Source organism: Bradyrhizobium sp. USDA 3256, from assembly GCF_054058275.1.
Genome location: NZ_JBSSAE010000001.1, coordinates 57342 through 172198, shown reverse-complemented (window position 1 = coordinate 172198; position 114857 = coordinate 57342). Strand labels below are relative to the sequence as shown.

The following is a 114857-nucleotide window of genomic DNA, read 5'->3' as shown; positions in this document are numbered from 1 at the left end:
GGGGTGTGGGGAAAGGTGGTAGCGGGGGGGACTCGAACCCCCGACCCCAGGATTATGATTCCGGTGCTCCGAGCGACCGCCGCGGGCTGGTCTTAATCTCCGCGCATTTCAGCGGTCACGCGCTTGCATTCTGACGCGTTCGCCGCTCTGGGTTAGACGGATCTCCTTATCTCCTTCCGATTGATGACGATCTCGATTGGGTTCCTTGACCGTCGCCCGCACAAACGAATGCCCGCTCACCAGATGCTGGGCGATGCGCTCCTTGGCGAAGGCCATAATGCTCCGGCGAGCATTCTCATCGTTCGGTAGAGCGCGTTCGACAAGCTTGTTGATGACGACAATCTGCGATTGGGCCGCGAGCAGGTCGGAATCATGCGCGGCCGCCGGTCGGTCTGCACGGCGTTCCTTCACCGTCACACTCCACATGTCGCGCCACATCTGGCGCCGTTCAATGCCAGCGGTTCCTGTGGCGGCGTCTATGGACTTGATCGCCCTGATGACGGGTTCGACGCCATCCCTTCGCAGAGAGATGCGGTCGCCAGGCTTGGCGCCACTATCTGCGACGTCCGTTACAATGCCGACGCCCCACAGCTGATGTCGCCGGCCATCATCCAACTTGATGGCTACATAAGTTGACGGCTCCGCGTCGGCGCGGTTGCGATAAGAGCCAAAACCGACCTCCATCAGACGTCCGGAAACGCCCTTGTCGTAGTCGAGCCTCTCCGCCTGCACTGACCTGTCGGAGGCCGAGCGAGCCTTGGTATCGGTGGTCCGGGCGTTGGCTCGATCCAATGCGACTCGTCGGTCAGCGAGCGCTTGGCGTTCAAGCTCGTTTGGCTGATAGCCCTGTACCTCTATTCCGCGCGCGCTTGCCTCGAGCCAGGCTTCGCGCTGGAACTCGACGGAACCACGGACGTGCAGTGCCTCCCACTGGCGATGCTGTGCCACGCTGACCATGTCCCGGACCACGTTGGCGGCAGCTATGCGGGTGACCAGGCGATCGTCAGTGGTCTTGAACGCGAGGTACTCTTTCCGCTCATCGGCATAAAGCCGCGCTTCGCGGTCGGATCCATCCTTTTCAGAGCTAACGGCCACCACGTAATATTTCCGACGGATACGGTCCGGAAATGCACTATCGGTGACTTCCGCGGATGAAGGCTGGTTGGAGGCTGGTGCCCTGGACTCGTCTTTCCCCTCTTCTCGGGCGGACGCGGACCGCGCGCGACGTTGCCGCTCGAGGCTGAATTCCTCGCTCGCGTCATGCCTGTCGTTCATGCTGCTCACCCTTCTGCTTGCGGTCGGTCCGCGGCGGCGTCGGAATGACCTGAGCGTCGATGTATTTCAGGGTCCAGGCTTTCAGGTCTTCTTCGGACAAGCCTTCGAGATCCACATCGACCCCGCCAAAGTCAAAACTGACATCGTCAGGAATCGTCGAGGGATCCGCCACCTCCTCGTCCGTCATCCGTCGCGATCGAAATATTGCGCGAAGCTCGGCGACTTCGCAGCGAAGCTCCTTGATTTCGGCGTCCAGCAACGCGTTCGAAAGTCCCTTCGGCATGGCCTGAACCGGCGTCGGCAACAGGCGTCGTAGAAAGGCCTTATCTTCGTAGTAGATGAGCTTATCGGCGATCAACGGTGGGATCGCGGTGCCGAGGATGAATGCCTTGGACTTGGGCAGAAGCTTGAGTTCCTGAGGCAGCATGAGAGCTCGCCGATGTTCTGACACCGTTTGACTCGTTGATCGTGCCGAAAAGCCCTTTGGCCCACTGTGGCTGCGCGCCTTCACCGTGTCATAGCCAATTCGTTCTGAAAGCTCATTGGCAACGTCTTGCTCCTTCGGAGCAAAGACGACCTCCACGGCATGGTTCGTCATGAAGTTGCGGGCGACGTCAGCGCCGTAGATCGCGCGAAGTTGCGCCGGACTTTGGACGACTGTCAGAAGCCGGATTCCGTATCCTGCAACGAACGCGACAGACTTCGCCAGAACGTTGACATTACCGAGCGCCGGGAATTCGTCGAGCAAGAGGAGGACCTTGCGATTAAGCTTCGGATTATGTTCCGGCAGCTCGCGGGTATTGAGATCAACGACCTGCTGAAAGAACAGGTTCAGCAAAGGTGCCATACGCTCGAGATTGTCCGGCGAGACGCCGAGATAAATCGACATCGGTTGTTGTCTTAGCTTCGTCAGGTCGAAGTCGTTGGCCGACGTCGCGGCCTCGATACGAGGGTTCAGCCACAGGCCAAGTCTGGCCGTCACAGTCTTCCGCACCGAATTCATGGTGTTTTCGGAAGCCGCAAGGAAGTCGTTCAATGCGGTGATGCAAGAGCGTGACAAGGGAGAGCTGCTCGATCGTCGCGCAGCAATGATCTTCTCAAAATGCGATTTGAGGTCAGGCACGGCGGAGAGCTGGTGCAGAATCTCGCCGATGGTCAGAGGTAGTCCGGGGGTTTCAGCGATATAGCCTCCGATCGCCACAAACGCCGTCCGCGCGGCTTCAAACCAGAACGGATCGCCACGGCTCTCGGCCGGAAACAGCATGACGGCGATGCGCTGCAGGTCATCATAGAGGTCGGCGGGATCACTCCGTACGTAACCAAGGGGATTGTACCGTGCCGTCCGACCGCTTCCTTCGAGCGGATCGAACAGGTGGACGGCCTGCCCGTGGGCAGCGCGAAAACCCGCCGATCTTTGCCAGTTCTCCTTCTTGACATCGAGTACGACCACCGAATCCGCCCAATTCAGCAGGTTCGGAATGACATAGCCGACGCCTTTGCCTGCCCGGGTGGGTGCATAGACCAGCACGTGTTCCGATCCACCGAAGCAAAGCATCGCACCGTCCTTGCGGCCAAGCAGAATGCCTTCCTCAGACCTAAGACCTGCAGCCTTGATCTCGCGCTCGGACGCAAAACGCGCTTTGCCATGCAGCGGTGGTGGACGCTGCCGGAGGAAGAGACCGAGCAGGCCGAAGACGGTCATCGTGCCGGCCAGAGTGGAGAGGGTCAGCCAGCGATCAAACCGAGGGTCAGCGCCATAACGGGGCCAGCCGCTGGCGATCTCGAACCAGTGAAATCCGCCGTCGTGAGCCCTGAGCCCGAGCAGCAGAACGTTCGAGGCCACCAGCAGAAAGAGCGCGCCGGCGCAAAGTGCGAGCGCTGTGCCACGCGCGGCTTTAGCGGGCGTGATCGCGTTTGCGGATGGGATCATAATAGATCTCAGAGATGCGATAGCGGCCGTCACGCTTTTGCATTTGGACGACGACATCGACCAGGTGCAGCAGCAGCGAGCGGATATCATCACGTTGGAGGTCTCGCCCTTCCGCACTCTCCTTCACCAAAAGGGTCAACTGTTCGAAGGCAAGCCGCGCGCTATCCGCATGAACAGTGGTGATCGATCCCGGATGCCCCGAATTGACGTTCCGGAGATAGAAAAAGGCCGTGCCGTCCCGCAGCTCCTGCAACAGGATCCGGTCAGGCCTCATGCGTAGGGTCGATTCCAGAAGCTCGCGCGGCCCGATCTTGGCAACACCCTGCCCGTCTTTGGCATAGAGCAGTCGGACGGAATTCTCGTGCGGGATAGGCCAGCGTACTGCGGTTGCAACGGCGACAGGTGTTTCGGCTGTTGCGGGGGCTGCGGCAATGCGGTGCGACGCCGCCTGCCCTCGGTCCACCAGCCGCGTAACCGCCGGGAGCACCACTGGTTCGAGAACCGCCGGCCCGAGCGCTCGCTGATTGCTTATCTTGATGACGCGACCAGCCGGATCCTGCACGCCGCGTTCGTGCCGTCGGCATCAGCACTGGATTATCTACGTGAGACCCGAACGTATGTGGAGCGCCACGGCCGGCCGATCGGTGGCAGGACGCGAATCTTGCGATACCTGATCTCAAGAACGGCCTGGTCGGGATCGCCGTTGCTGTCTCTGACTTCGATGCGATGGAGCCCTTTGACGGCGACCTCGTCCATTTCGTCGGCAATCGTGTGATCCCCGTCTCCAGCCAAGCGGTCGACGCAGATCCTGATCAGGAAATGAGTTCCGATCTCCTGTGCTGCGCAGAAAAGCTCGTAGATGTCACTCTCGCGAGCTATGACGGATTTTGGGTGACGCGGTCCGATCAGGCGGCGCGGACTTCAGCGGTCGGAACGACTTCGATTCCGTCCGCAAACTTTACCCCGGATATCACCTTCGGCAACTGATTTGTGCCCTTCAACCGTCGCAAGGTTTTAGATGCGGCGCCGACCAGCTTGAAGACCATCAACTTTGCTGTGTGTGGCGATAACGCTCCCTTCGTTCGCACAGTCCGGTGCCTGACCGTGGCAAAGACGCTCTCGATTGGATTCGACGTGCGCAGATGCGACCAGTGCTCGGCAGGGAAATCATAAAACGCCAACATAGCCGAGCGATCCTTGATCAGGCATTCAACGGCCGGCTTGTATTTGACGCCGTACTTCTCGACAAAGATATCAATCGCTGTTTCAGCGGCCGCCCGGTTCGGCGCCAGGTAGATGTCACGCAGATCACTCTTTATTGCCGGCTGCACGGACTTGGCGACCTTGTCGAGCACGTTGTTCACCTTGTGCAGCCAACATCGCTGATGTTGCGTGCCGGGGAAGATTTCATCGAGCGCCCGCCAGAAGCCGAGAGCGCCGTCGCCGACAGCAAGCTGAGGCCCGATCTGCAAGCCGCGCTTGCGCAGATCGATCAGCAATTCTCGCCAACTTTGTGCGCTCTCGCGTACCCCGACCTGGAAGCCGATCAATTCCTTCTTTCCTTCAGGCGTGGCGCCTATCAACACCAGGATGCATTCGGCATGGTCCTCCATGCGAGCCTGCAGATAGACGCCATCCGCCCAGATATAAACGTACCGCCGCGCCGACAAGTCGCGCTTTTGCCAACGTTCGTATTCGGCCTGCCAGTCCTTCTTCAGGCCAGCGATGACCGGCGGCGACAAGTTCGGCGCGTCCTTGCCGAGCAAGGCCGAAAGCGCCTCCTGGAAGTCGCTGGTCGAGATTCCCCGCAAATAGAGCACGGGGATCAACGCGTCCAAGCTCTTCGTCCGGCGGGCCCAGAGCGGCAGGATCGTCGAATGAAACCGGATCCTGTCGCCTGGCCCGCTTGCTCCACGGTCGCGGGCCTTCGGACGGGCGATCACGACAGGGCCGATGCCGGTGGCAATTTCGCGCGCCGGCCCATATCCATGCCGCACCACGCGCGCCCGACCATCCGGCAGCGCCAGATGCTTCGTCGTTTCCAGGAATGTAGTGAACTCAATCTCGACAGCGCGGGCGATCAGTTCGCGAGCTCCGGCACGCAGAATATCCGTCAGTGGATCAGCAATCTGATCGGGCTGACGCAGAGGAAAAACATTGGTAGTCTCGGTCACGGCGTATCGCTCCTTTGGAGGTTGCTGGCAGGCTTCATCACCCGCCTCGATACGCCGCCTTTCTCAACCCGTCATCACCCAGTTTCCGTCATAGCTCCCGCTCCCATGTGTGAAGTCGACTGAGAAAGCTCTTGCGCCCGCGGCGCCGTTCCATACATGTCGCGCTATAGCAGGCTCAGCGAGGCGCGTTGTTCGTCTGCCGCATGCCATTGTGGTGCTGCTGGCGGTATTAGCAGCGATCACGTTTCTTATTGAGGGAGCCATCCTCGATTGGAGCGCCTTGCTGCTGGTGGACCGTCGCCTGGTACCGAAAGCGCAGGGTGAAATCGGCTTCATGCTGTTCTCCATTGGCATGAGCGTCGGGCGCCTGGTGGGCGATTCCGGTGGTGCCGCGCGTGGGAGACCGCGCGACACTGGTGGTCGGCACTCTGATGGCCGTCGCGGGTTTCGCGCTTCTGCTGGCGGCCGCAGGTGCCCCCTTCGCGCTGGCAAGTTTCCTGCTCATTGGTCTTGGTGCATCGAACTTGGTTCCCATTCTCTTCCGGAGGGCCGGCACTCAGAAGTAATGCCTGCAGGTCTTGCGGTTGCCGCGATCACCACGGTTGGCCATGCGGGACTCCTCGTTGAACCCGGGTTCGCCGGTTTCCTCGCCAACTTCGCAGTATTGCCGAGCGGATTTGCGATGTTGGCCGCACTCATGTGTCTGGTAGCCCTGTCGGCGCGCAGCGCCACCATCGAGGCGCGGTGACATCAACGCGGCGGTGCGACGCGCGCAGCTCGGCCAAGCGCTCAATCTGCTGGCGATGAAGGACCCACCGACGCATACGCGTCTGCGCCGGCTGATCTGCTGATCTCGTGCGATTTCAACATGCGCCAGATCGACAACCTGCGGCCGAGCATCGCGCGCAGCGTCGCGGAGCGCCTTGCCTCGGCGGTTTGATAGAGCGCCTTGTCTGATCCCCAACCCCTTGAGCGGGTGCGATAGAGGACCTCCTTGGTGCCCATCTTGAGGAAGACGTTCGGATGAGCGCTCACCGTGCGACGCTCATCGCTGCAGCGAACGTGGACCTGCAAGGAGATCGAGCTGAAGGCCTCCTGCGCGGGCCTGTCCATCAGCCCACATTTTGCCAAGGGCTGGACCGATAGCGAGTTTGAGTTGGCGAAGGGCCGCTATGCCTCGCGACCCTCGCCAAACATCTTGCCGAGATTAACCGCCACGCTAATCCGGAGTACTATTAAGTCTGGTAGTTGAGCCTGCTTGGGCCCCTACCGACGATCCCGCCCGCCTGAAAGCGATGACCATCCAACGTTGGTAGGTGCCCGCAGGCGTTCTCGGCGATACTCTGTACGTTATCGCGCCTGGCGCTTCGTCTTCGCAATGCAAAGCTACGTCATCATGCCGTGCCGGAGGATATCGACTACCGCGCCCCCGTGGGCAAGACCGCCGCTTGTTCGACATGCTGCTCACGGGGGAGTGGATCAAGAACCATGAGAATTGCGCCATTGTCGGGCCAACCGGCCTCGGGAAAAGCTGGCTTGGCTGTGCGCTCCGGCACAAGGCCTGCCGGGACAACCAATCTGTACTTTACATCCGACTGCCGCGATGATCGAAGAGCTGGACCTTGCCCGAGGCGATGGCCGACGCGTTGCGGATGAAGAGCATCGCCGCCGTGGACGCCTCGTCACCGACATGACACCGTCCCCGCGATTAACAGAGCGGACTACTATTCGGCGGAGGAGAGGCGCAGGCCACTGCTGGCTCAGTGCAGTAGAGGCAGATCCAAAGGCCTCGGAGACGGCGAACGTTGCCTGGCGACATGGCGCGTGCGGAGACACCTTGTCGGCCATCGTCGCAGCAATCTGGCGTAGCCGCGATACAGCGGGCGCGACATTACCGATCCGGGTTGTCAATCAATAAGGATTAAAATGCCAGCGCTCCCAGATTTCACGGCGTGACCGGTCAGGATCCGCAACCGCCTCAGAATCTGCTGACCACACCATCACGACGCGTTTGTTTGTGTCGTAGGAAGGCCATTCCGGCACGCCAGCGCCATTAGGGTCTCCCTTCTTTGCGAAATTCGTCCACGCGGTCAACATCTGATTAGCCAGCCGAGAGATTTCCGGGCCCGGGGCCTTCGACAGGGCAAGACCACCTGGAATTTGGCTGAAATCACCGGTGCCGAACATGAATGGAAGTTCAATTGAATGAAACGCCCCCAGCGCGGGCAGCGCAGGATCGAGATACTTTGGTGGCACATGCCAAGTGAAGCGATAGAGCCACACCTTGCCGCCCGAGGCCGATTGGCGCTCGGCTAGGTGTGTTGCCGGCTGCGTCATTATCACGTCATCAACCAGCGCCGCTTCGATTGTTCTTTGATCCGTCGTCCCGAGAACCTTCTCATATGTACTCAGGAGCTTGCGTTTCACTTTCTCCCGTTTCGCCTCTGAGGTGTTCCCTATGGAGGGTAACATAGAGAAGACATCGATCTTTGCGCCGAGATCGGTGTCTTCCACGTACGGATTGCGGAACTTGCTGTCATACATTGCCCAGTAGTTCATTTCGTTTGCATTCGTGCCAAGCATGATCCCAACATGCCTTGACGTTCCGGAGGCGAATGCTTCGGCAGGATCGAGGGCGACCCAAGAACCATCTGCGACGGGAGCGAAGAAACCATCCGGCTCACCAGTGGCCTGGGCCTGCAGCAATAGATCTCGAACGGGCGCCGTTTTGATCTGAGCCATGGTTTTCAAGGATCCAACGTCCATGACTTTTTTCACTGTCGCTTCCGCCGATCTCCTGGTGCGAATTAGATTGTAGGCCCCGCTTTGTAGGATCGCCCGCTGAAATGGTTTTTTGAGCGAGGGAGACACGAGGTGTGCGGCGATTGAGATCGAACCGGCCGATTCACCGAATACTGTGACATTATCAGAGTCCCCGCCGAGCGCCGTCGCGTTACGTCGAACCCACTCAAGCGCTGCGATCTGATCGCGCAGGCCGTTGTTGCCGCTACCGGAATAGGAGGGGTCGAGCGCACCTAGCTCCGCAAATCCCAGCAAGCCGATACGGTAGTTGATCGTGACGACGACCACATCCTTTCGCGCAACTGCTGCCCCATTATAAACGTCGGACGCGCCACCGGCAATGAAGCCTCCGCCGGGAAGATAGATCATGATTGGCAAATTCCTGACCTGCTTCGCAGGCTTCCAGACATTAAGGTAAAGACAATCTTCATCCTCGAACAAACGAGTTGTGACTCCGCCTACGACAACCTCATGCGCCATGGCCGCTTTGGGATAACTTTCGAGCGGATCCTCGATTTGTGGACATATTGTCCGATAGTTCGCTGCCGGAAGAATTCCTTGCCAATGATTAGGCAAAGATGGCGGGCGGAATCGCAACTCGCTCACCGGCGGAGCCGCGTAGGGAATTCCTTTGAGGCTCAGGATGCCATCCTCGATCACGCCCTTTGCCATCCCTCCCTCAAGTGTTACGCATTCGGGGCATGTTTCGTTTGATGCCCCTGCGACGGCACTTGTCGAGAACACCACAAATCTCAATAAGATCATTATGATTGACTTGGTTTGCACCGAACACTCCTGTATAGAGACGATGAGCCGGCTCCGCAAATTTGAACGAGGCGATAAGTGGAGTTTCTGCCTGACAGCGGGCACGCTGAGCCTGCGAATCAGGAGAGATCATGAGCAGACGACAGAGATGGTCTCGGTTGTCTGAACAGCAATTCCGCGCCGATAAGTGGAGCTTCTGCCAGAGTTACGCTGCCGCGCGGAACGGCAGCGGGTTGAAGTAAGCTTGATCCGGGGTGCCACGGTCAAGGCTCGAGTGGGGACGGGGCCATTGTAAAAGTCGAGGTATCGGCCGATCGAGGCGCGGGCGTCGGACACGGTGTCGTAGGCGCGCAGATAGACCTCCTCATATTTGACACTGCGCCACAGCCGCTCGACGAACACGTTGTCGCGCCAGGCGCCCCGGCCGTCCATGCTGATGGCGATGCCATGACTGGCGAGCACGCCGGTGAACGCGGCGCCCGTGAACTGCGAGCCTTGGTCGGTGTTGAAGATGTCCGGCTTGCCGTGGCGAGCGAGAGCGTCCTCCAGCGTCTCGACGCAGAATGCGGCTTCCATCGTGATCGAAACGCGCCACGACAGCACCCGGCGGCTGAACCAGTCGAGCACTACCGCGCGTGCCATCGGGATGTAGGTGATGTCCATCGCCCAGACCTGGTTCGGGCGTGTGATCTCGATCCCGCGCAGCAGATATGGATAGATCTTGTGCCCGGGTTCGGACTTGGTGGTACGCGGCCGGCGGTAGAGCGCCTCTATCCCCATCCGCCGCATCAGCGTTTTGACATGCCGGCGGCCGATCTTGCACCCCTCGGCAGCCAGCAGGTCTCGCAACATTCGCGAACCGGCGAAAGGAAACTCCAAATGCAGCCGGTCAAGCCGTTGCATGATCGCGAGGCCGGCGGGCGACACCGGACGTGGTAGATAATAGACACTGCCACGGCTGATCTTCAAAACTTCCGCCTGTTTCGTGATCGGCAGGTCGTGCTCACGGTCGATCATCGCTTTGCGCTCAGCAGGCCGGCTTTGCTGAGCGCGCCTTCTAAAAAATCGTTCTCCAGCGTCAGCTCTCCGATCTTGGCGTGCAGCGTTTTCACGTCCACCGCGGGCTCGCTCGTTCTGTTGCCACCGCCGGCACCAAATACCTCGGCCGCCGCTTCCTGAAGCTGGGACTTCCACTGCGTGATCTGGTTCGGATGCACGTCGAAATGCTCAGCCAGCTGGGCCAGCGTCATCTCGCCCTTGATCGCGGCTAACGGGCAGAAACTCCACTTATCGCCCTGTCCAGATTTCCGGAGCCTGCTCTGTGTCGACGACATCGCCATAGATTGACGGACCGTAGGGATCGCTGAAGGAAGTCCGGCCGTAGCCGCCGCCGAGGTGCCCGCCGGCCAATTTCAGTTCTGGCTCAAGGTGTGCCGCATTCGCTGCACGGGTTGCGATGAGCGCAATTGTCGTCGCTCCCAAAAGAAGAACTCCAGATAGCATCCAACACGTCCCTGCATTTTCTCGGTCCACGACCGGCGCCCTTAACTTATCGCGCAGCAAACCGTCGGGGCGGACCAGAGCTAACAGCGACGCACGCCGTGTCCGTCCGGAAGACCATCGCGCTGCGATTGGTGAATGATGCAGTGAACAGTGCAAGCCACGTGCCGAAGTGAATTCGTAGGCTCTGCAGGCACTTCGTCGCGTTGTGTGGCGTCAAGTTGCTGACAAATGGTCTCAATACCGACAGCCAGCGCAGCCTGTGCAATACGTGGCTTCGCGCTATATCATGGGCCTACGCCCACACGCACTGTTTCCCTCGGCTACCGGGACCAAGCACTCAAGATCGAACTGCTCGAATTGGACAAGGCCCGCGCCTGGCAAGGGCACGCCTGATGATCATCATCGATGCCCCCACTTCCACGCTGCCGTCGTCATCGGTCACAGCAACCGGGTGATCCGAACGGCTCCCATCCTCGCGTACATGCTCGGCTGGGATCGGGAGCGCGTGCTTGGATACGCTGACAGCAAGGGTTGGCGCGCGACGTGGGTTGATTGAGGTAAGGTAACGCGTGTGCCGTTTAAGGACCCCGAGCGCAAGAAGGCGTGGCGGCCGGCCTATCAATCGAAGAACTACGCGCAGACGGCTGCGTATTATGCGCGGAAGCGCGCCGACGGCATCCCGATCAACGCGCCTGTAACGTCAGCCGGGGAAAGACCGTTAGTTGTCTCGGCGCATTAAGCAACTGCAAAAGGCATCGCGCGCAGCCGCTCACTGTTACCGCATCGTGCGAAAGATGTGGGGCGCCGAGTTGACCGGCGAGTTCCGCAGGACGAGGCGTAAGGCCGACACCGCTGATCCCGGCAAGCGCAAACGCTATCGCGAGCGCTTGCGGAAGGAAGCCATCCGGTTGATGGGCGGCAAATACTTAGACTGCGGGTTCGATGACGAGCGCGCACTTGAGTTCGACCACATCGTGCCCGTGCGGCGCGGTTCATCTGGTGTCCGTCCTGGCCACGATTGCGGCGAGGCGCTGTATCGACAGATCGTAAGGGGCAAGCGCGAGGGCATCCAATTGCTTTGCGCCAACTGTCACGCGATCAAAACGCGAGAGCAAGATAGCTGCGACGGTCGCTTGCATCTTAATGTCACGTCCAAAAGGCGGCGTAAGGACCCGGAATGTTTCGTGGTTCCACCGGGGTGCATAAACGTATGCGGGATCGCGGGACCCGCGCACCTTGCACATATCTCGCGCTTTCCCTTTCGGCCTTTGATTGCGCTGCGAACCAGCTAGAAATCGGCCAGAAAACGCGAGTAAAATTGGCGCGGAAATGGACCACAAAGCCCCCGTTGAGCTGTGGCTCATCGGGCAAATGCGGCCTTAATCAGCGCAATTTGCGCCAGCAGTCGCCAAGGCTTGTTTTCCGAAAGACCCAAAAGACGACTTGAGTGTCTTTTGTCCGTGTTGTGTAGCGCCAGTGTTCGTCCCCTAGCGGAAGACGCGCGTATGATATAAACATGGCGTAGCATTCCTGCGGCGGCGGATTCTGCTGGGCGCATCGAACAAGAGGGAGCAACGGACCGATATGAGCAGGCCGCGTTGGCGTCCCGCCCGGGCGTCTGACCTTGCTGCGATCAGCGGGATGCACGCGCATCCATCCTGATCTGTTCGAGCGCCCCGAGGTGTTCGCGGAAAAGATTCGGCTTTGTCCTGATGGCGCCCGCGTGCTCGCCGCGGAGGAAGCGATCGTCGGCTACGGGTTCGCCCATCCCTGGAAGCAGCATCGGATTCCGCCGCTCGACGGCTTTCTCGAACGATTGCCTGACGATGCGGATTGCCTTCACGTGCATGACGTCGCCGTGCTGCCCGACACCCGCGGGGTGTGGCACGCGCGTATGTCGCGACGATCGAGAAACTCACGCGTTCGTCAGGCATTGCGGCTGTCGCGCTGGTCTCCAATCTACTCCACGCGACCGCTATGGGAATGTCTCGGATTTCGGCCCCGTCACGACGAATGCGGAGTTGAGCGCAAAGATCGCGTCCTACGACAAAGGCGCGACCTACATGCTCCGCAATCTCGGTGCAGGGTAGTGCCCGCCGCCTACTGCGTGAAGCCACGTGCTCCGAACCGGTCTCGGACAGACTCCGTCGAACAACCGCGTGTGCCGTTCCGGTCGCGCCTGGAAAATGTCCACGAAGCTCACATTGCCGAAAGTTCGAAGTTAAAGCTCAGAAGACGGCAAATCACGGATGCACTAGTGAGCAAGCCAGCCGTGGAAACATGGCCCGTTGACCGTTTACGGCCCTACGAGCGGAATTCGCGCCGGCATCGTTTTTGTCAGCCCGCAAGCGAGAGGGGCGGCAACCTATAGGCCACGCGAGGCACAGCCATGGGGGCTAGGACGCACCACGCAACCTTTTAGAGGGCCGCCCCTCAAGACTGCGGTAGGGCCCATGCTGGGCGCCCCCTACCGAGTCATGAGGTGCCACACAGACGCGCATAGCGCAAGCGGAGCATGCATCCTGCCCCAGGCTATACGAACGCTGCCTCGTCAGCTTCTTGAAAGGTTGCCCGCGTACGGGCCTGTTGAAGTGTTCTCGGACGTGAGGTTAGCTTGGCCCCGCACAATTTTGACCCATCCAATGTAACAGCGGGGTCGCAGATGCAGCGCGCCGTCTCGGAAGAGCCGCAGGCGGGGCAGGCCGGTCAAGAGGTCTTTGAGCAGCATTTGCGTGAGGCGGGCGAGGCCCACGTGGGAATTCCCTCCCGCGGGAGCCTATCGCGTTTCGATTATCCCTTTCTGTCTGACGTAGACCGCAACCTCATCCACTCGGTGTTCCAGGATGCCGTTGCGAGCGGGGGGTTGGGACCGGTCACCGCTGGAGGTTGCACCTCGGCTCTTGGTAGATTAGGGAATCATCTGGGGTCGCAGAGCGAGACGATTAACGAGCTCAATCACTCGTCGTTGGCCGCTCACGCTGAACAGTCATTCCCGAGGGACGCGAAAATGCGTCATGCGTTGAAGGCTCTTCAAGAGTATCGCGGCGGCACGGGTCATCTGATCAAGGCTGCGATGCAGGAGGCCATCAGGAGCCGGGGAGTGAAACCGGGCACCGCGAAAAATCACGCTACCGCTCTTCGCCAATTGGCGAAAAGTCTTGAGTCTAGTGGTGAAACGCTTGCTGGACTCGATCACGAGACCTTGCTTGATCGAGCTAAAGCGGCATTCCCGAGGGACAAGAGATTCCGTCCGGCGTTGGTTTCGCTTTCTAAGTATCTTGCTGCCGGCGATTCAGTTGGCCGAACTGGCGCCGGAGAGGACGCTTCCGGGGCGGACGGCTCTCGGCAGGCCGCCTCGTCACCAATGCTGGCTCTCGTTCCAGAAGAGCTCCGGCGGCTGTCGGATGATCGACCCGACGAGTCGTCGGTCATGGCTCTCCCGTCGCCCAGGTCAGGCGGGTTTCCGGCGGAAGTCTGGGACCTGTTCGATGATGCGGCCGAGGAGCCGCCGACCAATCCCGTGGAACTTCAGCGGCTGGAACAGAGCTTCCGCGAGGAGCTTCACGGACGGCGGGACGATCAACGCGTCCACTCAGGGCTGGCTTTCGATGCAGAACAGTTTCCTCCGGCGAAACTGCGGCGAGTGCTCAATCACCTGGATGATCGATCCACGCCTTCGCCAGCCTCCGTAGAACCAACGGAGTTTCTGCGACTGCAAGAGCAGATTCACAACGAAATTCAGCGGCAGCCGGATGATCAACCCAGCCGGTCATTCTTCGTCGATCAAGAAGAGTTCAATCTAGAGCAGTTCTCTCCAGGCGCGCCTCGGCGACTCCTGGATGTTGAACCCGCGCAGCCGCAAGTCCCCGTCAATCCAACGCACCTCAATGCAGGCGCTGGCGTGTTAATGCAGGCTCCCCTCGACGAATTGGAGGGGCCGCCTACAATGCAGCACAGCGGGCACGAACAACCTGCTGCACTGAACAGGAGCGGCGTTCTGGCGAGCGACGATAACCGATCGACCAGCCTCGTGATCAACACTGACCGCTACAGGGCGCTGTTTGTGCCTGCGGGGATGACGCGGCTGAGCACCCCACTCCATCCGCCTAGCGCCGCCAGTGGGTTCGGATCTCGATCGGAGAACGCTCCGCAGCCCAACGCGCTGTCGGGGAATCAAGCCTCCCCAGCACTGCCTTCACGCAGGTGGAGCGAGCCGCGCCGGCCTCCGAGAGGGCTGAGGCGGTATTCCCAGCGCTCGGCGAGACTTTTGATGCGTCTTTGTCCGTTCCCGAGGACTTCTCGCACGGCACCCAGCCTGCGCCGGGCATGATGCGGTCCAGGCTGGGCAGCTGGGGTCTGTTGCCGGATGTAGCAGAGCGGGTAAAGACCTACGACATTCGCGGTGAACGCTACACCGCTGTATTGGGACCGGGAGGGCCCGATGATATTCGGCTCGTTCACCTGCGGTCTCCCGCTATCGGCGATACATTTGATGTTTCGTTCGCCGTTCCCAAGGATTTTTCTCATCGCACCCAGCCGGCCCCCGACATGATGCTGTCGACGCTGGGCAAGTGGGACTTCTTACCCGTCGCGGAACATCCAATCATGAACTATGAGATCGGCGGCGAACGCTACACGGCCGTTTTGGGACCGAAAGGACCCAACGACGTTCACCTCATCCATCATCCTCAAGTTGCTGATGAAGCTGCGCCAACGGCTCCGTCAGACGTCTACAACGTCCTTGATTTGCCGTCCACACCGGAGGAGCTGCCTGATTACGCGAACTATCTGTCGGCGTTCCCGCGCATACACTCCAGTGCCGAGATCGGGGCGTCGGGTCCGGCGGACTCATCCCACGACCGCAGCGGGCCGGCTCTCGGCGCCACGGAATGGCTGGGCGACGAGCATATCCAGAGGGACTACGAGCTCCTGACGCAGGACTTGCAAATGAATGATCCGAATCTTGCAGCCCGAACGCAGTTCGTCGATCCTCTCATAGCCTTTCAGTTGAGTTGGGGCGCCGAGCGCGACGCACTCAGCGCATTGCAGCGCATCCTCTATGATCAGAATGGCAATGATGTAGCCGACTTCCTATTCCTGCCAGTGAACGATGCCAGTGTGACCGATCCTAACGGCACCCATTGGTCGCTGCTACTCGTCGATCGCCGCACGCGAGGAGAGCCGGTCGCCTATCATTACGATTCTGTCCAAGGACGCAATGACGGGCCTGCAGAACGGCTCGCAGAACGGCTGGGCGTGACTCTGCAGCGAGCCCGCATGGCTCCGCAGCAGAACCGCTATGATTGCGGCGTGTTCGTGGTGGACGGCACACGGGAGCTGGTTCGACGATTGGCGCAAGGAGAGCGGCCACAACACGAGCCGCTGCACCTCAACAACCTCGTCGCCAATCGGCAGGCACTCCGGGACCGGCTTAGGGGTTGATCGCGAGTGCGCCCGTCCGGCAGGCCGTTCTCCAGGGTTTTCGGCGGCGTTTCAGGACCGGCCCCTGTCGCCGCGAGAAAGCGCACGAAATCGGCTGAATGCAGGAGGACCTGTAAGGGTCGACCGCCGTTAAGAACGCAGTGAAGAGGGGTCACAACTGCCGTTGAGCGGCTAGAGAAGCGAATTCGTGAAGCACTCGCCCGCCTCGAACAGCGACCGCGCGGCCATCGATTGCAGGCCGTAGAAGCCGGCGAGGCCGTCGGCGTCGCACTCGTTCGGTCCAGTCGAGCAGTGCGGTCATCACCGCATCGCGTTGCGCCTCGATGGTGATAAGCGACGACGGCTTGATCCCGGCGCCGATCAGGTTGCCGACGAAATTCTCGGACGGCGGTCGCGTGGGGATTGTTGCGCAGCACGTCGCGGCGCGGGCGCTCAGCATGTCACCCTGCCAAGACATGATGACGTTGGACGTGACCGTCGCCGGTCGCCACGGCGCGAGCCGCCGGGCGGAGCGCGCCGCATCAAAGCCGGTCTGGCGCGGCGACCCACCCAGCATTGCGGGTGCCCGTCGGATCGGCTTGATTGCGTCGACGGCGCCTTGACGCGATAGCGCGGCTTGGTGGCGGCGACGACGGGCATGGGTCGGAGACCCTTGTTCCACGGCGCGACCATGCGGAACGTCCGGCGCGCCTTCACGCCGCTCAGATCGCGTCGATCCCCGCGAGGATTTCGCGCAGTTCGGTCAGCGAGCGATATTCGACCGACTTGTCCGAATAGCTCACCCGCTCGGCGCCGGACGCAATCGCGGTCAACAAATCCTGCTGCTGCTGTTGCGTGAACGTCAGCGTGCCCGGTTTCTTCGCCATGGCTCACACGCCCAAATAGCCGACCGCACGATCCGGCGCGGCGCACGCGGGAAATTCCGGTGCGTCGGCGCCACGTCATTTGGCGGTGGTGGGTTCTCGTTTGTCCTGGCGAGCGCCTCTCGCTCTCGCGGCAACCTTGAACGACATCGACCAGATAAAACTGGTCCTTGCCCTGCTTCTCGATCCAACCCTCGCGGGCGAGTTGGCGCACGCGCTCTGCCGAGACCCATGAGGAGCCGCCCGGCAAGATTGCTCGTCAGTAGTTGACCGGGCCCGCTGGTGCGGCTTGGCCGCCCGGGGAGCCAGAAGCCTCGCCGGGATCGGGGGCCGCCCTGTGAGCCCCCTACGGGCCTTTGCGGAGGCGCCGTGCCCCTTTGATATTCCGCCATTCTGTGCCTCGAAAATCGACCCGGAGGATCTTCCAACCACCGACCAGTGGCCAAGATCTGGGCCACTTCGCCGGGGAAGTGGCCCAATACCGGGCCGCCGCCGGTCTCCGCCGGGCGCTGCCGATCCAGCCACCCGGCCTCGATCGAGACCCTTCGCAATCCCGCGCAAGGGTTCGGATTGGAGACCACATGGTAAGCTTCACCCTGACATTCGCGACGGACGGCGTGGCGTTTGAGCATGACGCTGGCGCCGAGACCGCGCGCATCTTGCGCGATGCGGCCCGCCGGATCGAAAGCGACCCGGCGCCGCAAGGCACGGTGCGAGACATCAACGGCAACTCGGTCGGCTATTGGCGATCGAGCATCGCGCGTGAGCCCGGCACCGAAACTCTCTCTCGGTCGCGCAAGCGATGGCGATGCTCGCGCGCACCGACATGCTCGATTTCGAGAAGGCCGATTGGGATATGTTCGCGGGTTGCGAAACGGCCAGCCCGCTGATCGGCTACCGGAACGATTATGTCATCGTTATCGATGACGATACGCTCATCCGCTTCCGCGCCCGGCGCGTCGAGGACGGCCTATCGGTGCCGCTGCAAATCCAGATGCTGGAGAGCGAGATGCTGCCCTATTGGGACAATCGCATCGCGCCGAACGGCAACTACGTGATGAACCGCGATCCGCGCGTTTGGTTTCCTCGGGGTCGTAGCCTTCGGCCTCGATGACTCGCTGCGCGACTTGAAGCCGCTATCGACCGCGAGCTTCTGAGCTTCTCGGCTTGCCGGTCCTTGAGCGGGTCGAATGACGCGGTGCTGGCGGCCTCAGTCTCGTTGCCCGGCTATGCCGACGATCAGCGCAACTGACCAGCGCAGCCGTCACTAACGGAACGCCCCGGACTTGGCCGGGGCGCGTTGCTCGAAAGATGTGGAGGACTTGATCGGCGGGCACTCTCACCTGATCGGTATTGAGGCCGCCTATCTCGATCGGCCCGTCGCCAGGATGGTTGACAAAAAAATCCAGTATGCGACGCGCCGCCCGATGAAATCGAACTCGACGCCGTGGAACGCGAAAAGAAGCTCGGCCTCGACTTCCCGATCCACGGCGCATCGGCGACCCAGCCCACCGATCCGAACGCCGATCCTGCCGCGCAGATCCGCAAGAGGTCGCCGACGAGACCGCCGGCGATCCGCCCGACGACAATCAAGCCGCAGCATAGGAGCATGACCATGCGAAGATGGTTCTCGATGAAGAAGACCGACGATACGACCGGCGAAATCCTGATCTATGACAAGATCGGTCGCTCGTCTGGGGCGAGGATACGATCTCGGCGAAGGACTTCGACGCCGAATTGAAGGCGCTCGGCGACATCACCCAGCTTGATCTGCGCATCAACTCGCTTGGCGGCGACGTGTTCGATGGCGTCACCATCCACAACACCATTCGGCATCATCCCGCCAACGTCACCGCCTATGTCGATGGCATCGCGGCCTCGGCGGCCTCCTACATCGCCATGGCGGCCGACAAGATCATCATGCCCGCCAATTCGTTCCTGCTCGTCCATGGCGCCAGCGGCTTTTCTTCGGCAATGCCGATGACATGCGCGCGATGGCCGATGATCTCGACCGGATCGACCAGTCGCTGACCGCCACTTACGCTAACCGCAGCGGCAAGCCCGTCGAGGACGTGAAAGCGCTGATGAAAGAAGACCGCCTGATGTCGGCGGACGAGGCGAAGGACTTTCAATTGATGGATTGTGCCAGAGACGCGGGTTTTTGCGCCGCGGCGGACAATTCGGCGATGGTTTTCTGGCCGTGCATCAACGCGGCGACCGCTTTCGCCAGCGCGGTTTCGCCATTGCCATTGCGACCGCCGCCGGATGGTCGAGCGACTTTCTCTTCGGCCGCCCTGGCGGCGCCACCCTGGCTGAGATCGAGATGCAGCTTTGCGATCCCGGGCATGTCGTTGAGACGGCGCAAAACCGGGCCTAGCGCGATCTCCTCGACCTCGATCATGATGGAAAATGTTTTTGGCATCGCGACGGTCCTCCTTCTTCGTTTACGGCTCAATAATCGCTCGCGCCCGACCATCGAGCGTCGTTTCGATCTCAGTTGTCGGTTTGCGCGATGGGCGGCCACCTTGGCGCAGACATCCGCAAGATTGTGTCAGCCCCGCCTCAAATTACCGCCGTCAACAATGATCCGCCCGCCGCGCCGACAAACGCATTCGCAGAGCCACGAAGCCCGCTTGCAGCCTTCAACGAAAGCAAGAACCTTTAATCGCCCGGACTGCGCGCCGGTCAGGTCAATTCGCCCGACGGTGCGCCGGTTTTCGTCGGCGAAGCAATTGCATGATCGTGCCCGTCCATGCAGCAGAAACGGCGTGGACCGAATTGAAAGCTGGCCGCAATCGCACTTGCAAAGCCAGATCGCATTCAAACGGCCAGAGTGATAGCGATCCGCACTGCCCATGTTTTCCAAGACGGTGGCCGCCCAACTCTTTCGCCCATCAGATTAGCTCGGTTATGAACCGCAGGCTTCGTCGCTTGCCCGTCCCATGCATGACGGAGGCCATCGACGACCTTGGCGAGATTGTATTGCCGCTCCATGCGCCCGCTCGTGACCTCATGCCATTGCCCATCCTCCGACATTGAGGGCGGGAGAATCGTCAGAACTTCTTGCGAGTCGAACCTGATAAGAGCCGCAATGTTGTCCTCGCCGCGTCGCGCAAGATACGCGCGAAATTGTGCCGTGCGATGTGCAGCAGGAAACTGCGGATCGATCCAGCACTGCAAAACCTGAATGTGCTGTTCGTCGCCTGTCTCGTTGTGCCGAATGGTGACGAAGTCGGGGAGGATATCGACGACGATATGAGAACGATTCGGCCGGGATTGGTCCGTCATGTCGTCATTGACGAGCCAGCGGCAACTCCAGACGCCGCACTCCAACGGCATCCGATGCGTGTGATAGACCGCGCAGCCCTTGTGGAATTTCTGAAATTTGCACGCGACGCCCGCGCCCATCTGCAGGGCGGCGGCACCGGCAATAGCCTACAGTATAGCCGACAGTCTCAAGCAGGCGGTCGTTGACAAGCCGCGGATCATAGGCGCCGTCGGGATCGATGACCAACGCCCCGGCGAGGGCGCATAGGTCGATCAAGTGATGCCAGTCGCGTCCATTGCGCGCCAGCCGCGATGCCTCAATGCAATAGACGGCACCAACGTCGCCCGAACACACCATCGCCACAAGCCGCTCAAATCCGGGCCGCTGAGTGCTGCCGGAACCTGAGCGGCCAAGATCGTCGTCAATGACCGTCACCGATTTAAATCCGGCGGCTTCCGCGGCCTGCGCCAAGTCATATTGCCGCCGCTGGCTTTCGAGATTCCCCATGACTTGGGACATCGTCGATTGGCGAACATAGACGACGGCGACGCGGCTGAGGTGATCAGGCGTGATCTTGATGCTCATGATCACCTCCCGTCATCTGAACGGTCTCGACGCCTGCCGCCTCCAGCAGGAGATCGGCGAGCGCCTGGATCAGGCCTTTGGGATTGGCGCCCAGCGGGTTCTGGGGAATCCGATGCCCCAGATCCAGACCCAGTTGCATCGGTTCGCGATATTGGTGTTTTCTCCGCACGTCCTTTCTCCCTCTTCGTTGAAGGAAGGGATCGTGCGCCCGACGCCTGAGTCGTGCCGAGAAGCTTCAGAACAGCAGCAAATTCGTTGAGCCCCTCAATACTGACCCGCGGCGGCCCAAGCGCCATGCCGGCACAGTAGCTTTCGTCGAACATCCAATTGGGAACCTCGCGGCTAAACCCACGCCGCTCCTCGGTGTAGATGCATTTCAAATCCTTGCCGCGTCGGCAAGGTGCGACCTGAAGCGTCCGCCCAAAAAGCGGATGCCACGGATATGCAATTGTCGCGCTTCGAAGACTGTATGCAGAATGTCGCGTGTTGGGCCCTTTTGGCCCGGAACACATAAAGCGCACGTCGAACGGATCTGAGCCGGCATCGCGTACCAGCGCAACAAGCCCATCGATACCCTTGCGGAAGTCGACTGGATGGCTCGCCAGGAACACCTTCACGCCGGAGGGGATCATGCCGAACGGACCGCCCGGATCACCCGCTGCAGCTGCGCCTCGTCGACGTCCACGCCGGCGCGCACGATCACCTCGCCAATGGCAATTTCGATCACTGCGCCTGACACAGACGCCATCTCGTGCCCGGCCTGCTGCCTATACCGCCCTCCGGACATACGTGCGTTGAGGGAGACGCGATATGACAAAAACGATCAACATTCTGCTGGTCGTGGATGTCGTCGCCGCATTGGAGGCAGATACGCTCGCTGGCTCTCTCTACATGATCGATGACAACCGTCTCGGTGGCTCGCGCAATCAGGCTACTGCCGGGCCTCGCGACCGCCGTGGCGCCGGGAGACGAGATCATCTGGACGTTGTTGCCGATCGAATGCGAAAATCATGCCGCGATACGAGCGATCAAACTGCCGGCGGAAATCTGCGAGGTTCGGCGCGAAACCTATCCCGAGTCCGATGTCAGCTACTGGGTTGGTACGGTGAGGCAGCCGGTCGGCGACCTACCGCATGGGCTGACGTTGGAGCTTGGCAGCCGGATGCGGACACTCGATAGCAGTGCCGACGCGCACCTCATCGATGCCGCCCTCAACGCTTCCCCGGGTGCTACCCGAACCAAGAGTCCACGCCTCGTCGAGGCCGCTCTCAACGCTTCCCCGGGCACTCGAACCAGGAGTTCATGATGATCGTCACTCCGGCATCGCAGCGCCCCCCAGCAGCCAAGCTTGGCCTCCACACAGCTGAACATCGTCACCCTCATAGACGTTGCAGGAACCCTACGGGCCGGCGCCCTCAGCGGGAAGACTGGGCTGATGGACAATGGCGGCGAGAGTACCGATAAAGGCACGAACAGCTTGCGGACAGTGTGCCAGGGCCAAGCTCTGAACTGGCTGGTTTATTGTACTGACATGGAGAAGCGTCTGGACGGGAGCTGGCCTCTGTTCGCGCGTATCGTGAACATCGTTTTCGTGCTGCCCGATGGCACGCCACAGCTCGGCAAAATTTGCACTGATCTTAAGATCTATGGCGGCCCCGACAGGATCCGCAGTCCGTGGACCCCCTCCTCCTACTACTGGGCGGGCTCTGTCGACCTGGAGATCGAGCCGGGGCTCTATCCCTATCGCCTCGTACTTGAGGTCGACATAGTCGATCGAAATCGCAAATCGTATTTCAACCTGGATGGACCAGCCTTGCAGGTCATTCCTCTGAGCGCCATCCATGCAGGGAGCCAGCATGGATAAGAAGCAGCGAAGTTGTACGCGGACAGACCTACCCAATCAATCGCGGGCATTCCAATCGCGTGCTGCTCTGTCGCGCGCTTCTGGGCAGCCATCGGTAATACCGATCAGAGGAAGATGGAACGGCGCTCGGGCCGGCGATTGCATGATCCTTCGATTCAGCTCCGAACGCGTCCAAGAGCCCGTTAGCCTGCCTGCTCGGAAAAGTGAAGGGGATTATATGGGTAACGATATCTGGTGGCCTACACGTCGCAGATCCCGAGCCTGCGCGGGTCATTGCTGATCGACTGCTTTGTCCAACAATCTAAGGGAAATCTTATGAGCCAGCGCGCCGTCATCGTTATCGACATCCAAAACGAATACTTTCCAGATGGAAAGCTGCCCCTGGTTGGTATCGTGCATGGGGCCGCCAACGCAGCTAGAGTGATTCAGACCGCCCGCGCGCGTGGTGACGCGGCTATCCACGTTCAGCACGAAATGCAGGAAAGTCATCCCTCTATCTTCGCGCCGAACACCAGAGGGGTAGAGATCAATCCCATCGTCCAGCCACTAGAACGTGAGTCCTTGGTCGTCAAGCACTATCCCAACGCCTTCCGCGACACCGATCTGAAGCAGCGGCTCGATGCCGGGGGCGTTGAGGAGGTCGTGATCGTCGGAGCAATGAGCCACATGTGCATCGATGCGACCAGCCGGGCAGCCGCCGATTATGGCTACAAGATCACGATCTTGCACGACGCTTGCGCCACCTGTGATCTTCCATTCGGTGGCATAATCGTGCCTGCCGTGCAGGTTCATGCGGCCTTTATGGCGGCCCTTGGCGAGCAAGCGCTGATCGAGATGCAGCAGGATCGCCTCGATGCGTCGACCCGGGCCATCTACGACCGTGACGATCGCTTGCCCGAGCGCATTGAGCTAATGCAGTTTTGGGCAGATATGCTCGATACGTTTTGCGGAACCGACGCCGCGAAAATGCGGAAGGCTGCCTGACCCTGGCTCAAACTGCATCAAGGATCGGGACCTTCGCGGCTTTTGGATGAATGGCAATATTACAAGGGCTGTGCAAGCACCTCCCTGCGGATTGTCCTTCGAGCGGCCAAGAGACGAAGAGGCCGCTAACCGAGGCAGCCTCTCTGATTGAGCGGCCCCAGCAACATGGGGGCCTAAGGGGAAAGGCTCGTTGCTGGGGCCTTCTACCGGCCCGCTTGGCGCGTGCGGGCCAGGTGCAAAAATTCTCAAACTAGCAGTGCAGCGGCAGCAATCGCGATTGGGCAAAGCCCCAGCACGATGATGCCAGTGCGGAAGACTATCTCGGCCATTTGCGCTCCCCCAATCCGAACGGAACCGACCCAGTGTAGGTTTGCAGCTCCTCCCGGGGAAAGTGCAATTTGTGCCACTTTATCCTGAACCGGTATTCTTACGGTGCCGGCAGAAGCGCGGCCTCCCAACTGGTGTTGCTATCTAGTCGTCCGTGAAGAATGCGGATTGACCTGAGAAATAAGCAGAATTGGTCTTGATGTAGTATTCGATTTTGCAGGAAAGCGGGGTATTGGACCTCGCTTTCTTGCGTTTTAGGTTTTGCTTTTGGGTGATTCGTGATTCCCTGACAGCGTCGTCGACATTGGGGAATGCGATGAGCAAGCCGCGGGATGATCGCCAGAAAGACCTGTTGCTTCCGGCGCTTGATCAGATCATCGACAGGGTCATCCGCTGGTGCGGTTGGCAGCGCTGATCGACTGGAACATCCTGAATGAGCGCTTCAGTTCGGTGTGCCAAGCAGGGTCGGGACAGCCGGGCTTGCCGACGCGGCTAGTCGCCGGCCTGTTCATTTTGAAGCACATGCACAACCTGTCAGATGAGGTGCTGTGCGCTCGCTGGATCGAGAACCCCTATTACCAATACTTCTGCGGCGAGCTGAGCTTCCGCCACCGTCTGCCGTTCGATCGATCGTCGATGACGCGCTGGCGGCAGCGGCTCGGCGAGGAGCAGCTCGTTGCGCTAATCCAGGAAAGTCTGTCGGTGGCGCACAAGACAGGCGCCCTCGGCCCGAAGGACCTGGAGCGCGTGGTGGTCGATACCACGGTGCAGCCCAAGGCGGTTGCGCATCCGACCGACGCGCGGCTCCTGCATCGAGCAATCATCAAGCTGGTCGGGCTCGCCAAGCGCAACCGTGTGCCGCTACGCCAGAGCTATCTGCGCCTGGCCAAGCGCGCCGCCATCATGACTGGCCGCTATACCCACGCCCACCAGTTCAAACGCGCCCGGCGGCAGCTCAAGTTCCTGCGGACACGGCTTGGCCGGATCATCCGCGACATCCGCCGCAAGATTGATGGCGATACGGTGCTGGAAGCTCGCTTCGGCCCGTTGCTCGGTTTAGCGCAGCAGGTGCGCAGCCAGGATCAGCATCAGCGCGGTCCGAAGGTCTATGCGTTACATGCTCCGGAGGTTGAGTGCATCGGCAAAGGTAAAGCCCGCGCGCCCTACGAGTTCGGCTGCAAGGTCAGCATCGCCACCCCTGTGACGTCTCCGAAGGGCGGCCAGTTCGTGCTCCATGCCAAGGCGCTGCATGGCAATCCCTTCGATGGGCACACGCTCGGTCCCGTAATCGCCGACATGGAGAAGCTCACCGGGGTGGAGGCTCGCGGTATCCACGTCGACAAAGGATATCGCGGTCACAACCACCCGCATCGGTTCAGGGTCTGGATCTCGGGTCAGGTCCGCCGCGTTACAGCTTCCATCCGTCGCGAGATGAAGCGTCGCGCGGCTGTCGAGCCCGTCATCGGCCACGTCAAGGCCGAGCACCGCATGGACAGAAATTATCTCAAGGGACGCCTCGGCGACCGCATCAACGCTGTTCTCGCCGCTGCCGGCTATAACTTCGGCCTGCTGCTGCGATGGCTCGCAGAGCTCTTGCGTGTCATCATCCGAGCCTTCTTCGAGACCGTCCCGGCTCGAAACACCGCTTGAGCCGGGCGCTGCCGCCAGTTCTTCACGAACGACTATCTAGTTCGGACAACTCCGACCCAACTCACCGCTGGGCCGTTTTTTTGGGGGGATCAGGACGCCTTTGCCAGCATTTATATTTAATGCGAGCGCTCGGAACCGCGCGTAGACTGGCCTCCTTATGTTCCGGGGGGATGTCCCGATCGGTGTTGAACTACGTCGGGCCGACGCTGCCGGAATGAATGTTACGCGGCCCTCGTGACGTGGGCAACGGGCTTGATCGTCATGCGATCGTAGTGAGCTTGAAGGGCCGCACGCAGAACCAACAATTGCTTATGCGCCTTCAATCGTCGAAAGCCCTTGTTGGCCTCGATCATGCCGGCCGCGACCCATCGCAAGGCCATACCGGCATCCCGCCAGCGTTTGACGTTGCGCGTGACGCGGCGAATGGTGCCCATCATGTTCTCGGCGATGTTGGTACAGGCGAGCGATCGACGAAGTTCCTTCGGCAGCTTCAACCGGACGACAGTCAGGATTTCGTCGAGGCCTTCGAGGATGCTGGCCGCGACGCCGGGCCATTGCTGGTCGAGTCGACGCGCGAGATTGCGGATCAATTTTTCAGCCTTGTCGGCGTCATCGAGCTCCCAGGCCTGGCGCAGCACCCGACGGGTGGCCGCATGATGCTGTTTCGGCAGGCGTTCCATGATGTTGCGCGCCTTGTGGATCTGGCAGCGCTGGATCGCTGCGGCCGAACCGAAGGTGCGGCGGATCGCCTTCGACAACGCTTTCGCGCCGTCGGCGATGAACAGTCTTGGCACCGTCGGGGCGAGCCCGCGCGAGACCAGGTTGTCCAGCAGGGCCTGAACCGTTGCGGCATTCTCGGTCGCCCCTTCCACCAGAGCCAGCGGATGCTTGTTGCCTTCGCCGTCAACCCCGATCGCGGCGACCAGCACGAGATCGTCGCCGAGATGCAGCCCGTCGATTTGGACCACCAGAAGGTCGAGCGCGGACAGATCGGTAGCCATGAAGTCGGCCAGCCGCGCCGCCGACAGCGCTACGAACCTCCGCGAGGCCGCCGACTTCGAAACCCCCGATTCGGGCGGTGTCGGCACGTCACCCTCGGGCAGCCGGACAGCGCGGCCGAACCGGCGCGTCGACACATTGATCAGCATCAGGTTCATCGCCCAGCGACCGAGCCAATCCTCCTGCGCCGCCGTTTCCCAGCTCGGGATCGTGACCTCGCGGCCGTCCACGCCCCGGACCCGCGGGCGCTCGACCTCGATCTTGCCGCCGTGGAAACCGATTCGTCCCCGCGTTCGGCCCCAACGGTGCGCCCGCCGCGCCGCGTCGGGACCGTGGCGCGGCCCGCAGGCCGCCGTGACATCCGCCTCCCTCATCGTGCCGAGCGCCTCGATCCCTGCCGCAAGGCAGAACCGATCGAAGCTCGCTCGCACTTCCGCAAACGCGTCGTCCACAGCCTCGATCGCCGGCCAACCAGCCGGTGTGATATCTCTCGTCATGGCGTTGCTCTCCTTTGTGGAATCAGCACCCCGAGCCTACCGGCTCAAGGTGGGCAACGCCGACCTCTTCAGAAATTCAACAGAACCCGGGACATCCCCTGTTCCGGAAGGATTTCGACGGAGTGGAGCTCAGCCTCTTAGCCTTGGCGGCGGTATCGTTCATTGCGTTCGCCGTCAGCCTGAGCTGGCTTCTGATGTCGTGATCTCCAGTGTAACTGACGTCCTTGGCCTCAGCGTCTCCCGGCGTTGGGGCCGTTTCATGGGCGACATCTCGCACCGGGATTCTACGGAATCCACCTTGGCAGCATTTCACGCTAATTGTTGGCTGCCGGGGCTAGCTAGATTTCATCCCGAATTTTCGAATTTCCGGTAGAGGGGCCGTCTCGCGACACGGCCCCTTTTCTTTTGGCCCTCGCCGGGCCGTTCCTTTGATCATTTCGGCCGTAGTCGAATTGCGACCGGCACCCGCGAATTCAGCAGGCCTAGGACACTCCAAAAATCAACGGACAGCACCGAAAGGAAAAAAAGGCCCAGCGACGCTACGGCCTCGGGCTCGGCTGAGCGCCCTCATTCCGTTTAGCCCTGTTGGCGATCACCGCGAGCCGGTTATTAATCCCAGCCTCGGTCCGGCGCATCTGGAGCGCTATGAGCCGGTGATGAGCTATGACGGAAACTGGGTGATGACGGGTTGAGAAAGGCGGCGTATCGAGGCGGGTGATGAAGCCTGCCAGCAACCTCCAAAGGAGCGATACGCCGTGACCGAGACTACCAATGTTTTTCCTCTGCGTCAGCCCGATCAGATTGCTGATCCACTGACGGATATTCTGCGTGCCGGAGCTCGCGAACTGATCGCCCGCGCTGTCGAGATTGAGTTCACTACATTCCTGGAAACGACGAAGCATCTGGCGCTGCCGGATGGTCGGGCGCGCGTGGTGCGGCATGGATATGGGCCGGCGCGCGAAATTGCCACCGGCATCGGCCCTGTCGTGATCGCCCGTCCGAAGGCCCGCGACCGTGGAGCAAGCGGGCCAGGCGACAGGATCCGGTTTCATTCGACGATCCTGCCGCTCTGGGCCCGCCGGACGAAGAGCTTGGACGCGTTGATCCCCGTGCTCTATTTGCGGGGAATCTCGACCAGCGACTTCCAGGAGGCGCTTTCGGCCTTGCTCGGCAAGGACGCGCCGAACTTGTCGCCGCCGGTCATCGCTGGCCTGAAGAAGGACTGGCAGGCCGAATACGAACGTTGGCAAAAGCGCGACTTGTCGGCGCGGCGGTACGTTTATATCTGGGCGGATGGCGTCTATCTGCAGGCTCGCATGGAGGACCATGCCGAATGCATCCTGGTGTTGATAGGCGCCACGCCTGAAGGAAAGAAGGAATTGATCGGCTTCCAGGCCGGGGTACGCGAGAGCGCACAAAGTTGGCGAGAATTGCTGATCGATCTGCGCAAGCGCGGCTTGCAGATCGGGCCTCAGCTTGCTGTCGGCGACGGCGCTCTCGGCTTCTGGCGGGCGCTCGATGAAATCTTCCCCGGCACGCAACATCAGCGATGTTGGCTGCACAAGGTGAACAACGTGCTCGACAAGGTCGCGTGGCGCCTATCAACACCAAGTTCGGCGCGTCCTTGCCGAGCAAGGCCGAAAGCTAGGACCAGAGACCTAAGGTTCTTCCCAATTTAAATCCCGGCGGCCTAGCGGTTTCTTCCGCACAGCTAGTTCGGGCTGAGCTAGCATCGAGAGGACTACGTGCGAGGGATCTCTCAGTTCGACACGCATCAGGGCGTTAAAGGCGGCGCCAGGTAGATGTCACGCCGCCCTTGAATGGTGGTGATCTGCCCGCGCTTGCGCGCGTTATTGTTTGAGGGATCACTTTCCAGCTTGGGGGCGCATTATCGCCTTTCTCGCTGACAGCGATTTCGAATGCGAGAGCGAGGTCAAGTACCCGATCGAAACGTCAGCGCCAACTTCCAGCGCGTCTTTCCCGACCCGGCGCCCGCGTAGAGGAAGAAGCTTTTGGGCGCTGATAAATCAAGGCAAACTCGAATAGTCGCGTCAGCCTCAGCATCTATCTTGTCATCGTCGATCGCGCCAGTCATGCCTTCACGCCTCCATTTTCCGGAAGGATATCGACCTGTTTCTTTTCAAGCCGAGACTGAAGCCACGCGAGCCCCTCTGCAATGCAGGAAGGCACCTTGATTGCGTCGAATTCTTTGGCATCAATTACTTCGAGTGCAAACTCCGCCTTTTTGCCGGTCCGGAGGGCATCGAACATATCTTTGCCGACGACTCCGGCATCTCCGCCCTTAAGAATCGCTTCGCGGAATTTTCGAACAAGCCCGCCGCCATTTAGCTTCGAGAAGAACTCGAGATTCTCGAAGGCGAGCGCATCCTCAAAGGTGTACGGCTGTGCAGTCTCGACCTTCGACGCACCCAAAAGCTGCACTTGCACGGGAGTTTGATAGGCGGCGCGAACTGCAAAGAGCTGATCGTCCAAATTCTCCGATATCTTGGCCTTCTCATCGGCATCCATTAGCGCGTCGACATCCGGGAGCCGCGGCACCCATGTCTTCAACGTGTCATTGTTCGTCGTTTGGTCGGCTCCCCTTTGCGGCTGCGCCGAACTTCCAGTGGCATCTACCGAATCTAGGTCGGTAATGATGAGTGTTAATAGACCAAGACAGTCGATGAGCGGCTTTAAACGATGGGCATGACTGCCACCGATCTCCAACAGCGTTACGTAGCTCTGGTTCAACCGCTCATAGTTATTGCGAATCAAGTTCGGCAGCAGCATACGTTCCGCTGGTCCTTCGACCAAAATGGCTGCATCAGCGAAAAACAAATCGGCATGGTGCGCTCGAAGATAACGCGTGACGAAGCGCTGGGTCTCGTTCTTCGTGCCAAACACTTCTTGGAGGTTTATCACCATTGACACTGGGATGCGCGCTGCCATGCCTGCAGGAAGGCGCCTGAAATAGCGGAGATTGGCGAACGGGATTTCGTGGGCGACGTGGCTTGAATGTGTGCTGACGATTAGCTGTGTTCGAAATGTCTGAATGTCTTTGAGTTCGTCGTGTTGACGAAGAACAGCATAGGCTTTCTTTACAAATACCTGCTGCACCTGAGCATGGAGATGGGCCTCGGGCTCTTCAATGAGCACAAGGTGGAGAGGCTCAATTTCCACAGCCTGGGTCGTTTTCGCTGCCTTACCCACGCGCATCCAGGCATCACGAAAGCTCATGAGCCGAAAAATCATTGAGATCAGATTTTGGTAACCTAAACCGTTGTTGTTTTCGGGAAGGCGCAGCAAGGGTGTGACCTTACCCTCGGCACTGGTGACATCAACCATGAACGTTACGGCAGCCGCGTGATTTAGCCCATCGATCGCTTTCAAGCGGGTCGAAACCTTCGGACGTGGATCACTGACGCCAGGATAGCCCATACCTTCAACTTCCCGGAACGCTTCAGCGAAACTCTCGGTCATACGTTGATCAAAAGCGTCCTGTGCTGCTTCGATTGCTTGCAGAGCACCGAGATCTTTGGCGTCTGGACCTTTGGCTGGATCAAGATGCTTTGAGTAGTAGCTGCGAAGTTGATCCGATAGTCGGCTTCCCGCCGGACCGGACGACGCGCCGTCGTCGTCATCTTTCGCTGTCTCCTCGCCGAAACCGCGCTGGGCGGGAATATCATGAACGCGGACTAAGCCTCTAAGCGGGTCGCCATCTACGGGTAAAGACGAGGCTGTCAGAGGCTGGAGTTGAGCTTGAGATTTAACTGGTGATTTGAGCTGCGCGGGGTCCAAAGTGTAGGCTCGAAGCGTGAAATGCCTCGACAGGCGGCGGCTCAGATAGTCGACCAGGGTCGACGGCCAGAGAGTAAGCTTCGGCGATTGGGTGAGATCGGTATTGCCCTCCGGTTTCACGGCCGCCTGTTGTGCTGACGCGGTTACCCTTAGGCTGTCAGCTTCGGCTACGACCGCAATAAAGTCCTTGTACAGAACGGTAAGATCGTCTGGCTCATAGCGTATGCGAACGCCCAATGTCCCACCCTCCCAGTCGAGAGTTGGAATCAGGTCGCGAACCCGATGCATTTCGCCGGGTGCCACGTTTAGCCAAAGATCCAGAGTGGGCAGTAGGGACTCCCACGGCGTGATATCCAGGCTGATGACTTGATTTGCCTGGTTGGCGCTGAGCCAGCTTTGTCCGATGGCCTCAATTGATGGCCAGTGGCAGAGCGTAAAATCATGAAGCTCGAAGGGACAGCGCTGGGGGACGAGAAACCGCCGCAGCGCCAACATTGCGGAAGACTTACCGCTGTTGTTTGCACCAACGAAGAGCGTTGTCATCTCCGAAAGATCGACGCGTGTGGACAATAACTTTCTAAAATTAGCAATTTCGACGAAGTTGATGTGCAAGTCGTTCCCCCAGCATAGTCTGATTTGGTTCAGATTCTAGCCGGTTGGGGCATTTACACAACCATTAGTAGGTATCGCAATCGGAGACGTTTTGCGGCGGTCAAGGCGTCAAGGTGCGGTTAGACAATCGTCTCCCAGCCGCGCTTAAAACTGTTGCCGCCGAAGGCGGGTGCGGTACTTGAGGCCATTCTTTATCGTGGACAACCTCCGCTTGGGGATATTCCCGGCCTTTCCGGCCAGTCTCGCTGCGCGGACGCCGGGTATGCTCCCAGCATACCTCGAACGATCAAGACTCACTCTTGGATTAGCGAAAAAGTTCGTACTCCCTCGAAAAGTTCACGAATTTCCGGGGGCGGCGCGATGAAGAGTTCGATACGTATCGAGGAAGAACTCCCCTCCTTGGCAACAACGTCGATCGATAGCTCCTCGAAGGATTCGAATGTTCGCTCCACTCTCAAGGCAAGCGCTTCTTCGATGATCTAGCAAATGATCGCGTTTTGGTAGCGGGCAAGGGACTCGAACCGCCAACCCTAGGATTATGATTCCCTGCCCTCGGTTATCTGGTTCGCTCATTGCCTCGTGCTTTGTCGCGCACTTCCGCATCGACGTCCTGCTCAGCGCCACGCCGCCGAGTATTGACAAGCTCCTCAAGCTCATTCTTCAACACATGACGTCGGGTTTCGACAGCGGGCATCTCCTTAACGAATTGTCGAACTTGGCGAGCCAACTCGTGATCTGCTGCCACGCCAGACCGATCTAGCTCGGCGGCATACTCGTGGTATCGCCGCCTAATCGCGTCCTGACGAGCCTTAATCTGTTCGTCCCAAGGACGTTTGGCAGCCTTGCCGGCCCGCACCTCCGAACGCACCTCCTTACGGGCGAGCCGATCGACATCGGGCGTGATCTTTCGCTTGCGTAGAGCGAGCACCGCCCCGCGATCTGCCTTTCGAACCCGTCCGCGGGTTCGCCGCGGCGTTGCTTCCGCCGCGATCCCGCGAAGCCGGAGTTCGCCGGCAAACCGTTCTCGCCAGGCCTGAAGATCCGACTTGCGGGGGTTGAGACGCTTGCCGTCCTGGCCCAGAGACCGAACGGTCAAGTGCACGTGGGGATGCTTGTTGTCGAGGTGCTGGACGAAGACATAGTCGTGATTGTAGCCAAACGTCTCGATGGCAAATGCCCGGGCTGAATCCTTGACTGCAACGGCGTCGGTGCCAGCCGGCATAGACAGAATAATGTTGATCGAAAGCGATCCATCACGGCGACGCTTGCCGTCGAGACTGGCATCATCCTCCCAGCGTTGCTGCAGATCTTTCAATCCGGAACAACCCGCTAGCGTCGCGCCCTGCTCTGTTTCCGCATCGAGTTCGCCGTTTCGCGTGATGTACGCCAGGTGCGACTTGAGATGCGCCACGTCCTTGGTGCGGCCGGTGATTTTGACCATTACCTCCGGTGCTCGGCGCACGATGCGCTCGAGCTTTGCCCGCATCGCCGGCGTGAGGCGGCCTGGAGCCGCCGGATCGGGGATATCCCACTCGGCTCGCCGTGGGCGCCGATTGGGCGTTTCCCAGACGTACGAGATCGGCGGAAGATCGGAGGCTAGCCCGGTCGGCCGCGGTGAGCGCCGGCTCATCGCCGTCCATCCCAATAATCTGCGTTGCCGTGCAGGGCACTACGCAATTGCGCCAGCTCTCTTTCGATGGTCAGCTTGGCCTCTTGAATTGCGGGCACATCGGGCTCAACCGGCCTGCCCTGCAGCACACTGGCGTTCGCCGCGCGCGCGATCTGGTTGATGTTGCCGCCGATTCGGTTGAGCTCGCGAACGATCGCGCGAAGCGCCTCGTGCTCGCTTGGCGAATGCTGCACCGGCGAGCCCAATCGAGAGCGCACCAGGGCGACGATCCAACCGGTTCGGGTCATGCCACGCTGATGTGACACTTCCGCGAGCTGCCGCATCTCGCTCTCACGAAATCGCACCGTCACCTTTTCCGGGCGTCCGACCGGCAACGCCGAGATGCGTGGTGCGGGCGCAGCTAGCGCATCAGCAATAAGACGCCGCAACAGCGCGGATTTGCCGCCGTGGGTCGCTGCAAATGCTGAGAACTCCGCCGCGACTTGGTCGGAGACGCGAAGCGAGATTAGAGCCATGCACTCCAATCCCATTCGCGATGTAATACATCGCTGGCGCGAAGCCTATCCTGCACTAGAAAGTGCGAATCTCTCCACCCCCTCGATGTTGGTTCAAACCAACCGGCTCGGCAATCAACGCTCGTCATTTGCTGCAGGTGAGATCCGACCCAGGTGACGATCGATGCGCAACATTCCTCCGGGAGTGGCGCAGCCATCACCGCGACTCTTTGTATTGCTCGAACGCTGCGCGTGCGGATCGGCAACACGGGCACCGAGCATGTGGACCGCGGCTTTCCAGCAGCCTCCGGCCTCTCTACGGCGCTGTGGGGGGCGCGTTCGGCCTCCGGCTGCTGCGCTAACGCGCCATCCTTCGGATGGGAAATCCGCTCCGCCGGCGTGCCAAGCGCAGCAGTCTTTCTGGGGAGACAGTCTAAGGCCAGCTTCATGCGAAAATGATCTCTTCGATCGTGATGGTCGATGCCGGCACCTCTTCCGCTTCTTCTGCGCCATCGACTAATAGCACGGCATAGCGTGAGCCTTGAGACGCGAGCCGATCGACGAGAAGGCAGCCGGCGCGCTCTTGGTGGCGCACTCTGATCGTCACTGGTGAACTTATTCGCTCATTTCGATGGACCGAAGACTTGGAGCATTTCTCCGCGGCCGCCTTTACACGGTCTCTCTCCATGGGTCGCAATGCGACTTGCGGTGCGATCGGCCCTCGTGCCGCTTGAGATCCAGCGGCACCTTCGCCATCAGCGTGGGAGCCGCCAACTTCGCTGCGAATTTTGCGAGCCAGCTGGCGGGCGTGGGCGTCTGTGAAGCTCTCCTGTGCTGCACATATGGTCTCGACGGCGTTGGGCTGCTCACGCCAAGCCTGGTAGAGTTCATACACAGCACGGATTGACGAGCCGGTAAGCTTCGACCGGAGGAACTCCGGCATACTCTGGACCGACGCGTAGCGAGAAACCCAGTCTCTGGGCTTACCGAGCTTGCGCGAGATGTCCGCTTGGCTATCACCCTGCCCCAAGCGGTCCGCAATGAATGCCGCAATTTCGGGGGCATTGAGGTCGTCGCGCTGGATGTTCTCGATCATCTGAATGTAGCGATCCGCAGAACCAACGGCATGAATCAAGGCCGGGATTTCACGGAGCCCGGCGCGCTTGGCAGCGCGATATCGCCTCGCACCCATGACGATCACGTACCGGTCTTCGTCGGTCCCCTGCCGCAGCACGATCGGTTGCAGCACGCCATGTTGACGGACCGATTCCGCGAGCTCATCGAGCTTCTGTTCGTCGAAGCTGCGACGGGGCTGGCCTGGATCTTCGTCAATGCGATCGATGGCGATGGAAGTCGGTTGCCCGGTTGCGGCAACCACGTCTTCCGCGGCGTCGATGAGTTCCTTAAAGCTGAGATCAAGCGCCATGTACCGTCTCGCCCATCTGCGCGACGATCTTGGCGAGAACATCACGGATTTCGCGACCAGCCTCCTGCGCAGAGCGGCGCTTGAGCTTCCAGACCGGCAGGCGTTCCGCAACGGCCTCAGCGTAGCCATCCCTTGCAACGATCTGGCCGGGGAACACATATTTGCCGGCCTCGCGCAGCAGTTGCTCAAGATGCGTCCTTTGACGAGGCGATTTCGTATTGAAGTTCGAGGGCAGTAACCCGAGGAACTTCGTATCTTGGCGGCCATAACGCCTCTGGACGCCGATCACGGTCTGCATCAGGCCTTTGACGCCCTTGATCGAATAGTCCTCCAGATAGATGGGGGCCAGCACATGCGACGCCGCAACCAAACAGCCGACACTGCGCAGTCCAAGTGATGGCGGCGTATCGATGACGCAGGCATCGAACTGATCCGACGCGATAGCGAGGTTCTCTTGCAGTGTCGTTATGGCGGCTGCAGTGCTGCGATCGAGATCAGTCAGCGAGCTGTCGGCTGGTGCGAGCGTTAGGCCTTCGTCTTCTCGAGGTGCAATCCGCGTCCCCGGCTTGAACAAATCCGCGGCTAACGTTGAACCGGCATAGTGCCTCAACGTATCCGACGCATTGCTCTGCGCATCCACGTCGATCACGAGAACGCGGAGATTCGCTTCCGCCATGAACCAAGCCAAATGCACAGCAAGCGTCGTCTTGCCGACCCCGCCCTTTTGATTGTTGATGACAATGGTCTTCATCTCAAAATCCGGAATGGGTCTGGCGGCGCTGGGTTCATGTCCTCGTCCATCGTTTCGTGGAGGTGTTGGTTTGAACCAACAGCGATTGCGAATCCGATTCCGGAACGATCCCGAAATTCACCTGGCGAATCCCCTGCCAGAAGAGTCAGGTCAGTACATCGCCAACGGAAGGAACAAATTCTGGCAAGCGCGGGGGGGGGGACCGTGCTCGTTGCTGGACCACTGCTGTCGACATGGTCGCGAGAGGATCGTCACGCGAATGCGCGGAGACCGCTTGCGGGCTCCGGGAGCGCCGCCCGACGGCGCGAGTAGAGCTGTCCCCGGAGGGGCTCGCCCAAACGATTAACGCGGTATCACCCGTAGGCTGGCCTTATTGGCCGGAAGCCCACTCTCCTTCTTAAGATTGGCACCCAGTCAAGTTCAGCCAATTCGAGGGTTTCGCATGTTCTGGAAAGTCGTGTCTTGGGCTTAGGCGTTCTGAATTTTATGCTTTTGCTCGCTGAGCATTATAGGCATCTGGATAGCAGTTGCAGTCTACCGAGCTGTCGTACTCATAGCTCAGGCCGTCATGTCCTCTCTGTTGGTGCCAGATCCTCGTAAGGATTGGATTGAGCCCACAATAACCACGGAATTGGACGCCCTTTGTGCACTCGAAAGGGAACGTGCCTCGGGCGCAAAGGCTCTAGACCCAACGACAGACCAAGCAATCATGGGGGACAACCCTATTCTGCAGGCACTCCGGAAAACTTGCCAATCCTTGCAGAATAGCGCCGCGGATCGCTGATCTTCGATTCAGCATCGCCGCATCGATGCCGTCTACGAAGCCGACCCTGTTCCAAGTAATGTCGCTGATCCGCAGTTGGGGCCGGATCGGCACGACGGCAAGACCATGGTGCACAGACCTTCGATGGCAGTGCAGAGACAGTCGAAGCGTTCGGACGGCTGGAGCATGCCAAGCGGAGGTGCGGTTATGCTGCAGCGGACGAAAAATGTCATTGTCCGGGACTTTTTCGGGGATTACGGCTCTGCTTGTGAACCCGGCTCTATCTGTTCCACGGCCTTGATGTCAGACGAGCAAAATCGAAACAACACGGAGCTCGTCCCATGACGACTGCCAATGAGATCGCCGAAAAGATTGCAGCCGAGAACGACCTGACAAAAGCTCAGGCGAAAACCATCGTCGAGAGCGTGTTCAAGGCGATCGCTGATGCGGCCGTCAGCGGAGCCGAGACGAGCCTTCCCGGGTTCGGCAAGTTCAAGGTCAAGGATAGTCCCGCTCGTGAAGGCCGCAATCCGTCGACCGGTGCAACGATTGCGATCGCAGCTTCCAGGAAGCTGACGTTTACACCTGCCAAAGCCATGAAAGATGTTCTGAACGGAGGAGCGGCCCCTACCGACGGAGCATCTTAAGTCGCAAGACGAGGGGGCTTATGCCCCCTCCTCGGCCGCGAGCGCTTCGTCCCGTTGACGGGTGAGCTCCGCCAGTTCGAGTTCAAGCACCTTGCGCTCTGCCGGCGTGAATGCGCAGTCGCGCAGCTCGGCGCGCAACTCTTCAATGGTGTCGATGGTCATGATCGCATCTCCAGTCGAAGGGAGCGGGCCCCGCCTCGCGGCGGAGCCCACTGGCTGAGCCTCAGTCCCGGTTGGGCCGGGACCAGATCAGCTGGAGACCTTCCGCACCTTCGACCTCGGTCAGGGTGGCGTAGATCGGGGCCGGGAAGCTCGGATCGTCCAGCTTGACGGAGAGGTAGTCGCGCTCAGTGTCCTTGGCGGTCTTCTGCCAGGCAGCACCCAGCTCGACGTTGCCTGAGTAGATGCGGAAGTGCGGTCCCTTGTCGGAAGGGTTCTCGACGCGGATCAGCTTGGCCTTGACGTTGAGGTTGAGCGTCTTGATGGCGCCGGAGAAGCCGTTGCCCGTGGAGGTGAAGGTGCCGATGGTGGCCATTGTCTCATTCCCTTTGTTTTCTCGGGCCGCGCCTATCGCGTCCTCGATGGCGGTCGTGAGACCGGAGGCGATCGACCTGCACCCGGAGGGCCGAAATGAAATGGAGGGCGGCCGGCAGCGACTTTCTTGCACCGCGAGGAATGGCGCGCAGCGCCAGGGGAAGAAAGTCGAGGACGGGCGTTGCAGGGACCAGATCGAGAGCCCGCGAAGCGGGATCGGCCTTCGGTCAGACCAGCCTCTATCGAGGACGCAGATGGGTGCGCCCATCGCGAAAACACATGGAATGAAGACAGCGGCCCGATCAGCGGTTCGGGTCTCAACGCAACGGCCGTCGCAGCGAAACGTCGCTCACCATGAGCAGGCCACCTAAGCGCCGGGTCATGACCTACCAGGGAAACTATCGCTGTCAGCAACGTCGGCGCACCTGTCGAAGTGGCCATCGCAAGATCGATAACGAGGGTGCCGACGCTCTCGCCATGCGGATGCAACCCGGTCCTTCCGCATCCATGCGACCGACACGCTCTGCGAGGCGTGAAACAGATGCTAGCGTCGCTGGACTTGCCGGCCGCCGAGTCCGGGACGATTCCGCCGGCACGCGCGATGGAACGAAGCTCAGCGTGCGGGTTGCAACGCCACAGCATTGGTGCGGGTTGTGAGCACGATCGACGTCAACAGCGATCCGGATGCCGGGCTCGATTTCGGTTCGAACGTTACTTGGCCGGCGGCCGCAGCGGGCTTTCCGCCCATTTCCGGGCTGCGGGATCGCGCAGCGGGTCGTCTTCGCAGGCCAGGCAGACGTAGCGTGGCCGGCCCGGCGCGACGTCGTCGGGCACAGCCGTCATCGGCTTCCCGCACTTCGGGCACAGCTTCCGGCTCAGGTAGAGCGGAGTCATGGTCTTTCCCTGCCGGAACCAGCTTAGTTCCCGGTGCGTCGCGAGCACAAGTAGATCGCCAAAACTTGTTCGTATGCATCAGACCGCTTGACGCGGGGCGCGTCCCGCACTGAAATCCGGTTTTCAGTGATGTTGCGGGGGTGGCGTCGTGGAAGACTTTTACAGGAGCTTCGCGCAGCGGGCGCGCGATCTGGCCGAGAACGCGGACCCATTCACCAAGCGGCGGCTACTCGACCTCGCCCAACGATACGATCTGAAGAGCAGACCAGGATCCGGAGGCGGTAGGTCTATCCCGCCCCCGCGTGCAACGCCGCCGACGGTCGTATTTTCCGGCTCCAGCGAAGCTTAACAAATCCCATCCCGGTAACTTCGTCCGATCGCGGCACGATCGTCGGTTCTCCGTGTCTTCCATCGACCGAGGCGACTGTTCACTGACCGTCTGTGTCGGTCCAGAGGCCACCTCACCGCCCACGCTTTGCATTCTGCTGGGAGGCTAATCGTTCGCAGCGTCGGCCTGACGTTTCTTGAGGCGCCGCAGCCATACGCCGCGGGTCCCGGTCAGTCGGCAGAGCGGCTTGCGGTAAAACAACCTCGCGATCCGACCCCGCCGCCGGCGCATGACCCGGGGTGCGCAATCGCAGCACGGACGATCTCGGGGCCGCCAGTCTTCTGCCCGGCGCTTGACGGGAATTGGACGCCGCTGCCAAGGCCCCATTCGACCTTAACCGCAAGCTCAGACCACAACGCGTCAGCCCGAGCCGAGGCGATGGCGCACAGAGACGCTTCCCCATCCGTTAGGCCGAGCGTTTTTCATGGAGCCGGGAGTTGATCTGCGACATCAGGATCGGCCCAAGAGAAAATTCTCCGACCTCGGCTTTCCGCGTCAGCCCGCGCAAGTAGCCGCCAGCCGATCTAATCGCTGTGCCACGCTGCAAGATGCAGGCGACAACCACTGCGGCCTGCATTTCACCCAGGATGGTTTGCGCCTCCTCCCAGGCGCTTGGGCTGATCCCTAGCGACGATCGCACGACGGCAGCCGTGGCGAAGAAATCGCGCCAGTTTGAAATCCCATCCTTCGCATAATCGACGATGTCCGGGCATGCACTCAGGACCATTCCCAACGGATACGCCCCGTCGGCGACTCGCGATGGTTGAGGTTTAGGCTCAGCTCCCGCCGCCCTGCCTTCTCGGAGGCTAGGTTCAAGTTCAATTAAGGCATCGGTGTTTGAATTCTGTATGTGGCGCTCAGAATGGGACTCATTGCCGCTCGGATTCTTGGATTTGATATGCGCTTCCAGCAGATTGAGCATGTCATCAGCAAGTTGAGACAGCTCGTCGGCGATCGGCTCAAGCTCCTGGCGCGTCGCGGTGCGCGGAATCCGAACAACCATCGCGCGAAAAGCGGCATGCACCTCCTGCCAATCGGCGGGGCCCTGCCCTGCCCTTCGCGTCGGGACGCCTTCCTCGATGCCGGTTGCAATCATCTTCGCGATGTCGCGCCGGCACAGCGTGATCCGCTCACGCACGAGCTTGAGCGCGCGGGCTTCGGCTTCGATATCGGCCGCCAGGCTCTCGAACTCTTCCGAGCGCACGACGAGCGGCGACAGATCGAAGCCGAAGGCGAGCTCGATTTCGCCAACATCGTCCTTCCGCGCATAGCGCTTGCCATTTGGACTATCGCGTCGAACGATCAGTCCCGCGTCGACCAGCACTGCGAGGTGGCGCCGCAGCGTCGATGCCGGCATGCCGTGCGCCCGCCGACTGAGCTGATTGTTTGATGGGAAGACGATCAGATCATCCTCTCCTGTGAGCGCCGTCTCAGGATGGAAGGTCAGGAGCGCGTTTAACACTGACAGCGCGCGCTCCGACACGCCAAGGCGCGGCCGTGCCGTGCAGATGGCATGGAAGATCTTCCATTTGTGGACGATCTTTTCGGGAGGGCGTTCGGTTGCGACCATCTGGTTTGCCACATGGGCAAGTGTCAACGATCGCCGCCCAAAGGGCGTCGTTGGAGAGTGTGACTGCATGTCTTTGCCTCAGCTGGGCAAAGAAAACCTGCTCGCCGAAACGACGATAAAATCGCGTAGAAACTCTTGACTGCGATTCGCGAAAGTGATTCTCTGTCAGTCGCCAAACTTGAAGAGAAGGGCTTCCGGAACTCCGTTTCGGGGGCCTTTTTCTTTTGCCTTGTCTGCTCCTGGTTCGTGTCTACGGGACGAGGCCGTCAGGCCTCGGTAGTTTCCTGACCACTGCTCGTCTTGGAAAAGGTGTCGAACAGCGCCGGAAGTTGGTCGACAAGAAATGCCGCGAATGTCGCCGAGACATTCTTGTCGATGGTAAGCTTCAATTCGCGCTCGGCCTGACGTACGTGCGCAATCTTGTCACCGGATACGGAGAAGACGGGCTTCTCTTCCGATGGCTTCGATGTCCCCGCGGAAGATGAACGGCTTGCCGCCGTGAATGCGGCAAGAAACCGGGCGTCGGTTTCTCGTTCTGCAAATTTCGGTTCAGCGATCGCCGTTCTGACACGTTTGAGCGCCGCGTCATCCTTGATCAATTCAGCGAATGACTGCCAGCGGCCGCGGCCTACTTTCGGAGCCTTCCCGATTGCTTGAATGACTTCAGCTGGGACCGATCGAGCAACGGCAAGAAGTTTCGAGGCCTCGGCTCGATCGATCGACAGCGCATCTTGTACGATTGACCGACTGTGCCCGGCATCTTCGATGTGCATCGCGAAGGTGGCGCGCTCAATGAAACTCAGATCTTCGCGCGGTGCGTTCTCGAGCCCTTGCGCCACGACAAGCGCTTCATCCGATAGTGATCGCACGATCGCTTTGACGGGAATCCCCAATTCCCGCGTAGCGCGGACGCGGCGATGACCATAGGCACTCTGGTAGCGCCCTTTTACTTCAGGATGCTCGCGAACGAGAACGGGCACTTCTTGGCCGCGTTGTGAGATCGACTGCTTAAGTGCCTCAAACGAGCTATCGTCCTGGTCGCGAAAGCGATCCGCCAGCGGCGACGGATCGATAAGGGAGGGATCGATTTCAAGGATCATCGCCCCGGATGCGATCTTGTCGCGCAGCTCCTCGTTCTCTTTCTCGACTCCGGAAAAAGTGTCTTTCAACGAGCGGACTGAGCCCGAGGAGACCCGCGGCAGGGCGGCGGGTATGTTGTCAGCTGACAACGCGGGTGGCTGCGGGGCGGTGAAAAGGCTCTTGATGGTGTCAGTACGTTTGCTCATCGACCCCACACCTTCTTAAGAAGTTGCGCGATTTCGGCATTGACCGCGTCGACCGATTCCAATGCGCGGTCGTAGGCGCCCCGCCCTACGGCGCCGCGCTCCAGCTCGTACAGTGATTGCTTGGTGAGACCTGCATTGGCGATCGCAGTCGATTTCCACACCGTGGCTTGGAGCACATCCGATCCAAAAAGGGTCCGGAGGAGAGCCACGATCTGAGCTTCGGGCACGTCATTGGGATCGTGACGCGTGATGACGTACCGGATGAAATCGTGATCGAGTCGTCCGCCAGCTTCCTCGATGACGGACATGAGGTCCGACGTCATGAGGAGAAATTGGCTCATTGATGCGACATCGACCATCTGAGGATGGATTGTCACGAGCATCGCGGTCGCCGCGTTTAGCGCACCCATGGTCAAGTAACCAAGTTGGGGTGGGCAGTCGATGACGACGACGTCATAGTCGTCGGCGACCTGATCGATGGCGCTGGCGACACGGCGAAAGAATAAATCGTGCCCGCGTTCACGCCGCTCAACCATGGCTCGAGGCGTGGTGTGCTCGAACTCCATGAGCTCGAGATTGCCTGGCACGAGACCTATCCCGTCAAAATAGGTCGGTCGAACGACCTCGCGCATTGGCCGCCGGTGTTCGTCATATCGGATGGCACCGTACAGCGTTTCGTTCGCCCCAATGTCAAACTCGGGTTGGTACCCGAACATTGCTGACAGCGAAGCTTGGGGATCGAGGTCAATCGCCAGAACCCGGAAGCCGGCAAGGGCGAGGTATTGCGACAGATACAACGCTGTCGTCGTCTTGGCGGAGCCACCTTTGAAGTTCGCGACAGTGATGATTTGGAGCTTGTCGCCTGGACGCCGGCGCGGGAGAAATTCCAATGCTTCGCGCGGCCGCGCGTTGGCTAGATATCCGCGCAACTCATGAATCTGAGCCAGAGTATAGGATCGTCGCCCCCCGATCCCCGTCGTCGGGCTCGGCCCAAGCCCGTCGAGAGAAAGTTGTCGAAGGTACCCATCGGATACGCCCGCAATTCGCGCAACCTCCCCCGAGGTGAATGACCGGAGCGATTTGCTCGCTGAAGGCGGGAAAAGCGTCGTCGCGAGCGATCGCAGCTGACCGGACAGAATGCCGGCATGCCGAGAGATCCGCGCAGACGCAGTCTCGCTCATCGTCACCGAATCTTCCGCTAAGCTCGTCATCTACCTTCTCAAGACGGTTTCTGCGCGTCAGACGCTTAAACTCCGTCTTGAGAGATGGCCACGATTCTATGATTTGAGCAAGAAATAAAGAGTTAACGAGTTCTTAACGGCCGGGCGTGCCCAACAGCGAGCAGCGGCCCTTAGGGCGCATCGCCTGGCTGTTGTCAGCTGACAACAGCGGCCCCAGCGGCGGAACGAGGCTCTACCATAGCATGATTCGACCGGGCTGCCGAGGTCCCCCAAGTGTTATTCTGTATCATGCCACCTCTTCTCCGATCGGTGTTGCCACTGTGCGGATGCGCCGGCGCCTCGATCGATGAGCCCCTCGCTTTTGGGTCGCGTCCACCGGCGCTTGGCGAGGGGTCGATCCATGCCGTGCGAGTGCCTCGATCCCCTGCTTCAGCGCGTCGTTGCACCGGAGAATCGCGCCCCTCGTAATGTACGGTGTGCTCGCTCACCTCCTCAGCCCGATGCCGGGGGGCCGCCGCGAGAAGCGCCCTCCCCGTCCCGTCGACGTATCCTAGAAGAATGGTGAGCAGTGGGACGTTGAGGGAGTTTGGCTCGGCCGGTTCGGCAGCACGCTGGGTTGTCGCGGTGTCGATCGACACGATATCGCAGCACTGCGCTGGGCGCTGCTCGTCCGAGGGCAAAGACGAGCGCCACACGGCGACAGGTCACCAACCGGTCGGACGATCAGGATCGACCAATCGACCGAGTACGTTCCGAGGCATTCGCGGTTGCTGTTGTGCCGCCTGATGATCAACACCAGAGAGCACGGACTTCCAGCCGACGACCCGCCCCGCGCTACTTACGGCGAAGGGAGGCAGTGTGGCCCCGCGTCGATCGGCACGCCCTGCTGCGGACCGTCTTGTGCCCGGTTGGATCCAATCTTAGCGCCCGGATTCAGCGCCGACGGCGATGCCCCGCCGTCATAGCGAGACTGGCAGATGGCATGTTACAGGCGATGGCGCCAACATCGGATTCCTTCCTAGGCAAGGCGCTTCGATCGCGAGGCACGTCCATCGGGAGGCCAACGGATTCACGGATTGTTGTCAGCTGACAACGCCCACTCCCAAGGGGAGGGTGGTGTCACGGTCGGCAGGCGAAAGCCGGACCCGAGAGGATCCAGTGGGCATCGGAATCGAGCCGTTTCCGTGCATCGTGGGGAAGAAGGAATCCGCCGAGGAGCAGGCTAAGCTCGCGGCGCTGTCTCAAATCGATCCGTAAGGAAGCTGGTCCGCAGCGCCCGGCGTCGGAACGGCGCTCCATTGGCGGGCCATAGGGCCGACCAACAATCCAATTTCGCGAAGTTACGTGAACATCATACGGGGTCGATTGGGCAAGGGAAGGCCACTACGCGGTGCCAGCTACCAGCCAGCCGCTGGAGTATTGTTGTCCGCTGACAACAACGGCCCCGACGATGGAATGTTGTCAGCTGACAACAATCTGTGCCCTCCGGTCATTTGGATCCAAGTCGCCAACGTCCGTCCAATTGAGGCAAGTTCGGCATTGCATCAGCCGCGCCGATGCGCGGCCGATGAATTCACACCCCGGCGGCGAGGGTCGGCCGAGATTGTCCTCGCCTGGAGTCCGGGACATGCCCGTGGCCTTGAAGGGATACAGAACCGGAAGACCGGAGGCATACGATTCATAGAATGCTAACCATAAGGGACTTGCGGCCTCCTGCGCGTCCTTACGACCTTCTCTCCTAGATTTGCCTCCCTGCTTTCATGTCGTGTATCCGACATGTTATATAAGGATACACGGCATGAGCTAGAGGAGCGCCTGATGGCCTTCCATATCAAGAATCCGGAGACGGACGCCCTGGCCCGGAAGGTCGCGGCGCTGAAGAAAATCGGACTGACCGAGGCCGTGCATGCGGCGCTCGCCCATGAACTTGAGCGCGAGCAGGGCAAGCCGTCGATGGTCGATTTGGGCGTCCAGTTTTGTCGCGACTTGAGGGTAAAGGGCAACCCGCAAAGCGGTAGGCCTGCTGACAAAGCGTTCCGCGACAGCCTGTACGAGGATTCCTGATGTTCATCGACGCTTCGGCCCTCACCGCGATGCTGACCGACGAAGACGAGGCGCGCGAGTTGCTGGCGCGTGTACAGCAAAGCACAACCCGGCTGACCTCGCCGCTGGCGGTGTGGGAGGCGGCGATTGCCGTCGCCCGCCTGCTCGATCTACCTGTCGCGGTGGCGGCCGAAGCGGTCGAGAGCTATCTCGCGTTGATAGAAATAAAAGTGGTGAACGTTGTGCCTGAAACAGCCCGCATCGCGCTCGACGCCTTCGACCGCTATGGCAAGGGCCGACACCCGGCGCGGCTCAATTTCGGGGACTGCTTCGCCTACGCCTGCGCCCGATATCTTGGCGAACCGTTGATGTTCAAGGGCGCCGATTTTCCGCAGACCGATATCGAGGCCGCCTGACAAGCGTTACTATCGAAGCGAGCCTCCGCGTGGCAAAAATAATGAACGCTGATTCGCAGCGAAGCCATCGAGCGACGCCGCGGAAGCCAGCCGTGACCGCGCGGCCATTCGGAAATCGGCCTTACCGACCAGGACATCTGAGCGAGGACGTTGGCCGAAGGGGTCCGGAAGAGGGCAGGGGAACTGACCAGCGGCGCATCTCCTCGGCGGTTTGTGACGCCGACCGCGGCGACCTCAGAACTCTTCAAGCTTACGCGCGGAAATCAGATCCTGAGGATTCGGAACCAGCGTCGCTATGACGGAGTCTAAAGCCGTGTTAGCTTCTGTTTCGTCGGCCTCCATTAAGGTTATCAGGACCTTGCCGTTCAGCTGCCAAATCCCCGAGCCACTGCCCTGGACCCAACTTGCCGGCCCCCTTGCGACCGCCGAGGACGCGCTTGCCCGGCTCGACGAGCGCCTCGCAAAGAGCCCAATTCGGGATGGGTGGATCAGCCGAAACCACTTCACCGATGCCTGCGCCAGTCTATGGCTGGAGGGCGAACTCGTCCACCTCGAAGATCTGGTTCTCCATGACGCCGGCATGGATATCCGCGCACCGACCCATGAGCTGACTCGGGCACGCGCCGTACTGCGCGCCCGCCGTCGCATCGTCCGGGAAAAGCCCAACTGGGCGTTGTCACCGGCGGGCCTTGCCGCCTTGCGCGGCCTGGACGGGACGGGCGACCTGGATGAGGTAGGGGGCGAGCGCGAAGAGGGTGGAGCAGGGGATTGCGATGCGAGGGAGGCCGGCGATGTGCTGGAGGCAGCGCTCGCACTAACCGCAAATGACGATGGGCTGTCTGAGGCGCTCGCTGCCGTCGATGCCGCGATGGCCAAGACCGATCGCGCCCTCGCCAGCGATAGCCCGAGTCAGTTCCGTCACGCGACCGATCGCGATCCGCTGGTCTACGACATCGATTGGGACGAGGACGACCGCCTCGCCACCTGGCGCGCCAGCCTCGATGAGGCCCGCAGCTTGCCGCCGACGCTCGCAGCGGCCATCGCGGCCGACGCATGGCGCAGCATCGAACCGCTACAGCACAGGCCATGGCTGGGCCAGTTGTTGGCGGCGGCGCTGTTGCGTCAACGTGGCAAAACGCGCTCCCACCTTGGCTGCCTGCACGACGGGCTGAAAACCATCCCGCGCGAGCGGCGCCGGTCGCGCGACACCGCGACGCGGCTTGTAGCGGAGCTAGATGCGATCACGGCTGCAGCCGAGGCCGGATTGAAGGCGCACGATCGCTGGCTCAACCAGCGCACTCTCCTCCTTCGGAAACTAACCGGTCGCCGATCGACTTCCAAACTGCCGGCGCTCGTCGACTACGTGTTGACCCGCCCGGTCGTCTCTGCAGGCATGATCGCTGAAGAATTGGGAATCACGTCACGCGCGGCGTTGAGCCTGGTGATCGAGCTCGGCCTGCGCGAGGCCACCGGGCGAGGGCGGTACCGGGCTTGGGGAATCCTCTAGGAGACCTCGGGGCGGCCGATACAGATCGCACCGCGCGCGAGCTGTGGCCGACATGCGCGCGTTCAAGTTCTTACACATCGTTGTCTCTGCCTTTTGACAGGCGAAGGCCTCGCCTCACGGCGAGGCCTTCTTGCGCAGGGTTTCAGTCGCGGCTCGGGCGAGACCAGATGAGCGAGTGGCCTTCCTCGCCTTCGATCTCGACCAGCGTCGCGTAGATCGGCGCCGCGAAGCTCGGGTCGTCGAGCTTGACCGAGAGATAGTCGCGGTTCTGCTCCTGGGACTTCTTCTTCCACGCGGCGCCGAACTCGGCCTTATGCGGTGCACCGCATAAGGCGGATTATGCGGAGAGCGGGATTATGCGGAGCGGTGTGCCGTGAACGTCGGTTTTTCGGCGCTTTGTCGACCGCGGTACTCCGCATAATCTCGTGGGGAGGAGCCGCGGCGCCCCGCGCGAGGCGAGGCGCCGCAAGGCTTGCGGGTCAGCGCGACCAAACCAGCGCGTAGCCGTCATCGACCGCGACGAGGTTGGCGTAGATCGCCGCCGGGAAGGATGGGTCGTCGAGCTTCACCGAGTGATAGACGGTGTTGTCCTTGGAGGTCCGCTGCCACGCGGCACCTATCTCGATGTCGCGAGTCATCACGCGCAGGTTCGGAGCCTTCTCGTTGTCCGAGGGTTCGGTCGGAAGCAAGCGGACCTTGATGTTGAGCGAGAGCGTCTTGATGATGCCGGTGAATGAGCCGTCTTCGGCGCGGGTGAAGGTGCCAATCTGAGCCATAGTGATCTCCTGTTGCTGTTTCCAAGCCCGCGATCATCGCGGCCTTGATGGCGATCTTTGAGCGCCGCAACGACCGACCTGCAGCCTTGGCCCGCAGCGTCAGCGGAGGATGGCGGGCTGAGCGATCTTGTTGCCTCGCGAGGAATGCCGCCGCTTGGCGGCAGGGGAAGAAGATCGCGAACGAGCCATTGCGGGTAAAGGTCGGCGAGCCAGCGAGCGTATTGTGGCGCGTGATCCGCCAGCAAAAGGCCGGTATGGACGTGGGCCAAGCAACCTGACAGGAGAGCATCGGCTCACAGGCATCCCACCACCGACGCGACCGCGACACCACAGCAGCAACAGCAGCGCGATCGAGGCATGGCAGTTTGATCATCGACCCCGATCCAACGAAGGCTCGATTGTCGTTCAGACAACGCCGTCATGCCGTTGCGTTGAAGCGGATTCGAGGTATTTCGTCGTGGCGGTAGGCCACCCGACGTCTCTCACCCCGAAGACAGAGATGCGTCCCCCAGCAGCGAGGCGATCAGCGCGTCTGGCGCCTTGAACCGTCCACGGCGCAGCTCGGGCGGAACGACCGCTTCCACCGCCTCGAGCTTTTCGGAAGGATCCATGCGCAGATAAACCTCCGTGGTGCGGATGTCGGCATGTCCGAGCCACAACGCGACCTTTCGGATGTCATGCGTGGCCTGCAACATGATCACAGCGCAGCTATGCCGCAGTTGGTGCGGCGTCACAGAGCGCCCGCGCAAGGATGCGCATTTCTCGGCGGCCATGCGGGTGTGTTTGTCCAGGACGTATTCGAAGCCCGCACGGGTCATCGGTTCATCCTGTGCGTTGACGAAGAGCTCGGGGGCGCGGACTGCGCCTCGGACGCTCAACCAGGCGCGAAGATCACGCGTGGTTTCCTTCCAGAGCGGCAGGCAGCGTTCCTTGCGGCCCTTGCCCCGGATCTTTACGCTCGCGCCATGCTGGAGCGACAGGTTTTCGGTGAGAACGCTAACCAGTTCGGAGACCCGCAAGCCCCCGGCGAAGCAGAGGTGCATCATCGCCCGGTCGCGTACGCCGGTTCGTGTCGCGAGGTCGGGGGCGTTGAGGACCGCGCGGATCTCCTCCATCGTCAGATGGCGGATGAGCTTCTGATCTTGGCGCTTGACCGGGATCGCATGAACCCGGCCGATCTGCTCCAGGGCGGAGGGCACCTTGTGCTCCACATAACGCATGAACGTCTTGATGGCGGCGAGTCGCAGGTTGCGCGTGGCAGCTCCATTCCTGCGCTCCTGTTCGATATGAGCCAAGAAGGCGACGATCAGCGGCGCATCGAGGTCTTCGATCGTCAGCAGTGACGGACGGGTGCCGAGCCGTTTGGCGGCGAAGTCAAACAGCAGCTTGAAGCTGAACGCGTATGTCTCGCAGCTCTGCGGACTGTAGCCCCGCTGGTGGGGCATGTAGTCGCGCAGGAAGCCGGTGATGAGAGGGGCGAACTTCGTCATGCGGCGCTCCCCCCGACCAGCTTTTCCGCCGCCAAGGCGATATCCGCCATCATCTCCGGCGTCGCCTGGAGATACCAGTAGGTGTTCCGGATATCGGCATGGCCGAGATAGGTCGACAGGGCGACGAAGTGCCGGGCAACCGCGCTGCGTTCGGCACCGCATTGTTCCAGAACGCGAGTTGCGAAGGTATGGCGAAGATCATGGATGCGGGGTTGCTGGCTTCGCTCCGGCGGGATCCCCGCTCGTCGCAGGATGCACCGGAACGTGTAGTTCACAGTTGTCGGGCACATCTCTCGGTGCTGGACGGACGGGAACAGCCAGTCGCTCTCGCCGGCGCGTTGGCGACGGACTTCAAGATAACGCTCAAGCGCCTCGATGACCGTCGGATGCAGCGGCACGAGTCGGCTCTTGCGGAACTTGGTCTCGCGGATATGCAGCACACCGCCAGGCTGGACGTCGTTGAGCCTGAGCGCGAGCGCTTCCGACACGCGCAGTCCCGTGGCAGCGATCAACCCGAACAGCATGACGTAGAGCTGGCGCCGCAGGGGATTGGGCTTCTGGCGCCGGAGCCTGCCCGCGGCATCGAGGAGGCGGGCGATCTCGTCCGGTGCGTAGATATAGGGGATGGGTCGCCTTTCCCGGCTTCGTGTAACGTCAGCGCGCGGGATTTCATGCCGAGGATCTTCGGCATGCAGGAAGCGCGCAAACAGGATCAGGTCCGTCAGGCGTCGTTCGCGAGCGCCCGGCGTGCGTGCAACCGTCGCCAACCAGGCCTGAACGGAGGTGGTGCCGATATGCGCTTCGCCCCGCTCGGCGGCGAAGCGCGTGAAGGAACGAAGGTGCCGCGCGGCCTTGACCAGCTTGTAGCCGAGCGTGCGGCGCAGAGAGATGTAGCGATCGGCGTCGTCGCTCAACATGGCAGCCTCCCACCCCAAGGCTGCGCGATCTCCGACAGGAGGCCGATGTCCACCTTGGCATAGAGCGCCGTCACAGATGGCGAGCGGTGCCGGAGCACGGCGCCGACGCCAGCGAGGCTCGCGCCGTTGCGCAACATGGCCGTTGCGGCGGAGTGGCGCAGAACATGGGCGCCGCGATGGGCGCTCTTGATCTCAGCCCGGTCCAGGGCGCGGCGCACGATGCATTTCACCGCGATGCGGCCGAGCGGACGGATAGGTGCCGCATTCGTCAAGAACACCCGTGTCGACGCGTTGCGTGGTCGTGCCCGCTCGACATAGGCAAGGATGGCATCGCCGATCTCCTGGGTCAGCGGTAGGCGCTCTTCGCGCCGGCTTTTGCCGGCAAGACTTATCCGGCCGGTCACCCAGTCGATTTCGTCGAAGGCGAGATTGGCGACTTCGCTTGCCCTCAGCCCCAGCCGGGCAAGGAGCAGGATGACGGCCCGGTCGCGCAGGCGGTCCTCGCCGTCACAAGCGGCAAGAAGGCGATCGAGCTCGCCTTTGTCCGAGGAAGAGTGGTGTCGCCGCCAATTGCCAACTTGCAAAACTCGGAACTGCATGTTCGCGGCCGATCGGGCATTGCCCGATCGCCACGAGATACTTGAGGTAGGCGCGCGTCGCGACGGTGATGCCCTGCGCCCGCCCGCGTCCATGAGGCTTGGCGCGATCGAGCACGAAGCTGCGGATCGCGGCGGCCGTGTAGGCGCTCGGAGCAGTACCGAGCGCCGCCAACAAGTCGACCAGGATCACCTGATAGGTATCGAGCGTGGAGTCCTTGATGCCGCGCTGCTCCCGCATCCAGCGGCGGAAGGCGGCGAGCGTCGGCCAAGTCTCCTCCAGCGACGGTCGTCGCTCTGGCGGAAGGACGCCCAGCTCGCGCAGATGGTCGATGAAGAGAGCGGCCGCGCCCTGCGGTGCGCGCGCCGTCTTGCTACCCCGGAACACCGAGGCCGATGCGGCGAAGCCGGCGGCGAGCGTTTCGATCTCGAAGCCAGCCGCGCGCACCCAATCGCCCCACAAGGCAAGCAAGCGCACCACCTCGGTTATGGTCGCCGGCGAGTAATTCCGCCGTGCAAGCCAATCTCTGAAGCTGTCGGCGTGCGGCTGCAGCCAGTTGATCCGGACATCGACGCTTCGACGATGTCTACGCTTTCGTTTTGTCACTCTGTTTTCCTTCGAGTTACTTGTTCACGCCGGGAAGTCCGGCGCATCGAGCAAACCGAAGGTTGTGACGCTATTCCATGGGATATGCGTTCTTGCTCGCTCGGCAGGAACTCAACGAGTCCCGGGTGGTCGACCCGACACGGTGCCTGTCGTTGGGGCGCGAGCATGGCGGCCGTGACCGCGGGAGGATGATGCACCGGCGGCGCCGAACGTGTCGATGAGGCGCCGATCGCCAGCGCCGTTCTCTGTCGATCATGCCGTCGAAGCTCCCAAGCAGCCTCTCTTTTGGGGCGGGTCTGGCACCGGCCCGGCCTTGGCCTGCAACGGCTCCGCCGACCTTCTTCCCCTGCGGCTGCGCCGCATTCCTCGCGCAGCAACAAGCTCGGCTGCCGCCGTCCTCCGCTAACGCTGCGGTCCTGCGGATGCAGACGTCCGGTCCGTCGCCTCTCGACCGCCATCGAGGCCGCATTGGGCGGTTTCGGGCAACTCTCAGGAGATACGACGATGGCTCAGATTGGCACCTTCACCCGCGCCGAAGACGGCTCATTCACCGGCATCATCAAGACGCTCTCGCTCAACATCAAGGTCCGCTTGCTTCCGACCGAACCCTCGGACAACGAGAAGGCTCCGAACCTGCGCGTGATGACTCGCGACATCGAGATAGGTGCCGCGTGGCAGCGGACCTCCAAGGACAACACCGTCTATCACTCGGTGAAGCTCGACGACCCATCCTTCCCGGCGGCGATCTACGCCAACCTCGTCGCGGTCGATGACGGCTACGCGCTGGTTTGGTCGCGCTGACCCGCAAGCCTTGCGGCGCCTCGCCTCGCGCGGGGCGCCGCGGCTCCTCCCCACGAGATTATGCGGAGTACCGCGGTCGACAAAGCGCCGAAAAACCGACGTTCACGGCACACCGCTCCGCATAATCCCGCTCTCCGCATAATCGATGGTGCCGGCGAAGATGCGGTAGTCCGGGGCTTTGTCCGAGGTGCGGTCGGCCGCGACGATCTTGGCCTTCACGGTACCGAGGGCGAGAGTCTTGACGGTACCCACGAAGCCGTTGCCGTTCACGGTGAAGTTGCCGATGGTAGCCATGTTCGTATCCTCTTCGGTTCTCGGGCCGCGACCACCGCGACCTCGATGGCTGTCGTTGATCGAAGGCGATTGGACCGCACCCGAAGGGCCGGCACGAAGTAGAGGGCGGCCAGGGCGAGGTTTTCTTGTCTCGCGAGGAATGGACGCGCAGCGGCCAGGGGAAGAAAGCCGCGAACGGCCGTTGCGGTTATGGAATCGAGGCGGAGTGCAGCGACGACGGCCTTCGGTTAGACATGCCAAATCGAGGACGCATTGGGCGCGTCAGGCCGACCGCGGGGATATGACTGGTGACAGGCACGCGCACCGCACGACAACGCCAGAGCCACGTTGACCAAGAGACTCGCCCGCGCCCCTGAGGGTTCTTTCGAGGTAGGGCCACCGCGAGTGCGGTGCCGGACGAACGCAATTCGTGATGCACCGCCCTCACGCCGCTGCGGGAAGACGCCCATTGAGGAACAGACGAACATCTCGGGATCCCAGCGGCCCCACGCGGCGAATCCCAGCCGCGCTGGACGAGGTGATGAGGGAAGTGCCTCCGCCTCCGGAAGACGCAAGCGCACGACTGTGCACGCAAGAATGACCTCGCCGCGAGGCGAGGGCCTTGGTGAGCTCATGAAGAGCAAGGGCGAGACGCGACGCGGCCGCACTCATGCCGCCTGGTCGATTTCGGCCGCCTTCGGCTGAAGATCGTGCAAATAGGTAACAGCGCGCTGCGCGTGCGCCGCCGCCGAAAAGATGAAACGCTTGTCGTTGGCCAGCACCTCCAGCCACGACGCAAGGTAACTCACGTGGTCTGCACGCGGCTCGAGCTCGGGCACGATGCCGAGGTCCGCGCTGAGGAAGCAGGCGCCGAGCTCTGCGACAAGCTCCTCGCGGGCGCGCTCGCTGCTGTCTTTCGCGTAGCGGCTGAGATCGCGATTGACGCGGTGCGCCGGCGCGGTCCAGTGCACGCACTCATGCGCGAGCGTGGCCGCATAGCTCTCGGCGTTGTGGAAGGCCTCGAACGGCGGCATCTGGATGAGGTCGAGCGCTGGCATGAAGAAAGCCTTGTCGCCGCCATGCCGGATGGTCGCGCCGGTATTGGCGAAGAACGCGTCCACATGCGCGATGCGCTGCGCCGGCGGCGTGCTCGGAATAGGGCGCGCGTAGTAGTGGTCGGGCAGGCCCTCGATCTGGTCGACGCAGAACACGGTGTAGGCCCGCAGGAACGGCACGGTCCGCTCGACGTCATCGCCGTTGTCGTCCGTCTCGGTCTTGGTGATCTTGTTCGCGTAGACAACCATCGTTCCGCTCTCACCCTTGCGGACGTGGCCGCCGAGCTCGAGAGATTGCTTGAATGTCATCCACATCGGCGACGTGAAGTCGCGCGACAGTGCTTCCGACCAGAGCAGCACAACATTGATCCCCTGGTAGGGCATCCCATTGTGCCGCAGCGGTCGCGTAATGCGCCCAGCCCCCTTGACCGCATTCCACGGCCTGACCCACGGCCGTACGCCGCGCTCCAGGTCCGCGACGATGCGGTCGGTGATGCGCGCGTAGATGTCGGCGCGCGGTTTTCCTTCGTTCCTGCTCATTTCAATGACCTCCGTCTCGGAGGCCGCGCCTGCCGCGGCCCCTCACGGGGTCCGCCGCGGCGGCATCAGGCGCTCGCGCACCCGACCGGGCCGCAGCGCAGCGGAGGACGGCGCAGCCGTTGCGCGGGCGCCGTATCCGCCGCACGGACCACCGACCGGGAGGGGCCGCGCTGGCGCGACATGCCGCTTTTCTCGTTGGCTTGCCGGCAACACGAAAAAGGGCCGGTCTCGCGACCAGCCCGCACAGCGACAACATGTGAAAGGCGGGGCCGAAGCCCCGCCTTGATGTCTATTCGAAAGCAGCCATCTGGGTCGCAGCGGCCTTCTTGGTGACGGTTTCGCCGGCGTGCTCGACCTGCCGCTCGAAGGGCTTCCAGGCCTCGCCGATGACCTTCTCGTAGGCGGCAACGGCACCCTCGGCCGCCATGCGGAGCGCGTGCGCCTGAAGTCCCATGTCGGCCGCGAACTCGCGCTTGCGCTGCGCTTGGCTGTCGAAACCGACGGGACCGTCGAGGTCCTCGTCGCGTACGTCGTTGGCAAGCTTGGCGGTGGCTTCGCGCGCCTCGGTCACGGCCCGGGAGTAGAACTGGCCGGCCCCGTGGGCCGAACCAACGTAGGCGCCTACGATGCGTTGAAGGTGGATTTCCATCGCACGCTCGCTGAGCCCGTCCTTGAGGGCGTCGGCGGTCTCGACCACGAGTCGCTCGTGCAGGTCACGGATGCCGTCGCTATCGAGGACCGCAAGGCCGAAGCTTTCGGAGATGCGCAATGTCTGCGCGGGGTCGGGGCAGGCGAGGCGAACCATTTCGAGCGTCGCGCCGCGGCGGAGCGGAATGACGCGGGCGGTGGCGCGATGGGAGCGGGCGGTCTTGGTCATGATGAGATCCTTTCTCGGTTTCACCTTGGGAAGCGGTCGGGCCCTTGGCCGTTGCTCCCTCGGATGCGGTCGACCAGAACCGGCACTAGCGGGCCGCTTCAGGGGGCGGCGGCTGCCAGGACGAGCATGGGCGGGCCAAAGGCCGAGCGGGCCTTTAGGCCTGCGAAGGACGCGGCCCCCATTGCGAGACTGCGGTTGCCGATCGCTTAGCGACTTGCCCTTGAAGCAGACCGCGGACGGTTTAAACCGCAGCACAAACCGAGGGAGTGACGGCCAACGGGCAGTGCCCTCCGAAACCGCGCGAGGTCGGGGCCAATCCGCTCCTCACTCCACGTCCCCAAACGATCTTTCGCGTACTCCGCTCGCGCGGGGGTTCGTCACGGCCTCCGTCGTTCACCGCCACGCGGGGGAAGGGCGATTGCGCGCCCGAAGCTCGGTGATCGCCGTCTCCTGTCGATCGAGCTTTCGCGTGAGAGCGTCGATCTCGCCGCGACGGGCCAAGGCGAGCTCCGCGACGTGCTGCTGAAACAGCCGCTCATCCGCGTTCGTCCAGCTCGTTGCGATTCGGCCGTGCGGCCGGCGTTTCGCCCGATCGGTAATCGTCATCCGCTCAGCGCGAGCGGCGATCTGGCGCTCGATGACGCCGAGACGGCGCTGCGTCTCGACTTGCGCGGTCTCCATGCGCGCGAGCAGGGGGCGTCGGTCCAGGGGCTCGCTCATCTCAGCGTCCCCGTAGGCCAAAAGGGCAGGGTGGGCTCATCTGTCGCGTCGTCGTGCGGGAGACAGACTGTGGCAATGGAGGAGATGCAGCTGGCAGTCACGCGGTCGACGAACGCCGAATTGGCGCCGGCGTGCTTGCGCATGCCTGGACTAAGGACACCGTCGAGGGTGTCGGCGATGGCGCTCTCGGGATTGTTCCGCGCATGCGCCAGGAGGTCCACGGCGGCGACGAGATACGCCTTCATGACTGGATCTCCTTTATGTCGGTGCCGGCCGGATCTTGGCGCGGCGCGTGCACAGACAGGCGCACGGCGTGTTTCCAGGCGTCGGCGCCGGTGAAATGCCGTCTGAGCCGCGGATGCCAGACGACGAGGACCGGCGTTTCGCCGTCCCGTCAGTGGCCGTGCGCCAGCCGAAGGCTTTGGCAATGAGGCGCCAGGGCATGGGTCACTTCCATCCGACGAAGTCGGAGGGGCCGCCGTAGAGCTGGTGGCGCGCCTCGTCGATCACGAAGCCGAAGCCGCCGACGTGATACTCGTTGGACGGAACGAGGAAGCGGCGTTCCTCAGTTCCAGGCCCGCGTTTCCCGCCGAGCGTGGCGACGGTTTCGACGAAGCCGCTCGCGTGTCTGGATGTGATCGCCGACACGACGATCCAGTCCCGCGCATGCGCCTGCTCGAAGCCGCGGCGATCCTTCTCGCGAGATTCGCCCGGCTGCAGGATTGTGCTGGAGATCGCCTCCCAGGCGTCCGGCCAGCTGTCCTTGATCGTCGTCGCGGCGCAACGACGTTCGAACGCCGTGAAGATATCCGGGAAGGTGATCGCGACAATCGCCCATTCGGCGTCTTCCTCGTACCATCCACACTTTGAGCGCAGCATGTGGTGGATGATGCGGTTTCGCTCAGCCGAGAGCATGAAACCGCCGTGGCCAGCAGTGGAATGCGACGCGACACCCTCGGCGTAGACGGTCGAGCCCTGCGAGATTCCCCAAGGCGTGCGGATGCGCGAATATTGCTCGATCCGGCCAAGCAGCCTGCGCTCGCGTTGATGCTCGGCGTTTTCGAGCACGGCGTTGCGAAACGCCGCCTCATCGACGAGCTCGCCGGAATGTCCGTAGAAGTCGCCGCGCGTCCATTCGCCCATCGGGCGGCTGATGCGCCAGCCCGTCGCGAGAAAATGCCGGCCGTCGCGGGCCGGAAACATGGCGAAAGCCGTCTCGCCGACAAGCGCGACGAGAAGGCCGTCAGCGCTGCGACCAAAAGCGACGCCGTCGGAAGCAGGAGATGACGCGTTCATGCCGCGGTCCTCCCCTCGATGATGTCGGCGCCGACCTCCTCGGCCGTCACTTCTTCCAGCACGGCGTGGGGGTGGCCGTGGCGTGTCAACCACTCCTTCGCATCGGGCTCGTTGGTCGCGAGATAGACGAGCTCGGCGTCGCCGCCGGCGCGGTCGAATACGCGAACCGAGCCGAGGGCCGGGCGTTCGATGATACTGAAGAGGAGCCTCGAATTCAGCGAGAACGTCCGATGGACGCGCACGGCAATGACGCCGCCGGCACCGTAGTCGGCCTCATGCAGAGTGAAACAGGCCGATAGCGAGACATTCCCGACGTCCCGTCCACCCTGTTTGCGGATGAGGCGACCTCTGCTGTTGTTGGTCTGCCACGCGGCGAGCTTCTTCCTGAAGCGCGCCGGTGGCTGCGGCGTTCCGTCCGACCAGGCGACGATCGAGCCGATCGGTGCGTTGTCGATGATGGTGTGCGCGGACATCATGTCCTCCTTGTGTGAGCATGCGTGAAAAAGAAACCGCCGCCGGGGTGACGGGCGGCGGGGGACCGTTCGGAGAAAAAGACGCGTAGAGCTATTCGGCCGCCTCCCTGAATGCCTCGGCTACTTCGTCAGAGAGCTCATCGCCAATGCCGGCTGTCTCCTCTTCAGACCCGTCGTCATCTGCCGTCGTCGCGCTCGACGACAACCATTGCGAAAGCTTCGTGGCATCCGGCGCGAAGCGCGCGGAGGAATGGACGAAGTGTTCCTCCTTGAAGTGCTCGACGAGCGCGGCACGCGTGTCCTTCACGCGCTGGCGCGGCAGGACAGGGGTGTCCTTGCACGATGCCTCAAGGGCGGGGCGCGACAGGCAGGAGAGGAAATCCTCCGTGCCCATGTGCGCAAGGAAGCTATCCGCGCCTACCACTGCGCCGGCGATCCGGGCGACGATGCCGCTATTGGTGCCGTTCTCCCGGCAAGAGAACACGTCGACCAGCATGTTGCGCGCCGCGACACGAAGCGTATCCATGCCGAAGGAGAGCTTGCCGTCGGCGTCGAACAGCACCGCTACGTTCTTCGCCAGGTGGCTGTGGCCGTAATAGGTTCCACCGCCTCCCGTCGTCACGGAGACGTTCTGGCCCGCGAAGGCGAGGACCAGAAGAGCCATCAGCGTGTCGTCCTCGATCGGCGCGCGGCCAAGCGCCTCGCGCAGCGCGTCGGTGCGATAGTCGCCGATCATCTCGACGCCCTTGCGCGTCACGTCAGGACGGGGCTTGGAGATCTCGCCGACGTCGTCCGGAGCGTTGTCCGAACCGGTGGCGCCCTTGTCCTTCGGCTTCTTCGGCGCAGGCATGCGATAGTGCACCGTCTGCACGCGGCCGTCGCGGTCGAGATACATCGCCGTACAGTCGGACTTCGCCGGCTTGCCGTGGACGCGCTCGGCCTTCGGCGGCAGCTTCACCTCGCCGTAGTTGGTGGTCTCGGCGATGATGCCTTTCTTCGGCAGATTGGCCGTCATCCACTCTTGCTGCGCGCCGAGGAAAGCCTCGACGTCCGTCGTGTAGCGGCTGTCCTCGTCGGCGGGCGCGAAGAGATCTTCAACCCAATGAATGCCGTAGGCCTGGGCCAGGTCGTCGCCGAAGCTGGCGTGCCGAGCAAACATCCGGGTCTTCTGCAACGCCTGAGCGACACTCCACCACGAGACCTGCGGATCGGCCTTCGACGGCTTGTGCTTCTTCCAGACCTCCTTCTGCTCGTCGAGCGATGCGGCAGCGATCGTGCGGAGCTGGCGCTCGTCGGGCATGTCGCCCTTGGCCATGTGATCGAGCATTGTTGGCAGCACGTTGGCCAGCAAACGAAGTTTCCTGATTTGACGAACCGGCAGCGCGAGCGCGACGCCGATTGCCTCCTCTGTCCAGGCGAGCGCGACCAGACGCTCAATTGCGCGCCACTGGTCGACCGGGTTCAGCGCTTCGCGGGCGATGTTCTCGACCATCGAGCGCATGGCGCCGTTGTCGTTCGCCGCCTCGTCGACCAACACGTCGATCTCTTCGAGGCCGGCGGCGATCGCCTGCTTCACACGGCGGTGGCCTGCATTGATCAAGTAGCCGTTTCCGCCGCCGATTTCCGGCGTGATAACAGGCGGCTGCACGATGCCGACGGCCTTGATCGTGGCGAGCAGCAGCGCGTCGGCTTGCGGCGTCGACTTGGTCTGGCGCATGCGGTCGGGGTTCTCCTTCAGCGCGCGCGGGTCGACCTTGATGAGTTGCATGGGAATGGATCCTTTTGGGGTTTGCAGACCGGCGACGCCGGTCCTTTCTCGTCTTCTTCCCGAAGACACCCCTGGGCCCCGCGGAGCGGACGGGCCGGTGCAACTGCGGCCGAGCATCCCTGCCCGGCAGGACCAGCAGGGCCAAAGCCCTGCGCAGGACGACGGGCTGGGATCGCGCAGGCGGCGGTTGAGCGATAGCGTCGGCGGCCCGCCCGATCTGCGAACCGGCCTATTTCCTTCCTCGCTCCCCTTCTTTCGTTCAGGCGGCCGTAGCCAGCTGGCCGGCGCTCTCGCCGTCCTCCGCCAAGGCTTTTTCCACCTCAGCAAGCTGCCGGCGCTTTTCGGCAAGCTCGCCAGAGAAGGCGAAGTCCCCGCCATCGCGGGACTCGTAGGAGGAGAGGCGTCGGCGACCCTCAGTGAGGCGCTGGCGGTAGCGCTCCCGCTCGCCCTCGAAGTCGCCCAGCGCGTGCTCGAGGCGGGCGACCGCACCGAGCGGCGTCACCGTCACCGGCAACTCGATCTCGTATTCGGTGCCGGTTCGCAGGAGCATGGTGGTGTAGCGGTAGCCGTCGGGGCCGAAGCGCTCTCCACTGTACGCGACGTCGAAGCCCCCGATCGAAGCAATGACGGTCTCGCCTTCCTGCTGAAGCTGGACCAGCGTCAGTATCTCCTTCATCAATGCGCGCCCAGCGAGCTTGCGTTCCATATGCGGCGCTCCTGTCACGGACATGCTGAACGCATCACCAACGGTCGGTGTGAGGCGCTCGATGTCCTGCCCGATCTCGCCGATCCGGCGGGCCGAGAGCTGGATGTCGCGCTCGGCATCGCGCATCTGTCGCCGCACCGCATGCTGGTCATCGATGTGCGCGGCCCGCAGACGTTCGAGCCGCGCGATGTCGGCCTCGAGGCCAGCCTTCTGCATCAGGCGCGGGTCGCCCGAGGCAATCGCCTTCGCCATGGCGAACTGGTTGGCCTGACTTTCACTCATGTCCTCAAGCCGGCGGATAGAAGTGTCGCCGGAGAGCGCGGCGGCGATAAACCGGGCCTTGCGCTCGTTGTTCTGCCACATCTGCGCATCGAGGCTGCCTTCGGTCGCGTAGGCGAAGATATCGACCTCGTCATGCTGGTTACCCTGCCGCACGATGCGGCCCTCGCGCTGCTCGATCTGCGAGGGCAGCCAGGGCACGTCGAGGTGGTGAAGAGCCTTCAAGCGAAGCTGAGCGTTGACGCCGGTGCCCATCGTGTCGGAGGAGCCGATCAGGAAGCGGACCTTACCGGCGCGCACATCGCCGAACAGCCGCTGCTTCGCCTCTGACTTCTTGTAGTCCTGCATGAAGGCGATTTCGGCCGCCGGCACGCCCATGCGGACGAGCTCATCGCGGATCCAGCGATAGGCGGAGAAGCCGCGGCTCTTCTCGACGCTGATCGTGCCGAGGTCGGAGAAGATCATCTGCGCCGCGCCGGGCAACTCGAAGGGTTTTCCGTCCGTGCGCACGTAGTTGTTCGCGGTCGTCTCGCTCCAGATGCGAAAGGCGTTGCAGACCAGCAGGTTCAGCTTGTTGTCGGCTTCATTGTCGTTGTCCGGGTCCACCAGGCGCAGGTCGATGGCCGCGTGGCGGCCGTCGGTAATGACCGACAGCAGGATGTCGTCGCCGGGCTCCGGTGCGCGGTCGCGCTCCTCGATCGCCTTGATGCGCTCACCGAGCAGGGTCTGGTAGCGCTTGAACGCCGGCGACGGCTTCGCGGTCAGGATCTGCCGTTTTCCGGTCGATATGGCTGGCACCTTCACGTACTGGCGCAGGTCCTCAGGCATCACCACGTCCGCGAAGGAGCGGAACATGGCGATCAGCTCCGGCACGTTGACGAAGGTGGCAAAGCGCGTGACCGGCTTGTATTTCCCCGAGGGCTGGAGCTCGAGCTCGGTCGTGACATCGCCGAACGTGCTCGCCCAGGCGTCGAACTCATGCAGCCCGCGTTCCGATAGCGCGGCATGTCCGAGATAGCGCTGCACGGAAAACATCTCGCCGAGCGTGTTGGTGATCGGCGTACCGGAAGCGAGCACCAGCGCACGGCCCGGGTTCTTCGTCCCGATGAAGCGCGACTTGACGTAGAGGTCCCAGGCGCGCTGCGAACCGTTGGGGTCGACGCCCTTCAGCGTCGACATGTTGGTGGCGAAGGAGAGCTTCCTGAACTCCTGCGCCTCATCGACGATGATCTGGTCGACGCCGATCTCGGAGATGGTCAGAAGGTCGTCCTTGCGGGTTGCGAGCGATTCTAGCCGTTCCTGTAAGCCCTCCTTCAAGCGCTCGAGGCGCTTGCGCGAGACGCGGTCGTCGCTCTCCACCTTCATCAGGAGCTGCTCGTAGAGCTCGAGTTCGTCCTGGATCATCTGCTGCTCGAAGGCCGCGGGCACGCTGATGAAGCGGAACGCCGAATGGGTGATAATGATCGCGTCCCAGGTCGCTGTCGCGGCGCGCGACAGGAAGCGGAGCCGCTTGTCTTTGGCGAAGTTGGTTTCGTCGGCGACCAGGATGCGCGCATTCGGATAGAGCGCGAGGAACTCGCGGGCGGCCTGCGCCAGGCAGTGGCCGGGCACGACGAGCATCGCCTTGGCGACGAGGCCGAGCCTGCGCTGCTCCATGATTGCGGCGGCCATCGTCATAGTCTTGCCGGCGCCGACGGCGTGGGCGAGGTAGGTCGAGCCCGCGGCGATGATGCGCCAGATACCGCGCTTCTGATGCCCATATAGTACAAAGGCGCCAGAGGCGCCGGGTAACTTCAGGTGCGAGCCGTCGAACGCTCTGGGCGCGATGTTGTTGAAGCGGTCGTTGTAGACGCGCGCCAGCCGGCCGGTGCGATCGGGGTCGGACCAAATCCAGCGCTGGAAGGCATCCTTGATCTTCTGCAGCTTGGTCTTTGCTGCTTCCGTGTCGACGACGTTGAGCACGCGCCGCTCGCTGTCGCCGTCCTTGATCGTGTCGAAGATCTGCGGAACGCGGCTGTTCAGTGCATCGGCGAGCAACTCGCCCGCGTGCCGGCGGGCCGTGCCCCATTCCGACGTGCCGGCCGCCATCCATCCGAGCTGTCGGGCTTCCACGGTCCACGACGCCAGTTCCGGCATGTGATGGATCCTGATCTCGGCGTCCATCGTCTCCTTGCCGAAGGCGACGATGTCGGTCGCCGGAATCCAGGGCGCGCCGAGACGCGCCGTGATGTCGGAGGGCTTGAGGTCGGCGGGCTGCACGGCTTGCAGCGCCGTGACATTGCGTTCGTAGGACGCATCGAGCGCAGCCGCGGCCTCCGCAGCCCTCAGCTTGTCACGGACGGGCCCGGAGAGGTAGGAGTCGGCCGTCTGCCACGAGCCGTCCGCAGGATCGCGGAAGACCGCGCTGCCGAGTTCGGCGACGACGTCGTCGCATTCGCAGTGCAGCAGCTCGGCGACGTGGTCGATGTCGGCATGCCCGCGCTCGTTGAGCACGACGGCCAACGCATCGGCCGCGCTGCCGATGAGGGCGCAGCCGGCGGCGCGATCACCCGCTCGGTGAAGATCGGACCGGGCTTCGCGGTGTTGGTCTCGAGGTCGTAGTCCTCGATCGAGGCGACGAGCCAGCAGTCGGGGTCATCGAGGAAGGGCTGGATGTTCGGCCGGCGATGCGTCTCGCGCACCTCGCTGGTCTCTTCGTCTTCCGTCATGGAAACGGTCGTGAAGTTGATTGGGCCGAAGTCGCGGACGAAGTTCGACCAGGCGATGCGCAGCCTGACCTGCGCGTCCTTCCACGGCTGGTCGAGCTCCTGCGCCTTCAACACCTCACGCACCGCATCGCGGATAGGGATCAGCTTCCTGATGATCCGGACGTGCTTTTCCGGAACGCCATCGGCGCTGCGGCCCCTACGGGCCTTCACGGCGGTAGGCTGGCCGTCGAGGACCTGCATCAGGCCGTGTGCCTCATCGAAGAAATAGCTTCCCTCGCCCACGTGCCGATCGGACGGCAGATCTAGGACGCTCTGATCATCCGCATCCTCTAGATGGAGCTCAATCACATCGGGCTCGCCGTCGTAGCGGTCTTCGGGAAGGAGACCGACTACGGCCGCCAGCGCCGCTTCGAGATCCTCGCCTTCGTGCGGCTGGCATGTATAGCTCTCGCCGAAGGGACCAGAGGCGAGAGCGTGCGTGCCGAGCACAAACGCCGGGTGCTTCGCGAACCAACGGTTCACGCGGATCGCGCTCTCGTCTTCTGTCGCAGGCCGCCCCTCGTCGAGGTCAAGCCAAGAAGGATCGCCCTCCGCTTCGCCGATCTTGCGCTTGCGAAAGAACAGGATGTCGACGACGACATCGGTGCCGGCGCGGGCGCGCAAGCTGCTTTCGGGCAGCCGGATCGCCGAGACTAGGTCAGCCGACTTCGCGATGTGCTCGCGCGCCGACGCGTCGGCCTTGTCCATCGTGCCCGAGCTGGTGACGAAGGCGGCCAGCGCCCCCGGTTTCAGGAGGTCGATCGCACGCGTAATGAAATAATCGTGCAACCGCAGCCCCATGGACCGATATGCGCGGTCGGACCGCATGGTGCGGTCAGAGAACGGCGGATTGCCGATGACGAGATCAAAGTTCCCAGGCAATTCGGTGCGCGCGAAGTCTCCGGTCACGATCCGCGCCCGCGGCTGCAACAGGCGCGCGATGCGCGCCGTAACGGGATCCAGCACGATACCGGTGACGTGCGAGACCTCCCGAAGTCCTTCCGGCATCAGCGCGGGAAACAGCCCGGTGCCGATGCCGGGCTCGAGCACGCGGCCGCCGCGCCAGCCGAGGCGCCGCAGGCCTGCCCAGATCGCGCGGACGATGAACTCGGGCGTGAAGTGCGCATACTGGGTGCAGCGCGCGAGCGAAGCGTGGTCGAGATCGCCGACGGCATCCTCCAGCTCGGCTCCGATCGCCTCCCAGCCCTTGCGGAATTCCGCCTCACCCGGGCGCCGGAACACGAAGTTGGCAAGATCGGAGGCTCCGAAACCGATGAAGCGGATCAGTTGCTTCTGCTCTTCGACAGTCGCCGCACGCCCATCGGCCTCGATCGCCGCGGCGAGCCGGATCGCCACGATGTTGTCGCGGGCGCGGTCCTTCCATCCCTTGGCCAGGGCGCGCTCGCCCGCGAGATGGAAGTTCGTCCCGCGCTCTCGAGGAGAGGATGAAGCAGAGCGCGCGATCGCCGCGATCGGAAGCGCCGGAGCCGGCGTCGACGGATCTGGATCCTCGCTGTCGTCCAGGTCGTCGGTGATGCCGCCGGCGAAGGCCGTGACGCCGAGGCCAGAGGAAAGGGCGGAACTGTTGAAGAGGTCGAGGGTGAAGGGATCGTCTTGAGCCATTGGAAATTGTCCTTGAGATGAGGGCACGTGCCGTCGTCCCGCCAAGCTGCCTCGGCGGGTGCGGGTGGTCGCAGTGAATAGGGATGGGAGGCGCTAGCGGATGATGAGCGACAGCGAGATGTCTGTCTCGCTCAGCTGCACCCGCAGATGGGTGTATCGAAAATCACGATTGATGAGCGGGATGAACCGCTCGGCCTCGATGAACTCGATGCTGTCATCGCCGCCGAAATGGCGTCGCTTGTAGTCGAACCAGTCCGGATTGCCGACCGGATGGCATTCCTCGGAATAGACCACGAGCGGTCGATCGCCGTCACCGAGCTTGCCGTTCGACATGATGTAAACGCCGTTGTCACCCACAAGCCAGAGCCCGGGCTTCTCGCCTTTACCCGGTTTTTGGCCGTAGTAGGGATTGCGGAACCCGCCGTTGGCGGCGGCGTCGGACTTTCCGCGTTCGATAACCCTGCGGACGGCGGGGATGGGGAATGTGAACATTGCGCTCTCCCTCACGCCGCGATCGCGTCGGGCAGGTAGCGCAGGTGCACCGGCAGCTTCGCTGAAATCTCCGCCTCGGTGAGCTCGTCGAGCAGCTTCAGCACAGTGCCGCGCTGACCGCCGTAGAGCAGCACGGTGCGCTTGCCACATAGATGATGGGCCCATCGCTCGCCAGCGTAGCCGCAGTAATCGTCGTGCGTACTCGACCAGATGTGCTCAAGCCGCTCTTCGCGCGTCATCGCCATCACGGGCCGCGATTCTCGTTCGAGGATCGCTGTGCGCATCCGGTCGGGTGACGAGCGCTCCGAGAGATTGCAATAGCCGTGCAAGTGACGGACGCGACGGCCGATCGTCAACGTGAAGAAGACGCTGGTGACGCTGCCCGTGAGGAATTCGCGCATCGCGAACATCCCGCCGCGCATCCAAAGCGGTGGAAGGACGTCCAGCATGTAGTCGTATTCGCCTGGCCCGATCTCAAACCATTCACCCGAAAACAGCGCGGTCGCGTCGACTTCGGGGCGATTCGGCCGCTGCGCGTGGCGATCGAACATGCGGAACATCTGCCGGCGGTCGGCGATGCCTTGGTAGACCTTGCGGATCGGAGAGGGAATCATGGGAGGGCTCCTTCAGCCTCGTCAGACTGAAGCGCGGCTCACCCCTTTGGCTCGCCATCTTCTTCAGCCCTTGACCCCTTCTTCGCGGCCGCCTCTCCGGTCCGGAGGGTCAAGGGCCGCGTAGCGGGCGAAGCCTCCCTTGACGCGCCGACCGGACATGCGGCACGTCATTTCTCCTTTCTGATTTCCCGCTTCTCTCTCGCGCTTTTCCGTCCGCTCGGTCCGTTTGCTCGTCCTCGCGCGACACACGACCGAGTTCTCCCGGACATCATGGTAATCATTGATTAGCCGCAAGCAGCCCATAGACCGTTCCGGCGCGCAGGCCTCTTAGATCTTCGTTCCAATCAACGGCTTGCGGTCGTGATCGCGTACATTCAATGCCAGTTTCGCCAGCAATCCCGCGAATTCGCTCGGCGTAGACGTCGCCTTGCCGATTGTTGTCGGTCGCAGCCACAAGCCGAACGTTCGCACGCTCAGCCAAACAGCGGATGGCTTGCTCCGTGGCCGGCGACCAGCCGCCACCGGTGCTGACATATAGCGTGTGGGAGCGCTGGAGCTCGATCGCCGCCAGGCTCATGGCATCGATTGCAGCCTCGGTGATGCAAATCCGCTCGGCGCCCGTCGGCCCGAAACGAAAAAGTTCTTTGGTCCCGGCGGTAGCGAAACCGCGCCAGTGCGGACCACGCTCCTCCCAACCAATGATGCGGCCGGCGAGATCGTCATGTGCCGCCCACATGCTGCCTTGCGGACCCTCCCGCAGGCGGCCTTGAGCAACCGCAGTGGCGACAATGGTGTCGGGAATGCCGCGCTGTTCGGCGAGATAGTTCCAGGTCGCCGAGCCAGGCCTCGGCGGTCGGCGGCGGGCCCATCGGCTGACGATGGATGCTGTTGCCGCCAGTTTGGGTACTCGCTTCCAGACCGGCGCGGTCACAACGAAGCCGACAAGCGCAGCGACGCGATCGCAGGCTTCAGGGAATCCGCTCGCGCCAAGGTGCTCTGCGAGATCGAAGACATCCCCTTTGGCAGGCGACAACGGATCGAACCAGCCGCGTCCTTCGTGGATGACAATGACGATTTCGGCACCGCGCCGGTATTTGAGCGCTCGCCGGGTACTCTCCTTCAAGTCGATTTTCCACCCCTCGTTCTCGAGTACGGCGGCGCAAGCCACCTTGCTGCGCAACTCCTCAATGTCCTTCTTTTCCATGTTTTCGCTCCGAGCGCGCTCAACGCATCACCCGGTCCCTTCTTCAGTTTCTTCTGATCCGCAAATTTCGGAACGAAACTGGCCGGCCGCGGAGCCTTGCCGGAGGCAAGGGCGCGTTGACCAGCTGTCCAATGTGGCAGGTCAGGCCGCGGCGAAGCCTCCCTTGCCGCCGGCATGGCGCCAGCGGCACACCGGTTACCCGGCTCAATGAGCCGGGGACCACGGGTCGTACTCATGCACGATGGCATCCTCTTCGCCGTCGTATTCGCTGGAAACCATGACGCCGAATTCGTCGTCGATCTGGAAGAGAACAACTGGGACCATCAGGCTGCGGGCGAGATCGAAAGCGTGATCCTGAGCGAGCGTGAGATTCTGTGACATTGCGCGGCTCCCGTTTGCGACGGGGACCGTCCCCACTCGACAGGCGCCGATGTGTTCGGGAGCGGCTGCGGTCACCTCGCAGGCGAGGCCGAAGAGGTCGCACGCTTGCGTAGCGAACCCCTCGCGGGTTGATCGTGGAAGGCCGCACCAGAACCAAGGAAAGCCCATTCGAGAGCGGGGTCGGTCCTTCACCGGGAGCATGTGTGCCGAAATGCACATGGTTCCGCCTGCGGATGCAGTCCGGTCTGATTGACTGCGAGAACAACGCCGTGGTTTTGTCCGGAGCCCACTCGATTTGGCCGCCTGGCGGCTGCTCCGCGAAGTCTCCGCTGCCGTTCGATGTCCTCGAGACCAAAGGCGTCGCTTGCGCTTCAGGCCCGACGCTTATACGCGGCGTTCCGATAGACTCGGCAGTTGGCTTGTTCCGGGACTCGGGCCGCTTCGCGTCAGGGATGGCAGCCCGTAAGGGGGAAGACCCGCTCGCGGGGCTTCAGCGTAGCCAACAGCCCGGCCTGCAGGCGACGCCCGTTGTCTTCGCAGCCAGAGGCGCACAACAGCCCATAGATCTTCCGAGATCGATCACTGAACACCTCAATGGCTTTCATCACCCGTAGTAAACTTCTGAATCGAAAGGCTTGACCGATTCGATAAATTAATTGGACGGTGGTTTCGACTGTCGCGCGCCATGGAAAACTGCCCCCTCGGCGTCATGAGGAATTGCCCCCTCCTCGGATAGCTGAGGAGAGAGCGAATCAACGAGGAACGAATCACTAGAGGCTCGCCGTGGAGTGATCCACGGGGGCAGGTGATGAAGACGCCGGATGACGTGGCGGAGATGTTGCGCCTGAGGGCGTGCGGGTGGGGTCTGAAGCGGATTGGGCGCCAGCTAGGCTGCTGCCATCACACGGTGAAGGACTACGTGGCGGCGGGCGGGGTGAAGCCGTTCAAGTCGCCTGAGCGGCCGAAGCGGCTCGACGGCCTTGAGGGTTGGCTGCGCGAGAGGTTCATTCGCCATCGCGGTAATGCTGACGTGGTTCGCCAGGATCTGTTGGCCGAGAAAGGCGTGGAGGTGAGCCGACGAACGCTGCAACGCGCCGTGCAGCGCTATCGCCAGGCGCTGAAGGCGGAGGCGCTGGCGACAACGAGGTTCGAGACGCCCCCTGGCCGACAGCTGCAGATCGACTTCGGGGAGCGTCTGGTCGAGATCGCAGGGTGAAGGTCAAAGCATTCGTGTTTGTGGCAACGCTCGGGCATTCGCGACGGCTGCATGTGCGTGCGTTCCGGGCGGAGAAGCAAGAGCACTGGTTCGCCGGGCTCGAGAGCGCATTTACGACCTTCGGCGGCGTGCCGGAGGAAGTGCTGATGGACAATCCACGCGCGCTCGTCGTGCGTCACGACGCGGTGAGCCGGTCGGTTCAGTTCAACGACAAACTCATCGCGTTTGCGAAGCATTGGGGCTTCCGTCCACGCGCCTGCGCGCCATATCGGGCACGCACGAAGGGCAACGGAGAATGGCGTCGGCTACGTGAAGAAGAACGCGATCGCGGGGCATTCCTTCGTAAGTTGGGAGGCATTCGAGGCGCATCTCGCCAAGTGGGAGCGTGAGGTGGCGAACGTGCGTATCCACGGCACGACCGGCGAGGCGCCGATGGTTCGCTTCATACGCGACGAGGCACACCGGTTGAAACCGCTCGGCGGGCAGCCCTCGTTCGGATCATTGCGCGAACTAACCCGGGTCGTCGGCAACGATTGCGCCATCGAGATCGACACGAACAGTTACTCGGTGCCGTGGCGCCTAATTGGTGAGCGCGTGGCGGTAACGGTCGCGGCCGGCGAGGTGCGGATCCGCCATGGATTGCACCAGGTGGCGGTCCACAAGCAATCGGAAGGGCGCCGGCTGCGGATCGTCGATCCCGCCCATCTCGATGGTGTTGCCGGGCGGAATGGCGCGGTTCGCCGGCCGGAGATTGCGGCGGCGGTGCCGGGGTCGTCTCCACCGCCTTCGTTGTTGCGTCCTCTTGCCGAATATGAAGCCGTGATCGGGGGAAGCTTCTGATGACGCGCGCAAAGAAGGCAACCGAAGTACCGACTGATCCCCTTGATGCCATGCTGGCGCGATTGCAGCTCTCCGGCATCCGCGATCAGCTCGATAGCTTGCTCGACGAGGCGGCGCGCGCAAACCTGTCGGCGCGTGAGACGCTAATCCTGCTGTGCGAACGTGAGATTGCGCGCAAGGATCATCGCCGCATCGACATGGCGCTGAAGCTTGCACACTTCCCGGCCGTGAAGGAGCTTGCGGGCTTCGACTTCGAGGCGCAGCCGTCGATCGATCCGAAGCAGATCCGCGACCTGGCCGCGTCACGTTGGATCGCCAACGGAGAGAACGTGCTGCTGCTCGGCCCGCCGGGCGTCGGTAAGACGCACTTGTCGATCGCGCTCGGGCGAGAGGCAATCCTGGCCGGGTATACGGTGCAGTTCACCACGGCGACGACGCTGGTCGCTGGCCTTGCCAAGGCGCATGGCGATCGGCGCCTGGACGAGAAACTACTCGCGCTGTCGAAGCCAAAGCTACTGATCGTCGACGAGCTCGGCTATCTGCCGCTGGAACCCGACGCGGCCCATCTGTTCTTCCAACTGGTCAGCCGACGCTACGAAACTGGTGCCATGCTGATCACGTCGAACCGCAGCGTTGCCGAATGGGGTACCGTGTTCGCCGATCCGGTGGTCGCCACCGCGATCCTCGACCGGCTCCTGCACCACAGCTACGTGTTGACTATCCGCGGCGACAGCTACCGGCTCCGCGCCAAACGGAAGAGCGGCCTCATCAAGCCGCCGCCCGTCGGTGACGGCCCTCCGGTCGGCTCCGCCTCCCTCCGTCCCGTCACCGGCGGAAGCAACCTTCAACCAAGATCATAACCCGATGGTGGGGGCAGTTCTTCATGACGCAAAGGGGGCAGTTCCGGATGGCGTTTGACACGACAGTTGCGATTCTTACGCATGTCCGAACTCACGGTGCCATACCTCGTGCTCCAACGGTGCGATCCGGCCTGTAATATGGCCAGGTTCTATGTCCTCACGATCGAACCGACTCTGTTCGGTGATACGGCGTTGGTGCGCGAATGGGGGCGTCTCGGCCAACGCGGCCGCCGGCGGATGGATCTGTTTGCGGGGAGGGTCCAGGCCGTCGAAGCACTCGAGACTTGGCTCGTCCGCAAAAAGCGCCGTGGTTATGTTCCAAAGAACCCCGCGCCTTGAATGCGACGGCCTGACCTAGCATCCTGCTTGAACCGTTGATCTCGGAACTACTTAAAAGCCGGACAGCTGTCTTTCGCATTACGGGAGCAATCCCTGCCGAAACGCGAGCGCCACAGCGTGCGGGAGGGTCAATGCAGCAAGATTGCGCCTAGCGTTGTCTAGATGAAACTTCACACCCCGCGAGCTAACGCCAAGGAGCTGGGCAATATCCTGCATCGTCTTGCCATCGGAGATCCAGGCGAGACACTGCCGCTCGCGTTGAGTCAGAGGGCAAACGATCTCGCCTGCTGCCGAGGTGCGTCCGATCCTGGCACTCACATGCGCATGATAGGTGAGACCCACCATTTCCAGCATCTCTTGCGAGGCCTCAATGAAACGATCAAGTCCCAGGCTGCGCTCGTCGACCGCCAGCGTAAACGCCGCAAACTGGTTTTGGCTCGAGGGAATGCGAACCGTCAGGCCGGTCCTGATCTTGAAACTGAGTGCATCGTCAAACAGACGGCGCTCTTTCGGCGATCTTGCGCTTCGCGCCTCACGGCCATCCCATAGGAATACTCGGCTTGTATTTCGCGGCTCCTGAAGAACGGGATCGATGTTGTGATAACCCTCCCGAAAATAGTAGCTAGTCCAGCTCTTTGGATAGGATGAGATCAGATTGGGGCCATTTGCCCGCTGACCAAAATAAGCGAACCATCGGAACCCCAAAGCATGCGCGGCTCGTTCCGCAACACGTCGAAAATCGTCTTCTGTTTGGGCAGTGTGAAGACAATCGACAAATTCATCGCATGCTCTTTTGACATCTTTCATTGCGCCACTTCAGTCGTTTCTTAAGTCCCCACAACGCGAAAGTTCTGGCGATTCGCGTTCCACGTGCAGGCATTTATTGCGACGTTGCGGCAGCTTTGCGGCAAGAACGATTCCAAACTCTCCCTGTCAGAACTGACAGCGCAATGGCGTGACCGTGGCTGCTTTCTTGATCTCGAAGCTGTGATTCTTAAGTTTGAGGTTAAGAATGAAAGTCATCGTGCGTAGCCGAGCGGCACTCCTGCACGACTCCGAACTAACGCTCGAAATGCATCGGCTCCGTGGGCGCGTATTCAAGGATCGGCTCGACTGGGACGTCTCTGTTTCCAACGGATTGGAGATCGACCAGTACGACACCTTCAAGCCCACTTATCTCCTCGTGCTGGAGCAGACTGACGTCGTGGGCTGTGTTCGCTTGTTGCCGACCACCGGGCGCAACATGCTCGCCGATACGTTCCCGGTGTTGCTGGCTGGCCACCCAGCGCCGAAAGCGACCACGGTTTGGGAAAGCTCGCGCTTTTGCGTTGACACCAAGAGTGCAGCAGCAACAGCAGAGAACGGTCTGCGCAAAGCCACGTTCCTGCTGTTTGCAGCTATGATCGAATGGGGACAGCAGCACAATCTGCATGCCATTGCAACGGTTACCGATCTGCGCATGGAACGCATCCTGCGTCGCGCCGGATGGCATCTCGATCGCCTCGGTTTGCCTCGCCAAATCGGGGCGACCAAAGCCGTCGCCGGTTTGTTGCCGATCAGCGACGAGGCTCTCGGTGCGATCCGAGCGGCCGGGCAGATTTCAGGGTGTGCAATTGACGCGCCATCAAGCTTGGCGATCGCCGCCTAGCACTGAACTCCTCAACTCCCCGAAAAAGGCTCTCACTATGGATCCCGCTGCATTCGCGGCTCTGATCGAACGATGCGCCCCGACCGCAATGGCTCGGCCGCTGACGGCCATCGTGCGGCAGGCGAGCTCATTCGAGCCGCTGCTCATCACGATTGAAGGGCGCAAACCGATTCCGATACAGGCGACCGATCGTGACGAAGCCATCCAACTCGCAACCGAGGCCATCGCTAGTGGCCAGCAGGTCCGAACCGGTCTCGCCCAACTTGATGCTGAGGAGACAAAGAAGGCCGGTCTGACGGCTGCAACCACCTTCGATGCGTGCCAGCACATTGCTGGCCTTGGCAGATTATTCGAGGCGCGCCTGCAAGCTGCGAGCATGAAAAGCGCCGATCGCCACCAGGCGATTGACAAGGTCGTCGCGAGCTTTGCGTCCAAAGCTCCGAGCCGAGCCTCCGAGCCTGGCATCCAGTCGATGGCAACCATTGGCCGCGACCGCCCCACCGGCGATACGACAATCAATCCACCCGCAGCCTCTGCCAGTGAGCATCCGCGCTGGGATGTCTATCGCTCGGGCCTAGGCACGTCAGCCTTCGTCTACGAACGATGAGAAAACGTCGTTCTTTCACCTCAACTCAATACCGTGGTCCGGGCTGGGGTCCGGCTGCGGTGCCAATCGGAGCCGTGCCATGACTTCACCTCTTAAACACTCCGCTGCACTTTTTTGCATGGGGGCCGTGCTCAGCATCGCGCTGGTTGAACCAGCGCTGGCGCAGACCGCGAACATCGAAGGCGTACTGCAGAACATTGTCAACATGCTGACCGGCAACGTTGCTCGTCTGCTGGCAACGCTGGCGGTCATCATCGTCGGCATCGCCTGGATGTTCGGTTATCTCGATCTGCGCAAGGCCGCTTATGTCGTGCTGGGCGTCGCCATCACGTTCGGCGCGTCCGAAGTGGTCTCGACCTTGACAGGGGGTCACTGATGATCGAGGCAGCGCGTCTCAACGAGGATACCTTGTTCCTCGCCTGTACGCGTCCCGCCATGGTCGCTGGCGTGACCATGGAAGCCATGGCGCTCAACGTGATGTTCTCCTGCATCTTGTTCCTGGTGGCCGGGAGCATCGTCTACGGCCTGGTCGCAATTCCGATCCATGGGCTTTGCCGTATCATTTGCCGGCACGACCCCAACATGTTCCGAATCCTGCTTGCCTGGATCGAAACCCGAGGTCGCGCGCGCAACGCCGCATTTTGGGGCGGCTCGTCGTGCACGCCCCTCAAACTCCTGCGGCGATATCGAACACGGGACCTTGGTTATGCGTAACAGGGCGCTGAAAATTCGGGAGATCGAGCCCGACGTCTATCTGCCGTTCGGGCGGCACGTCACCAACACGGTGATCAGTCTCACGACCCGAGCCCTGGCGACGGTGATCCGGATTGACGGCACGTCCTTCGAGACGGCCGAGACATCGGATCTGAACGATCTTCACGGCAAGCTGAATCTGACCCTGCGCAACGTTGCAGATCCGCAGCTCGCGCTCTGGAGCCACCTGGTGCGCCGCCGGACGTCGGTCTATCCCGACGGCGCCTTCCGGTCGACCTTTGCTGCCGCACTTGACGCACAATATCGAGAGCGGCTTTGCAAGGAAGCTTTGTTTCGCAACGATCTCTATCTGACCCTGGTCTGTCACCCCGGCCGTGCGGCCAGCGATACAGCGGCCGCGTTCTTTCGGCGGCTCAGCCGAAGCGCTGGGAGTTCCGCTGAGGTCGACAGCGCGGCCTTGAAGCGGCTTAACGATGCAACGCGGGATATCGTCGCGGCCCTCGACCGTTACGGCGCCCGAGCGGTTGGTTTGGTTGAGCGCGACGGCATCACCTTCTCAGAACCGATGGAGCTGCTCCACGCGCTCGCCTCCGGGGAATGGATGTCGATGCCATTGCCGCAAGGGCCGGTCGGCCCCGCGCTATATTCGAATCGCGTCATCTTCGGCCGCGAAGCCCTCGAGATCCGCGGGGCCGGTGGATCGCGATTCGCTGGCATGTTCGGCCTCAAGGAATATCCGGCATCCACTAAGCCTGGCCTGTTGAACGCGCTGCTTTCGGCGCCGTTTGAGCTCATCGTCACGCAATCATTCGCGTTTTTGGCGAAGCCGGACGCCAAAACGGTCCTGACGCGCAAGCAGAACCAGCTGGTCTCGGCCCAGGATCCGGCCGCCTCGCAGATCGACGAGCTCTCCGATGCGCTCGACGATCTCGAATCCAACCGTTTCGTGCTTGGCGACCATCACCTCTCGCTCCTGGTCTACGCCGATACGCCGTCCCAGCTGCAGAATCATATGAGCGTGGCGCGGCGCGCACTGGCCGATGCGGGTGCCGTGGTCGCCCGGGAAGATCTCGGACTTGAAGCCGCCTATTGGGCGCAGCTTCCTGGGCTGTTCAAATACCGGGCACGCACTGGGGCGATCAACTCGCGGAATTTCGCGGCGTTCTCACCGTTCCACACCTATCCGAGCGGACAGCCCGCGGGCAACCATTGGGGACCGGCGGTTGCGATGCTCAAGACCGCGTCCGGCTCGCCCTTTTATTTTTCGTTCCATCACGGCGATCTCGGCAACACTTTCATCTGTGGCCCCTCGGGGTCCGGCAAGACAGTCGTGCAGAACTTCCTGCTGTCGCAGGCCGAGCGTTTAGGAGCTTCCTACGTTTTCTTCGACAAGGACCGGGGCGCCGAGATTTTCGTCCGCGCCGTTGGTGGGACCTATCTGACGCTCCACAATGGCGCCCCGACCGGGTGCGCGCCGCTCAAGGCGCTTGAGCTGACGCCAACAAATCTTTCATTCCTGGGAGAACTTGTCCGGAAACTCGTCACGCCGGACGACCGCCCGCTCACTGTGATCGAAGAGGAACGGATCGATTCTGGACTGCGCGCGCTCGGTCAGCTGCGGCAATCAGAGCGATCGTTTGGGACGTTGCGGGCCTTTCTCGGCCAACAGGACCGTGAGGGCATTGGCGCGCGCCTCGACCGATGGTGCCGGGGCGCTCCTTTTGGCTGGGTGCTCGATGGTGACCAGGATGCGATCGGTCTCGACGCCCGGTTCATTGGTTTCGACATGACCGATCTCCTGGATCACCCTACGGTCCGCACGCCACTGATGATGTATCTTTTCCATCGCGTGGAGCGGCTGATCGACGGGCGTCGCCTGATCATCGACATCGACGAGTTCTGGAAGGCACTTGGCGACGAGGCGTTTCGTGATCTCGCCAACAACAAGCTGAAAACCATCCGCAAGCAGAACGGCGTCATGGTGTTTGGCACGCAGTCGCCACGCGACGCGCTGGCATCGCCAATCGCTCACACCATTGTCGAACAATGCCCGACCCAGATTTTCCTGCCGAACGCGCGAGGCACGCGCTCGGACTATGTCGACGGCTTCCATCTGACCGACACGGAATTCCGCCTGATCAAGGAGGAGCTCGCGCGCGAAAGCCGGCGCTTTCTGATCAAGCAGGGGCACAACTCGGTGGTGGCGGAACTTGACCTCGGCGGTTTCGACGATGCGCTCGCCGTCCTATCGGGACGCACCGAAACCGTCGAGCTGCTCGACGGCATTCGCAAGCGAGTTGGCGACGACTCCGCGCAATGGCTTCCAGTATTTCACGAGGAGCGGAGGAGGACCCGATGATGGTTCAACGTATGCCAGCGGCGCTCGTCTCCCTCACCGTCGTAGCCCTGCTGACGGCCTCACCGGCCGGGGCGGAGATCGTATTCGACCCAAGCGTCTACGCGCGCCAATTTGAGCAGCTGACGGAGCTGAAGAAGCAGGTTGACACCCTGACATCACAGCTCAAGGTCGCACAGGACCAATTGAGCCAGGCCAAGCAGCTCTATGACAGTTTCAATAAGCGGACAAACGCCAACGACATCGGCGCGCTCCTGAACACGCCACAGTTCCGGAAAGTCCTGCCCCAACAGTTCTCGGACATCGAACGTCTTGTTGCAGGGCAGGGCGGCGGCAACTTCGCCGATGCTATCAATCACTATCTTTCGCAGAACCGCGCGTATTCCGGCAACAGCGGCAACTCCTACTATCAGAGCGAGCTCGACCGGATCGCCCGGCAGACCGGGGCGAAGCACTCCTTGGGCCAGGCCGTGTACGACACCGCCTCGCAGCGGATCGATGCGCTCGAGGAGCTCAGGTCCCGCATCAGCTCGGCGACCGATGCCAAGGAGGTGCTCGATCTGTCGGCGCGACTGCAGGCCGAACAGGCCCTGCTTCAGAATGACGTGCTCCGAATGCAGGGTCTGGCGATGATCCAGCAGGCCCGCACAGATATGGATGGTCAGCGGGAGCGGGAGAAACAGGAGCAACTGATCGATGAGATGAAGGCGGCTCTGCAATGAAAACGAGACTTGCAATTCTCCTTTTCGCTATCGCCGCAGCTCTCACGGGTTGCAACGAAGCCGACAAGGGTCAGCAGAGCAAGACGGTCGGCTGGTTCCTTGATCATCGGGGCGAGCTTGCGGCGACCCTCCAGGGATGCAGCGACAACCCCGGAGAACTGGAGAAGACGCCCAATTGCATCAATGCAAACGAGGCCCGCAACCAAGTCACCATCAAAGAGATGGAAGACGCCCTCAAGTAAGGATTTGCCGCGTGGCCATAAACGTCTTCGACAGTTTCCTGAAAGAATTCGAGCAACCGATCACGGCATTCGTGTCGACCTCGGTCTCGAACCTCGCCTCTTACATCGACGGTCCACTTCGTACCGCGGTGACGCTCTATGTCATTCTTTATGGCTTTGCCGTAATGCGCGGCGCGATCTCCGAACCGATTATGGAGTTTGCCTGGCGCGCAATGCGGATCGTCGTCGTGGTGCTTCTAGCGACGAACGCGAGTGAGTTCCAACACTACGTCACGGGATTGTTCTTCGATTCCCTGCCAAACGAGATCGGCAATGCGCTGGCAGGCGCTGGACTGAATACCAGTTCCGGAGCGCCATTCGATCAACTCCTCTCCAAGGGAATTGATGTTGCCAACAGGATCTACAAACAAGCCGGGCTGACCAATATCGCACCCGCGCTCATAGCAGCCATTCTCCTGGTCTTTGTGGCCGTCGGGTCGTTCCTACAATTTGCCATCCTGCTCTACGCCAAGGTGGGTCTAGGCGTCGTCATCGCGCTTGGCCCAATCTTCATTGCACTGGGACTGTTTGAGGCAACGCGGCCATTTACGGAAGCCTGGCTTCGGCAGGTAGCGAATTTCGTGATCCTGCTGGTCCTTGTTGTCGCGCTAGTCGGGTTGATGCTTTCCACTGTCAGCGGCTTCATCGACCGGTTCGCCGGCAACGCGGGAACGGCTGGCGAGCTGGTGGTCGCCGCGATCGCCATCAGCGCCATGTTGGGCCTGTCCGGGTACATCGCGCTTCAGCTTCCCATCATCGCAGGTGGTCTCGCCGGCGGCGGGGCATCGCTTGCAAGCCGACTGGTCACCAGCCCGATGATTGCCAATGCCACAGCCGCCGCCGGCGGTGCCTATGCCGGCGCTCGCTGGTCGGCCGGCCGCGGCCTCGCTGCCCTCAAAGCCAGCCGCCAGGGCGGCAGCATGCGGCGGGCGCAATCCCAGGGTACTTCGACAACGTAAGCAAAGATCGCTGGCATCAGGCGACAAGCAAGACAGGGGCACCAGAACGATGTGGCGTCGACTATTTATTATTTGGGTGATCGCATGGCAGCTTGGCGGCTGCGCGAACTGGTCAAAGTGGCCGCCGTCCTGTGATGGCCTTGCCCGGCGGCCGCTTAATCGCTCGCTGTGGGGTTGGGAGTCCGGCGCGCCGTCAGCGACACCCGTGCCGTCGGCTGAGCCATCTGGGCCCCTCATCCGGAAGGGTGAGGGCAAGTCGTCCGCAACATCGACCCATCTCGCCGCATTCGGACGCTGGGACAACATTGCAGCCTCCTATCGCGCCTGTCGAAAGGAGGCGTGAGATGGCTGGGCAGGATGATCTGAAGAGCTATTTTGAGAATGCGCGGCGATGGGAACAGGATCTGCTTCTTTCTGCCCATCGCTCGCGGCGAACAGCGTGGGTGATTGCCGCGGGCGCCTGCATCTTGGCGGTCGCCTCAGTCGGTGCGGTCGCAGCGCTGGCGCCGCTGAAAACCGTCGAGCCGTTCGTCATTCGTGTCGACAATGCCACCGGCATTGTCGACACCGTCTCGGCTCTTAATTCGACTCCGGCACGCTACGACGAAGCCGTCACCAAATATTTCCTTGGACGCTACGTCCGCGCGCGTGAAGGTTACAGCTATCCAGAGGCGGAAACGAATTTTCGGACGATTTCGTTGCTTTCGGGGCAAGGCGAACAAGCCCGCTTCGCAGCCTGGTACCGTGGCTCCAATCCCGAAAGTCCGCAGGTCGTTCAGGGCCGCTTTGGCGTTGCCACGGTCCGTATCAAAGCGATCTCTCTCCTGGCCGACAATGTGGCGTCTGTGCGGTTCATGAAAGAGACCCGCAAGGGCGAGGAAACTCACATCACTCACTGGGTCTCGACCCTGACGTTCGCTTACGCCAACACACCGATGTCCTCCGCCGACCGTCTGATTAATCCGCTCGGCTTTCTGGTTTCGGAATATCGTGCCGATCCGGAGGTCGTGCCATGAAACGTCTCGCGCTTCTGATTATTTTGGCTCTCGGATGTGTAGGGCCCGTGCTGGCGCTGCAGCAGCCGGTACCTGGCCAACACGATGCGCGCGTACGCACTGTGACCTATGACCCAGCCAATGTGGTCCGCCTCAACGGCGTCATTCGCGCCTCAACGCAGGTCGTGTTTGCCGATGACGAGGAAATCGCCCATGTCGCCATCGGCGACGCGATCGCATGGGAAGTCGCCCCCGCAGGTTCGATCCTGTTTCTCAAGCCGCGCGAAAAACACCCCCCGACCAATCTGCAGGTCGTCACCACCCGGCCCGACGGGCGTAAACGCTCCTATCAATTCGAGCTGTCGATCGCTGAGACGACGCTCGCCGACAGCTACTTCGTCGTCCACTTCGCCTATCCCGGCGACGAGATCGAGCGCCGGCGCATCGAGGCGGCCGCCCGAGGCGCCGAGCGGGAAGGCGCGCTGATCGATCAGACCTTTGACCTGCATCATGCCTATGGTGCGCGTAACTGGCGCTTTTCGGCGCAAGGCTCGAGCGACCTCGAACCGGAAGCTATCTTCGATGACGGCAAGGAGACCACGTTCCGCTTCGCGGGCAATCGCGAGATCCCCGCGATCTACCTGATCAACTCGGATGGTTCTGAAAGTCTGGTGCCCAAGGATGTCCGCGGTGAGCTGGTGGTGGTCCACGCCACAGCCCGCGAGTTTCGGCTGCGCAAGGGCGACATCGTGCTCTGCATCTTCAACGAAGCTTTCGACGCGGTCGGCGTCAACCCCGGCACCAATACCACGAGCCCCTCGGTCGAGCGGCGGGCGAAAAGGTCATCTCCAACCCTTAAGGCACGATGAGGCGGGTGCAACATGAGCGAGCTTGAACATGAGTCACTTGCCGGCGAGCGCGGAATTACTCCGGTGGGAGAAAGGGACAGCGGTCGAACGGCGATGCTCAAGCGCGGCTTCGGCGCACTCGCGCTCACCGCATTCGCCTTCCTGATCATCTGGGGAACCTGGAAGAGCGACAAGCCTGTCAGCGAATCCGCTCGCAAGCTCATGATCCGCCAGGCCGCGGCCTTCGAGCCCGTCGCGGAAACACCCGCCGCGCCGGTCACCACCGCATCCATTCCGGTCGCACCTATCTCAGCCGCACCGACGGCGCCTGCGCCCGTGACGGACCAGATGCTGGAAAGCGCGCGGCGCGCGCCGGTGCTGGCCTACAACCGACCGGTCGCATCGGGACGTCCAGCCCGCGAAGCCGTAACCGGAAGCGTCCCCGTCGATCCCTATGAGTTTGGGCGGGCCGAGCCACGCAATGAGCTCGCCGACAAGCTGAAACCAACGCCGATTGAGGGCGTGCGGGCGGCGCGGCTGCCCAATCGCAATCTTCTGGTCACACAGGGCACCTCGATTCCGTGCGTCCTCGAGACCGCGATGTCGTCGGATGTGGCCGGCTTCGTCTCCTGCGTCGTGCTGCGCGACGTGATGTCGGATTCCGGCAACGTTGTGCTCATGGAAAAGGGCACGCAGGTCGTTGGCGAATACCGCGGCAATGTCCGCCGCGGTTCCAAAAGGATGTTCGTGCTATGGGCTCGCGCCAAGACGCCAACAGGCGTCATCGTGGCGCTGGCCTCGCCCGCCACGGATGCGCTCGGCCGGGCGGGGTTCGACGGCGACATCGACACGCACTTCTGGGAGCGCTTCGGCTCGGCGCTATTGCTGTCAATCGTCGGCGACGCCTCTTCGATCGGACGCCAGCAGCTGCAAGACGGATCGATCCAGATCAACAACACGGCTGGCGCCACCGCTGCCGGCATCGCCGTTGAGCAATCCATCAACATCCCGCCGACGTTGAGCAAGAATCAGGGCGAGCTCGTGAACATCTTTGTCGCGCGCGACCTCGATTTCTCGTCGGTCTATCAACTCAGACGGATCGAAAGCCGCACCCAGATTCTCGACCGCACCCTCCCCGGAGGCCTCGTCGAACCGGCAATGGTGACGAAATGACCACGGCCGCGTCGATCGAGCGGGACGGTGGTCGCCTGGTGCTGGCGCGCTACCTCGAGCCGCTGGCTCCATACCTGGCCGACGTCACCCTCACCGAAATCGTCGTCAACCGCCCGGGCGAGATCTTCGTGGAGGGGCCGAATGGTTGGACCCGGCATGAGCTAGCTGCCCTCACGCACACCTATCTCTCCCACCTTGCGACCGCGGCCGCCAGCCATACTCGTCAGGACATCGGGCCGGAATACCCTGTCGTATCGACCAGCCTCATCGGCGAGGAGCGCTGCCAGATCGTCGTGCCGCCGGCCGTGCCTACTGGCACGATCAGCCTCACAATCCGCAAGCCCTCAACACTGACTATGAACCTGGACGCTTTGGAGCGAACAGCGCTGTTCAATGAGGTCCGCTCCGCCAGTGACGAGCTGGACGCCGACGAGCATCAATTGCTCGCGCTGAAAGAGGCCGGCCAATGGCGCGAGTTCCTCGAGCTTGCGGTACGCACCCGCCGCAACATCCTGATCTCAGGGGCGACGGGCTCCGGCAAGACGACTCTGTCAAAGGCGCTGATCGCGGCGATCCCGGCGCATGAACGGCTACTCACCATTGAAGACACGGCCGAGCTCGTCATCCCGCATCAGAATTGTGTCCGGCTGCTCTATGCCAAGGACGGGCAGGGCGTAGCCAAAACCGGCCCCCGCGAACTCCTGGAATCGTCGTTGCGCATGCGGCCCGACCGAATTCTGCTGCAGGAGCTGCGCGACGGCACCGCCTTCTTTTATCTCAGGAATGTGAATTCAGGGCATCCGGGATCGATCACGACGGTTCACGCCGACAGTGCTCGCCTTGCCTTCGAACAAATGACCTTGCTGGTGAAGGAGAGCGCGGAGGGACGGGACCTCCATCGCGACGATATCCGTTCGCTTTTGCTGCATCTCGTCGACGTCGTCGTCCAGATGCAGAAGCGCAATGGCCGCTATCGCATTTCGGAAATCTACTATGACCCCGTTCGCAAGCGCGACCACGCCCGTTAAGGAGATCCGGGGCACGGCGCTTGCGCTCTTGGCCGGTGCAGTCTTCCTGCTCGTCGCCTCGAATGTTCTGCTGCTTGGGCTCAGGCTTCACGACGGCGGCTTTCACTGGTCGGAGATCGCCACAGGTTGGCCGCGTTATGGCGCCGACCCGCGCTTCGACCGCTGGCTGACGCTGTCGACGCTCGCCGGTCTGATTGTAGTCTTTGGCCTGCTGGGCGCTATCCTCCGCCATCGTCCACCTCCCCTTCACGGCAAGGCCCGTTTCGCTTCCGAGCGGGAGATTAAGGCCGCAGGCCTGCGATCGGAGGAAGGCCTGCTGCTCGGCCGCAAGGACGGCAAATTGCTCTGCTTTGGCGGATCGGAACACGTCCTCCTCTATGCTCCAACCCGCACCGGCAAGGGGGTCGGCTATGTCATTCCAAATTTGCTCAATTGGCCCGATTCAGTTGTTGCGCTCGACGTAAAGAAAGAGAACTGGGACCGTTCCGCAGGCTTTCGCGCAGCGCACGGGCAGGAGGTCCATCTATTCGATCCTCTCGACGAGTACGGTCGCACCGCACGTTACAATCCTCTGGGCTACGTGCGCGGCGACCCCGCCGACCTCTATGACGATCTGCAGCGCATCGCGGTGATGCTGTTTCCTGCCGAGAGCCGCGGCGATCCGTTCTGGTTCGAAGCGGCTCGTTCATCCTTTGTGGCGATTGGCGGCTATGTCGCGGAGACACCCGGCTTGCCATTGACGATCGGTGAGATCCTGCGCCAGCTGTCGGCGACCCCGGATCTTAAAGCCCACTTCGGCAAGATCATCACCGATCGCAAGGCGGGCCCGTCTTCGTTATCGCGGCACTGCGTCACGGCGCTGAACGACTTCCTCGCCGCCTCAGAGAACACCTTGAACTCGGTCCGCAAGACCGTGACGGCCCGTCTCGGCCTTTGGCTCAATCCCCGCATCGATGCCGCAACCTCGACCAATGATTTCGATCTGCGACAGCTGAGGCAGAGCCCCATGTCCATCTATCTCGGGGTGACGCCTGACAATCTCGACCGCATGGCACCGCTTTTGAACCTGTTCTTTCAGCAGGTGGTCGATTTGAATACTCGGGAACTGCCAGAGCAAAACCCCAAACTCAATCGCAAGGTCCTGCTCCTGCTCGACGAGTTTCCGGCGCTGGGTAACGTCAACGTGCTGGCAAAATCGGTCGCCTTCGTCGCCGGCTATGGGATCCGCCTTCTCACCGTCGTCCAGAGCCCGGCGCAGCTGCGCGCCATCTACGGGATCGACGCAGCCCGCAACTTCATGACCAACCACGCCGTCGAGGTCGTGTTTGCCCCGAAGGAGCAGGACGTGGCGAACGAGCTCTCGGAGCGCATCGGCTACGATTCCGTGACTGCACGCAGCCGCATCGTACCGAAAGGACTTACCGGGCGGTCTACCAGCGAGACGGTGTCGGAGCATCGTCGCGCCCTCATGCTTCCGCAAGAGCTGAAGCTTCTTCCGAAATCCAAGGCCTTCATTCTTGGCACCGGCATTCCGCCCATCATCGCTGACAAGATCATCTATTACGAAGACAAGTCTTTTCTGAAGCGATTGCTGCCGGCGCCTGTCCCGCAGATGCCCAAAGGTCGTTCGAATGCACTGCTCGACGCTGAGATCAAGGAGCTGCGCTCCGAGATTGCCGAATTGCGCGTGGTACTGCGTGCGCGGCCCATGACCGATGAGGAGGTGGCCGACCCCTCCACGATTCCTGCCGGCGCCAGTTTCGATTTCGGCGACGTGGATGTCGACCTTGAAGGTCTCTCCGAAGACGAACTGAAAGCCTGGACCCTGAGCTACATCGACGCTCAGGTCATTCCACCCACACGGCGGACCGGCCGCAAGCAGAAGGGTGAGCAGCATGAACGACAGGCCTGAGGCGAGCGAGGAATTCAGCCTGGAGCGGCAACGTCGGGCGGGACGCGTTTCCGCCCGCGAAATGGGACAAGACAAGATAGCAACAGCCCCCAAGAAGACTTCATCCGCGGAGGTCACCGATAGTGCGTTTCCGAACCGTATCCGTCGCAAATATTACGTGGTGGCCAGTGATTCCGAAAAGGATGGATCTGACCGCCAGGCGCGGCTCTATGCCGATGAGCGGAAAGAGTACCTCGCGTTCAAGACCACTGAGGATCGCCTGGTCACCCGCATAGCTGCCGCCGAAGTGATTCGGGACATGGTCAGTGTGGCACAACACCGCCAGTGGGAGGCACTTCACGTCCGGGGTTCCGTCAAGTTCCGACACGAGACGTGGCTCGAGGCTAGCGCACGCGGAATAGAGGTGCAGGGCTATCAGCCAAACGAGCTTGATCGCCAGACGCTCGCTGACCGGCGAGTCGCATGGGATAGAGCCCACGCTCGTACCAACGATGTCGAGGCTCGCTCGGCCCCCAACAGGTCACCGCAGGCGGATAGGCTCGATTACGACAAGGGCGTTTCCGGGCGTCTGATGGAGGTCGGTTTTGGCCCCTACCGCAACCGCGCCGACGCAGAGCCATCAACTTATGTAGCCATCAAACTGGATGATGGTCGGCGACATCAGGTGTGGGGCGTCGGCGTTGTAACGGACGTCGCAGACAGTGACGCCAGGCCAGGTGACCGGATCTCCCTGCGCAGGGATGGCGTCGTACCCGTCATCAGGGCGATCAAGCCTATAGACGCCGCCACAGGAGTCGCCGGCATTGAACGGCGCCAGCGGAATGTTTGGAGTGTGACGGTGGAGGAGCGTCGTCCAGACCGTCCGGCGGCCGGGCGCGATTCCGACGTGCTCGCGGCTCAATCCCAGCTTGTCGTCATCAACCAGCTTGTGGAACGCGCTCTGCCCAACGATGAGAATGCTCGCCAGAGCATTATGGCCTTCGCCAAGGAGCGGATCGCGCACCATCTCGAAAACGGTCGTTCGTTTGAACGCGCGACGGTCCTAGCCTCCGTGCAAGAGCGCCACCCATCGCGAAGCGAAAAAGATGAGGCGCGTCATGACGGCCGGCTAAGAGTGAAAGAACAAGAGCGCTGATTTTCTGATGCGCCCACGAACTAAATCAAGAGCAAGCGAGAGAACCGTTTGAGACGGCGAACGAGCCGCGGCTTTCTTTATCTCGTCGCCCATGATCGACTGGGCGAGCCGTGCGGTTCTGGCCTGGTTGGGAGCAAAATTGACCAGCCTCAGTCTTCGAAGACGAGCGCGGTATGGAAATTCCAGGCGGTTGTGGCCTTGTCCTGCAGCTTCCTGTCGCGCGCCCGGCCACCGAGCGAAAAACCGTAGGTGTCCGGACGCACGACTTGACAGGGAAGGGGCAAGTCGACCGCACGCGCCTTGAACAAATCGTGGAAGTTCAGCGACGATGGCTTCGGTCGCCGCTGCTCCGGAGCCGGCTCCTGCAGTTCGTCGATCGGAGGGTCGACCTCGGAGATGCGAGGTCCGTCTCCCGGCGCGAAGACCTCGTGAGGCAGCGCGATTATGAGAACGTGGAGCCCGCTTTTCGCCGCCAGATCTCGCGCGAGGTCCATGAAGGTCTCGACCAGGCGGGTCAGAGGCTCCTCGCCGGCCAAAGCGGCCGAAAGCTCGTGGCGCGAAACCGCGCGCGTCGTCAGGTCGGAAAGCTCCAGAGTCGTCCCGAAGACCTGAGTGGTCATCCCGGGAACGAAGGGCGAAGGGTCGTGAGCTTTGTCTCCTGGGACGCGACGCCGTTCTTGCAGTCCTCAAGCCAGTCGCGGACGCGGTCGACGGTCGCCGTCGTGCCGACCACTCCCAAGCGGATCGGAGTCGGGATCGTGGGCTGCCCTTGTCGAAGACGCCGAACGAAGTCAGTCCGACGCGAATGTCGACGTGGCTGTTGTTCTGAAAGAACGCTCAACGCCGGTTCGTCGATGAACTGGAGTCTCATCACTCGATCTCCTGGTCGCTCGATGGCCGATCAATCGGCGAGTCCAGCGGCGTGAGTGAATCGTCGTCCATGCGTGCGAAGCGAAAGGACTCCAGCGAGTGCGAACTCCAGCAAGCGCGCCCGATCGACCTTCGTCCAGGGCGCTCGCAGGATCGCCTGCCAGATCAGAAGCTGGCTGAGAACGGAGCGGTTCTTCTCGATAGGCTTGATCCCCGACAGTCGCTTTTCATGAAAGCGGTCGAGGTCCTTCCCGTTGAACGTGAAGCGGTACGTCGGCGTGATCTCCAGATACCATTTTCCGCCCAGCCAGCGGAAACGCCCCTGAAAGGCGTTGTGGCGGTAGTACGTGAACTTCCTTCCGTCCTTCGAGGTCGACTCGTAGTGCGAGACCACAGTGGAGGTGCTGCGGACCTTGAGGTTCGGATACTTCAGCCGCCTCGGTCCCTCTTCGGTGCGTCCGATGAACGCATAGACATCGAGATCGCTGTGCTACCTCACCCCATGGCCCCACAGATCGTCGCGGAGCGCACCGTTCAGCAGCTGGACGAAACGACGCCGGCGCAAGTCGTTCTCGGAGAGCGCCCATTCGCCGGTTTCCAAGCGGTCGATCCTGCCGACGTCGATGATGGATTTCAAGCGCGAGGCCTCAGGAGCCACGAGGCTGTAGAGATTGTCCTCGTATATCGTCCATGCGCCGGGTACGTAGTCGCCGGGCTGGCCGGAGCCGCCCTGGTTCAGCGCCGCCCACGCTCCGTGCCGCGTGTGGCACAAGGCGGGCGCCACGTAGAGAGTGTCCGGAAAATTGCCTCAGTTGGATCAGGTTCGCGAACCCCTCTTCCTGCGCATCATGGATTTCCTGATCTGGGACGGTCACTCCGGACGAGACTGCCGGAGCGTCGCCTGTGCCGCCCGGTGCATAGTTGCCCGGCGGGATCGGCTGCCCTTGGCGTCAGTAACTGTGCGATCGCGCCGGCGATCTTTCCGCCGCTCCTCGATCAACCGCGAGACGACGTCGTCCGTAATTTCATGGAAGTAGATCTTCGCTCCAGGATCTCGACGATGCGGTCGAGCACGGATTTGATTTTTTTGTCGGCAAGGTGTTGGCCGAGCTCGTTCCACCAGCGATCGTAGGCAGGCTTGAGCCGGAGCGGGCCTCGCCCTTCGCGATTTAGTCGGTTCAGGAGGGCTTGCGCTTCGGCGCGCCGCGCGTCCTCGAAGGCCTGCGCGTCACGTTCATCACGGAGTTTAGTCGAGCCGGAACGTCGATAACGGTTGATCGATAACTCGAATTGGTGATAGGAACTCTTTCTGTCCGTTAGACGGCATTGGGCTGCTGTCTCCGCGAGCGCCTGCAGGAACGCCTCAACGTCGAAGCGCGTGAACACGCGACGGCGCTTGATACGACCTTTGCCTTTGATGCGGCAGGTCAGTGTTTCGTCGCCAATATGCCGCGTGATCGTGGTCCGATCAATCCGCATCAGCCGCGCCAAATTGGGGACGTCGATCGTGCGTGTCGAGCGCCTGCGGTCGGGTGGTCATGTGGCGTCCAGGTACTTGATGCCGGCCGGCGCCGGCTAGCGGGCGGCGAAACGCTGCATTGTCGCGTCGTCGAAGAACCCGCACCAGCACCAGCCGCAAACAGTCGCGCCGCCGCGATGCCAGCTGCCTTTGGTGCCGTATGACGATCGTCAGGTCGGAACAGTCGCCGCTGAAAACCGCGGCGCATCCGTTCGCGCCGCTGTCGGATGACAGCCAAGGCCTATCTGCAGGGCCGAGCCAATGAGGCCGGCGCCGATTTCATCAAGGCGGTCGCGAGTGGCCGGCGCGTGACGCAGACCAAGATCCGCGAGGAATTTGGTCAGGGCCGCATGGTCGGCACGCGCGAGGCCGTTGCGCGCGGCCTGGCCGACCGGATCGCGACGCTCTACCAAATCATCAGCGGCATGCTGCAGCAGCGCGCGTCGCGGCCGAGCTCGCCGCGGCGACCAGCACTAGCATTTGAATAGGCGCAAAACGCCCAAGTGCCGCTTGTCGGATGCTAGGCATCAAGCGGTCGTTGCCGACCCGCCAGGAATGCCCCTAGTCTGACTGAGTCACAAAACCGCCGGTCAGAATCAGCGATGGTTGAAGCATCGACCATTAGCCGATGAGGCCGATATGAGCGGGCGTGGCACCAAGACGAGCGAGAAGCGATTTGCGGCGTATTTGGAAGGGCTTGCCAGTGTCATCGGTCATGCTGATCGGAAGGCGCCGCTGCGCGACTATTGCGTCGGCCTGATGGCCTGTGGCGGTCGCAAGAGCGTGGAGCCGATGGCGGCGGTGACGGCTCCGGAGCGGACGGCGGCACAGCATCAATCGCTGCTGCATTTCGTAGGCAGCGGCGCCTGGTCGGATGAGAAGGTGCTGGGCAAGGTACGCGAGATGGTCCCGCCGGCGATTGAACGCCAGGGGCCCATCGAAGCCTGGATCATCGATGACACCGGATTTCCCAAGCAGGGGCGACATTCGGTTGGAGTTGCACGGCAATATTGCGGGCAGCTCGGCAAGCAGGATAATTGCCAGGTGGCGGTGTCGCTGTCGATTGCCAACCACCACGCCAGCCTGCCTGTCGCTTACCGCCTTTATCTTCCGAAGGAATGGACTGCGGACCGCGATCGGCGGCGCAAGGTAGGCATTCCTGCCGAAGTCGGCTTCCAGACCAAGCCGGAGATCGCGCTGGAGCAGTTGCGGTGGGCCTGTGCAAGCGGCCTTCCGCGCGGTGTCGTGCTGATGGACGCTGGCTATGGCAACAACAGCGACCTGCGCACCGAGATCACGGCGCTGGGAGGATTGACCTATGTGGTGGGTCTTCTGTCGAGCACGACGGTATGGGCGCCCGCCACCGGTCCCTTGCCGCCGAAGCCATGGTAAGGCCGCGGCCGTCCACCAACACTGATGCGCCGCAACCTTCAGCATCAGCCAGCCGCCGTCAAAGCGCTCGCGATCGGCCTGCCGGCCCAAGCTTGGCGCACCATAACCTGGCGGCAAGGAACGAACGAAAAACTGACCTCGCGCTTTGCCCGCGTGCGGGTTCGTGCCGCGCATCGTGATTATTGGCAAACCACCCGGCGAGCGCAGGAATGGTTGCTGATCGAATGGCCGAAAGGCGAGGACCAGCCAACCAAATACTGGCTTTCGACATTGTCGGAAGATGTGGCATTCCGGACGCTCGTTGAGACGGCTAAACTGCGCTGGCGCATCGAACGCGACTATCAGGACCTCAAGCAGGAGGTCGGGCTCGGCCACTTCGAGGGACGCGGCTGGCGCGGCTTTCATCATCACGCAACGATGTGCATTGCGGCCTACGGATTCCTGATTTCCGAGCAGGAGACGATTCCCCCCTCAGGCGCTCGGCCCGCCCGGCCGATCCCGCTCGATCGCGTTCCCGCAGATTACAGACCCCGCGGATTTGCCGCTGCGGACCCAACGTCACATTCCAAAGTCGATCGCGACGATGCGACGACGGCTCGAACATGGGCTCGTCCGAATGCTGTCGAGATGTCCTTGTTGTGCGATCAAGTTCGACCACTACACAGATCATCGTTTGTGACGCAGTATGACTAGATGACCTGAAGCGAATGTTGATCTTCTCGTCGCGGCTAATGGCACGATCGTTGCTCGGCCATCGAGGCTGACGCCTTACATTACCGGCATCATGGCAATTGCAATCGATGGGATGACGACATGCTGAGTATCACGAACATCAATCCGCGACACATCATTCATGTGTAGCAGAACTTTGACTTTGTTTTTTGATCTACGACAATGGTCCCCTATTCGGGCATGATTATCGGTTCCACGGGATCGTTGGCCGATGACAATCAATCGCCTGCTCGCCGGAAGTACCTATACGGAAAAGGAGCGGAAATCGCTTAATTGGGCTTACCGGCTCACGCTGGAATCGCTTGGGTTGGTCGAGCGGGGAGACCCACTTTGCGAATTTATCGCGCGCAAGGTCATTGAGGTCCGCGCGCGCGGCGTAACGAACGCATCAGCCATCTCGCGGCTTGCAATCAAAGAGCTGAAGCTGAATTAGGCCGCTTCAGTTGACGCCCGTTCGTCCCATAGTCCCAGTCGATGCCGGTTTCCTTGTACCAGGCCAGCATGGCGTTACAGGTGAGTTTGGTGCCGTTGTCGGAGACGATCAGGCAGGGTTTGCCGCGCCGCGCGACAACCGTCGTCAGTTCCCGCGCCACACGCCGGCCCGAGATCGACGTGTCAGGAATGGCGCCCAGACATTCCTTGCTGACATCGTCGACGATATTGAGGATGCGCGCCGGCCCGACCTAGTTCAATAGCGATCGGGACATCCCGCGGCCCTTCCACCTCCAAGAATTGGTAGTCGCACTTCGTGATGAGTTCGCCTAGAGTTAACTGGGGTGATCTAACTCGTTGGATTGCACACATGGTAGCCGGTTGCCTGGTCTTAATTGGTCACCTGGAGAGCGTCGGCCTTCAGAACGTAACGTTTGCGGTTACCATGCCTGCTGCGACCGACGCTATGAGGCTTCGCTCGATTTCGGGGACATCGGTTCTGAACTCGACGCCAGACACGGCGGATTTGCCTTGGCGATTTCCGCACTCAGTGAACGGGCACCTGAGTGATCTCGGCATCGAGGAAGGCGAGATTTGTCAGATCTGTGACGATGATTGGCAGATCTGGCCGCCCAAGCTCCATTAGGCGCCACAAAGTTGGCTTGCAGTTCGGCCTCACTTGCGAACGGTGCACCGGATGAAGGCGATAGGCAGTCCGACACAAGCAGCTCCGTTCAAAATCTACGCTGATCGCATGATCGAGATCGGGACCAACACCATCAACGTTCTACAGATGGCGTCGACTTTGCGGCTCAGGCGCAGCTGCGAAGACCCTTCTTTTGTCTGTCCCAGCTCATGGCTTCACTCAACCGACCCTAACCTCCACCCAAGACTCGTCGTTCGCAAATCGGCACACTCTAGCAGCCAAGAATGCGGTCAAAGAACCAATCGACGATGACCGCGGCGGTCGGATTCTCCAGTCCTTCGACATCGTTTAGATGTCGGTGATCGACGAGTTTCAGCAGCGGCCGCACCTCAGCGTCGATCTCAGCGAAGTGGCGCCAATCGTGCCCTTCCACGGCGGGACGCACGCCAACAAAACTAGGTTCTGAAGGATTTGAAGCGGGGCTTTGCGCCTGTCCGGCCAGATGCAGAGCGGCATGGTCACGTTCGACTGGGGGCTCGCTTCCAATCCCGCGGCGGTCTTCGGCGGTAGCAAGGCGAGCGGTCTTGCGCGGGACCGCTCGACCGAAGGCATCAGGGACTCGCTCGAAACGAAGTACATCGCAGTCTCGCTGTATCGAGCGGATGAACTGCACACAGAGCAGGCGCAGTGGCGCAGTTCACCACGGGAGATGAACAACGGACGTGTACGAGGAAACATGGGCACGGTGAAGAACGTTATCGTCGTGGGCGGTGGTATTGGCGGCTTGACAGCCGCCCATGCGCTTCGACGCATCGGTGTGTTTGTGCGAGTCATCGAAATGGGAGATAGGAGCGACCGGATCGGGACTGGCATCACCCTACTCGGGAATGCGCTGCGAGCGCTCGCCGAATTGGAATTGGTGGAAGCGTCTCTGCAAAGCGGTCACGGGTGGGACGTCGTATCGATACGCGACGCCGCCGGAAACCCGCTGCATCAGCAGTTCTCGCCAAGAATTTGGGACCCGGATCGTCCAGCCGCGCTAGGGATCATGCGGCCGCGCCTCGGGCAGATCCTGGAGGAGGCCGCCAGGACGAGCGGCGCCGAGATCGCCTTCAATACGACTGTCACTCGGATTGATCAGGACGCTGAGGGCGTGACGGTGCAGCTCTCGCACGGCGAGACAGATCGCGCAGGCTTGTTGATCGCGGCCGATGGCGTTTATTCCAAGACGCGCCAGCAACTCTTCGGCGAAGAGTTCAAGCCGCACTACGCCGGCCAAGAGTGTGGCGTTACACTGTTTCTCGGACCGAAGCTATGACGGCTTCATCCTCTATCGCCATCCGACGGGGAGATTGGTTGGCGCGCTGCCGCTGTCGAAGGAGCTGTGTTACCTGTTCTTCCTGGGAACCACGGATGAAACGCTTCGTGTCGCTCAAGATCAGGTTTGCGATTATGTTCGAAACCTGCTCGACCCATTTACGGCGCCCGAACTGATCCAAGCGGCCGACTTGGTCGGCCAGGGCAATCATATAAGCTACCGCCCGTTCGACGTATTGATGATGCCTGCACCATGGCACCGCGGCCGCGTCGTATTGTTGGGTGACTCGGTTCACTCGCTGACACCGCAGATGACGTCGGGCGGCGGCATGGCGATCGAGGATGCTCTGGTCCTCGCTCAGGAACTCCATCGCAGCCACGACCTGGAAACCGCGCTCGCGGGGTATTGCGTTCGGCGTGAGGCGAGGGTCAAGCGCATATACGACATCGGATACGCCATTTGTAACGAAGAGCGCAATCCGATGCATAGCCGAGAATATCAGATAGGTCTTCTTCGTGCAGGCTACGCATTCCTGTCTGCGCCTGTCTGAATCGAAAACGGCCGCCGAAGTCAATTGGAGGACAACCAAGATTATGAAAAAACGAGCTCCGAGTGCCGTGTTCCGGGCAAACGTGCTTCTGCCCACTCGCTCCAGAGGCAGCATCTATTTCGGCCGGCAACTACCGATTAAATGATTCAACATTACAGAGTTTGAGAGGAGGACTGGGCTTCACAGCTCGCGCCGACGACGCCGCGCTTCTGACCTGAAGTGAAGACGCGGCGGGGATTTCGCGCGTCGTGGCTGCCGGTAGTCGTTGTCGACATAGACCCGCTCGATCGCGCAGCCGGATCCTGATGCTCCACGGACTCCAGCCCCAACGGCAAACGACGCTTGACGCTACAGCATCAACATCGGATCGGGCTCCTACCTATTCTGGGGGGGCCGTCGCTCCCTGGCCCCTCATCCTCTATTCATCCTAGGGCGCCCGAGCTAAAGACGGGCTGAGATCGGTGACGGCGCTAGAAGAGGAGCGCGGCGGCATGTCCGAACAACCACCCTTCCATTCATATTCAACCGCGGCTCGCATCTGTATTGGCATTGCGGTCTTAGGTGCTGCTCTGCTGGTCGGGATAATAGTGATTCACGTCGTGCCGTAAGGCGGCCTCAGTGGTTAGTCGGTTTCCTCGCAAACCTCGCAGGATTGTCGGGCGCATTTGCGATGTTGGCCGCACTCATATGTCTGGTCCCCCGTCGGCGAGCTCGCGTCGCTTGTTCTGATAAGAACGATTGACTTGTCGATGGCATCGATTGGCTGCTGCTCGACGTGTTGCATAGGCAACGACAGCCTTCGCCCAGCTTCGCGCGCGGGCCCCATAAACCTTCGTATCGTTCCATGTCCCTTTAGATGCCCGACGTTTCCCTACGTTCAATTGAGCCGCCGATCGCGATCGTCCTATTTTCAGGCAATGCGGTAGCGCCCCGCTATCGCTGCCCTCCTTGGGCGTTCCTCCCTAGACTTGGGTCGCTTGCGGCAACGTAGGCGGCCCTTCTTTTGTACGCGGTAAGGCGATGCTGTCAGGCGGCGCGATTCCGCCGAGCGTCGATTTCGCTGCTCCGCGAGCCATAAGCAATGCGCCGAAGCATTTTGGCGAGCCAGGCGAACGGTTCGACGTTGTATGGCGTCGCACAGTCGAGCATCGGCATCAGTGACCGTCAAGAACCGCATTCCACTCGACAACTACTACCTGCCCGGCGACCTCGAACGACAGATCCGGGCTTTCGTCGAACGCCACAATCACGTCCACTACCATGACAGCATCGATAATCTCGCGTTGCCGATGCCTACTTCGGCCGGGCTAAGGCAATCCTTACCGCGAAAACGCATCAAGCGAAACTGGACCTAGTAGGCTCAGAGAGCCCGGAGGTGTCGGATGCAAGAGCGTCAACGTCGGTCGCTTACCGAAGAGTACAAGCGGCAGGCTGCTGAGCTGGTGGTATCGAGTGGCCGGTCGATCACGGCGGTCAGCAAGGAACTCGGTCTTCGCGACTCGGTGTTGCGGCGCTGGGTGGACAAGCTGCGGAAGGAGCGGCATCGGCGACGCGGCGCCCCAGCACGCAGGCGGCGCCGACGCCGGCGCACCAGGCTTCCGAGATCATCCGGCTACGTGAGGAGAACGAGCGGCTGCGCATGGAACGTGACATTTAAACAAACTGTCCAGCACGGTTGCGCGCCTGTGCGGCGTAGAAACGGCCTTGTGCTCCTCGGCGACTCGGAGGGTAGCGGCCGTTCGATTATTGGAGGCAAATCCCCGTTAAAAAATGGTCCATACGTGCATGCGAACTTGAGAGTGGTGACGTCGGCCTAGCGACGATCCCGATTAGGAAGATGACGATTCGCATAGCCCAGACCCTCCTGCTCATGGTTGAATGGAGGATTGCCATGTCAAAGAAGAGGACGGCCGGCGCCCGTCCGGAAGCCGAGCCAAGTGTCTGGGCTTCGTGTTACAGCAATTCCAGACATCGATCCGGCTGTTTCTTAGGAAGTCGATCGCGATCTTTGACCGAACACGGACATGAGCTTCCACGCTCTTGGCCGCGATCCGGCAGATTCATCGGGACAGCGGCGGGCGCTATAGCAGCCCGCGAGTCCATGCCGCGCTGCGGGTGCAGGGACGTGGCGCATCCGTGGCCGGATCGAGCGCTTGATGCATAGGCACGGCATCCGAGCCATCATGGCGCCCCCACGCCGGGTTTGCATCACCGCACGGTGCATTCACCTGCCGCGGGGCCGTCCATTGTCGCGACCGATGAGGATCGCCGTGATCATCTCGCCCGAAAGTGCGCGCGGAACGGGTTCCGGATCGAGCCAGCGAACGAGCTTTTCGAGAGTCTCGACGGTTGATTTCGCTGGAAAGCGTTGGCCGAATTCCGCCCTTTTTCCGAGAAGTATCGCCGGGCCGCGGATCGCTTTCGGGCCTCCAATCGAAAAGCCAGCCTCGGATTGTCGACCGTCGGCAGCAAGGACCACGTCAGCATTCGGGAGCTTTGCGACCACGCCGCGGGTCGCACCGCAAAAGCGCCCGAGCGCGTCGTGGGTTACGTCCTCGACTGCAATGCGCTTCTTCGCAGGATCGATAGTGACTATTTTCACTAACAGCTACCATTTTTTACTCTCTCAACCATCGATCGACTTCTGGCAGGCGTCAACGCAATTGCACATCCCCTCGCTCCGCGGGTATGGAAATCCTGACTGCCAAAAATGCGGTCCCCCTGTGGCGCCATTTATCAACCGAGGATATCTGTGCTCGCTTAACTCTTTCGTGGGGTGTCGTTCTTTCTATCTTGTTAATGCAACGAATGCGGGCGCGTTTGCCACTCGAGTTTCTCCTGGAGGATATGCAACGCTACAAGCCAGCTCAGACAACGGCAGTGAATTAGGTGCCCCCCGATCCTGGTAGGCGCCTTGCAGTCCGTCTCTTCGATACAACTCGACGGTCCCGTCGACTACACACCACCTAAAGCTCGGGGGACAGAGGTGGTCGGGAGCCAAGTTGTGGAACCATCCGATCACTATAAGACGATCAGGAAGAACGGTCGTGGAGTCATGAACTCTTCAAGTTCGCGCGACTCTCAACCGCCTTGCTGATCAGAATGGCCGCCTTCCCCGCCATTCTGGCAAAGGGCGCTTTTGGAATCTGCCGCGGAATCAATTTGTGGCTGCTTGCGAACAATCTGCCGACCGCTAATACACTAGGTCCCTTCAATGACGGATCGATTGTGAATGCTTCGTTGACGTGCGACTCGGTACCGGCGCTGCAACCCATACAGGATTTCGCGATGCCCATCATCTCGTGAGCATCAGCCAGATTGTGATACAGGGCCAAGGCTCGCTTGCACTCAGCCACGCCTTGGGTCACCCGCTTCGTAATAAGCGCGCTCGATTGCACAGCCGGTGAGTGTCTCGGTGCGGTCAACAACGTCCCGCAATATGTGACAGTCGAGGGCGCGGGCAAGCCGAGGGTTTGGTGCGAGAGTGAGCAACGCGTCTTCCGACCCAGCACGCTGGCAGTAGAGTTGCCGACGCCATATTGGCTTTTTCCGGTCCCGGTCGTTGCAGGCCGCTGCGGGATGACTGCCGATTGTGCTCCCGAGAAGGTATACTCTGACGATTCGTTCAACCCAGTCGGAGAATGCCAGATGGCCAAAAAGCCACCGTCTACCTCGCCCTTCAAGACCGTACACCCAATCACTTCATCGAAGATCAAGCGCCTTGCAGGCGTTGCGACGGCCACGCCGAGCAAGCTATCGAACAAGCAAACCCAGGAACTCGGAGCATCCGTGCTGCGACACATTGAGCCGAGAGGCGGTAAGGTGAAGTAACAGTATAAGCCCTTTTTCATTTGAGCATTAGCTGGGCCGCGCGGGCCATGTCCGCTCGGTCTACCGCTTTCGGTAGGTTGCAACCCTCGGCGGGGGTGTGCAACCTGCCGGGACTTTGATCCCCGCGGAGAGGCGTACGCACATGAAGCGAATGTCGGCCCGTGAAGCGATCATCGCTGTCTCCCTCTTGGTCGTCTTCGCGCTTGCGATTTGGTTTGGCGCTATGCCGTGAAGGCCGAGCACGCGGCGATCGGCCTCGATGGCCACACTTCGATCGTCAACGAAAAATAGCCGGCAGGCTCGGATGTATGGTTTGCCGGGTGTCTGAGTCGGCCGCTGTGCCTGCCACTCAGGCGGCTTCACACTCTTGCGGGAGCGGGCGCTCCACCGCGACCGGATCACGGTCGATAATCGTCAAATAGGCGCGCTCGGTCTGATCAGGAGCATATTGCCCTTGCTGCCGATCTCGCAGGATCGGCCAGCTTTACAGAGAAGCGCAGGGCAAATCCCTCCGACCTTCTTCCGAATCCTGGCGCATCTGCAGGACATGGTCCCTGCCTACATGTCCGGGCGCGAAGATCTTGCCGAGATCGCCGAGTACATCGCGAAGAAGCGGGAAACGGTGAACGAGACAGAATCCTGCGCAGCGCGTAGGGCGCTTGCCAGCGCGCTACTTTTGGTAGCAATTTTTGCGTCAAGGTTGTGCGGGATTAGAGTCCGATATAATTGCGTCAGAGAGCCTGGGAATGCGTTCCCCGACAAAGTGTCGCCGCGTGGCATTGGAGGTTAGCTATGAAACCACGCGCCGCCGGGGACGGAAATTCGGCAACGTGCTCTCTGACCGCGTCCGCCAGCGCGCTCTCGATCGCGGGCGGACAACATTGGCTCTGGTGCGCTGTCAATCACAATGGCTTCGTTCTCGACGTCTTAATTCACCCGATACTTCTTCTCGATATAAGCTCAAGCACATCTCAATCTGGAAAGTGTGACGAACTGCGCCAAAGCATCCGCCCGCTCAGCGCTCAGCACCGCCGTCGAATCGACCTTGTCTTTTCGACCGCAGCAACTGATTAGGGATCTTTGGCCTCCACAAAGACCACTATTGCTATTTCTTGACGAGCAAAGGGTGTGCCAACGAAGATTGCGCAGTGAATGCTCAATGGCGATAGAAAAGGTGTGCCTCGCTGGTGCGGGCTTCGATCGCGTCGGCCTTGCGGCAACGGCGCCGACTGAAACAGTGTCGATGACGGCGCCAAAGGGATTTCATCCATGTCTGAGCTGCAGCGAAAGAGTCGCTTGCACGGGTCGATGATTGCGGACAGGATAAGGTCAACATGACGCCGCCGCGGCCAGGCCTGAGTGCAAGGACCACAACCTGAGTAAGTCGCAAAGCAGACAAAGCCAACACAAACACGGTACGAACTGTCGACTATTGCCTGGCACGAAGAATGCTGACCCTCGACGTGCCGAGGGCACCCTCCCTCAGGCATGGCTACCATCGCAAGTTGAGGCCGTGGCTGGCCAGTGAGGTTAGCGGCGCGTGACATAAGCCAAGGACGGCGTCTGCTCGGCCGATACCGACGGGCGTCTTGTCACGTCGCTGCTAACTTTCAATGCTGCGTAACAGCGTGTTTGTGATCCGCGTAGGATTAGTGCCTCACAGAGAGAACAGATGGATCCGGGCGGCAGGTGAAAATGGCAAGAAAACGCGTGCTGTGGTTCTGTCTCGGCCTCTTGCTGGTCTGTGTGGCTGACTCGGCCCTCAGAAGCAACGGTGTTCGCGCCAACGACAATCCCCTCATCCATAAAGTCAAATCGATCTGGCGAGCGCAGAACGGACAGACCGTCGAACGCATTATCTCGAAGCTCTCGAAAGTAGCGCACTTGGTCCCCCAAACCTGGGGCATTGCTGGAGGAGGATGCTTGACACCTTGCTGGCTCGAAAAAGCAGGTGGATCGAAGTCGGGAGGTCTTGGAGAGAACTGGCCGATGCCAACCTTACTCCCAGTGCTCTCAGGGATAGGAACTTCTCGCAGATCGCAGTGGGAGCAAACCCCGGTTGATAATTGCTGTGGGACGACCGAGCGATTTCGGCAATGCGCGGGCGAGGGAGCGAGATGTCCAATGAGGACAGGCGTACTATGACGCGCCGCTTTCGGAGCCGGCCGAGCGGCAGCGTAGAAGAGGTCCGCTAAAATGTAGCAAATCGCCGCACAAGGAGCCGATCGGAATCATGATGCCAGCGTGAGCATGGCGGAGATTTGCAACTTGATTGATATCAAACCACGGAGTGATTTAGCAATGAGTCCAGACCAGAGCGAGACGCCACGAAAATCCGGCAAGGGCAACCCGAACGCGGATCGGCAGAGCGACGAAACTGCACAGCAGAGGCGGAAATCGGGTCAACAAGAGGGCCCGCCGCCAGATCAATTGCAGCACACGCCGAAGGAGATCGGCGCGCAGTTCGCGTCAACTGACACCTCTTCGACTGACACCTCTTCGAACGGCCGGATCGTATCAGCGGAAACAACGCCGGTCAGCTATCAAGAAATCGCAAAAACCTATGCTGACTATGTCAAAAAATCGTTCGAACACACCAAGTCGTTTTTCGAGAAGTTGGCGGGCGCGCGATCGTTTTACGAAGCTCTTGAGCTTCAAACCGATTTCCTGAAACAGACTCAAGAAACTCTCATTGCTGGCTCTCAGAAGATCCATAGGCTCCACGGGGAATTGGCCAAGCAGACGATAATGCGTTTGCAGGGGTTAGGGCCCAAGACAAACCTGCCACGCTCTACAGACGTGCGAACGGGACAGTAATCCTGCGAAACAGCGAGTAACGCAAATCGCGGTTCCGACGATCGTGGCCGGCTTGCGCTGGAAGTCGTACCTTCGCGGCGGATGATCCTGGAAGGACCGGGAGTTTCCGCCAAGCTCAGCGCGCCTCTGCGTTCCGGAGGAAGGCGTTGGAGAGGTGTCATTCGCTTTGCGGCCGCAAGCAGCCTCCTGTCATCGAGAAACCGATGGAAACCCGTTTCGAGCTGGACGTCGTCGTGCGTCAATTGCGCGAACGAGCCAATGAGGTCTCTGCTCAGTTACTATTCGACATTCGCTACGTGCTGCAGATAAAGCCGCGGTTTGGTCCTAAAGTCGAGGATTACCTCAAAGTCAGAGGCAGTCCGGCATCCAAATGCTGCAGATATCCAGGGTTCGCTTTGGAATTCGCCAAAGTTGCTGAAGCCCAGCTTCGCTAGGGCGGCGTTGTCGTCCGGGCCATGCACCTATGCAAGCCAGTAGTTGTTGGGACTCGGATTGCCGTGTCAGGCTGTCGAACGCAGCGGGCCGAATTGTGCAGGTTGATCGTGTCCCCGGAGTGCACGCTCCGTCCTCGCGTCTGGAGCTGTGTAGTGCGCGGCGACCTACCGTACCTAGGCTGCGTGATTTTCATGGGCCTGGTCTCCATCGGCATCATAGTAGTCGCAATACTTATGCAATGAGGTGAAGACAACGCCTACTTCGCGTTCCCGGAGCGCAGCAAGATGGACGGTTGGTTAGTGACTGCTGCTGTCTTCAAGGAAGATGGCGACGACGAAGACTTCAGACACGTAGTATACGCGGTTGCCGTCCCTGACCCGGCGGAAGCGGTGCGGATGACGATAGCCGACTGCGGCGCAAGGGCCGGAATGCTTAACTGTCCGCTTCAAAAAGAGCAGTTACAAAAGCTCGGTTTGGAGCCCGGCGAACTGATCGCGATACACGATGGCAATCATCCAATCCCCGCGCCCTCTCGGCGTCATTAGCCACGTCTGGTTTCGTTCAAACGGCGTCGGGTTGACTGCGTGCATGTCTGAAAGTCGCACGAGAAGTGCACCGGGATTGCGCCGTTTACTCTCCGGTCGTCTGGCACGCGCGTTGCTGAGCAGTCTATGGCTTGGCCGCTTATTGATTGACCCTCGTGAGGGCCCGGTCTGTTTGATGTGCGACGGCGTGCGGGCGGTCGTCAGCAGTCGCCCGCACGCTTTTCCGTCGCGTCGGCCTCACTGTGCTCTGTCGATACCGCGCCGTTTGGCTCTACTTCTGCACGGTGCCGTGGCATGCGAGTTGTTGAGAGGCTTATCGGCTTGGCTGTTTATCTTCACGCAACACGGACCAAGCTTGACGTAGCAAACTCCGCGCGGGCGGTCTCCAAATGCCCGCGCGTTCTTTCGGAGTCGCAGGCCGCGCGGCCGGCCACAGGGGGGCTGTGGAGATTGTTCCGTGACCCGTGATGAGGCTTTAAAGAACGCGATAGAGGCGCTGAAGGGATGGTCCGAAGGAAAGGCCGATACGAGCGTCGTACTTGCCGCGATTGCGGAGCTTATGGCGACCAGGCCGCCACCAAGGCCGCCTTCAAAACCGGAGCTTTCTTCATAAGGGATGTGTTGCAATGGACAGGCTGGAATTTATACCGGCTTTCGAGGCAGCTATTCGCTCCGCCGACCCTGAGAAGCTGGCCGCACTTCGGGAGATCGTCCGCCAGCAAGGAGGCCCGGACGAGTTCGCGAAGACGAGCACAGAGCTTGTACGCAAACAACCGCTTACACTCTTTAGGTCGATCAAGATCATCTGCGACGCGGCGCATCAGGAGCCTCGCTCATGAGAGGGCAAGCCGATGAAAGGTAAGCTCGACAATCGCGCTTTGTTCGTTGATGACTTGGTCAGGGTGGCTGGAGCGATGACAGATAGCAATGACAACATCATCCCGGACGTCGGACCGCCTTCCATCGACCTGACCGGAATTACATGACAGCGGTTCAATTGGCCGCGCACTTCAAGATTACACCTGCAACGATCGTCCGTTGGGCGGAACGGCCCAACTTTCCATGCGCGAGCACTTCCGCCGGAGAGGCCGCTTGGCTTGTGACAGACGTGCAAGAATGGAACCGCCAGCGTAAACGCGCATACCGCGCCGCGCTGCGAGCCCAAGAGAAGGCGGTCGAGACGGCCGTGGAGAGAGCTCGTCACCGCCAGCGCTTAATCGCCGCGTTTGCTCGCACATGTCCGCCGCAGGTCGGGCGATCGGCTGTTCCGCTGTCGGGCGCGCCTCTTTCGCGCAAGATGATCGTCCAAGCGGATGGTTCCCTTGCGCCTGCGCCCAGTGAGCAGCATGACCGGCGCACGATGCCCAAAAATAGCCGCTGATCGTACCAGATCGGCGACCACAGAGAGGGCGCACGCAGCTAATCGCATGCGCTACAGTCGATCCACAGCCCAACGCCGCCCGCTTGAAATACATGCGGACGGCGTTGGCTCTAGCCCAGGAGGGTGTATGCAAAATCCTGACTTGGACAAAGTATGGATGAGGGGGCGCGCCTTCGCCATCCGTATGACTCCGGTACTCCCCAATGAGTAGGGGAGCTGTGCCGCGAGGTCTAGGGTCGCGGGCGACTAAGTTACTCCGGCCTCAGCCTATGCCGGGGCGACCCGGACAATGGTAACCGAGTCGAGTGCGGTAATTGATGGAGCCGGCGCGGAGATCGCCCCGCATGTCGTTGGTGGCGTGAAGCTCCATGGCTAAGCGTTCGGCGTTTAGGACTTTAGGCGCCGATTCAGCGCTTCAGCCAAGCGTCGTTCGAAATCGGCCTTACGCTCCGCAATGGGGCGATCGAAAAAGTTGTCACGGACAACAATTCCGCGAGCCTCGTCTGCGTCGATATGATCGATGTTGCAGTCCTTGAACGTGCAGCCGGTGAAGGCGAGTTGTTCGGCGCTGCTATCAAGCACGATGGTGCATTTCACGAAGGTGCAGCCATCAAAGCGGGCAAAATGAACCTGGCCGCGGAAATCAAATATCTCGGCGTGAAAGGTATCATTCCAGAATACGCGTTCTTCGTGGATATCGGTCACTGTTTCGCCTTTTAGCCCTCCGTGCCGCTGAGTTGCCTTCCGTCGAGCCCTTCGACACGCACCGTCAAATACCTTGAACCGACCGCGAAGCTGTGGGCCAGCTTGACGCTCCCGAACTCCTCGGCGAAGCGTGAGGTTCGCGACCGCTTCAAACTCTTCGGCAGCGAGATTGCGGCCGCGATTCCTGTTCAATTCGCTGAGCAGGTCTTTACGGTCACGCCTCATGTTTCTTTAGCCCGTCAGTCATTGCTCGCGCGCTTCACCGGCCTAGTTTGCACGTCGTTCTCACCGGAAGATTGTCGATCAGTGAGCGGCGCCTTGAAGAGCGTTTTGGTCGATCCTGCGCCATTCCAGATCGACATCGGGAAGATCTCTCGGAACCAATGTGGCAGTGAGGCTCCGCAATTGCGATGCCGCACGCCTGTATGCCTCCGACAAATCCAGGGCGACGCGATGATCGTTTTCCGAATGCAGTTGCTTCCCCCAAGACTTGGTAGGTTGAAGTTTGTTGGATAGCGCCCTTTGATAACCAATGATCCGACGGCCTGCAGGCCGAACCTGCAGGCCGAAAGGCAAGCCCGGGTTTGCCGGAAAAGGCGCGGATTCCGGCGAAAGTTGCCTCGGGCTGTTGCGACAATGGAAGCGGTAGGACACACGATGCTCCGCACTCTCCTTCTGATCGCCTTAACGTTTGTCGTCACGACAAAATCGGATGCTCAAGGCACCGACGCCAATCCCATCTATCTTGACCAGGGTGTAGATTGGACCGCGGCAGCGAGAGCTGACTTCTATTCGCGCGATCAGGGCTCGCGTTTGATTACGTTGTCTTGGATGCAGGCGCTGAAGCAAAGGAACGGACAGCCATTCCTCGCGGATGGTTTGTCACGGTACGGCTATCTACCGAATCCTGCAAACACGGCCAATCTTCCCGTCGGCTTTCACGCTTCTGGCCCTCAAGACTTCCAGGTCGTCGGAATGACCTGCTCAGCCTGTCACACGCGCCAGATCGAAGCTGATGGCAAGGTGTATCGGGTGGATGGCGGTCCGGCGTTTGTAGACTTCTACGCATTGCTTGGCGATCTGGACAAGGCTGTGGGCGACGTGATTGCCAGTGACAGCTCGTTCGCTCCGTTTGCTGCAGCTGTCCTGCGGTCCACAACGCCGGACGCGGCCGACGTTGCGGATCTTCGTCGGCAGGTCGAGGGGTGGTACTTGCGGTTTCACACGCTTATTGTGCGCGCGCTGCCCAAGACCGGCTGGGGAGTTGGCCGTCTGGACGCTGTGGGGATGATTTTCAACCGCATATCCGGACTGGACATAGGCCCGCCGCCCGACTTCATGATCCCGGGAAACATGAAAACCGCGGACGCTCCCGTGAGATACCCTTTCCTCTGGAATTCGCCGCGGCAAGATAAGACGCAATGGCCTGGATTCGCAAAAAATGGAAATGACATCTTGGGGCTGGCTCGGAACGTTGGCGAGGTTCTGGGAGTATTCGCTACGTTCGAGCCGAAGCGCCAGGGCGCGATCATCAATTTCCTTGACAATAATTCCACCAATTTCGACGGCCTGAACCAGCTTGAAAACCTGGTGAAGCGGATCGGCCCTCCGAAATGGCCCTGGACGATTGACGCTGCTTTAGCCGCGCGCGGCAAAGCGATTTTTGAAAGGGATTCCGCTGAAGCGGGATGTAGCGGTTGCCACGGGATAGAAGACGGAGAGCAACGCTTTCCATTTGTCAAAACATGGCGAACTCCGGTCCAGAACGTTGGTACCGATACACGAGAATACGACATCCTCGCCTGGAAAGCGAATACGGGCGTGCTGAAGGGAGCGTACATTCCCTTCGCGACCGCCCCCCTCAAGGAGAACGATGAGATTCTTAACATTCTTGCGACCTCGGTCATTGGTTCGATCGCGGAACACCTGTTGGCCGGCGGCGCCCCTTCAACCAATGCCCGGGTGGCAGCGGCGCCAGATCCGGGATCGTCGGACACATCGGAGTCTCTGGGGCTGGTGCGGCTACCGCCAACGCTGCAGGATCTGCTAACGGCTTTCGATACTGTCAGCACCTCGGAAGCAATCAAGAAGGCCAGGCGGCAGGGAGCAGAACGAGCGTCTCACGCTCAGCTCCCTCCGTGGGGCTCCTACGAGGCCCGTGTTCTGCAGGGTATTTGGGCCGCCGCACCTTATCTCCATAACGGCTCGGTCCCGACGCTGGCGGAATTGCTCAAGCCAGCAGGGCAGCGCAGATCGCAGTTTAGCGTCGGACGGAAATACGACATTGAAAACGTTGGTCTTGCTGCTACCCAGGAGCCGCTGAGCGACACTCTATCCGTGACGGACTGCAGCAATATCAACTCTGGAAATAGCCGATGCGGCCACGAGTACGGGACAAGTTTGAGCGATCAGGACAAAAAGGCGTTGCTTGAATACCTCAAGACACTGTGACCCGCTTAGGCGCCCCTCTTTGACCGGCTTCCAGCCTGCTGCCGGTTCCAGTATCGTTTGCGCAAAAGACCCTCATTCACCGAGTTCTCGCTGCCGGCGCGAGCATTGGAGTGGACATCTGATCCAGCGCAGCTGCTCAAGGTCGCACAAGTGATGGCCCACCAACGTTTGCCCCTCTGCCGTACGCGTCGCTTGTGTGTAAGAAAAGAGGTTCCACTTGCTCCCAAGCTCAACAGTGCATCACAAAGAATGCGTTCGCTGTGGTTCTGGATTAGTCACCCTCGAGTGGCACGAGCTCGTCAACGCGAATGAAGCTCAAGATCTTTGGCGCTGCTGGGAACTGCAAACACCAGTTTGTCTCCGTCGTCACGTCAGATGAGAGGGAGCCCTCAGCCGCAGAGATCACAAGACTATTCTTTACGAGCCTGCTGGTGTGACCAATGTACGCCGGAGCAGGTCGACCTTGTCAGGACATCATTTGACGCGATGTGGCCGATCCGCCGCGACCTCGCTGACCTGTGCTACAACAGGTTCGTCGAACTAGCTCCTGATGCAAGACAAATGTTCGGCGGCGATACTGAGAAGCAGCGGATGAAGGTGCTGGATATGATCACGGCGCTGGTCGCCTCGCTCGACGAAAGACCGATGTTCCAGTCGCTGATCGCGATTTCCGGTCACAAGCACGCCATACTTGGCGTTCAGCCATCGCACTTTGTCGCAATGGGCGAGGCGTTGATGTGGAGCTTTGAGCGAAAATTCGGCGCTTCTTTCACCCCTGAGCTGAGAGAGTCCTGGCATACACTTTACGCCACCGCCCAGAACGAGATGCTGCGCGCGACTGGCCGGCATAGTTCGTTTTGACAACGGCTGACCTGCCCCTGAGTATTTCCTCCAGATGGAGTTAGAGTCCGACCTGAGCAAGGACGGACAGATGAAGCGAGCAAGGTTCACGGAAGAGCAGATTATCGCAGTGTTGAAGGAGCATGGGGCTGGGGCGACGACAGCTGACCTGGCTCGCAAACACGGTGTCTCCGAAGCGACGATCTACAATTGGAAGGCCAAATTCGGCGGCATGGAAGCTTCCGAAGCCAAGCGACTGAAGTCGCTCGAGGATGAGAACGCGAAGCTGAAGAAGCTTTTGGCCGAGCAGATGCTCGACGCGGCCGCCCTTCGCGAGCTTCTGTCAAAAAATGGTAGGGCCCGCCGCCAAACGCGCCGCTGTGGCGCACCTGAAGGCCGTGATGGGCCTGTCGGAGCGACGGGCCTGCACGATCGTCGACGCGGATCGGAGGATGGTCCGTTACCGATCTTGCCGCCCTTCGGATACGGATCTTCGTGCCCGGCTGCGCGACCTTGCTTACGAGCGCCGACGGTTCGGCTACCGTCGACTGTTCGTCCTGCTGCGGCGGGAGGGCGAGCCATCAGGGATCAACCGCATTCACCGGATCTATCGGGAGGAAGGGCTGACGGTCCGCAAGCGGCGGGCTCGCCGCAAGGCCATGGGGTGCCGGGCACCGATTCTGGTGGAAGCAAAGCCGAATGCGCGCTGGTCGCTGGACTTCGTCCACGACCAGTTCGCCAATGGACGGCGCTTCCGCATCCTCAACATCGTCGACGATGTCACCAAGGAATGTCTGGGCGCCATTCCTGACACATCGATCTCGGGCCGGCGTGTGGCGCGGGAACTGACGACGATTGTCGCCCGCCGCGGCAAACCCGGCCTGATCGTCTCCGACAACGGCACCGAGCTCACCTGCAACGCCATGCTCGCCTGGTGCAAGGAAACCGGCATCGACTGGCACTTCATCGCACCGGGCAAACCGATGCAGAACGGCTTCGTCGAGAGCTTTAACGGCCGGATGCGCGACGAGCTCCTGAATGAGACGCTGTTCTTCGATCTCAACGACACCAGGACCAAACTCGCGGCATGGGTCGCCGACTACAACGGCGAGCGCCCTCATTCCTCGCTGCAATACCTCACGCCCGCGGCCTACGCCGCCACTCTCTCCGCAACGGACGCTCGGCTGCGCAACCCCGACCAGCTCCGCCGATCGTCCGTTGCTCCACCCGCGCCACTTGGCGTACAAACCACCGAGACTCTAACTGCCGCTGGATGAAAGTTCAGACTGGGCGGTGACCTGCAGGTCTATCTGCACCGTGAGCCGATCGACTTCCGAGCTGGCATCAACGGCCTTGCGGTTCTGGTTCAGGAGACGATGGCGCTCGATCCGTTTGTGCCGGCGGTTTTTGCGTTCTGCAATCGCCGTTACGACCGGATGAAGTTGCTGTTCTTCGACCGGTCCGGCTTTGTGCTGGTCCTGAAGCGGCTGACCGAGGACAAGTTCCGATGGCCGCGCCGCCAGGAGGCGGTCGTCCGGCTTACGACCGAGCAGTTGCACTGGATCCTCGACGGCATCGATATCGATGCGATGGTCCGTCATCCGGTGCGGCAATATCAGGTTGCCGGCTGAGCTCTTGAGTTGAGCGGTTGACGCGTCGGAACGGTTCAAATTCAAGAATCCGATGAATCGAACCGGCAATCCGAGTGTCGAGGTGCTGTTGGCGCGCATTGCCGCGCTGGAGGCGGAGAATCGTCAGCTCACGGAGCGCGTCGTCAAGCTGGAGGAAGAACTGGCGCTGGCACGCCTGCATCGTTTTGCGCCGCGCAGCGAAAAGCACGTCGACCGTCTCTTCAATGAAGCTGAGCAGGCCGCCGATGAGGATGACGCCGGCAGCGAAACGAACGATACCGCCGAACTTCCGGACACGGGTCTGCCATCGGTCGAAAGCACGACGGGAAAGAAGCGCGGCCGCAGGCCGCTGCCGGCAAACCTGCCGCGCGAGCGCGTCGAGTATGACCTGCCCGACGATCAGAAGGCGTGTCCTTGCTGCCGTGGCCAGATGCATCGCATGGGCGAGGCTGTCACCGAGCAACTTCATATCGAGGTGAAGGAGCGAAGGTTTTACAGAATGTGCGCTTCAAATATGCCTGCCGCCATTGCGATCGCACCGGGATCAACGCCCCTGTCGTGACCGCGCCGATGCCGACGCAGCCGTTGCCGGGCAGCGTTGCCACGGCCTCGACGCTGGCGTTCGCGCTGGTTCACAAATATGTCGACGGCACGCCGCTCTACCGCCTGGCGCAGGCCTTCGAACGCGCAGGTGTTCCTGTCAGCCGCGGCGCTTTGGGCCACTGGGTGATCGGCTCGAGCGAGAAGCATCTGCATCGCATTTATGACGCCCTGAAGCTGCGGCTCAGATCGCAGCCTCTCATCCATGGCGACGAGACGTGCGCATTCCGACGAAGTCGGCCGCGGATTCCGAGCGAAGCCGGCCGCCTGTACCGATTGAAGCCGGCCAGGGATTCCGATGATCCCGGCCGCCTGCTGAGGCGGGCTCTCGCGACGACGTCGTCATCAGGTCAGTTGGCGGGCTCGTCGTCAAGCGTCTGACGCTTGGCGGCGGCTTTGCGTAGGCTCTCGCCCTTGAGGGTGAGCCTGTGGGCGTTGTGCACGAGGCGATCGAGGATAGCGTCGGCAATGGTTGGGTTGCCGATGAGCTCGTGCCAATGCTCGACCGGGAGCTGGCTTGTCACCACGGTCGAGCCGCGGCCATGGCGATCCTCCATCATCTCCAACAGGTCGCGTTGCTGCTCGGCAGTCATCGGGGCAAGTCCCCAGTCGTCGAGGACCAGAAGCTCGACGCGCGCCAGGGTCCTGAGGAGGCGAACATGGCGGCCGTCGCCCCGCGCGAGGGTGAGCGCCTCGAACAGCCGCGGCAGCCGTTGATAGAGCACGGAGCGGTTGTCCCGGCAGGCCTTGTGGCCCAAGGCGCAAGCGATCCAGCTCTTGCCGACGCCGGTCGGGCCGATGATGAGCAGGTTCTGATGCCGGTCGATCCACTCGCCGGCGACGAGCTTTTGGAACAGCGGCTTGTCGAGTCCGCGCGGCGCCTTCATGTCGATATCCTCGACGACGGCGTTCTGCCGGAGGCTGGCGAACCGCAACCGAGCGATCAGCCGCTTGTTCTCGCGCTCGGTCGCCTCACGGTCGACCAGTAGTGCGAGGCGCTCCTCAAAGGCCAGCGTGGCGATGTCGGGCTGTCGCTGCTGTTCGTCGAGGGCCTTCGCCATTCCGTTAAGCCCGAGTGCGACGAGGCGGTTGTGGGTGGGATGTGTCAACATCGTCTCTCCTTTCTTCAGTGGTAGTAATCGGTGCCGCGGATATTGCCGTGGCGGATCGGTGGGTCGTCCGGCGGCCTCTCGTTTGCGTAGGCGCGATCGAGCCCGTGCTGCAGGATCGACTTGATCGAGCCGTAGGAGGTCGCGCCGATGTCGTTACCGCGCCGGCAGGCGGCCTCGATGCGGGCCGAGCCGTAGCTGCGCGCGAGCCGCAGAATGCCGAGACAAGCCCGGAAGCCCTGCTCGGGGTGTGGCTTGGCTTTCATGATCGCCTCGACGAGAGCGATCGTGGCGGGGCCGATCTTGGCCGCTTCTCGTTTGAGCCGTGCTGGCGTCCATTCGGCATAGCGCCGGTGCGCGCTCGGCATGTGCTCCGGGATCGTGGTGTGGCGATGGGGCACGTCAGAGCGGGCGTGGCTGGCGACCCGGACGCCCTTGTGCAGAATCTCGATCGTCCGGTCGGTAATGCGCGCCTCAAGCTCTTCGCGGATCAGACGTGAGGGCACCGAGTAGTAGTGACCGGCGATCTCGACGTGATAGTCGGGCGCGACGCGGCACTTCTTCCACTCGGCGTACTGATACGGCAGCGGCGGCAAGGCTTTGAGCGCCGTCTTGTCGATCTGTCCGAACAACTCGTTGCGGCTCACACCGAGCTTGCGCATGATCCTGGCGTTGAGGTCGGCAACCGCCTCGCGGATGGCCGCGTTGAGTTCATCAAGCGAGAAGAAGCGCCGGTTGCGCAGCCGCGCCAGCACGAACCGCTGGACGATTTGCACCGCCACTTCCACCTTCGCCTTGTCGCGCGGCTTCCTCGGACGCGCGGGCAGGATCGCAGTGCCGTAATGCTCGGCCAGTTCCTGGTAGGTGCGATTGATGCCCGGCTCATAGCGGCAGGTGGCGGTGACGCCGGCCTTCAGATTGTCGCAGACGATCGCCTTCGGCACGCCGCTGATCGTGCGCAAGGCATTGACGTGTAACCCGATCCAGTCGGCCAGCCCTTCCGACCAGCGCGCCTCGGCAAAGGTGTAGTTGGATGCTCCCACCACCGCGACGAAGACATGGGCCAGCCGCTGCACGCCGGTCGCGGCATCGAACACCGGCACGGTGTCGCCCGCGAAGTCGACGAACAGCTTCTCTCCGGGCCCGTGCACCTGCCGCATGGTCGGCGAGATCGTCTCGCTCCATTTCCGGTAGAGATCGCAGAACCGGCTGTAGCCATAGCCGTCGGCGTGCTGGGCGCGATATTCCTCCCACAGCAGGAGCAGCGTCACACCGCGCCGCTTCAGCTCCCGGTGCACCGCCGTCCAGTCGGGCAACGGCCGCGCCGGCTTCTCCTCGAATGTCGGCGGCGTGAACAGCCGGCGCTCGAGCTCGCCGTCGTCCATCCCTTCCGGCACCGGCCAGGTGATGCCGATCACGGCAGCCCGCCGCAGATACTCGCCAACCGTCGATCGGCTGATGCCGACGGTGACCGCGATCTGCCGTTCGCTCACGCCAAGGGCGTGCCGCAGTCTCAAGACTTCTCAAACCTTCCGCATCGGCGCTCTCTCGGCGGGCATCAGACCTCCCCTTGCTTGGCCGCAAAGGAGGGCTGGTCCGCGATTCGATCGCCGTCTTCGAGAGCGTCAGGCCGGTCTCAACAGGGTGGCCGGCTTCGATCGGAGATCGGAATGGGTGGCCGACTTCCGTCGGAATCGGTGGCCGGATTGCGTCGGAATCAGTGGCCGGCTTGCATCGGATTACGCAAGACGACGGTTCAGGTCCTCAAGGAGAAGGACAAAGCGGCCACCAGCACATCGTACATGTGGGCGTATCGCAGCGGCAAGGATAGTCACGAGCCGATCGTTCTTCTGGATTATCAGCCGGGCCGCGGCCAAATCCACCCGCAGGTCTTCCTCGGCGATTACCGTGGCATCGTGATGAGTGACGGCTATAGCGCATGGCGCACGCTGGAAGGGGCCATCCACATTGGATGCATGGCCCACTCCCGGCGGCGTTTTGTCGACGCCCTCAAAGCAAGAAAGAAGGGCGGCGGGCCGCCCGAGCAGGCGCTGCGGTTCTTCGAGCAGCTCTACCGGGTTGAAAGGCAGGCGCGGGACGAAAAACCGGACAGAGACGAAACGCCGGATCAATGTATCCGTCGCTTCCGCCAGCAACACAGCATTCCTGTCCTGAATGCCCTCAAGGAATGGCTCGATCAAATCGCCCCGAAGGTCCTGCCGGACAGCAAGCTTGGCGACGCCGTATCTTACACCCGGAACCAATGGGACTATCTGACGCGTTACACCGAAAATGGCAGGATGCCGATCGACAACAATCTTCTGGAGCGCGACATCAGGGTTTTTGCCACCGGCCGAAAAAGCTGGCTGTTCAGCGACACCGTCGACGGAGCCAGGGCCAGCGCCGTCGTCTACAGCCTAATGCTGACCTGCCGCGCCTCACGTGTCGAGCCGTTAACATGGCTGCGCCATGTGCTCACCGAGTTGCCTCAGCGCGTGGACAACGCCGATATCGCTGACCTGTTGCCCTTCAACTTCCCCAAAGCCGCCACTGCCTGAACGGCTCAGCATCGCCCCGATACGAAGACTATCCGTCAAATCGCGGCCGACAACGTGCGCGGAAAATCGCGCTTACTGACTGGCAGACTACAAATCCAGTGATCCTCCGAAGACGAGCGACGGTGGCGTTCGACCACCCAAGCTCACTGGCGATGTCTCTGAGAGGCTTCCGCGCGGGTCATCGGTGACTCTACAGAGGTTACAGTGCCGGTGGTGGGGCGCGCGCGTCCTGCTACACCACCTTGCTTCGGCCTCGCTGCACCTGCGCCTCGGAATGCGTCCTAGTCTAGCGTTGCGGGCATAGGGGATCAAGGCAGCCAGCGGATGCCTTTCCGTGGCCCAGGCAGCCCAATCCGCGCCTGGCGCAGCGGCGTTGTTTCGATCCCTCGGAACCCCTGGGAAGCGCCAGGGCGCGGCCCCGGCAAACCGTTCATTTCGCCCGTTTGCTCCTACACGAAGATTCCCGAGCGCCGGTAAGGCCTGCCGGGGGCAGTGCCGTGCAGCAAAATATTGCTGCAAATTCCTATTTTATTTATGGTACCCACTTACGCGATGTGAGCCACCGCAGACACGCGCAGGGTCCGCTTTAGATCAGTGGATTGGCCCAAGTCAGAAATCAGCCCTTGAGTCGATTTCGCAGTGCCTGCCGATCGGCGACGAGATTATCGAGATGCAGCCCGGCTGGCGGCAATCTTTGCGCCAATCGTCTAACCAGCGTCCTCGTGCCGTCCACCACGAAGACGCCGCAATCAAAGCCGTTCTGCTGCTGGGCCATGCGGACTGGCTCCAGGCGGGCACCCAGCCGTTGTGCGAGCATTGCTGCACGCTCCCCGTTTTGTCTCCGGAGTGAGTCGTAATGATAGGCGACCGGGCTTTCCCGATCGCGACGATCAACGAGCAGCAGCGACCAATGGGTGCCGCGGTGATCAGGGTCGGTCGCACTGGCATCATTCACGGGCAGGAACAGGAAGTCGGCGGCATCTGTTCCATTCCGATCAAAGACCATGCGCTGGAAGGCGCGTAGCGCGACATCGGGGGCGCCCAAGCGCAGATGATAGTTGGCTATGAGGGGATCCGCGAACCGCGTCCGCGCGGCCAGATCCGGATTGTCCCTCTGCAACTCCTGCTCCAGGAGCGCATAATCCCCCGAAATATGCTCATCGCCTAGCCAGTCCTCGTCGCCGAGCGCTAGACCGCTGCGGCCGCGCAGCGACGCTGCCGGACCTGACGTGCCAATCTGAGCATCCGAGGAGGTGGTCGGAGACGCCCGCACAGAATGAACCTCATCGCTTAACCCGGACGGCGTAGGCGTGGTCAGATCAACCAAAGAGACATCGCGGTAGTTGCCGCTTGGAGCCCTAGCAGGGGGTGCAGGCGCAAAGTGAGCATCATCGTGCAACTCGGACGGCGTTGGCGCATTCAGGTCAACAAAAGACTCTAGGCCGCTGTAGGTGTCTGAACGAGCCCTGGCAGGATGCGCCGGCGCGAAGTCAGCATCATCGTGCAACTCGGACGGCGTTGGCGCATTCAGGTCAACAAAAGACTCTAGGCCGCTGTAGGTGTCTGAACGAGCCCTGGCAGGATGCGCCGGCGCGAAGTCAGCATCATCGTGCAACTCGGACGGCGTCGGCGCATTCAGATCAACAAATGACGCAAGCCCCCCGAAAGTGTCTGAGGGAGTCCTGGCAATTGGTGGCGAAGCGAGTTCTTGCATCTGCTTCCTCAACAAAGCCCAAGCTCCCTCGCTGGGGGTAGCCGGGGTTGCGGGAAGCGCCTGCGGCGGCCTGGGCCACCCAGCGCTCGGCCCTTGTAGCCTTAGGGCTTGGTTCGCCTCGACAAGTTGTAAGTAGCTCCGAAGATGCGACAAATCGGGACCGTGCACTCTGCCTCCAGTCCGTTGGAACGCTAGCACATCATTGTCGAGTGATAACTGCTCCTTGCTAGAGCCGTTAAGCCGCCCAGTAATGGTCCCCCTGCCATTTATTTCAAGCCACGCACTCAGCGCACGAAGACGTGTCGCGCGCTTTTGTGCGGCCTCCCTTAGCTTCGCAGTCGGATTTCGAAGTTCGTTCAAGGCTTGGCGGAGTGCGCCCTCGATGAGGGGGGCGTCTTCGGGATGAGGAGCCAGGCGACGGGGGGCACCAAGAACTCGGGATTGGGGTGCTTCGGCTTCTTCGCCTCCACGCAAGAGCCTCCGGAGAACGTCGAGAGCCGATTTAACGCGGTTCTGGGGATCACGGCCCAAGCTTTTGTATGCCGCAATTTCCTCGTCCAGCGATGAACCGTCTCGCAGCCGAGAAGCTAAAGGTCCCCTATAACTTGCGTTAATCCAACGAACAAAGGTACTAAGCCCGGAAACACTGTTCTTGATAGCCCCAGGGGTGAGCTGGCGCCGCTCGGCGTCTACACGAAACCTCGCCAGGAGCTCGGCGTCTTCGGCCGGGAGCTGCTCGCCAGTCAGCTGCTCCGGCGGCTGCACGCGTCCGGCCGCAGACAGGTTCAGTGTGCTCGGAAAGGTAGCACCTTCACGCAACTGGTGCGATCTCGACGAAATCTGGGCTGGGGCAGCCAAGGCTGGCGCAGCCTCCGAGCTCGGCCACATGCTCCAATCAAAGTCGAGCGGCATCTGCGGTGACCAGGTTGAGGTGGACCCGGTGGGTTCCTGCGGTCCGGCTTGTTCTGCCCACTGTAGCAGCTCAGGCTCGACCAAGGCGGACGGTGATGGGCCGCCGTCCACTATCGCCGAAAGCTGATTGTGAGCGTGTCCCTTCGAGAGGACTACTGGCGAACTGACGGCGTCGTGCAATGCATTGTGCTGCCTAGCAGTGTCTCGGTCATGTCTCGCTGCGGGATATGCCGCTGGGGCGTATTCGTGCGCACGCGAGGGCATCGAAGCTTGCCCCAGCGATGGTGGCGTCCCCAGTTGATGCGCTGGGATCTGCCGCTCAAGGGCGACGCCCTCGGGGTTGCTTAGCGTCTTCTGTCTCTTCGCTGATCTCAACTTCCCTGTGTCATGCTCATCGCTGGCGAGAATCTCCTCGCCCGTCACGAGGGGCCTGTGCGCCAATTCGTGGGCATGATGGCGCCAGTTCAAGGGAGAAAGGGACTGTGCAGGATCCAATGCCAGGCCATGCCGCGGTGGCTGAAGACGGGACGATGCACCGGCTTCGTCAATCCTCCCAAGAAATAAACTCTGATCGTCCCCCTCAGAGAGTTGCGCTGGCCAACTGAAAGCTGGCTGCGCCCCGCCCTGCTCAACCGTGGCTGCAATGTCCCCTGTCCGGCGCGTGATTGACGCGACTCCAGACGCCGACTGAGAGGCGCGGAGACGATCTAATGCGCAAAGAACGACCCGATTCTTACTCTTATCGAACATCGCAGCATCGCTGGCGAGCGAATCGTCGTTAAGCCGAGCGGCGATGCCCAGTTTGTTGTTTGCAAAGAGCCACCGGCTGAATCTGCGAAGAGGACGAACATAATTCGCCTTTGCGGTGATCTCCTTGTACTCCGCCTCAACAAGCGCGTCTTGAAGTCTAGAAATCAACAGCGCGTCTTCGGAATGAAGAGGGGGAGCGTTGAGTTTTCTCGCTCCCTCACGCAGATGTTCAAGTGCCGCGCCGATACTTCTATGACCACCGGCGTCCTTGAAGCGCTTGATCTCTTCATTCAGCGCTTCTTCCTCATTCCATGTCTCGTCTTGAAGCCGCGCCGCAATGCCCGGCTGGTTGTTTGCACGAAGGTAGTGGCTGAAATCCGTGA

At 61.4% G+C, this 114857-nt stretch carries 96 protein-coding genes, 1 tRNA gene and 19 pseudogenes (1 of these 116 only partly in view); 58 read left to right on the top strand and 58 right to left on the bottom strand.

Translation table 11 applies throughout. The annotated features are described in order from the left end of the window. Positions 1 to 16: 16 nt before the first annotated feature. From ACVWY5_RS00880 to ACVWY5_RS00865, 4 genes and pseudogenes are all read right to left on the bottom strand, one after another. A tRNA-Met gene (locus ACVWY5_RS00880) sits at positions 17 to 81 on the bottom strand. Positions 82 to 108: 27 nt separating this feature from the next. Then, positions 109 to 1275 carry an LPD7 domain-containing protein gene (locus ACVWY5_RS00875; protein ID WP_028337247.1) on the bottom strand — a complete coding sequence of 389 codons (1167 nt, stop codon included), beginning with the start codon at positions 1273 to 1275 and terminating at the stop codon, positions 109 to 111. Further along, positions 1259 to 3205: a type IV secretory system conjugative DNA transfer family protein gene (locus ACVWY5_RS00870; RefSeq protein WP_028337246.1), complete on the bottom strand. Its 1947-nt coding sequence runs from the start codon at positions 3203 to 3205 to the stop codon at positions 1259 to 1261. The genes ACVWY5_RS00875 and ACVWY5_RS00870 overlap by 17 nt, the downstream gene beginning before the upstream one ends. After that, positions 3171 to 3575, bottom strand: a pseudogene (locus ACVWY5_RS00865) (ATPase, T2SS/T4P/T4SS family); the annotation flags it as partial. The pseudogene ACVWY5_RS00865 and the gene ACVWY5_RS00870, both read right to left, overlap by 35 nt. Before the next feature lie 69 nt (positions 3576 to 3644). On the opposite strand from ACVWY5_RS00865, the pseudogene ACVWY5_RS00860 reads away from it, so the two are divergent. Next, positions 3645 to 3845: pseudogene (locus ACVWY5_RS00860) on the top strand (ISNCY family transposase); the annotation flags it as partial. A gap of 265 nt (positions 3846 to 4110) precedes the next feature. Here the strand turns inward: ACVWY5_RS00860 and ACVWY5_RS00855 are convergent. After that, the gene (locus ACVWY5_RS00855) at positions 4111 to 5379 is read right to left on the bottom strand and encodes an IS256 family transposase (RefSeq protein WP_456671623.1); all 1269 of its coding nucleotides are present in this window, start codon (positions 5377 to 5379) and stop codon (positions 4111 to 4113) included. A 211-nt stretch (positions 5380 to 5590) separates the two neighbouring features. Between ACVWY5_RS00855 and ACVWY5_RS00850 the strand changes: the two genes are divergently transcribed. Further along, positions 5591 to 6127 (top strand): hypothetical protein, encoded by a 537-nt coding sequence (locus ACVWY5_RS00850; RefSeq protein WP_321177201.1) that lies wholly within the window; start codon positions 5591 to 5593, stop codon positions 6125 to 6127. 167 nt (positions 6128 to 6294) lie between these two features. Here ACVWY5_RS00850 and ACVWY5_RS00845 read toward each other — a convergent pair. Continuing rightward, a pseudogene (locus ACVWY5_RS00845) lies at positions 6295 to 6414 on the bottom strand (Cj0069 family protein); the annotation flags it as partial. 321 nt (positions 6415 to 6735) lie between these two features. On the opposite strand from ACVWY5_RS00845, the pseudogene ACVWY5_RS00840 reads away from it, so the two are divergent. Further along, positions 6736 to 7021, top strand: a pseudogene (locus ACVWY5_RS00840) (ATP-binding protein); the annotation flags it as partial. A 269-nt stretch (positions 7022 to 7290) separates the two neighbouring features. Here ACVWY5_RS00840 and ACVWY5_RS00835 read toward each other — a convergent pair. Next, a complete protein-coding gene (locus tag ACVWY5_RS00835; protein ID WP_080667349.1) occupies positions 7291 to 8946 on the bottom strand; it encodes a carboxylesterase family protein in 1656 nt (551 codons plus the stop codon). Between the two features lie 205 nt (positions 8947 to 9151). Further along, positions 9152 to 10280 (bottom strand): annotated as a pseudogene (locus tag ACVWY5_RS00830) (IS3 family transposase). 978 nt (positions 10281 to 11258) lie between these two features. Between ACVWY5_RS00830 and ACVWY5_RS00825 the strand changes: the two are divergent. The 4 genes and pseudogenes from ACVWY5_RS00825 to ACVWY5_RS00810 all read left to right on the top strand — a co-directional run bounded on the left by ACVWY5_RS00825 (position 11259) and on the right by ACVWY5_RS00810 (position 15891). Continuing rightward, positions 11259 to 11741 carry a hypothetical protein gene (locus tag ACVWY5_RS00825; protein ID WP_321177631.1) on the top strand — a complete coding sequence of 161 codons (483 nt, stop codon included), beginning with the start codon at positions 11259 to 11261 and terminating at the stop codon, positions 11739 to 11741. Positions 11742 to 12033: 292 nt separating this feature from the next. Further along, a pseudogene (locus tag ACVWY5_RS00820) lies at positions 12034 to 12539 on the top strand (GNAT family N-acetyltransferase). 524 nt (positions 12540 to 13063) lie between these two features. Beyond that, positions 13064 to 14779 carry a hypothetical protein gene (locus ACVWY5_RS00815; RefSeq protein WP_321177198.1) on the top strand — a complete coding sequence of 572 codons (1716 nt, stop codon included), beginning with the start codon at positions 13064 to 13066 and terminating at the stop codon, positions 14777 to 14779. Beyond that, a complete protein-coding gene (locus tag ACVWY5_RS00810; protein ID WP_321177197.1) occupies positions 14728 to 15891 on the top strand; it encodes a Ulp1 family isopeptidase in 1164 nt (387 codons plus the stop codon). Before ACVWY5_RS00815 ends, ACVWY5_RS00810 begins: the two co-directional genes overlap by 52 nt. 151 nt (positions 15892 to 16042) lie before the next feature. Here the strand turns inward: ACVWY5_RS00810 and ACVWY5_RS00805 are convergent, their stop codons facing one another. After that, positions 16043 to 16447 (bottom strand): hypothetical protein, encoded by a 405-nt coding sequence (locus tag ACVWY5_RS00805; protein ID WP_321177196.1) that lies wholly within the window; start codon positions 16445 to 16447, stop codon positions 16043 to 16045. Between the two features lie 145 nt (positions 16448 to 16592). Continuing rightward, entirely contained in the window at positions 16593 to 16757 is a 165-nt protein-coding gene (locus tag ACVWY5_RS00800; protein ID WP_321177195.1) for a phage head-tail joining protein, read from the bottom strand. Positions 16758 to 17556: 799 nt separating this feature from the next. Between ACVWY5_RS00800 and ACVWY5_RS00795 the strand changes: the two genes are divergently transcribed. Continuing rightward, a complete protein-coding gene (locus ACVWY5_RS00795) occupies positions 17557 to 17868 on the top strand; it encodes a hypothetical protein (protein ID WP_028337963.1) in 312 nt (103 codons plus the stop codon). 22 nt (positions 17869 to 17890) lie between these two features. Here ACVWY5_RS00795 and ACVWY5_RS00790 read toward each other — a convergent pair whose 3' ends face one another. Then, complete coding sequence (locus ACVWY5_RS00790) at positions 17891 to 18250, bottom strand: phage portal protein (protein ID WP_080667351.1); 360 nt, start codon at positions 18248 to 18250, stop codon at positions 17891 to 17893. On the opposite strand from ACVWY5_RS00790, the gene ACVWY5_RS00785 reads away from it, so the two are divergent. Both ACVWY5_RS00785 and ACVWY5_RS00780 read left to right on the top strand, forming a co-directional pair. Continuing rightward, complete coding sequence (locus tag ACVWY5_RS00785; protein WP_051376407.1) at positions 18202 to 18495, top strand: hypothetical protein; 294 nt, start codon at positions 18202 to 18204, stop codon at positions 18493 to 18495. The two genes, ACVWY5_RS00790 and ACVWY5_RS00785, sit on opposite strands and share 49 nt — an antisense overlap. A 56-nt stretch (positions 18496 to 18551) precedes the next feature. Next, positions 18552 to 19591, top strand: a pseudogene (locus tag ACVWY5_RS00780) (head maturation protease, ClpP-related). Here the strand turns inward: ACVWY5_RS00780 and ACVWY5_RS00775 are convergent. Together ACVWY5_RS00775 and ACVWY5_RS00770 are read right to left on the bottom strand one after the other, a co-directional pair. Beyond that, a complete protein-coding gene (locus ACVWY5_RS00775; protein ID WP_028352391.1) occupies positions 19575 to 20042 on the bottom strand; it encodes a hypothetical protein in 468 nt (155 codons plus the stop codon). The pseudogene ACVWY5_RS00780 and the gene ACVWY5_RS00775 overlap by 17 nt on opposite strands. Before the next feature lie 169 nt (positions 20043 to 20211). Next, positions 20212 to 20607, bottom strand: a pseudogene (locus ACVWY5_RS00770) (recombinase family protein); the annotation flags it as partial. On the opposite strand from ACVWY5_RS00770, the gene ACVWY5_RS00765 reads away from it, so the two are divergent. From ACVWY5_RS00765 to ACVWY5_RS00745, 5 genes and pseudogenes are all read left to right on the top strand, one after another. After that, positions 20600 to 20866 (top strand): hypothetical protein, encoded by a 267-nt coding sequence (locus ACVWY5_RS00765; protein WP_310885204.1) that lies wholly within the window; start codon positions 20600 to 20602, stop codon positions 20864 to 20866. The pseudogene ACVWY5_RS00770 and the gene ACVWY5_RS00765 sit on opposite strands and share 8 nt — an antisense overlap. Positions 20867 to 21505: 639 nt before the next feature. Next, positions 21506 to 21913 carry a hypothetical protein gene (locus tag ACVWY5_RS00760; RefSeq protein WP_028337967.1) on the top strand — a complete coding sequence of 136 codons (408 nt, stop codon included), beginning with the start codon at positions 21506 to 21508 and terminating at the stop codon, positions 21911 to 21913. Positions 21914 to 21955: 42 nt separating this feature from the next. Then, entirely contained in the window at positions 21956 to 22471 is a 516-nt protein-coding gene (locus ACVWY5_RS00755) for a hypothetical protein (protein ID WP_028337968.1), read from the top strand. A gap of 234 nt (positions 22472 to 22705) precedes the next feature. After that, positions 22706 to 23455 carry a cysteine hydrolase family protein gene (locus ACVWY5_RS00750; RefSeq protein ID WP_063616677.1) on the top strand — a complete coding sequence of 250 codons (750 nt, stop codon included), beginning with the start codon at positions 22706 to 22708 and terminating at the stop codon, positions 23453 to 23455. A 643-nt stretch (positions 23456 to 24098) separates the two neighbouring features. After that, positions 24099 to 25432: pseudogene (locus tag ACVWY5_RS00745) on the top strand (IS5 family transposase). Between the two features lie 221 nt (positions 25433 to 25653). On the opposite strand, the gene ACVWY5_RS00740 reads toward ACVWY5_RS00745, so the two are convergent. Further along, entirely contained in the window at positions 25654 to 26928 is a 1275-nt protein-coding gene (locus ACVWY5_RS00740) for an IS256 family transposase (RefSeq protein WP_028337969.1), read from the bottom strand. 755 nt (positions 26929 to 27683) lie between these two features. Here ACVWY5_RS00740 and ACVWY5_RS00735 point away from each other — a divergent pair. Then, positions 27684 to 28601, top strand: a pseudogene (locus ACVWY5_RS00735) (IS256 family transposase); the annotation flags it as partial. Between the two features lie 260 nt (positions 28602 to 28861). Here ACVWY5_RS00735 and ACVWY5_RS00730 read toward each other — a convergent pair. From ACVWY5_RS00730 to ACVWY5_RS00705, 6 genes are all read right to left on the bottom strand, one after another. Then, on the bottom strand, positions 28862 to 29023 hold the full coding sequence (locus ACVWY5_RS00730; protein ID WP_321177222.1) for a hypothetical protein: 162 nt from the start codon (positions 29021 to 29023) through the stop codon (positions 28862 to 28864). Then, positions 29020 to 31338, bottom strand: coding sequence for an AAA family ATPase (locus tag ACVWY5_RS00725; protein ID WP_028338042.1), 2319 nt, complete (start codon positions 31336 to 31338; stop codon positions 29020 to 29022). Before ACVWY5_RS00725 ends, ACVWY5_RS00730 begins: the two co-directional genes overlap by 4 nt. Before the next feature lie 556 nt (positions 31339 to 31894). Further along, the gene (locus tag ACVWY5_RS00720; RefSeq protein ID WP_028338043.1) at positions 31895 to 32968 is read right to left on the bottom strand and encodes a relaxase/mobilization nuclease domain-containing protein; all 1074 of its coding nucleotides are present in this window, start codon (positions 32966 to 32968) and stop codon (positions 31895 to 31897) included. Continuing rightward, positions 32965 to 33483, bottom strand: a complete 519-nt coding sequence (locus ACVWY5_RS00715) for a plasmid mobilization protein (RefSeq protein WP_038378112.1) — start codon at positions 33481 to 33483, stop codon at positions 32965 to 32967. The genes ACVWY5_RS00720 and ACVWY5_RS00715 overlap by 4 nt, the downstream gene beginning before the upstream one ends. Positions 33484 to 33907: 424 nt before the next feature. Continuing rightward, positions 33908 to 34888 carry a ParB/RepB/Spo0J family partition protein gene (locus ACVWY5_RS00710; protein ID WP_028338045.1) on the bottom strand — a complete coding sequence of 327 codons (981 nt, stop codon included), beginning with the start codon at positions 34886 to 34888 and terminating at the stop codon, positions 33908 to 33910. Beyond that, positions 34878 to 35639, bottom strand: coding sequence for a ParA family protein (locus tag ACVWY5_RS00705; RefSeq protein WP_028338046.1), 762 nt, complete (start codon positions 35637 to 35639; stop codon positions 34878 to 34880). Before ACVWY5_RS00705 ends, ACVWY5_RS00710 begins: the two co-directional genes overlap by 11 nt. Before the next feature lie 1104 nt (positions 35640 to 36743). Here ACVWY5_RS00705 and ACVWY5_RS00700 point away from each other — a divergent pair. Then, positions 36744 to 37049 (top strand): HU family DNA-binding protein, encoded by a 306-nt coding sequence (locus ACVWY5_RS00700; protein WP_028338047.1) that lies wholly within the window; start codon positions 36744 to 36746, stop codon positions 37047 to 37049. Positions 37050 to 37067: 18 nt separating this feature from the next. Here the strand turns inward: ACVWY5_RS00700 and ACVWY5_RS00695 are convergent, their stop codons facing one another. The 3 genes from ACVWY5_RS00695 to ACVWY5_RS00685 all read right to left on the bottom strand — a co-directional run bounded on the left by ACVWY5_RS00695 (position 37068) and on the right by ACVWY5_RS00685 (position 38477). Continuing rightward, positions 37068 to 37211: a hypothetical protein gene (locus tag ACVWY5_RS00695; protein WP_321177220.1), complete on the bottom strand. Its 144-nt coding sequence runs from the start codon at positions 37209 to 37211 to the stop codon at positions 37068 to 37070. 61 nt (positions 37212 to 37272) lie between these two features. Further along, complete coding sequence (locus ACVWY5_RS00690) at positions 37273 to 37584, bottom strand: DUF736 domain-containing protein (RefSeq protein ID WP_018273795.1); 312 nt, start codon at positions 37582 to 37584, stop codon at positions 37273 to 37275. Positions 37585 to 38294: 710 nt separating this feature from the next. Then, positions 38295 to 38477 carry a zinc ribbon domain-containing protein gene (locus tag ACVWY5_RS00685; RefSeq protein WP_028338049.1) on the bottom strand — a complete coding sequence of 61 codons (183 nt, stop codon included), beginning with the start codon at positions 38475 to 38477 and terminating at the stop codon, positions 38295 to 38297. A gap of 148 nt (positions 38478 to 38625) precedes the next feature. Between ACVWY5_RS00685 and ACVWY5_RS00680 the strand changes: the two genes are divergently transcribed. Beyond that, positions 38626 to 38826, top strand: a complete 201-nt coding sequence (locus ACVWY5_RS00680) for a hypothetical protein (RefSeq protein ID WP_080667367.1) — start codon at positions 38626 to 38628, stop codon at positions 38824 to 38826. A 445-nt stretch (positions 38827 to 39271) separates the two neighbouring features. Here the strand turns inward: ACVWY5_RS00680 and repC are convergent, their stop codons facing one another. The 3 genes from repC to repA form a co-directional block, all read right to left on the bottom strand. Next, positions 39272 to 40504, bottom strand: a complete 1233-nt coding sequence (repC, locus tag ACVWY5_RS00675; RefSeq protein WP_028338050.1) for a plasmid replication protein RepC — start codon at positions 40502 to 40504, stop codon at positions 39272 to 39274. Positions 40505 to 40701: 197 nt separating this feature from the next. Further along, positions 40702 to 41721, bottom strand: a complete 1020-nt coding sequence (gene repB, locus ACVWY5_RS00670; RefSeq protein WP_028338051.1) for a plasmid partitioning protein RepB — start codon at positions 41719 to 41721, stop codon at positions 40702 to 40704. After that, entirely contained in the window at positions 41718 to 42932 is a 1215-nt protein-coding gene (gene repA, locus ACVWY5_RS00665; RefSeq protein WP_028338052.1) for a plasmid partitioning protein RepA, read from the bottom strand. Before repA ends, repB begins: the two co-directional genes overlap by 4 nt. Before the next feature lie 1788 nt (positions 42933 to 44720). Between repA and ACVWY5_RS00660 the strand changes: the two genes are divergently transcribed. From ACVWY5_RS00660 to ACVWY5_RS00650, 3 genes are all read left to right on the top strand, one after another. Beyond that, positions 44721 to 44966, top strand: a complete 246-nt coding sequence (locus tag ACVWY5_RS00660; protein ID WP_028338053.1) for a type II toxin-antitoxin system VapB family antitoxin — start codon at positions 44721 to 44723, stop codon at positions 44964 to 44966. Next, positions 44966 to 45361 carry a type II toxin-antitoxin system VapC family toxin gene (locus ACVWY5_RS00655; RefSeq protein ID WP_028338054.1) on the top strand — a complete coding sequence of 132 codons (396 nt, stop codon included), beginning with the start codon at positions 44966 to 44968 and terminating at the stop codon, positions 45359 to 45361. The genes ACVWY5_RS00660 and ACVWY5_RS00655 overlap by 1 nt, the downstream gene beginning before the upstream one ends. Positions 45362 to 45656: 295 nt before the next feature. Then, the gene (locus ACVWY5_RS00650) at positions 45657 to 46868 is read left to right on the top strand and encodes an RHE_PE00001 family protein (RefSeq protein WP_321177219.1); all 1212 of its coding nucleotides are present in this window, start codon (positions 45657 to 45659) and stop codon (positions 46866 to 46868) included. Positions 46869 to 47010: 142 nt separating this feature from the next. On the opposite strand, the pseudogene ACVWY5_RS00645 reads toward ACVWY5_RS00650, so the two are convergent. From ACVWY5_RS00645 to ACVWY5_RS00620, 6 genes and pseudogenes are all read right to left on the bottom strand, one after another. After that, a pseudogene (locus ACVWY5_RS00645) lies at positions 47011 to 47175 on the bottom strand (DUF736 domain-containing protein); the annotation flags it as partial. 172 nt (positions 47176 to 47347) lie between these two features. Next, a complete protein-coding gene (locus tag ACVWY5_RS00640) occupies positions 47348 to 47644 on the bottom strand; it encodes a DUF736 domain-containing protein (protein WP_028337778.1) in 297 nt (98 codons plus the stop codon). Positions 47645 to 48126: 482 nt separating this feature from the next. After that, the gene (locus ACVWY5_RS00635; protein ID WP_028338245.1) at positions 48127 to 49134 is read right to left on the bottom strand and encodes a tyrosine-type recombinase/integrase; all 1008 of its coding nucleotides are present in this window, start codon (positions 49132 to 49134) and stop codon (positions 48127 to 48129) included. After that, the gene (locus ACVWY5_RS00630) at positions 49131 to 50051 is read right to left on the bottom strand and encodes a tyrosine-type recombinase/integrase (protein ID WP_028338246.1); all 921 of its coding nucleotides are present in this window, start codon (positions 50049 to 50051) and stop codon (positions 49131 to 49133) included. Before ACVWY5_RS00630 ends, ACVWY5_RS00635 begins: the two co-directional genes overlap by 4 nt. Beyond that, positions 50045 to 50635 carry a tyrosine-type recombinase/integrase gene (locus ACVWY5_RS00625; protein ID WP_456671622.1) on the bottom strand — a complete coding sequence of 197 codons (591 nt, stop codon included), beginning with the start codon at positions 50633 to 50635 and terminating at the stop codon, positions 50045 to 50047. The genes ACVWY5_RS00630 and ACVWY5_RS00625 overlap by 7 nt, the downstream gene beginning before the upstream one ends. Continuing rightward, entirely contained in the window at positions 50559 to 51254 is a 696-nt protein-coding gene (locus ACVWY5_RS00620; RefSeq protein WP_321177251.1) for a hypothetical protein, read from the bottom strand. The genes ACVWY5_RS00625 and ACVWY5_RS00620 overlap by 77 nt, the downstream gene beginning before the upstream one ends. Before the next feature lie 504 nt (positions 51255 to 51758). Between ACVWY5_RS00620 and ACVWY5_RS00615 the strand changes: the two genes are divergently transcribed. Further along, the gene (locus ACVWY5_RS00615) at positions 51759 to 52055 is read left to right on the top strand and encodes a DUF736 domain-containing protein (RefSeq protein ID WP_028337778.1); all 297 of its coding nucleotides are present in this window, start codon (positions 51759 to 51761) and stop codon (positions 52053 to 52055) included. A gap of 150 nt (positions 52056 to 52205) precedes the next feature. On the opposite strand, the pseudogene ACVWY5_RS00610 reads toward ACVWY5_RS00615, so the two are convergent. The 13 genes and pseudogenes from ACVWY5_RS00610 to ACVWY5_RS00550 all read right to left on the bottom strand — a co-directional run. Then, positions 52206 to 52349, bottom strand: a pseudogene (locus ACVWY5_RS00610) (DUF736 family protein); the annotation flags it as partial. A gap of 647 nt (positions 52350 to 52996) precedes the next feature. Then, entirely contained in the window at positions 52997 to 53923 is a 927-nt protein-coding gene (locus ACVWY5_RS00605) for a zincin-like metallopeptidase domain-containing protein (RefSeq protein ID WP_028337780.1), read from the bottom strand. A 289-nt stretch (positions 53924 to 54212) separates the two neighbouring features. Further along, on the bottom strand, positions 54213 to 54800 hold the full coding sequence (locus ACVWY5_RS00600) for a hypothetical protein (RefSeq protein ID WP_028337781.1): 588 nt from the start codon (positions 54798 to 54800) through the stop codon (positions 54213 to 54215). Positions 54801 to 55193: 393 nt separating this feature from the next. After that, complete coding sequence (locus ACVWY5_RS00595) at positions 55194 to 55520, bottom strand: hypothetical protein (protein WP_028337782.1); 327 nt, start codon at positions 55518 to 55520, stop codon at positions 55194 to 55196. Then, a complete protein-coding gene (locus tag ACVWY5_RS00590; protein WP_028337783.1) occupies positions 55517 to 55765 on the bottom strand; it encodes a hypothetical protein in 249 nt (82 codons plus the stop codon). The genes ACVWY5_RS00595 and ACVWY5_RS00590 overlap by 4 nt, the downstream gene beginning before the upstream one ends. Before the next feature lie 202 nt (positions 55766 to 55967). Continuing rightward, a complete protein-coding gene (locus ACVWY5_RS00585) occupies positions 55968 to 56816 on the bottom strand; it encodes a DUF7007 domain-containing protein (RefSeq protein WP_028337784.1) in 849 nt (282 codons plus the stop codon). Continuing rightward, positions 56813 to 57289, bottom strand: a complete 477-nt coding sequence (locus tag ACVWY5_RS00580; protein ID WP_028337785.1) for a hypothetical protein — start codon at positions 57287 to 57289, stop codon at positions 56813 to 56815. The genes ACVWY5_RS00585 and ACVWY5_RS00580 overlap by 4 nt, the downstream gene beginning before the upstream one ends. Positions 57290 to 57380: 91 nt before the next feature. After that, complete coding sequence (locus tag ACVWY5_RS00575) at positions 57381 to 59057, bottom strand: ParB/RepB/Spo0J family partition protein (protein ID WP_028337786.1); 1677 nt, start codon at positions 59055 to 59057, stop codon at positions 57381 to 57383. Between the two features lie 259 nt (positions 59058 to 59316). Beyond that, positions 59317 to 64412: pseudogene (locus ACVWY5_RS00570) on the bottom strand (Eco57I restriction-modification methylase domain-containing protein). Between the two features lie 93 nt (positions 64413 to 64505). Next, positions 64506 to 64904, bottom strand: coding sequence for a DUF3085 domain-containing protein (locus ACVWY5_RS00565; RefSeq protein ID WP_028337787.1), 399 nt, complete (start codon positions 64902 to 64904; stop codon positions 64506 to 64508). An 11-nt stretch (positions 64905 to 64915) separates the two neighbouring features. Then, entirely contained in the window at positions 64916 to 65518 is a 603-nt protein-coding gene (locus ACVWY5_RS00560) for a DUF1419 domain-containing protein (protein ID WP_028337788.1), read from the bottom strand. 277 nt (positions 65519 to 65795) lie between these two features. Next, positions 65796 to 66722 carry a DUF3991 and toprim domain-containing protein gene (locus ACVWY5_RS00555; RefSeq protein ID WP_051376382.1) on the bottom strand — a complete coding sequence of 309 codons (927 nt, stop codon included), beginning with the start codon at positions 66720 to 66722 and terminating at the stop codon, positions 65796 to 65798. Positions 66723 to 66926: 204 nt separating this feature from the next. Further along, positions 66927 to 67103 carry a hypothetical protein gene (locus tag ACVWY5_RS00550; protein WP_321177159.1) on the bottom strand — a complete coding sequence of 59 codons (177 nt, stop codon included), beginning with the start codon at positions 67101 to 67103 and terminating at the stop codon, positions 66927 to 66929. Positions 67104 to 67911: 808 nt separating this feature from the next. Here ACVWY5_RS00550 and istA (ACVWY5_RS00545) point away from each other — a divergent pair. From istA (ACVWY5_RS00545) to ACVWY5_RS00535, 3 genes and pseudogenes are all read left to right on the top strand, one after another. Continuing rightward, a pseudogene (gene istA, locus ACVWY5_RS00545) lies at positions 67912 to 69159 on the top strand (IS21 family transposase). Beyond that, on the top strand, positions 69159 to 70019 hold the full coding sequence (istB, locus tag ACVWY5_RS00540) for an IS21-like element helper ATPase IstB (protein WP_028337790.1): 861 nt from the start codon (positions 69159 to 69161) through the stop codon (positions 70017 to 70019). The pseudogene istA (ACVWY5_RS00545) and the gene istB (ACVWY5_RS00540) overlap by 1 nt, the downstream one beginning before the upstream one ends. Positions 70020 to 70100: 81 nt before the next feature. Beyond that, on the top strand, positions 70101 to 70358 hold the full coding sequence (locus ACVWY5_RS00535) for a WGR domain-containing protein (RefSeq protein ID WP_028337791.1): 258 nt from the start codon (positions 70101 to 70103) through the stop codon (positions 70356 to 70358). Positions 70359 to 70436: 78 nt separating this feature from the next. On the opposite strand, the gene ACVWY5_RS00530 is transcribed toward ACVWY5_RS00535, so the two are convergent. Beyond that, entirely contained in the window at positions 70437 to 71165 is a 729-nt protein-coding gene (locus tag ACVWY5_RS00530) for an autoinducer binding domain-containing protein (protein WP_028337792.1), read from the bottom strand. 205 nt (positions 71166 to 71370) lie between these two features. Here ACVWY5_RS00530 and ACVWY5_RS00525 point away from each other — a divergent pair, with 205 nt between their 5' ends. The 14 genes from ACVWY5_RS00525 (at position 71371) to ACVWY5_RS00460 (ending at position 84736) form a co-directional block, all read left to right on the top strand. Next, positions 71371 to 72006, top strand: coding sequence for an acyl-homoserine-lactone synthase (locus ACVWY5_RS00525; RefSeq protein WP_028337793.1), 636 nt, complete (start codon positions 71371 to 71373; stop codon positions 72004 to 72006). 37 nt (positions 72007 to 72043) lie between these two features. Beyond that, positions 72044 to 72613: a lysozyme family protein gene (locus ACVWY5_RS00520; protein WP_028337794.1), complete on the top strand. Its 570-nt coding sequence runs from the start codon at positions 72044 to 72046 to the stop codon at positions 72611 to 72613. Positions 72614 to 72692: 79 nt separating this feature from the next. Further along, positions 72693 to 72989 (top strand): TrbC/VirB2 family protein, encoded by a 297-nt coding sequence (locus tag ACVWY5_RS00515; protein ID WP_028337795.1) that lies wholly within the window; start codon positions 72693 to 72695, stop codon positions 72987 to 72989. Then, on the top strand, positions 72989 to 73327 hold the full coding sequence (locus ACVWY5_RS00510; RefSeq protein WP_028337796.1) for a type IV secretion system protein VirB3: 339 nt from the start codon (positions 72989 to 72991) through the stop codon (positions 73325 to 73327). Before ACVWY5_RS00515 ends, ACVWY5_RS00510 begins: the two co-directional genes overlap by 1 nt. After that, positions 73320 to 75686: a VirB4 family type IV secretion/conjugal transfer ATPase gene (locus tag ACVWY5_RS00505; RefSeq protein WP_028337797.1), complete on the top strand. Its 2367-nt coding sequence runs from the start codon at positions 73320 to 73322 to the stop codon at positions 75684 to 75686. The genes ACVWY5_RS00510 and ACVWY5_RS00505 overlap by 8 nt, the downstream gene beginning before the upstream one ends. Continuing rightward, positions 75683 to 76405, top strand: a complete 723-nt coding sequence (virB5, locus tag ACVWY5_RS00500) for a P-type DNA transfer protein VirB5 (protein ID WP_028337798.1) — start codon at positions 75683 to 75685, stop codon at positions 76403 to 76405. The genes ACVWY5_RS00505 and virB5 overlap by 4 nt, the downstream gene beginning before the upstream one ends. Continuing rightward, positions 76402 to 76647, top strand: coding sequence for an EexN family lipoprotein (locus ACVWY5_RS00495; RefSeq protein WP_028337799.1), 246 nt, complete (start codon positions 76402 to 76404; stop codon positions 76645 to 76647). Before virB5 ends, ACVWY5_RS00495 begins: the two co-directional genes overlap by 4 nt. Before the next feature lie 11 nt (positions 76648 to 76658). Beyond that, positions 76659 to 77645: a type IV secretion system protein gene (locus ACVWY5_RS00490; protein WP_028337800.1), complete on the top strand. Its 987-nt coding sequence runs from the start codon at positions 76659 to 76661 to the stop codon at positions 77643 to 77645. A 344-nt stretch (positions 77646 to 77989) separates the two neighbouring features. Beyond that, the gene (locus ACVWY5_RS00485) at positions 77990 to 78661 is read left to right on the top strand and encodes a virB8 family protein (RefSeq protein WP_028337801.1); all 672 of its coding nucleotides are present in this window, start codon (positions 77990 to 77992) and stop codon (positions 78659 to 78661) included. Then, a complete protein-coding gene (gene virB9, locus ACVWY5_RS00480; RefSeq protein WP_028337802.1) occupies positions 78658 to 79509 on the top strand; it encodes a P-type conjugative transfer protein VirB9 in 852 nt (283 codons plus the stop codon). Before ACVWY5_RS00485 ends, virB9 begins: the two co-directional genes overlap by 4 nt. 12 nt (positions 79510 to 79521) lie before the next feature. Further along, positions 79522 to 80661, top strand: a complete 1140-nt coding sequence (virB10, locus tag ACVWY5_RS00475; RefSeq protein WP_028337803.1) for a type IV secretion system protein VirB10 — start codon at positions 79522 to 79524, stop codon at positions 80659 to 80661. Then, positions 80658 to 81689, top strand: a complete 1032-nt coding sequence (gene virB11 / locus ACVWY5_RS00470; protein WP_051376383.1) for a P-type DNA transfer ATPase VirB11 — start codon at positions 80658 to 80660, stop codon at positions 81687 to 81689. Before virB10 ends, virB11 begins: the two co-directional genes overlap by 4 nt. Beyond that, positions 81655 to 83601: a type IV secretory system conjugative DNA transfer family protein gene (locus ACVWY5_RS00465; RefSeq protein WP_028337805.1), complete on the top strand. Its 1947-nt coding sequence runs from the start codon at positions 81655 to 81657 to the stop codon at positions 83599 to 83601. The genes virB11 and ACVWY5_RS00465 overlap by 35 nt, the downstream gene beginning before the upstream one ends. Further along, positions 83585 to 84736, top strand: coding sequence for an LPD7 domain-containing protein (locus ACVWY5_RS00460; protein ID WP_028337806.1), 1152 nt, complete (start codon positions 83585 to 83587; stop codon positions 84734 to 84736). The genes ACVWY5_RS00465 and ACVWY5_RS00460 overlap by 17 nt, the downstream gene beginning before the upstream one ends. Positions 84737 to 84885: 149 nt before the next feature. Here ACVWY5_RS00460 and ACVWY5_RS00455 read toward each other — a convergent pair whose 3' ends face one another. From ACVWY5_RS00455 to ACVWY5_RS00440, 4 genes are all read right to left on the bottom strand, one after another. After that, a complete protein-coding gene (locus ACVWY5_RS00455; RefSeq protein ID WP_028337807.1) occupies positions 84886 to 85356 on the bottom strand; it encodes an argonaute/piwi family protein in 471 nt (156 codons plus the stop codon). A 281-nt stretch (positions 85357 to 85637) separates the two neighbouring features. Continuing rightward, positions 85638 to 86000, bottom strand: coding sequence for a hypothetical protein (locus ACVWY5_RS00450; RefSeq protein ID WP_028337809.1), 363 nt, complete (start codon positions 85998 to 86000; stop codon positions 85638 to 85640). Positions 86001 to 86096: 96 nt separating this feature from the next. Continuing rightward, positions 86097 to 86390, bottom strand: coding sequence for a hypothetical protein (locus ACVWY5_RS00445; RefSeq protein WP_028337810.1), 294 nt, complete (start codon positions 86388 to 86390; stop codon positions 86097 to 86099). A gap of 212 nt (positions 86391 to 86602) precedes the next feature. After that, complete coding sequence (locus tag ACVWY5_RS00440; protein ID WP_028337811.1) at positions 86603 to 87085, bottom strand: hypothetical protein; 483 nt, start codon at positions 87083 to 87085, stop codon at positions 86603 to 86605. Between the two features lie 267 nt (positions 87086 to 87352). Here ACVWY5_RS00440 and ACVWY5_RS00435 point away from each other — a divergent pair, with 267 nt between their 5' ends. The 3 genes and pseudogenes from ACVWY5_RS00435 (at position 87353) to ACVWY5_RS00425 (ending at position 89682) form a co-directional block, all read left to right on the top strand. Next, a complete protein-coding gene (locus tag ACVWY5_RS00435) occupies positions 87353 to 87613 on the top strand; it encodes a S49 family peptidase (protein ID WP_028337812.1) in 261 nt (86 codons plus the stop codon). Positions 87614 to 87764: 151 nt separating this feature from the next. Next, positions 87765 to 89210 (top strand): annotated as a pseudogene (locus ACVWY5_RS00430) (IS701 family transposase). 250 nt (positions 89211 to 89460) lie between these two features. Continuing rightward, complete coding sequence (locus tag ACVWY5_RS00425) at positions 89461 to 89682, top strand: hypothetical protein (protein ID WP_028352378.1); 222 nt, start codon at positions 89461 to 89463, stop codon at positions 89680 to 89682. A gap of 4 nt (positions 89683 to 89686) precedes the next feature. Here ACVWY5_RS00425 and ACVWY5_RS00420 read toward each other — a convergent pair. Beyond that, positions 89687 to 89920, bottom strand: a pseudogene (locus ACVWY5_RS00420) (DDE-type integrase/transposase/recombinase); the annotation flags it as partial. Between the two features lie 678 nt (positions 89921 to 90598). Further along, positions 90599 to 90760: a 6-carboxytetrahydropterin synthase gene (locus ACVWY5_RS00415; protein WP_283088193.1), complete on the bottom strand. Its 162-nt coding sequence runs from the start codon at positions 90758 to 90760 to the stop codon at positions 90599 to 90601. Between the two features lie 81 nt (positions 90761 to 90841). On the opposite strand from ACVWY5_RS00415, the gene ACVWY5_RS00410 reads away from it, so the two are divergent. The 6 genes and pseudogenes from ACVWY5_RS00410 to ACVWY5_RS00385 all read left to right on the top strand — a co-directional run bounded on the left by ACVWY5_RS00410 (position 90842) and on the right by ACVWY5_RS00385 (position 94800). Next, positions 90842 to 91645 (top strand): FAD-dependent monooxygenase, encoded by an 804-nt coding sequence (locus ACVWY5_RS00410; protein WP_456671621.1) that lies wholly within the window; start codon positions 90842 to 90844, stop codon positions 91643 to 91645. Positions 91646 to 91679: 34 nt separating this feature from the next. Continuing rightward, on the top strand, positions 91680 to 92195 hold the full coding sequence (locus ACVWY5_RS00405; RefSeq protein WP_167350190.1) for an FAD-dependent monooxygenase: 516 nt from the start codon (positions 91680 to 91682) through the stop codon (positions 92193 to 92195). 1160 nt (positions 92196 to 93355) lie between these two features. Next, positions 93356 to 93550, top strand: a pseudogene (locus tag ACVWY5_RS00400) (IS3 family transposase); the annotation flags it as partial. Between the two features lie 27 nt (positions 93551 to 93577). Continuing rightward, positions 93578 to 94012 (top strand): transposase, encoded by a 435-nt coding sequence (locus tag ACVWY5_RS00395; protein ID WP_080667381.1) that lies wholly within the window; start codon positions 93578 to 93580, stop codon positions 94010 to 94012. A 223-nt stretch (positions 94013 to 94235) separates the two neighbouring features. Further along, positions 94236 to 94352: a transposase gene (locus ACVWY5_RS00390; protein ID WP_128089689.1), complete on the top strand. Its 117-nt coding sequence runs from the start codon at positions 94236 to 94238 to the stop codon at positions 94350 to 94352. 211 nt (positions 94353 to 94563) lie between these two features. Next, entirely contained in the window at positions 94564 to 94800 is a 237-nt protein-coding gene (locus ACVWY5_RS00385) for a hypothetical protein (protein ID WP_166217330.1), read from the top strand. A 448-nt stretch (positions 94801 to 95248) separates the two neighbouring features. On the opposite strand, the gene ACVWY5_RS00380 is transcribed toward ACVWY5_RS00385, so the two are convergent. After that, positions 95249 to 95530 (bottom strand): hypothetical protein, encoded by a 282-nt coding sequence (locus tag ACVWY5_RS00380; protein WP_321177238.1) that lies wholly within the window; start codon positions 95528 to 95530, stop codon positions 95249 to 95251. Positions 95531 to 98294: 2764 nt separating this feature from the next. Here ACVWY5_RS00380 and ACVWY5_RS00375 point away from each other — a divergent pair. From ACVWY5_RS00375 to ACVWY5_RS00355, 5 genes are all read left to right on the top strand, one after another. Then, positions 98295 to 98843, top strand: coding sequence for a phasin family protein (locus tag ACVWY5_RS00375; RefSeq protein ID WP_321177237.1), 549 nt, complete (start codon positions 98295 to 98297; stop codon positions 98841 to 98843). 203 nt (positions 98844 to 99046) lie between these two features. Continuing rightward, entirely contained in the window at positions 99047 to 99277 is a 231-nt protein-coding gene (locus ACVWY5_RS00370; protein ID WP_028352407.1) for a hypothetical protein, read from the top strand. A 285-nt stretch (positions 99278 to 99562) separates the two neighbouring features. Next, positions 99563 to 99823, top strand: a complete 261-nt coding sequence (locus tag ACVWY5_RS00365) for a hypothetical protein (RefSeq protein ID WP_080667380.1) — start codon at positions 99563 to 99565, stop codon at positions 99821 to 99823. Between the two features lie 626 nt (positions 99824 to 100449). Next, positions 100450 to 100662 (top strand): hypothetical protein, encoded by a 213-nt coding sequence (locus tag ACVWY5_RS00360; RefSeq protein ID WP_028338161.1) that lies wholly within the window; start codon positions 100450 to 100452, stop codon positions 100660 to 100662. A gap of 12 nt (positions 100663 to 100674) precedes the next feature. Then, a complete protein-coding gene (locus ACVWY5_RS00355) occupies positions 100675 to 100809 on the top strand; it encodes a hypothetical protein (protein WP_283812479.1) in 135 nt (44 codons plus the stop codon). Between the two features lie 782 nt (positions 100810 to 101591). On the opposite strand, the gene ACVWY5_RS00350 is transcribed toward ACVWY5_RS00355, so the two are convergent. Continuing rightward, positions 101592 to 102134: a hypothetical protein gene (locus ACVWY5_RS00350; RefSeq protein ID WP_283088188.1), complete on the bottom strand. Its 543-nt coding sequence runs from the start codon at positions 102132 to 102134 to the stop codon at positions 101592 to 101594. 432 nt (positions 102135 to 102566) lie between these two features. On the opposite strand from ACVWY5_RS00350, the gene ACVWY5_RS00345 reads away from it, so the two are divergent. The 3 genes from ACVWY5_RS00345 (at position 102567) to ACVWY5_RS00335 (ending at position 106477) form a co-directional block, all read left to right on the top strand. Next, positions 102567 to 104360: a di-heme-cytochrome C peroxidase gene (locus ACVWY5_RS00345; protein WP_028338159.1), complete on the top strand. Its 1794-nt coding sequence runs from the start codon at positions 102567 to 102569 to the stop codon at positions 104358 to 104360. A gap of 486 nt (positions 104361 to 104846) precedes the next feature. After that, positions 104847 to 105221, top strand: coding sequence for a globin domain-containing protein (locus tag ACVWY5_RS00340; protein WP_051376432.1), 375 nt, complete (start codon positions 104847 to 104849; stop codon positions 105219 to 105221). A 70-nt stretch (positions 105222 to 105291) separates the two neighbouring features. Continuing rightward, positions 105292 to 106477 (top strand): IS3 family transposase gene (locus ACVWY5_RS00335; RefSeq protein ID WP_321177236.1). Its coding sequence is split into 2 segments (ribosomal slippage): positions 105292 to 105545 and positions 105544 to 106477, totalling 1188 coding nucleotides; the frame shifts between segments, so codons are not numbered across the junction. On the opposite strand, the gene ACVWY5_RS00330 is transcribed toward ACVWY5_RS00335, so the two are convergent. Continuing rightward, on the bottom strand, positions 106460 to 106870 hold the full coding sequence (locus ACVWY5_RS00330; RefSeq protein WP_321177254.1) for a hypothetical protein: 411 nt from the start codon (positions 106868 to 106870) through the stop codon (positions 106460 to 106462). The genes ACVWY5_RS00335 and ACVWY5_RS00330 overlap by 18 nt on opposite strands. A gap of 13 nt (positions 106871 to 106883) precedes the next feature. Between ACVWY5_RS00330 and ACVWY5_RS00325 the strand changes: the two are divergent. After that, positions 106884 to 107749 (top strand): annotated as a pseudogene (locus tag ACVWY5_RS00325) (IS66 family transposase); the annotation flags it as partial. A 32-nt stretch (positions 107750 to 107781) separates the two neighbouring features. Here the strand turns inward: ACVWY5_RS00325 and istB (ACVWY5_RS00320) are convergent. Together istB (ACVWY5_RS00320) and istA (ACVWY5_RS00315) are read right to left on the bottom strand one after the other, a co-directional pair. Beyond that, a complete protein-coding gene (istB, locus tag ACVWY5_RS00320) occupies positions 107782 to 108543 on the bottom strand; it encodes an IS21-like element helper ATPase IstB (RefSeq protein ID WP_456671620.1) in 762 nt (253 codons plus the stop codon). 14 nt (positions 108544 to 108557) lie between these two features. Further along, entirely contained in the window at positions 108558 to 110057 is a 1500-nt protein-coding gene (gene istA / locus ACVWY5_RS00315) for an IS21 family transposase (protein ID WP_456671619.1), read from the bottom strand. Positions 110058 to 110285: 228 nt separating this feature from the next. On the opposite strand from istA (ACVWY5_RS00315), the pseudogene tnpC reads away from it, so the two are divergent. After that, positions 110286 to 111098, top strand: a pseudogene (gene tnpC / locus ACVWY5_RS00310) (IS66 family transposase); the annotation flags it as partial. 616 nt (positions 111099 to 111714) lie between these two features. Here the strand turns inward: tnpC and ACVWY5_RS00305 are convergent. Further along, positions 111715 to 114857, bottom strand: the 3' portion of a protein-coding gene (locus tag ACVWY5_RS00305; RefSeq protein WP_456671618.1) for a Ulp1 family isopeptidase. Its footprint extends 883 nt past the window's final position; 3143 of the gene's 4026 nt are visible here — the last part of the coding sequence; its start codon lies off the right edge, out of view — the gene reads right to left on this strand; its stop codon occupies positions 111715 to 111717.

Bases quoted from the DNA above. Each gene is read 5' to 3' on its own strand.
- ACVWY5_RS00775 (WP_028352391.1), bottom strand. From the start codon at position 20,042: ATGACGGACCAATCCCGGCCGAATCGTTCTCATATCGTCGTCGATATC.
- ACVWY5_RS00655 (WP_028338054.1), top strand. From the start codon at position 44,966: ATGTTCATCGACGCTTCGGCCCTCACCGCGATGCTGACCGACGAAGAC.
- ACVWY5_RS00790 (WP_080667351.1), bottom strand. From the start codon at position 18,250: ATGCGCCGTGGATCGGGAAGTCGAGGCCGAGCTTCTTTTCGCGTTCCA.
- repA (WP_028338052.1), bottom strand. From the start codon at position 42,932: ATGACGAGCTTAGCGGAAGATTCGGTGACGATGAGCGAGACTGCGTCT.
- ACVWY5_RS00650 (WP_321177219.1), top strand. From the start codon at position 45,657: ATGACGGAGTCTAAAGCCGTGTTAGCTTCTGTTTCGTCGGCCTCCATT.
- ACVWY5_RS00600 (WP_028337781.1), bottom strand. From the start codon at position 54,800: ATGACCAAGACCGCCCGCTCCCATCGCGCCACCGCCCGCGTCATTCCG.
- ACVWY5_RS00640 (WP_028337778.1), bottom strand. From the start codon at position 47,644: ATGGCTCAGATTGGCACCTTCACCCGCGCCGAAGACGGCTCATTCACC.
- ACVWY5_RS00510 (WP_028337796.1), top strand. From the start codon at position 72,989: ATGATCGAGGCAGCGCGTCTCAACGAGGATACCTTGTTCCTCGCCTGT.
- ACVWY5_RS00345 (WP_028338159.1), top strand. From the start codon at position 102,567: ATGCTCCGCACTCTCCTTCTGATCGCCTTAACGTTTGTCGTCACGACA.
- ACVWY5_RS00370 (WP_028352407.1), top strand. From the start codon at position 99,047: ATGGAAACCCGTTTCGAGCTGGACGTCGTCGTGCGTCAATTGCGCGAA.
- ACVWY5_RS00440 (WP_028337811.1), bottom strand. From the start codon at position 87,085: ATGCGGATTGATCGGACCACGATCACGCGGCATATTGGCGACGAAACA.
- ACVWY5_RS00485 (WP_028337801.1), top strand. From the start codon at position 77,990: ATGGCTGGGCAGGATGATCTGAAGAGCTATTTTGAGAATGCGCGGCGA.
- ACVWY5_RS00695 (WP_321177220.1), bottom strand. From the start codon at position 37,211: ATGACCATCGACACCATTGAAGAGTTGCGCGCCGAGCTGCGCGACTGC.
- ACVWY5_RS00565 (WP_028337787.1), bottom strand. From the start codon at position 64,904: ATGTTCACATTCCCCATCCCCGCCGTCCGCAGGGTTATCGAACGCGGA.
- ACVWY5_RS00710 (WP_028338045.1), bottom strand. From the start codon at position 34,888: ATGGCGCTTGATCTCAGCTTTAAGGAACTCATCGACGCCGCGGAAGAC.
- ACVWY5_RS00340 (WP_051376432.1), top strand. From the start codon at position 104,847: ATGTGGCCGATCCGCCGCGACCTCGCTGACCTGTGCTACAACAGGTTC.
- ACVWY5_RS00805 (WP_321177196.1), bottom strand. From the start codon at position 16,447: ATGCTGGGTGGGTCGCCGCGCCAGACCGGCTTTGATGCGGCGCGCTCC.
- ACVWY5_RS00595 (WP_028337782.1), bottom strand. From the start codon at position 55,520: ATGAGCGAGCCCCTGGACCGACGCCCCCTGCTCGCGCGCATGGAGACC.
- virB11 (WP_051376383.1), top strand. From the start codon at position 80,658: ATGACCACGGCCGCGTCGATCGAGCGGGACGGTGGTCGCCTGGTGCTG.
- ACVWY5_RS00520 (WP_028337794.1), top strand. From the start codon at position 72,044: ATGGATCCCGCTGCATTCGCGGCTCTGATCGAACGATGCGCCCCGACC.
- ACVWY5_RS00630 (WP_028338246.1), bottom strand. From the start codon at position 50,051: ATGTTGAGCGACGACGCCGATCGCTACATCTCTCTGCGCCGCACGCTC.
- ACVWY5_RS00550 (WP_321177159.1), bottom strand. From the start codon at position 67,103: ATGTCACAGAATCTCACGCTCGCTCAGGATCACGCTTTCGATCTCGCC.
- ACVWY5_RS00455 (WP_028337807.1), bottom strand. From the start codon at position 85,356: ATGACCACTCAGGTCTTCGGGACGACTCTGGAGCTTTCCGACCTGACG.
- ACVWY5_RS00740 (WP_028337969.1), bottom strand. From the start codon at position 26,928: ATGACGAGAGATATCACACCGGCTGGTTGGCCGGCGATCGAGGCTGTG.
- ACVWY5_RS00590 (WP_028337783.1), bottom strand. From the start codon at position 55,765: ATGAAGGCGTATCTCGTCGCCGCCGTGGACCTCCTGGCGCATGCGCGG.
- ACVWY5_RS00605 (WP_028337780.1), bottom strand. From the start codon at position 53,923: ATGAGCAGGAACGAAGGAAAACCGCGCGCCGACATCTACGCGCGCATC.
- ACVWY5_RS00635 (WP_028338245.1), bottom strand. From the start codon at position 49,134: ATGACGAAGTTCGCCCCTCTCATCACCGGCTTCCTGCGCGACTACATG.
- ACVWY5_RS00530 (WP_028337792.1), bottom strand. From the start codon at position 71,165: ATGAAAGATGTCAAAAGAGCATGCGATGAATTTGTCGATTGTCTTCAC.
- virB5 (WP_028337798.1), top strand. From the start codon at position 75,683: ATGATGGTTCAACGTATGCCAGCGGCGCTCGTCTCCCTCACCGTCGTA.
- ACVWY5_RS00555 (WP_051376382.1), bottom strand. From the start codon at position 66,722: ATGGAAAAGAAGGACATTGAGGAGTTGCGCAGCAAGGTGGCTTGCGCC.
- ACVWY5_RS00575 (WP_028337786.1), bottom strand. From the start codon at position 59,057: ATGCAACTCATCAAGGTCGACCCGCGCGCGCTGAAGGAGAACCCCGAC.
- ACVWY5_RS00760 (WP_028337967.1), top strand. From the start codon at position 21,506: ATGACAACCGTCTCGGTGGCTCGCGCAATCAGGCTACTGCCGGGCCTC.
- ACVWY5_RS00795 (WP_028337963.1), top strand. From the start codon at position 17,557: ATGGCGATGCTCGCGCGCACCGACATGCTCGATTTCGAGAAGGCCGAT.
- ACVWY5_RS00505 (WP_028337797.1), top strand. From the start codon at position 73,320: ATGCGTAACAGGGCGCTGAAAATTCGGGAGATCGAGCCCGACGTCTAT.
- ACVWY5_RS00585 (WP_028337784.1), bottom strand. From the start codon at position 56,816: ATGAACGCGTCATCTCCTGCTTCCGACGGCGTCGCTTTTGGTCGCAGC.
- ACVWY5_RS00435 (WP_028337812.1), top strand. From the start codon at position 87,353: ATGACAGCCAAGGCCTATCTGCAGGGCCGAGCCAATGAGGCCGGCGCC.
- repB (WP_028338051.1), bottom strand. From the start codon at position 41,721: ATGAGCAAACGTACTGACACCATCAAGAGCCTTTTCACCGCCCCGCAG.
- ACVWY5_RS00690 (WP_018273795.1), bottom strand. From the start codon at position 37,584: ATGGCCACCATCGGCACCTTCACCTCCACGGGCAACGGCTTCTCCGGC.
- ACVWY5_RS00495 (WP_028337799.1), top strand. From the start codon at position 76,402: ATGAAAACGAGACTTGCAATTCTCCTTTTCGCTATCGCCGCAGCTCTC.
- ACVWY5_RS00660 (WP_028338053.1), top strand. From the start codon at position 44,721: ATGGCCTTCCATATCAAGAATCCGGAGACGGACGCCCTGGCCCGGAAG.
- ACVWY5_RS00365 (WP_080667380.1), top strand. From the start codon at position 99,563: ATGGACGGTTGGTTAGTGACTGCTGCTGTCTTCAAGGAAGATGGCGAC.
- ACVWY5_RS00535 (WP_028337791.1), top strand. From the start codon at position 70,101: ATGTCCGAACTCACGGTGCCATACCTCGTGCTCCAACGGTGCGATCCG.
- ACVWY5_RS00580 (WP_028337785.1), bottom strand. From the start codon at position 57,289: ATGTCCGCGCACACCATCATCGACAACGCACCGATCGGCTCGATCGTC.
- virB9 (WP_028337802.1), top strand. From the start codon at position 78,658: ATGAAACGTCTCGCGCTTCTGATTATTTTGGCTCTCGGATGTGTAGGG.
- ACVWY5_RS00615 (WP_028337778.1), top strand. From the start codon at position 51,759: ATGGCTCAGATTGGCACCTTCACCCGCGCCGAAGACGGCTCATTCACC.
- ACVWY5_RS00425 (WP_028352378.1), top strand. From the start codon at position 89,461: ATGACAATCAATCGCCTGCTCGCCGGAAGTACCTATACGGAAAAGGAG.
- ACVWY5_RS00870 (WP_028337246.1), bottom strand. From the start codon at position 3,205: ATGATCCCATCCGCAAACGCGATCACGCCCGCTAAAGCCGCGCGTGGC.
- ACVWY5_RS00560 (WP_028337788.1), bottom strand. From the start codon at position 65,518: ATGATTCCCTCTCCGATCCGCAAGGTCTACCAAGGCATCGCCGACCGC.
- istB (WP_028337790.1), top strand. From the start codon at position 69,159: ATGACGCGCGCAAAGAAGGCAACCGAAGTACCGACTGATCCCCTTGAT.
- ACVWY5_RS00395 (WP_080667381.1), top strand. From the start codon at position 93,578: ATGCAAGAGCGTCAACGTCGGTCGCTTACCGAAGAGTACAAGCGGCAG.
- istB (WP_456671620.1), bottom strand. From the start codon at position 108,543: ATGTTGACACATCCCACCCACAACCGCCTCGTCGCACTCGGGCTTAAC.
- ACVWY5_RS00410 (WP_456671621.1), top strand. From the start codon at position 90,842: ATGGTCACGTTCGACTGGGGGCTCGCTTCCAATCCCGCGGCGGTCTTC.
- ACVWY5_RS00350 (WP_283088188.1), bottom strand. From the start codon at position 102,134: ATGAGGCGTGACCGTAAAGACCTGCTCAGCGAATTGAACAGGAATCGC.
- ACVWY5_RS00800 (WP_321177195.1), bottom strand. From the start codon at position 16,757: ATGGCGAAGAAACCGGGCACGCTGACGTTCACGCAACAGCAGCAGCAG.
- ACVWY5_RS00765 (WP_310885204.1), top strand. From the start codon at position 20,600: ATGCTCATGATCACCTCCCGTCATCTGAACGGTCTCGACGCCTGCCGC.
- ACVWY5_RS00360 (WP_028338161.1), top strand. From the start codon at position 100,450: ATGGACAGGCTGGAATTTATACCGGCTTTCGAGGCAGCTATTCGCTCC.
- ACVWY5_RS00525 (WP_028337793.1), top strand. From the start codon at position 71,371: ATGAAAGTCATCGTGCGTAGCCGAGCGGCACTCCTGCACGACTCCGAA.
- ACVWY5_RS00715 (WP_038378112.1), bottom strand. From the start codon at position 33,483: ATGGCTCTAATCTCGCTTCGCGTCTCCGACCAAGTCGCGGCGGAGTTC.
- virB10 (WP_028337803.1), top strand. From the start codon at position 79,522: ATGAGCGAGCTTGAACATGAGTCACTTGCCGGCGAGCGCGGAATTACT.
- ACVWY5_RS00700 (WP_028338047.1), top strand. From the start codon at position 36,744: ATGACGACTGCCAATGAGATCGCCGAAAAGATTGCAGCCGAGAACGAC.
- ACVWY5_RS00730 (WP_321177222.1), bottom strand. From the start codon at position 29,023: ATGACTGGCGCGATCGACGATGACAAGATAGATGCTGAGGCTGACGCG.
- repC (WP_028338050.1), bottom strand. From the start codon at position 40,504: ATGCAGTCACACTCTCCAACGACGCCCTTTGGGCGGCGATCGTTGACA.
- ACVWY5_RS00685 (WP_028338049.1), bottom strand. From the start codon at position 38,477: ATGACTCCGCTCTACCTGAGCCGGAAGCTGTGCCCGAAGTGCGGGAAG.
- ACVWY5_RS00355 (WP_283812479.1), top strand. From the start codon at position 100,675: ATGAAAGGTAAGCTCGACAATCGCGCTTTGTTCGTTGATGACTTGGTC.
- ACVWY5_RS00465 (WP_028337805.1), top strand. From the start codon at position 81,655: ATGACCCCGTTCGCAAGCGCGACCACGCCCGTTAAGGAGATCCGGGGC.
- ACVWY5_RS00515 (WP_028337795.1), top strand. From the start codon at position 72,693: ATGACTTCACCTCTTAAACACTCCGCTGCACTTTTTTGCATGGGGGCC.
- ACVWY5_RS00835 (WP_080667349.1), bottom strand. From the start codon at position 8,946: ATGATCTTATTGAGATTTGTGGTGTTCTCGACAAGTGCCGTCGCAGGG.
- ACVWY5_RS00875 (WP_028337247.1), bottom strand. From the start codon at position 1,275: ATGAACGACAGGCATGACGCGAGCGAGGAATTCAGCCTCGAGCGGCAA.
- ACVWY5_RS00720 (WP_028338043.1), bottom strand. From the start codon at position 32,968: ATGAGCCGGCGCTCACCGCGGCCGACCGGGCTAGCCTCCGATCTTCCG.
- ACVWY5_RS00705 (WP_028338046.1), bottom strand. From the start codon at position 35,639: ATGAAGACCATTGTCATCAACAATCAAAAGGGCGGGGTCGGCAAGACG.
- ACVWY5_RS00460 (WP_028337806.1), top strand. From the start codon at position 83,585: ATGAACGACAGGCCTGAGGCGAGCGAGGAATTCAGCCTGGAGCGGCAA.